The 115,343-nt window shown below is 31.7% G+C and carries 97 protein-coding genes, 1 tRNA gene, 1 other RNA gene, 3 pseudogenes, 2 riboswitches and 1 other annotated feature (1 of these 105 running past the window's edge); of the genes and pseudogenes, 87 read left to right on the forward strand and 15 right to left on the reverse strand.

Annotated features, from left to right (window positions below; translation table 11 throughout):
* Positions 1–711 (forward strand): annotated as a pseudogene (locus I6U51_RS12405) (calcium/proton exchanger); the annotation flags it as partial.
* A gap of 56 nt (positions 712–767) precedes the next feature.
* Positions 768–1,109 (forward strand): hypothetical protein, encoded by a 342-nt coding sequence (locus tag I6U51_RS12410; RefSeq protein WP_211142937.1) that lies wholly within the window; start codon positions 768–770, stop codon positions 1,107–1,109.
* Between the two features lie 23 nt (positions 1,110–1,132).
* On the opposite strand, the gene pssA is transcribed toward I6U51_RS12410, so the two are convergent.
* Positions 1,133–1,654, reverse strand: a complete 522-nt coding sequence (gene pssA, locus I6U51_RS12415; RefSeq protein ID WP_211142938.1) for a CDP-diacylglycerol--serine O-phosphatidyltransferase — start codon at positions 1,652–1,654, stop codon at positions 1,133–1,135.
* A gap of 198 nt (positions 1,655–1,852) precedes the next feature.
* On the opposite strand from pssA, the gene I6U51_RS12420 reads away from it, so the two are divergent.
* From I6U51_RS12420 to I6U51_RS12435, 4 genes are all read left to right on the forward strand, one after another.
* Positions 1,853–2,521, forward strand: coding sequence for a TVP38/TMEM64 family protein (locus I6U51_RS12420; RefSeq protein ID WP_211142939.1), 669 nt, complete (start codon positions 1,853–1,855; stop codon positions 2,519–2,521).
* Positions 2,522–2,582: 61 nt separating this feature from the next.
* Positions 2,583–3,011: a CBS domain-containing protein gene (locus I6U51_RS12425; protein WP_211142940.1), complete on the forward strand. Its 429-nt coding sequence runs from the start codon at positions 2,583–2,585 to the stop codon at positions 3,009–3,011.
* Between the two features lie 130 nt (positions 3,012–3,141).
* Positions 3,142–4,032, forward strand: a complete 891-nt coding sequence (locus tag I6U51_RS12430) for a YegS/Rv2252/BmrU family lipid kinase (RefSeq protein ID WP_211142941.1) — start codon at positions 3,142–3,144, stop codon at positions 4,030–4,032.
* 101 nt (positions 4,033–4,133) lie between these two features.
* Complete coding sequence (locus I6U51_RS12435) at positions 4,134–4,796, forward strand: hypothetical protein (protein ID WP_211142942.1); 663 nt, start codon at positions 4,134–4,136, stop codon at positions 4,794–4,796.
* A gap of 247 nt (positions 4,797–5,043) precedes the next feature.
* Here the strand turns inward: I6U51_RS12435 and I6U51_RS12440 are convergent, their stop codons facing one another.
* Positions 5,044–6,924 (reverse strand): YgiQ family radical SAM protein, encoded by a 1,881-nt coding sequence (locus I6U51_RS12440; RefSeq protein ID WP_211143111.1) that lies wholly within the window; start codon positions 6,922–6,924, stop codon positions 5,044–5,046.
* A gap of 591 nt (positions 6,925–7,515) precedes the next feature.
* A riboswitch (M-box (ykoK) riboswitch) is annotated at positions 7,516–7,683 on the forward strand.
* A 237-nt stretch (positions 7,684–7,920) separates the two neighbouring features.
* On the opposite strand from I6U51_RS12440, the gene I6U51_RS12445 reads away from it, so the two are divergent.
* The 8 genes from I6U51_RS12445 (at position 7,921) to nth (ending at position 15,904) form a co-directional block, all read left to right on the forward strand.
* Complete coding sequence (locus tag I6U51_RS12445; RefSeq protein ID WP_211142943.1) at positions 7,921–9,183, forward strand: magnesium transporter; 1,263 nt, start codon at positions 7,921–7,923, stop codon at positions 9,181–9,183.
* Positions 9,184–9,199: 16 nt separating this feature from the next.
* Positions 9,200–10,423, forward strand: a complete 1,224-nt coding sequence (locus I6U51_RS12450) for an NRAMP family divalent metal transporter (RefSeq protein WP_211142944.1) — start codon at positions 9,200–9,202, stop codon at positions 10,421–10,423.
* 199 nt (positions 10,424–10,622) lie between these two features.
* Positions 10,623–11,342, forward strand: coding sequence for a spore cortex-lytic enzyme (gene sleB, locus I6U51_RS12455; RefSeq protein ID WP_211142945.1), 720 nt, complete (start codon positions 10,623–10,625; stop codon positions 11,340–11,342).
* Between the two features lie 130 nt (positions 11,343–11,472).
* Positions 11,473–11,714 (forward strand) — a binding site (T-box leader).
* A gap of 108 nt (positions 11,715–11,822) precedes the next feature.
* Positions 11,823–12,734, forward strand: a complete 912-nt coding sequence (cysK, locus tag I6U51_RS12460; RefSeq protein WP_211142946.1) for a cysteine synthase A — start codon at positions 11,823–11,825, stop codon at positions 12,732–12,734.
* 24 nt (positions 12,735–12,758) lie between these two features.
* A complete protein-coding gene (epsC, locus tag I6U51_RS12465) occupies positions 12,759–13,364 on the forward strand; it encodes a serine O-acetyltransferase EpsC (RefSeq protein ID WP_211142947.1) in 606 nt (201 codons plus the stop codon).
* A gap of 53 nt (positions 13,365–13,417) precedes the next feature.
* A complete protein-coding gene (queG, locus tag I6U51_RS12470) occupies positions 13,418–14,389 on the forward strand; it encodes a tRNA epoxyqueuosine(34) reductase QueG (protein WP_211142948.1) in 972 nt (323 codons plus the stop codon).
* Positions 14,390–14,485: 96 nt separating this feature from the next.
* Positions 14,486–15,184 carry a lysophospholipid acyltransferase family protein gene (locus I6U51_RS12475; protein ID WP_211142949.1) on the forward strand — a complete coding sequence of 233 codons (699 nt, stop codon included), beginning with the start codon at positions 14,486–14,488 and terminating at the stop codon, positions 15,182–15,184.
* A gap of 81 nt (positions 15,185–15,265) precedes the next feature.
* Complete coding sequence (gene nth / locus I6U51_RS12480) at positions 15,266–15,904, forward strand: endonuclease III (RefSeq protein ID WP_211142950.1); 639 nt, start codon at positions 15,266–15,268, stop codon at positions 15,902–15,904.
* 352 nt (positions 15,905–16,256) lie between these two features.
* Here the strand turns inward: nth and I6U51_RS12485 are convergent, their stop codons facing one another.
* Together I6U51_RS12485 and I6U51_RS12490 are read right to left on the reverse strand one after the other, a co-directional pair.
* The gene (locus I6U51_RS12485) at positions 16,257–17,501 is read right to left on the reverse strand and encodes a competence/damage-inducible protein A (RefSeq protein WP_211142951.1); all 1,245 of its coding nucleotides are present in this window, start codon (positions 17,499–17,501) and stop codon (positions 16,257–16,259) included.
* Positions 17,502–17,529: 28 nt separating this feature from the next.
* Positions 17,530–18,564, reverse strand: a complete 1,035-nt coding sequence (locus tag I6U51_RS12490; protein WP_211142952.1) for a M42 family metallopeptidase — start codon at positions 18,562–18,564, stop codon at positions 17,530–17,532.
* Positions 18,565–18,729: 165 nt separating this feature from the next.
* Between I6U51_RS12490 and I6U51_RS12495 the strand changes: the two genes are divergently transcribed.
* The 21 genes from I6U51_RS12495 to gpmI all read left to right on the forward strand — a co-directional run bounded on the left by I6U51_RS12495 (position 18,730) and on the right by gpmI (position 42,456).
* Positions 18,730–20,217, forward strand: a complete 1,488-nt coding sequence (locus tag I6U51_RS12495) for a VanW family protein (RefSeq protein ID WP_343069647.1) — start codon at positions 18,730–18,732, stop codon at positions 20,215–20,217.
* Positions 20,218–20,369: 152 nt separating this feature from the next.
* Positions 20,370–20,456: transfer RNA gene (locus I6U51_RS12500), tRNA-Leu, on the forward strand.
* 529 nt (positions 20,457–20,985) lie between these two features.
* Positions 20,986–21,657: an N-acetylmuramoyl-L-alanine amidase family protein gene (locus I6U51_RS12505; protein ID WP_246517319.1), complete on the forward strand. Its 672-nt coding sequence runs from the start codon at positions 20,986–20,988 to the stop codon at positions 21,655–21,657.
* A gap of 261 nt (positions 21,658–21,918) precedes the next feature.
* Entirely contained in the window at positions 21,919–22,218 is a 300-nt protein-coding gene (locus I6U51_RS12510) for a four helix bundle protein (protein ID WP_246517320.1), read from the forward strand.
* Positions 22,219–22,434: 216 nt separating this feature from the next.
* Positions 22,435–22,902, forward strand: coding sequence for a tRNA (cytidine(34)-2'-O)-methyltransferase (locus tag I6U51_RS12515; protein WP_211142954.1), 468 nt, complete (start codon positions 22,435–22,437; stop codon positions 22,900–22,902).
* Positions 22,903–22,917: 15 nt separating this feature from the next.
* Entirely contained in the window at positions 22,918–23,757 is an 840-nt protein-coding gene (locus I6U51_RS12520) for a DegV family protein (RefSeq protein WP_211142955.1), read from the forward strand.
* Between the two features lie 520 nt (positions 23,758–24,277).
* A riboswitch (glycine riboswitch) is annotated at positions 24,278–24,347 on the forward strand.
* Between the two features lie 143 nt (positions 24,348–24,490).
* Entirely contained in the window at positions 24,491–24,868 is a 378-nt protein-coding gene (locus I6U51_RS12525) for a GrdX family protein (RefSeq protein WP_211142956.1), read from the forward strand.
* 143 nt (positions 24,869–25,011) lie between these two features.
* Complete coding sequence (trxB, locus tag I6U51_RS12530; RefSeq protein WP_178909519.1) at positions 25,012–25,932, forward strand: thioredoxin-disulfide reductase; 921 nt, start codon at positions 25,012–25,014, stop codon at positions 25,930–25,932.
* 15 nt (positions 25,933–25,947) lie between these two features.
* Positions 25,948–26,280 (forward strand): thioredoxin TrxA, encoded by a 333-nt coding sequence (gene trxA, locus I6U51_RS12535; RefSeq protein ID WP_178909520.1) that lies wholly within the window; start codon positions 25,948–25,950, stop codon positions 26,278–26,280.
* A gap of 142 nt (positions 26,281–26,422) precedes the next feature.
* Positions 26,423–27,709: a glycine/sarcosine/betaine reductase component B subunit gene (locus I6U51_RS12540; RefSeq protein ID WP_211142957.1), complete on the forward strand. Its 1,287-nt coding sequence runs from the start codon at positions 26,423–26,425 to the stop codon at positions 27,707–27,709.
* A 118-nt stretch (positions 27,710–27,827) separates the two neighbouring features.
* Entirely contained in the window at positions 27,828–28,292 is a 465-nt protein-coding gene (gene grdA, locus I6U51_RS12545) for a glycine/sarcosine/betaine reductase complex selenoprotein A (protein ID WP_211142958.1), read from the forward strand.
* Positions 28,293–28,336: 44 nt separating this feature from the next.
* Positions 28,337–29,644: a glycine reductase complex selenoprotein B gene (gene grdB, locus I6U51_RS12550; protein ID WP_211142959.1), complete on the forward strand. Its 1,308-nt coding sequence runs from the start codon at positions 28,337–28,339 to the stop codon at positions 29,642–29,644.
* A gap of 174 nt (positions 29,645–29,818) precedes the next feature.
* Positions 29,819–31,351, forward strand: coding sequence for a glycine/sarcosine/betaine reductase complex component C subunit beta (grdC, locus tag I6U51_RS12555; protein ID WP_211142960.1), 1,533 nt, complete (start codon positions 29,819–29,821; stop codon positions 31,349–31,351).
* A gap of 17 nt (positions 31,352–31,368) precedes the next feature.
* A complete protein-coding gene (gene grdD / locus I6U51_RS12560; protein WP_211142961.1) occupies positions 31,369–32,520 on the forward strand; it encodes a glycine/sarcosine/betaine reductase complex component C subunit alpha in 1,152 nt (383 codons plus the stop codon).
* A gap of 553 nt (positions 32,521–33,073) precedes the next feature.
* Positions 33,074–34,180 (forward strand): BMP family lipoprotein, encoded by a 1,107-nt coding sequence (locus I6U51_RS12565; protein ID WP_211142962.1) that lies wholly within the window; start codon positions 33,074–33,076, stop codon positions 34,178–34,180.
* 383 nt (positions 34,181–34,563) lie between these two features.
* A complete protein-coding gene (gene rpoN / locus I6U51_RS12570; protein WP_211143114.1) occupies positions 34,564–35,925 on the forward strand; it encodes an RNA polymerase factor sigma-54 in 1,362 nt (453 codons plus the stop codon).
* A gap of 137 nt (positions 35,926–36,062) precedes the next feature.
* The gene (locus I6U51_RS12575) at positions 36,063–37,088 is read left to right on the forward strand and encodes a sugar-binding transcriptional regulator (RefSeq protein ID WP_211142963.1); all 1,026 of its coding nucleotides are present in this window, start codon (positions 36,063–36,065) and stop codon (positions 37,086–37,088) included.
* 52 nt (positions 37,089–37,140) lie between these two features.
* Positions 37,141–38,139 carry a type I glyceraldehyde-3-phosphate dehydrogenase gene (gap, locus tag I6U51_RS12580; RefSeq protein WP_211142964.1) on the forward strand — a complete coding sequence of 333 codons (999 nt, stop codon included), beginning with the start codon at positions 37,141–37,143 and terminating at the stop codon, positions 38,137–38,139.
* Positions 38,140–38,373: 234 nt separating this feature from the next.
* Complete coding sequence (locus tag I6U51_RS12585; protein WP_211142965.1) at positions 38,374–39,567, forward strand: phosphoglycerate kinase; 1,194 nt, start codon at positions 38,374–38,376, stop codon at positions 39,565–39,567.
* Positions 39,568–39,874: 307 nt separating this feature from the next.
* The gene (tpiA, locus tag I6U51_RS12590) at positions 39,875–40,621 is read left to right on the forward strand and encodes a triose-phosphate isomerase (protein ID WP_211142966.1); all 747 of its coding nucleotides are present in this window, start codon (positions 39,875–39,877) and stop codon (positions 40,619–40,621) included.
* 305 nt (positions 40,622–40,926) lie between these two features.
* Positions 40,927–42,456 (forward strand): 2,3-bisphosphoglycerate-independent phosphoglycerate mutase, encoded by a 1,530-nt coding sequence (gpmI, locus tag I6U51_RS12595; RefSeq protein ID WP_211142967.1) that lies wholly within the window; start codon positions 40,927–40,929, stop codon positions 42,454–42,456.
* 476 nt (positions 42,457–42,932) lie between these two features.
* Here gpmI and I6U51_RS12600 read toward each other — a convergent pair whose 3' ends face one another.
* The 4 genes from I6U51_RS12600 to I6U51_RS12615 form a co-directional block, all read right to left on the reverse strand.
* Positions 42,933–46,541, reverse strand: coding sequence for an FAD-dependent oxidoreductase (locus I6U51_RS12600; protein WP_211142968.1), 3,609 nt, complete (start codon positions 46,539–46,541; stop codon positions 42,933–42,935).
* Positions 46,542–46,558: 17 nt separating this feature from the next.
* Positions 46,559–48,313, reverse strand: a complete 1,755-nt coding sequence (locus I6U51_RS12605) for an NADH-quinone oxidoreductase subunit NuoF (protein ID WP_211142969.1) — start codon at positions 48,311–48,313, stop codon at positions 46,559–46,561.
* Complete coding sequence (gene nuoE, locus I6U51_RS12610; protein ID WP_211142970.1) at positions 48,314–48,841, reverse strand: NADH-quinone oxidoreductase subunit NuoE; 528 nt, start codon at positions 48,839–48,841, stop codon at positions 48,314–48,316.
* Between the two features lie 260 nt (positions 48,842–49,101).
* Positions 49,102–49,950, reverse strand: a complete 849-nt coding sequence (locus I6U51_RS12615; protein ID WP_211142971.1) for a sulfide/dihydroorotate dehydrogenase-like FAD/NAD-binding protein — start codon at positions 49,948–49,950, stop codon at positions 49,102–49,104.
* Positions 49,951–50,377: 427 nt separating this feature from the next.
* Here I6U51_RS12615 and eno point away from each other — a divergent pair, with 427 nt between their 5' ends.
* The 9 genes and pseudogenes from eno (at position 50,378) to I6U51_RS12660 (ending at position 64,348) form a co-directional block, all read left to right on the forward strand.
* Complete coding sequence (eno, locus tag I6U51_RS12620) at positions 50,378–51,673, forward strand: phosphopyruvate hydratase (RefSeq protein ID WP_211142972.1); 1,296 nt, start codon at positions 50,378–50,380, stop codon at positions 51,671–51,673.
* Between the two features lie 221 nt (positions 51,674–51,894).
* Positions 51,895–52,128 (forward strand): preprotein translocase subunit SecG, encoded by a 234-nt coding sequence (secG, locus tag I6U51_RS12625; RefSeq protein ID WP_211142973.1) that lies wholly within the window; start codon positions 51,895–51,897, stop codon positions 52,126–52,128.
* Positions 52,129–52,373: 245 nt separating this feature from the next.
* Positions 52,374–54,515: pseudogene (gene rnr / locus I6U51_RS12630) on the forward strand (ribonuclease R); the annotation flags it as partial.
* An 857-nt stretch (positions 54,516–55,372) separates the two neighbouring features.
* Complete coding sequence (gene smpB, locus I6U51_RS12635) at positions 55,373–55,846, forward strand: SsrA-binding protein SmpB (protein ID WP_211142974.1); 474 nt, start codon at positions 55,373–55,375, stop codon at positions 55,844–55,846.
* A 283-nt stretch (positions 55,847–56,129) separates the two neighbouring features.
* Positions 56,130–56,483: a transfer-messenger RNA gene (gene ssrA / locus I6U51_RS12640) on the forward strand.
* A gap of 314 nt (positions 56,484–56,797) precedes the next feature.
* The gene (gene pepT, locus I6U51_RS12645) at positions 56,798–58,024 is read left to right on the forward strand and encodes a peptidase T (protein WP_211142975.1); all 1,227 of its coding nucleotides are present in this window, start codon (positions 56,798–56,800) and stop codon (positions 58,022–58,024) included.
* A gap of 23 nt (positions 58,025–58,047) precedes the next feature.
* Positions 58,048–60,705, forward strand: coding sequence for a winged helix-turn-helix domain-containing protein (locus I6U51_RS12650; protein WP_211142976.1), 2,658 nt, complete (start codon positions 58,048–58,050; stop codon positions 60,703–60,705).
* Positions 60,706–61,347: 642 nt separating this feature from the next.
* A complete protein-coding gene (gene yjeM / locus I6U51_RS12655; RefSeq protein WP_211142977.1) occupies positions 61,348–62,874 on the forward strand; it encodes a glutamate/gamma-aminobutyrate family transporter YjeM in 1,527 nt (508 codons plus the stop codon).
* 73 nt (positions 62,875–62,947) lie between these two features.
* On the forward strand, positions 62,948–64,348 hold the full coding sequence (locus I6U51_RS12660) for an aminopeptidase (RefSeq protein ID WP_211142978.1): 1,401 nt from the start codon (positions 62,948–62,950) through the stop codon (positions 64,346–64,348).
* Between the two features lie 143 nt (positions 64,349–64,491).
* On the opposite strand, the gene wsfD is transcribed toward I6U51_RS12660, so the two are convergent.
* The gene (gene wsfD / locus I6U51_RS12665; protein ID WP_211142979.1) at positions 64,492–66,000 is read right to left on the reverse strand and encodes a glycan biosynthesis hexose transferase WsfD; all 1,509 of its coding nucleotides are present in this window, start codon (positions 65,998–66,000) and stop codon (positions 64,492–64,494) included.
* A 195-nt stretch (positions 66,001–66,195) separates the two neighbouring features.
* Between wsfD and I6U51_RS12670 the strand changes: the two genes are divergently transcribed.
* From I6U51_RS12670 to I6U51_RS12695, 6 genes are all read left to right on the forward strand, one after another.
* On the forward strand, positions 66,196–67,038 hold the full coding sequence (locus tag I6U51_RS12670; protein WP_211142980.1) for a protein phosphatase 2C domain-containing protein: 843 nt from the start codon (positions 66,196–66,198) through the stop codon (positions 67,036–67,038).
* A gap of 122 nt (positions 67,039–67,160) precedes the next feature.
* Entirely contained in the window at positions 67,161–67,619 is a 459-nt protein-coding gene (locus tag I6U51_RS12675) for a hypothetical protein (RefSeq protein WP_211142981.1), read from the forward strand.
* Between the two features lie 4 nt (positions 67,620–67,623).
* Positions 67,624–68,280 (forward strand): accessory gene regulator ArgB-like protein, encoded by a 657-nt coding sequence (locus I6U51_RS12680; RefSeq protein WP_211142982.1) that lies wholly within the window; start codon positions 67,624–67,626, stop codon positions 68,278–68,280.
* Between the two features lies 1 nt (position 68,281).
* Positions 68,282–68,419 carry a cyclic lactone autoinducer peptide gene (locus I6U51_RS12685; RefSeq protein ID WP_211142983.1) on the forward strand — a complete coding sequence of 46 codons (138 nt, stop codon included), beginning with the start codon at positions 68,282–68,284 and terminating at the stop codon, positions 68,417–68,419.
* Positions 68,420–68,492: 73 nt separating this feature from the next.
* Entirely contained in the window at positions 68,493–70,337 is a 1,845-nt protein-coding gene (locus tag I6U51_RS12690) for a PAS domain-containing sensor histidine kinase (RefSeq protein ID WP_211142984.1), read from the forward strand.
* Between the two features lie 119 nt (positions 70,338–70,456).
* A complete protein-coding gene (locus I6U51_RS12695) occupies positions 70,457–71,074 on the forward strand; it encodes an acetate uptake transporter (RefSeq protein ID WP_211142985.1) in 618 nt (205 codons plus the stop codon).
* A 48-nt stretch (positions 71,075–71,122) separates the two neighbouring features.
* Here the strand turns inward: I6U51_RS12695 and I6U51_RS12700 are convergent, their stop codons facing one another.
* Positions 71,123–71,962: a CvfB family protein gene (locus tag I6U51_RS12700; RefSeq protein ID WP_211142986.1), complete on the reverse strand. Its 840-nt coding sequence runs from the start codon at positions 71,960–71,962 to the stop codon at positions 71,123–71,125.
* Positions 71,963–72,148: 186 nt separating this feature from the next.
* On the opposite strand from I6U51_RS12700, the gene I6U51_RS12705 reads away from it, so the two are divergent.
* From I6U51_RS12705 to I6U51_RS12750, 10 genes are all read left to right on the forward strand, one after another.
* Positions 72,149–73,015: a tRNA 2-thiocytidine biosynthesis TtcA family protein gene (locus tag I6U51_RS12705; RefSeq protein ID WP_211142987.1), complete on the forward strand. Its 867-nt coding sequence runs from the start codon at positions 72,149–72,151 to the stop codon at positions 73,013–73,015.
* A gap of 15 nt (positions 73,016–73,030) precedes the next feature.
* Complete coding sequence (locus I6U51_RS12710; RefSeq protein WP_211142988.1) at positions 73,031–73,300, forward strand: hypothetical protein; 270 nt, start codon at positions 73,031–73,033, stop codon at positions 73,298–73,300.
* A 780-nt stretch (positions 73,301–74,080) separates the two neighbouring features.
* The gene (locus I6U51_RS12715; protein WP_211142989.1) at positions 74,081–75,211 is read left to right on the forward strand and encodes an RNA-guided endonuclease InsQ/TnpB family protein; all 1,131 of its coding nucleotides are present in this window, start codon (positions 74,081–74,083) and stop codon (positions 75,209–75,211) included.
* Between the two features lie 238 nt (positions 75,212–75,449).
* Complete coding sequence (locus tag I6U51_RS12720) at positions 75,450–75,713, forward strand: carboxymuconolactone decarboxylase family protein (RefSeq protein ID WP_211142990.1); 264 nt, start codon at positions 75,450–75,452, stop codon at positions 75,711–75,713.
* Positions 75,714–75,819: 106 nt separating this feature from the next.
* Positions 75,820–77,559 (forward strand): dihydrolipoyl dehydrogenase, encoded by a 1,740-nt coding sequence (gene lpdA / locus I6U51_RS12725; protein ID WP_246517322.1) that lies wholly within the window; start codon positions 75,820–75,822, stop codon positions 77,557–77,559.
* A complete protein-coding gene (gene lplA, locus I6U51_RS12730; RefSeq protein ID WP_211142992.1) occupies positions 77,549–78,556 on the forward strand; it encodes a lipoate--protein ligase in 1,008 nt (335 codons plus the stop codon). Before lpdA ends, lplA begins: the two co-directional genes overlap by 11 nt.
* 261 nt (positions 78,557–78,817) lie before the next feature.
* Entirely contained in the window at positions 78,818–79,651 is an 834-nt protein-coding gene (locus I6U51_RS12735; RefSeq protein ID WP_211142993.1) for a transporter substrate-binding domain-containing protein, read from the forward strand.
* Between the two features lie 138 nt (positions 79,652–79,789).
* Positions 79,790–80,440 (forward strand): amino acid ABC transporter permease, encoded by a 651-nt coding sequence (locus tag I6U51_RS12740; protein WP_211142994.1) that lies wholly within the window; start codon positions 79,790–79,792, stop codon positions 80,438–80,440.
* A complete protein-coding gene (locus tag I6U51_RS12745) occupies positions 80,433–81,155 on the forward strand; it encodes an ATP-binding cassette domain-containing protein (protein ID WP_211142995.1) in 723 nt (240 codons plus the stop codon). The genes I6U51_RS12740 and I6U51_RS12745 overlap by 8 nt, the downstream gene beginning before the upstream one ends.
* 127 nt (positions 81,156–81,282) lie before the next feature.
* Entirely contained in the window at positions 81,283–81,513 is a 231-nt protein-coding gene (locus I6U51_RS12750) for a DUF3892 domain-containing protein (RefSeq protein ID WP_211142996.1), read from the forward strand.
* An 85-nt stretch (positions 81,514–81,598) separates the two neighbouring features.
* Here I6U51_RS12750 and I6U51_RS24780 read toward each other — a convergent pair whose 3' ends face one another.
* From I6U51_RS24780 to I6U51_RS12775, 5 genes are all read right to left on the reverse strand, one after another.
* Positions 81,599–82,138, reverse strand: coding sequence for a hypothetical protein (locus I6U51_RS24780; RefSeq protein ID WP_246517323.1), 540 nt, complete (start codon positions 82,136–82,138; stop codon positions 81,599–81,601).
* 31 nt (positions 82,139–82,169) lie between these two features.
* Positions 82,170–82,604 (reverse strand): cell wall hydrolase, encoded by a 435-nt coding sequence (locus I6U51_RS12760; RefSeq protein WP_211142997.1) that lies wholly within the window; start codon positions 82,602–82,604, stop codon positions 82,170–82,172.
* Between the two features lie 233 nt (positions 82,605–82,837).
* Positions 82,838–83,647 (reverse strand): DUF2935 domain-containing protein, encoded by an 810-nt coding sequence (locus I6U51_RS12765; RefSeq protein WP_211142998.1) that lies wholly within the window; start codon positions 83,645–83,647, stop codon positions 82,838–82,840.
* Between the two features lie 119 nt (positions 83,648–83,766).
* Positions 83,767–84,027 carry a spore coat protein gene (locus I6U51_RS12770; RefSeq protein WP_211142999.1) on the reverse strand — a complete coding sequence of 87 codons (261 nt, stop codon included), beginning with the start codon at positions 84,025–84,027 and terminating at the stop codon, positions 83,767–83,769.
* A gap of 25 nt (positions 84,028–84,052) precedes the next feature.
* Positions 84,053–84,259: a hypothetical protein gene (locus I6U51_RS12775; protein ID WP_211143000.1), complete on the reverse strand. Its 207-nt coding sequence runs from the start codon at positions 84,257–84,259 to the stop codon at positions 84,053–84,055.
* Between the two features lie 622 nt (positions 84,260–84,881).
* Between I6U51_RS12775 and I6U51_RS12780 the strand changes: the two genes are divergently transcribed.
* The 27 genes and pseudogenes from I6U51_RS12780 to I6U51_RS12910 form a co-directional block, all read left to right on the forward strand.
* Complete coding sequence (locus I6U51_RS12780) at positions 84,882–86,279, forward strand: putative bifunctional diguanylate cyclase/phosphodiesterase (RefSeq protein WP_211143001.1); 1,398 nt, start codon at positions 84,882–84,884, stop codon at positions 86,277–86,279.
* 268 nt (positions 86,280–86,547) lie between these two features.
* Positions 86,548–87,417 (forward strand): DegV family protein, encoded by an 870-nt coding sequence (locus I6U51_RS12785; protein ID WP_211143002.1) that lies wholly within the window; start codon positions 86,548–86,550, stop codon positions 87,415–87,417.
* Between the two features lie 445 nt (positions 87,418–87,862).
* Positions 87,863–88,915, forward strand: coding sequence for a cell wall-binding repeat-containing protein (locus I6U51_RS12790; protein WP_211143003.1), 1,053 nt, complete (start codon positions 87,863–87,865; stop codon positions 88,913–88,915).
* A gap of 578 nt (positions 88,916–89,493) precedes the next feature.
* Positions 89,494–93,222 carry a cell wall-binding repeat-containing protein gene (locus tag I6U51_RS12795; RefSeq protein WP_211143004.1) on the forward strand — a complete coding sequence of 1,243 codons (3,729 nt, stop codon included), beginning with the start codon at positions 89,494–89,496 and terminating at the stop codon, positions 93,220–93,222.
* A 499-nt stretch (positions 93,223–93,721) separates the two neighbouring features.
* A complete protein-coding gene (locus I6U51_RS12800; RefSeq protein WP_211143005.1) occupies positions 93,722–95,557 on the forward strand; it encodes an O-antigen ligase family protein in 1,836 nt (611 codons plus the stop codon).
* Positions 95,558–95,752: 195 nt separating this feature from the next.
* Complete coding sequence (locus tag I6U51_RS12805; protein ID WP_211143006.1) at positions 95,753–96,526, forward strand: sugar phosphate nucleotidyltransferase; 774 nt, start codon at positions 95,753–95,755, stop codon at positions 96,524–96,526.
* Between the two features lie 12 nt (positions 96,527–96,538).
* Complete coding sequence (rfbD, locus tag I6U51_RS12810) at positions 96,539–97,420, forward strand: dTDP-4-dehydrorhamnose reductase (RefSeq protein ID WP_211143007.1); 882 nt, start codon at positions 96,539–96,541, stop codon at positions 97,418–97,420.
* 130 nt (positions 97,421–97,550) lie between these two features.
* Positions 97,551–98,336: an ABC transporter permease gene (locus I6U51_RS12815; protein WP_211143008.1), complete on the forward strand. Its 786-nt coding sequence runs from the start codon at positions 97,551–97,553 to the stop codon at positions 98,334–98,336.
* 25 nt (positions 98,337–98,361) lie between these two features.
* Positions 98,362–99,096, forward strand: coding sequence for an ABC transporter ATP-binding protein (locus I6U51_RS12820; RefSeq protein WP_211143009.1), 735 nt, complete (start codon positions 98,362–98,364; stop codon positions 99,094–99,096).
* Positions 99,097–99,173: 77 nt separating this feature from the next.
* On the forward strand, positions 99,174–100,121 hold the full coding sequence (locus I6U51_RS12825) for a glycosyltransferase (protein ID WP_211143010.1): 948 nt from the start codon (positions 99,174–99,176) through the stop codon (positions 100,119–100,121).
* On the forward strand, positions 100,099–101,295 hold the full coding sequence (locus tag I6U51_RS12830) for a glycosyltransferase (protein ID WP_211143011.1): 1,197 nt from the start codon (positions 100,099–100,101) through the stop codon (positions 101,293–101,295). Before I6U51_RS12825 ends, I6U51_RS12830 begins: the two co-directional genes overlap by 23 nt.
* A 162-nt stretch (positions 101,296–101,457) precedes the next feature.
* The gene (locus I6U51_RS12835; protein WP_211143012.1) at positions 101,458–102,279 is read left to right on the forward strand and encodes an N-acetyltransferase; all 822 of its coding nucleotides are present in this window, start codon (positions 101,458–101,460) and stop codon (positions 102,277–102,279) included.
* 8 nt (positions 102,280–102,287) lie between these two features.
* Positions 102,288–102,695: a sugar 3,4-ketoisomerase gene (locus tag I6U51_RS12840; RefSeq protein ID WP_211143013.1), complete on the forward strand. Its 408-nt coding sequence runs from the start codon at positions 102,288–102,290 to the stop codon at positions 102,693–102,695.
* Between the two features lie 15 nt (positions 102,696–102,710).
* On the forward strand, positions 102,711–103,808 hold the full coding sequence (locus I6U51_RS12845) for a DegT/DnrJ/EryC1/StrS family aminotransferase (RefSeq protein WP_211143014.1): 1,098 nt from the start codon (positions 102,711–102,713) through the stop codon (positions 103,806–103,808).
* A gap of 210 nt (positions 103,809–104,018) precedes the next feature.
* A complete protein-coding gene (rfbB, locus tag I6U51_RS12850; RefSeq protein WP_211143015.1) occupies positions 104,019–105,077 on the forward strand; it encodes a dTDP-glucose 4,6-dehydratase in 1,059 nt (352 codons plus the stop codon).
* 76 nt (positions 105,078–105,153) lie between these two features.
* The gene (gene rfbC / locus I6U51_RS12855) at positions 105,154–105,696 is read left to right on the forward strand and encodes a dTDP-4-dehydrorhamnose 3,5-epimerase (protein WP_211143016.1); all 543 of its coding nucleotides are present in this window, start codon (positions 105,154–105,156) and stop codon (positions 105,694–105,696) included.
* Positions 105,697–105,755: 59 nt separating this feature from the next.
* Complete coding sequence (locus I6U51_RS12860) at positions 105,756–107,072, forward strand: CDP-glycerol glycerophosphotransferase family protein (RefSeq protein ID WP_211143017.1); 1,317 nt, start codon at positions 105,756–105,758, stop codon at positions 107,070–107,072.
* A gap of 2 nt (positions 107,073–107,074) precedes the next feature.
* Positions 107,075–107,314: pseudogene (rfbC, locus tag I6U51_RS12865) on the forward strand (dTDP-4-dehydrorhamnose 3,5-epimerase); the annotation flags it as partial.
* Between the two features lie 47 nt (positions 107,315–107,361).
* Positions 107,362–108,801 carry a hypothetical protein gene (locus I6U51_RS12870; RefSeq protein WP_211143018.1) on the forward strand — a complete coding sequence of 480 codons (1,440 nt, stop codon included), beginning with the start codon at positions 107,362–107,364 and terminating at the stop codon, positions 108,799–108,801.
* A gap of 76 nt (positions 108,802–108,877) precedes the next feature.
* Positions 108,878–110,008, forward strand: a complete 1,131-nt coding sequence (rffA, locus tag I6U51_RS12875; RefSeq protein WP_211143019.1) for a dTDP-4-amino-4,6-dideoxygalactose transaminase — start codon at positions 108,878–108,880, stop codon at positions 110,006–110,008.
* Positions 109,996–110,535 carry a UDP-4-amino-4,6-dideoxy-N-acetyl-beta-L-altrosamine N-acetyltransferase gene (pseH, locus tag I6U51_RS12880; protein WP_211143020.1) on the forward strand — a complete coding sequence of 180 codons (540 nt, stop codon included), beginning with the start codon at positions 109,996–109,998 and terminating at the stop codon, positions 110,533–110,535. Before rffA ends, pseH begins: the two co-directional genes overlap by 13 nt.
* Positions 110,528–111,490: a glycosyltransferase family 2 protein gene (locus tag I6U51_RS12885; protein WP_211143021.1), complete on the forward strand. Its 963-nt coding sequence runs from the start codon at positions 110,528–110,530 to the stop codon at positions 111,488–111,490. The genes pseH and I6U51_RS12885 overlap by 8 nt, the downstream gene beginning before the upstream one ends.
* Positions 111,483–111,824: a transporter gene (locus I6U51_RS12890; RefSeq protein ID WP_211143022.1), complete on the forward strand. Its 342-nt coding sequence runs from the start codon at positions 111,483–111,485 to the stop codon at positions 111,822–111,824. The genes I6U51_RS12885 and I6U51_RS12890 overlap by 8 nt, the downstream gene beginning before the upstream one ends.
* On the forward strand, positions 111,814–112,158 hold the full coding sequence (locus I6U51_RS12895) for an EamA family transporter (protein ID WP_211143023.1): 345 nt from the start codon (positions 111,814–111,816) through the stop codon (positions 112,156–112,158). Before I6U51_RS12890 ends, I6U51_RS12895 begins: the two co-directional genes overlap by 11 nt.
* A 238-nt stretch (positions 112,159–112,396) precedes the next feature.
* Positions 112,397–113,962, forward strand: a complete 1,566-nt coding sequence (locus I6U51_RS12900; RefSeq protein WP_211143024.1) for a hypothetical protein — start codon at positions 112,397–112,399, stop codon at positions 113,960–113,962.
* A gap of 346 nt (positions 113,963–114,308) precedes the next feature.
* Entirely contained in the window at positions 114,309–114,623 is a 315-nt protein-coding gene (locus I6U51_RS12905; protein WP_211143025.1) for a hypothetical protein, read from the forward strand.
* Positions 114,624–115,098: 475 nt separating this feature from the next.
* Positions 115,099–115,343 carry the beginning of a glycosyltransferase family 2 protein gene (locus tag I6U51_RS12910; protein ID WP_211143026.1) on the forward strand. It continues 712 nt past the right edge of the window, so only the first 245 of its 957 coding nucleotides appear in the window; its start codon is at positions 115,099–115,101; the stop codon falls past the right edge of the window.

Below are 115,343 nucleotides of genomic sequence, written 5' to 3' on the forward strand. Positions count from 1 at the left end.
CAAAAATTTAATAGGATAGTTGCGAGAACAAACTTTAGCATGCTTCTTTTGGCTATGTCTACCATTATAATAGTTGCATCTCTAAAAGAATATAATGAATCGCTATCAAATGTTGTACTTACAACGATAAGCATAAAGGTTGCTGTTGTATTAGTAATTGTATATGTGCTGGGACTTATATTTTCTCTTTATACTCATAGCAATTTGTTTATTGTAAGTGAGCAAAGCTTTGAAAATAGGTCTATTAAAAATAAAAAATATATGAGAATAATTCTTGAATTAATTATAATATCCATTATATTGTACTTCATAAGCGAAAAGTTAATATATAATATAAAAGAAACGGTAGAAAACTATAAGCTTTCACAAGAATTTCTAGGTATAATATTAATACCTATACTAGGAAACGCTGGTGAAAACTTTTCAGCTATTGTATGTGCAACAAAGAATAAGGTGAACTTAAGCTTGGAAATTGCTATAGGTTCAAGTATTCAAATTGCTCTTTTTGTTACACCTATTTTAATGGTACTTGCTTACTTTATAGGAGTGGAAATGACTTTGCTCTTCACTGGTTTTCAAATAATAATGGCCTTAATTGCAATAGTTATGGCTTTTATAGTTTTTCAAGATGGTAAAACCTATTGGTTTGAAGGTGCGATTTTAATAGCTATTTATATAATAGTTACCTTGGCTTATTACTATGTGGTATGAATTTATAAGAATAATAATATAAATAAATATGATATCAAGATTATAAGGTGATAAACATGCCGCATAGAAAGTTAGTTGAAGAATATTATACTGATATAAATAATGTAGCAGATTTACTAAATAAACTTGTTAACGCGTATAGACTTTTAATTGGTGGGGCTGGAGAATTGAACGGTATTGCTTTAGCACATAAAAAAGATGTTAAACATGCTCTAAAAAGAGTGAATGAATTAGGAGAGGTAATAGATGACCTAATAGATGTTCTAGACAAATCTAGCTATATATACATGGATTACTGCAAAATAAAGTCTCAAATCATGGAATATCAGATTCAAGCCCAATATATTCAAACTGAAATAGATAATGAGCTAGAATTAAAAAATGATAAAAAAGAATAGGTGTGAATAATCACACCTATTTTTTAAAACTTCTTAAATCTATGTTTGCAAACCATAAGATAAGATAAAGCAATTAGTATAATTACAGTTACTCCTTGAGGAGCAAGGTAATTCATAGTAATAAAACAATATAGAGCCATAAACATACCTGCAAAAGTTATAGGAATACCGAAGAATTCTCCATCAAATTGAGTAACGTTAAATCTAGCTAATCTATAAGCCCCAGCTATAGGGAATAACATAACTAGCAGATATCCTAAAAGTCCTAAGTTTGAGAATCCGTAAACGTTAAATGCAAGAATAGATGGAGCTACTCCAAAGGAGACTAAATCTGCAAGAGAATCCAGTTCCTTTCCTAAGTCACTAGATACATTTAAAAATCTAGCTACTCTTCCATCATACCTGTCAGCTAGGCATGCAAGTAAAATAAAGATAGCTGCCCACTTATAATTTTCTTGAAAAGTCATCATTAAAGACATAACACCGCATCCTAAATTAGCAAATGTAAAAACATTAGGTACAGCGCTTCTAGCTATTTTAGCCATTAAAATCACTCCTAGTAATAATTATTATTATATAAGTACATAAATGTGTAAAAAATATAGAATATCATAAGCATATTATAACTCATTTTAGAAAATTATTTAAGTAGGTATTATGCTTTTTTTATGGAAAAATTATAAATTTTTTGTTAAAATAGACTTGCTGTGTTATAAGAAAAAGTATAGAAAGTTGAGTGACATATGAAAAAAGATAAAATAAAGTGGTTAAAGTGGTTAGTTGCTATAATTTTTGGTGCAGTATTTTTATATATTATGATTAGATATGGTAAAAGACTCTCACATTTAAGATTAGGCAAAATTAAAAGATATATTTTAAGTTACGGTAGTTTTTCATCAGTTATTTTTTTAATATTATATACATTAAAACCTATAGTTCTATTTATACCAGTTTGGCCGTTATCAGTTATTGCCGGTAACATTTTTGGACCTTATAAAGCACTTATGTTAAGTATGACAGGTTGCTTTCTTTCTGGGACATTAGCTTTCTTCTTGGCTAAATTTTTAGGTAGGTCTTTTGTTGACAAGCTATTGAAGGGTAAAGCTATGACTTTGGATTCTAATATTGAAAAACATGGATTAAAAATTATGGCTATAATGAGACTGACCTTCGTTTTTCCATATGATCCACTGAGTTATGCAGCAGGCCTTACTAAGATGAAATACAGGGATTTTATATTAGGAACTATGATTGGAGTATTTCCAGAGATGGTCTCCTATTCATTTATGGGAAAAAATTTGGAGCATCCACTTTCTATTAAGTTTGCGGCTCCTATTATATTAATAATAGTTGTAGCGGGAGTTGCTATTTATGCACATAAAGCGTTAAAAGGTAAAAAAATTAACGAATAATAACTGTTCTATTAAGGGAATAATACTCCTAGTAATCAAGTTTAAAGGAGGAGTATTGGCAATGAAGGTAAAGGATATAATGACAGGGGCAGTAGTTAGTTTGAACTCAACAGACTCGGTAGAAAGAGCAGCTGAACTTATGAAAGAACATAATATAGGTGCAGTACCTGTGTGTGAAGGAGATAAAGTTATAGGAATAATTACTGATAGAGACATAGCTTTAAGATCTGTAGCAGCAGGAGAGGATTCAAAGAGTCAAAGTGTAAGAGAAATAATGTCATCAAATCCTGTAACAGGAACACCAGATATGGATATTCAAGATGCTTCTAGGGTAATGAGTGAAAGACAAATAAGAAGACTTCCTATAGTAGATAGTGAAAACTTAGTAGGAATGGTATCCTTAGGTGATATAGCTGTGAGCCCTAAATTGAATGAAGAGGCAGAGCAGGCATTAAGTAGTATATCAGAACCAAGTACACCTGAGTTTTAGAACTTAATAGTTATAAATAAATCCACAAGAGTTTTTATGAATCTTGTGGATTTGTTATATAAAGTGTTATAATATAGTAGTGAAATTTACATATGGAGGTAAATTTTATTCTAGATTAGGAGAGTTATATATGGATAAGGTAAGATTTATTTACAATCCATATTCTGGTGAAAACACTATAATAACTGATATTGATAGGGTTATTATGATACATCAGAAGTATGGTTACGAAGTGGTACCTTATAGGATTAGCTTTGAATTTGATATGAGTAAGGCCTTTGAAGGGTTAGATGAAACCTATAAATATATACTAGTTGCAGGTGGAGATGGCACTATAGATACCGCCGTAAACCACATGAAAACGCTAGGTATAGATCTTCCTATAGCGATACTTCCTGTAGGTACAGCCAATGACTTTGCTAAATTCATAGGTATTCCTGAGGATGTAGAAGCTGCTTGTGAGCAAATATTAAATAGTGTTCCGAAAAAGCTTGATATAGGCAAAATAAATGATAAGTATTTTATAAATGTTGCTAGTACAGGTCTTTTTACAGATGTATCCCAAAAAACGGATGTAAACCTAAAAAACACCATGGGTAAACTAGCTTATTATGTAAAAGGAATAGAACAACTTCCAAGCTTTAGAAAATTAAAAATAAAAGTAAAATCTGAGAATGCCTATTTTGATGGACATATGTATCTAATGTTAGTATTTAATGGACAGACTGCAGGTAATTTAAAGTTTGCATATAAAGCTGAAGTTGACGATGGAATGCTTGATGTAATCATAATTAAGGCCGGAATGATAAAAGATATGATAGCTCTATTTATAAAAATGCTAAGAGGTGACCACTTAGAAGATGCAGCAGGGCTTGTGTATTTTAAAGCCAATAAAATAGAAGTAGAGTGTTATGAAGATATTGTAACTGATATTGATGGTGAAAGAGGCCCAGACTTTCCACTTGTTATAGAGTGTATAAAGGAAGGTCTCGAGGTTCTTGGAGTAATCGCTAAGAATTAAGATGCTAGCAAGCATCTTTTTTTTATTATCCATGTAAAATAGTAATATTAAATAAATTTCAGTAATAAATATAAGTAGTATCAATATAAGGTGAGGGGACTATGTTAAGTTTTTACGGTTATATTCTTATAGTATTTATTATATTTATCCTTATGATAGAAGCAGTATACATAAGTAAATTTTCGCCTAATAAAATTAAAGCTGCTGCTATTATTGTAATTGCGACAATACTTTTAAGGGATATTTCATTGCTTATTTTATCCTTGTCTCATAATATAAAGCATCTTTATTTACTTAAGCCAATTTTCTTTTTGAACTTTATAAGTATGCCATTATTAGCGCTAATTGCACTTTATATTTTTATAAGAAAAGACAATATAAATTTTTCCTATATATTTATAATAGCGGCCATATTGGCTGGGTTATATGGAACAATGATATATAAGTGCCCAGCATTAGTACAAACAAATGAAATTTATGGATATACTATAACTTTAACAAAAGATTTATATCTATACTGGATTTACGTAATCTTAAATACTATAATACTGTTTCTAACTATAGCTTTATCCAGTAATAAAAATATAAATAAATTAGGAATTAGTATGATAATCTTTGCAGCTCTTATAACGATAATTGAATTTATATTATGGATTATAGGTATAAGAATCTTATCTGAAAATGTGATAGGGGACATGCTGTGGTCTATAACTATAGTATATGCATTAAGTAAAGTGAGGAAAAAAACGAGAAGCGTTTTATAGAGGACAATTGACAGAGGACAGAGGACAGAGGACAGTGAAGGTGAGTTTTCTTCCTTACGTCAGAAAACTATTATATTTTTAAGCTCGTTTCGCTAAAGCGAAACATCGACTTATAGTATAAATTTAAGATTTTTCGTAGTGTAACGTAGAAAAATCCTCCTTCATTGTCCTCTGTCAATTGTCCTCTGTCCTCTAAAAAATGCGACCCATTTTTTTATATTACAAACTGTAGTTTATTTACCTATAACTATCTTTTAAACTTTTTTGATGTATTTCTTTGGTTTTTAGACTCAGTTTTTTGTGTTTTATTTTTGGAATACCTTGGTTTGTGTGGTGCTGAAGAAATTAAGCACTTCTTGTCTGTTCCAATTAAGTCTTCACGACCAGCCTTAATTAAAGCTTCCTTTACAAGCCTATGATTCTCAAGTACAGTGAATTGCATTAGAGCTCTTTGCATATTTTTTTCTTTTTGTTCTCGTGGCACATATACCTTTTCACCAGTTAGAGGATGTATGCCCGTGTAATATATAGTAGTGGACAAACTTCCAGGTGTAGGATAAAAATCTTGCACTTGTTCTGGAGTATATCCCATGCTCTTAATATACTGAGCAAGCTCTACAGCTGCATTTAAATCACTGCCAGGATGACTTGACATGAGATAAGGAACAAGAAATTGATTCTTTTTTACTTTTTTGTTTATTTCAAAGTATTTCTTAGAAAATTTATCATAAACTTCTTTTTTAGGCTTACCCATCTGTTTAAGAACCTTATCACTTATATGTTCTGGAGCAACTTTAAGTTGGCCGCTTATATGATGTTTACAAAGCTCTTCGAAAAAATCCGTATTTTTATCGTAGACAAGGTAATCATATCGTATTCCGGAGCGAATAAATACCTTTTTAATTCCAGGTATTTTTCTTATTTGTCTTAGTAAGCTTAAATATTCCTTGTGATCTACTATAAGGTTTTTACAAGGTGTCGGTGATAGACACTGTCTGTTTTTGCATACCCCAGCAGTTTCCTGGATTTTGCAAGCTTTATGTCTAAAGTTTGCAGTAGGGCCCCCTACGTCATGTATATATCCTTTAAAATCATCCAAGGATGTTAAAAGGGTAGCTTCATCTATAATAGACTTTTGGCTTCTGTTTTGAATTGTCCTTCCCTGATGAAAAGTAAGAGCACAGAATGAACAACCGCCAAAGCAGCCTCTATGACTTGTTATAGAGAATTTAACTTCTTTTATAGCAGGAATTCCACCTTTAGCCTCATACATAGGATGATAATTTCTGGTGTAAGGTAAATTATAAACTACGTCCATTTCTTCTTCTGTTAGTGAAAACTGAGGAGGATTTTGAATGATATATTTATCGGAATGCTTTTGAACTACAGTTTTACCTCTAATAGCATCTTGTTCAAAATATTCTAGTTTATAGCTTTCTGCATAAGCATTTTTATTTGTAGAAACTTCTTCAAAGGAAGGAACCTCTACAAAGTCTCTTAATTGAGATAAGCTATTAGAAAGATATACAGTTCCTCTTACATCAGTAACTTTTTGAATAGACATTCCATATTTCAAAAGGTTAGCTATCTGTACTACAGTTTTTTCGCCCATACCATATATTAAAAGATCTGCTTTAGAATCCAAAAGGATACTTCGTCTTACTTTATTATCCCAATAATCATAGTGAGCAAATCTTCTTAAACTAGCTTCTATTCCACCGAGTATAACTGGGACATCCTTATAAGCTTCTCTAACTCTGTTAGAGTATACAATAACAGCTCTATCTGGTCTATGGCCTGATTCACCACCAGGCGAATATAAATCATCATGTCGCTTTTTTCTAGCTACAGTATAGTGATTCACCATGGAGTCAATATTGCCTGAATTAACTAAAAAGCCTAATTTAGGTTTGCCGAGTTTTTTAAAGTCATCTGCGTTATTCCAGTTAGGTTGGGCAATTATGCCTACAGTAAAACCTTCATTTTCAAGTACTCTAGATATTATGGCAGTACCAAAGGAAGGGTGATCCACGTAGGCATCGCCTGTAACTATAATAAAATCCAATTGATCTATGCCTCTTGCTTTTAAATCATTTTTACTTACAGGTAAAAATTTATTATTTAGTATCATTGATATTCTCCGTTCTTTTAAAATTTTGTATCCAAAATTTTTAGAGGACAGAGGACAGAGGACAATGAAGGTAAGTTTTCTTCCTTACGTCGGAAAACAAATTTATTTTTAATACTTGTTTTTCTAAGGCGAAACATTGACTTATAGTAATAGTATAAGTTAAAGATTTTTCGTAGTGTAACGTAGAAAAATCCTCCTTCATTGTCCTCTGTCAATTGTCCTCTGTCCTCTAAAAATAATGCTTTGTATATTTTTATATCATGAGTTTCAGTAAATGAAAAACAGTAATTTACAGTACATAAAAATCATTAATATATTAACACAACGATAAAAAAATATGAATAAATAATTTAGAATAATAGTTAAATTAAATAAAATGCTTTGAATAAATTTACAAAAATTACAATAAAAGATTTTGATGAAAATTAAGAAAATAGCCAAAATCTTGCATGAATACTAGTAATATTGAAAAAAATAAAAATAATATAATATAACGGGCGAATTTAAATAAATTTTATATTTATGGTTGCATTTTAAGGAATTTGTACTATAATAAATAATGAAAGAAAGTTAATAATAAAAGATATATTTTACTTATGTTAGGTGAGGCTCCTATATAGATACACGCTACTGCCCGGAAACATCGAGAGATGCCAATGGGTCAACAGGTATTACCGAATCAAGGTTTTACTTAATGTAGCTGAACGATTTAAGTTCAAAGCTATATAGTGCTAAAACTCGTACTATAAAGTTTTAGTTTGCATGGAGCCTATAATTTTTATAGGCTCCTTTATTTTATTTTTTAGGTGGTGTTTTTAAATGGAGGTTGGCCCTTATAGTGGTCGATTTAGGTCAAAACAAAATTTAATATTGAATATACAGAGGAACATTTACATTAACCGATAAAGAAATTTACTTCTAACATTTAGGCATTTCTATAAATTCCTTATCAGTTTTGTAAATATTCCTCTGTGTATGGAGGGAGGAATATTTATGAAAAAGCTATCTAATTTCTTCTTAAGTAAGGTTCTTTACAAAAAAATCTATGATGAGTTTAATGAACCCGTAGGCAAATTATGCGATATTTATGTAACTACTGAGGATGGACTCCCAAGAGCTATAGGCTATATGGTAAAGAAAGACGGCGAAATTTTTAATTGTGAATTTAAACGTATTTCCTTTTATGAGGACGATGACAGAATACGTATTAAAGGTGAAGGAATAAGAGAAATCATTCTTCAAAAGTACTCTTATCTTTTATCGAAACATTTATTAGACAGACAAATTGTTGATATAAATGGGAAAAAGCTTGTAAGAGTTAATGATCTAAGAATTGCAGAAATAGCGGGAGAGTATAGAGTAGTAGCTGTTGACTCAGGTGTACTTGCTCTTGGAAGAAGACTTGGATTAGAGGGTTTAGTTAAAAGCTGTTACAAGATGTTTGATAAAAAACCATCTGATAGTTTAATAGTATGGGATAACGTTGAATCACTTGAGATGGTGAATAATAATTTGAAACTATCTGTAACCTACAAAAAGCTTTCGAAATTGCATCCTGCAGATTTAGCGGATATTTTAGAGGATATGGATATAAACTATAGGAAAAGAGTATTTGAGAGTCTTGAACGAGATCTTGCTGCGGATACTTTAGAGGAAATTGAGCCAGACATCCAAGCTGATATATTGGAAAACTTAAGTCAATCTAAAAGAGATGAAGTTCTAGATAATATGCCTAACGATGAAATTGCAGATATTTTAGAGGAGATAGATGAAGAAACAGCAGAGGATATTCTTCTCAGCATGGAAAAAGAGGATGCTGACGAAGTAAGGTCTTTAATGAGATATAGTGAAGAAGCGGTTGGAAGTATAATGAATAAGGATTTTATATCCTTCAATATAAACATAACTGTTGAAGAAACCATTGAGCTTCTAAGAGAGATTAATCCAGATGATGAAGTTTCTCATTATATATATATTACCGATGAACAGGAAAGGCTTCAAGGTGTAGTTCCATTAAAAAGCCTAATATTATCTAAACCACAGGAAAAGTTAAAGGAAATAATGCTTGGTGATATAACTAAAATAGAAGACCATGAAAATATAGATGAAGCTATAGAGCTTTGTGTTAAATACGACCTTCTTTCTCTTCCAGTAATAAATAGTCATCAGAAACTATGTGGTGTAGTAATCATGAGTGACATAGTGGAAGACATACTAATTCCAACATGGAGAAGAAGATTTAAAAAGGTAGGATAGAAAGAGGTAGATAAACATGAAGAGTAAAAATAGATTTCTAATGATATTAAGTATAATTGGCCCAGGAATTATAACAGCTAATGCGGGAAATGATGCCGGTGGAGTTACTACCTACTCCGTTGTTGGTGCTCATTATGGATATTCAATGTTATGGGGAATGTTTGCTATAGCTATAGGACTTGCAGTAGTTCAAGAGATGAATGCAAGAATGGCAGTTGTCACAGGTAAAGGTCTTTCGGACCTTATAAGAGAAAGATTTGGTGTTAAATGGGCTTTTTTTGCTATGCTTGTACTTCTTGTAGCAAATCTCGGTGTATGCATAGGTGATTTTGCCGGTATAGCTGCCAGCTTAGAGTTATTTCATATAAGCAAATATATTTCTATACCAATACTCACAGCACTTATTTGGTTTATATTAACAAGAGGAAATTATTCAAAGGCAGAAAAAATATTTTTGTTTTTAACAATCACATTCTTTGGTTATTTTATAACAGCTTTTCTTGTAAAACCAAATTGGAGTCATGTTTTTGTAAGTATAGTGAAACCACAAGCAAAGTTTGATAAAAATTATTTTTTAGTTCTCATAGGAATGGTAGGTACAACAATAACTCCTTATATGCAATTTTATTTACAATCTTCAGTTGTAGATAAAGGTATATCTATTAAAGAGTACAAATATGAAAAAGCTGATGTATATCTTGGAACGATCTGGGCTATATTAACTGCTTTAGTCATAACAGTTTGTACTGCTGAAACACTATATAAAGCTGGCATAAGTATAGATACAGCACAAGATGCGGCATCAGCACTAGGACCACTCGCAGGAAATTATTCATTTTTATTATTTGCAGTAGGGCTCTTCGGAGCATCGTTTTTAGCATGCTGCGTTATACCTTTATGTACTGCTTATGCTGTATGTGAAGCCTTTGGCTTTGAAAGTGGATTAGACAACAAAATAAAGGAAGCACCTGTATTCTTTGGATTATTTTTATTTATGATTTTAGTAAGTGCAATAATTATACTTATACCAAATGTATCATTAATTAATATAATTCTGGTCACTCAGCAGCTGGCAGGTGTATTATGTCCTGTAGTGCTAATATTCATGATAATACTTGTAAATGATGTTGAAGTTATGGGCAGCTATGTTAATACAACAGTTCAAAATCTCATAGCTAAAGGAACCGTTTTGTTAATAATTATGCTTACGATTTTAGCTTTCGGTGCAAATTTTATATAATTTCAGATAAAAAAGCCATAGTTTTTGACTAGGGCTTTTTTATTTGTTGTTTTGGGTAATCTTTACAACCTTTCTTTTAGCTTAAAAATGTATTTTTTATAACTTTGTGTATAAACTAAATTATATCGTAAGACCTAAAATATACCGATATTACTAGCTTTATTAAATATTTAGTTTATAGCAAGGAGTGAGCCTATGTATGTCTAAAAAAATTATGAAATTCAAAAAGGAAATAGCTTGTGTCCTTATCGTTATATTTACATACATTACTACTTCAATTTGTATGATTCCTTACACAAGTGCAGTTAAAGCAATAGCCTACTATTATGGGTCAAGAGGAGATGTAGTTTCACAAATACAAAGTAGGCTTAGAGATTGGGGATATTATACTGGAGGTGTAGATGGAATATACGGCTATCTAACTTTTACTGCAGTAAAAAATTTTCAAGCTAAAAATGGCTTAGCTGTAGATGGAATTGCAGGTAATAATACACTTAATGCTATTGGAATTAATGTTGCAGGACTCGAAGCTGCTGCTTCTGGTAACAATAATAGTACAGCTACAAGCAATCAGGACTTAATGCTCTTAGCAAGGCTTATTAATGGAGAGGCAAGAGGAGAACCATATGAAGGGCAGGTAGCTGTTGGCGCAGTGGTGTTAAATAGAACAAGGGATCCAAAATTTCCTTCATCCATAGCTGGGGTTATATATCAACCAGGAGCATTTACTGCTATAGTCGATGGTCAGATAAATGCAAACATGGTTCAAAGTTCTATAAATGCTGCACAAGACGCTTTAAATGGATGGGATCCATCAGGCGGCGCTATTTACTACTTTAATCCGGCAACAGCTACAAGCGCATGGATATGGTCAAGACCATTAATCAAAATAATAGGTAAGCATAGATTCTGTAGTTAATGTGCATTTTATATATTAATAGAAGCTTAAAGATTGATAAAAATTAATTATTCAGATAAGTTTAAAAAAATATTGACAAAGGAAAAAATAGTTGTATAATAAGAGATATACAATTCGTATCAAAATACTCGGAAATACTTTGAAAAAGGAAAGTAGCTTAAATTAAGTTTTACAGAGAAGGAACTATATGCTGAGAAGTTTCTGAATAAGGTTTAAGTGAAGTGCCCTTTGGAGTTATACACCGAATTAAGTAGGCTGTATCGGATCCACCCGTTATAGTGGTAGAGCATAGCGCTGTGCTTGAACTAAAGCTGAGGTCTTTAATTGAAGACTTAAGTAGAGTGGAACCGCGGATTTAACTCCGTCTCTATTATATATAGAGACGGAGTTTTTTGATATTTAAAATAGTAATACACTCAAATTAGGAAAACTTTTCAATAAATTGATGTAATTTTTAAACAAAAAAGGGAGGAATTTAAAATGATATTTAATAATGTTATTGACATGATAGGTAATACACCTTTATTTAAGCTAAGTAATATAGTAGGAGAAGACATGGCTGATATTTATGTAAAGCTAGAAAAGTTTAATCCTGGTGGAAGCATTAAAGATAGGGCTGCGTTAGGCATGATAGAAAAGGCCGAGAGAGAAGGAATTATAAAACCAGGATATACCATAGTTGAACCTACAAGTGGAAACACAGGAATAGCACTTGCTATGATAGGAAAGTTAAAGGGATATAAAGTAATAATTATAATGCCGGATACAATGAGTATAGAAAGAAGAAACATGATGAAGGCTTATGGAGCAAAACTTGTATTAACAGAAGGTATAAAGGGAATGAAAGGTGCTATAGAAAAGGCAGTAGAAATAGCAGAAGGTAAAGAAGGATACTATATACCACAGCAATTTATAAATGAAGCAAACCCAGAGAAACATTATGAAACTACAGCAGATGAAATTATTAAGGATTTAAATGAATTTGATGCATTTGTAGCAGGTGTTGGGACAGGGGGAACTATAGCAGGTGTTGGTAAAAAACTTAAACAGCATAATGGCAATATAAAGGTTGTAGCAGTAGAACCTGCAAAATCTCCGGTTATATCAGGCGGACAGGCTGGAGCTCACAAAATACAGGGAATAGGAGCTGGTTTTATACCAGATATATATAATAAAGAAATAGTAGATGAGGTTATGACTATAACTGATGAAGATGCTTTTGAATATGCAAGACTTATGGGAAAAGAAGAAGGCGTACTAGTAGGAATATCTTCAGGTGCTAATTTAGCTGCAGCAGTGAAGGTAGCAAAACAACTAGGAAAAGGGAAAAAAGTTGTAACTGTAGCACCAGACGGTGGAGAAAAATATTTATCTATGGGATTATATGACTAATATTAATTAGAGAGGTATAGAGAGATGAGAAATCCATTTAAATCACTAGTTTATGATATAAAAAGTGCTATGAAGAATGATCCAGCGGCAAGAAATCCATTAGAAGTATTTCTTTTTTATCCTTGTATCCATGCACAAATTCATCATAGAATATCTCACTTTTTCTATAAAAAGAAATTTTTCTTTACAGCAAGATTAATATCGCAACTATCCAGATTCTTTACAGGAATAGAAATACACCCAGGAGCTACAATAGGTAAAGGACTCTTTATTGATCACGGTATGGGAGTGGTCATAGGAGAAACAGCAGAAATCGGGGATAACGTAACACTTTATCATGGAGTAACTTTAGGTGGTACGGGAAAAGATAAAGGGAAAAGACATCCTACTGTAGGAAACAATGTTATAATAGGATGTGGAACAAAGGTTTTAGGGCCTATAATAATTGGAGATAATGTAAAAATAGGAGCTAACTCTGTTGTTTTAGAAGATATGCCATCAGATTGTACAGCTGTGGGAATACCAGCAAAAATTGTTCGAAGAAAGCAAGCGGCAACACAAGCGCCAATAATAGAAATAGAGGATTTTAAGGGAAGAAGAAGAAATATATACAACGAAATGGTTATTTAGGCATCTGAAAGAAAATAACAAGTCAAAGCTAGAGCACTAAAGAAGGTGATTAATTGGATTACAAAAGCAGCATATTAGAGTATTGTAACAAGCTTGGTTTAGATACCGTTGGCTTTTCAGAATGTAGGGTTTTTGATGAATTGAGGCAATACTTTGAAAGCAGAAAAAATAAAGGATTAGAAAATGAATTTGAAGAGAAATGTATAGAGAAGAGGATAAATCCTTTTCTCTATATGGAAGACGGGAAAACAATAATATCTATTGCTTTCCCTTATTTATTTAACTTAAATTGTAAAAATACTACAGGATTTTCAAGTTATACTCATGGGAGAGACTATCATGTTGTGGTAGCTCATTATTTAAAAAGTATATGTGACTATATACAGAGTTTGGGAGGTAAGGCTATATATTTTGTAGATAGCAATTCCCTTCCTGAAAGATATATTGCCCTGCAAAGTGGAATAGGATTTATAGGAAAAAACAATACTCTGATTACAGAAAGATATGGTTCTTATGTATTTTTAGGAGAAATAATAACTAATCTGCCTATAGAAAAAGATAAGCCTTTAGGAGATAAATGTGGAAACTGTAATATATGTCAAAACGCATGCCCAACAGGTGCAATAAAAAACGAGAATAACCCTAACATATGTCTTTCGTATATAACTCAAAAAAAGGAAATAGATGATGAATGGTTTGGCAAATTAAATGGTAGAATATTTGGATGTGACACATGTCAAAAGGTTTGTCCATATAACAAAGGTGCTGAAATATCAAAAATAGAAGAATTTAGGCCTTATGACTTTATGGAAATGGCAAGTTTAGACGAATTAATAAGTTTAGATAAATCAACATTTAAAGAGAAGTATAGCCAAACATCTTGTGGCTGGAGAGGTAAAAACGTACTTCAAAGAAATGCTTTAATTAATGTGATGTGTCTAGAGAAAAGTAGAAAACCTGTAAAGTTTAGTTCACCTTATGTACAAAATTATTATAATAGACTTCTAAAATACTTGAAACTATAATTTAATTATATGATATAATATTTAGGAAGTAATTTTTATTTGTATAGCTTATATAATTTTTATTTTAAACCATGTAAATGAAAGGTGGACTATATTATGATTTCTCCTGGAGCAGCTAGGATAATAGGCTATCTTCCTAAAGATGTAGTTCGATTTTTTTCTGGGAAACTGATTAAGAAGTATCTAAAAACCTATGCAGATATAGAAGTTAAGGGAATGGAGAACTTAAAAGACGTAAAAAAGCCTATACTATTTGTATGTAACCATTTAAGTAATTCTGATGGATTGGTAATAAATAATATACTAAGAGATCAGGATATAACCTTTGTAGCAGGAGCAAAACTATCCGACAATCCGTTGACTAGTTTGGGTGTATACATTACTAAAACTATAACTATTAAGCCAAATACTCCTGATAAAGAAGCTATATCAGGAATAGTAAAGACATTAAAAGAAGGAAAAAATATTCTCATATTCCCAGAAGGTACAAGAAGCAGAACTGGAAGTATGATTAAGGCTAAAAAAGGAATTATATTAATTCAAAGATTGTCAAAAGCCTCAGTTATACCACTTGGTATCTATGGTAGTGAGAAACTTCTTCCTATTAATGAAAATGATATGGGACAAGAAAAGTTCCATCATGCAAAGGTTACACTCTCTATAGGTGAAGAGGTACAAATACCTGCTAAAGATCGTGAGGAAGACAAACGTGAATATGAAGAAAGAGCAATGAAGTTCCTAATGAAAAAAATTGCAGAACTTTTACCTGAACAGTATAGAGGAGAATATAAGTAATACCCATTATTTTGAATGGGTATTTTTTTCTATTGAAGATACAATATTAATATGTAAGAAAAGTAAAAGTAGGTGAACATTTTGGAAAAAGAAAATATAGAGAAAACATTAAAAGTATTAAGTGAGACCTACCCTAATGCTAAATGTGCATTGGAGTTTAAATCACCTTATGAATTATTGGTTTCAACAATACTATCTGCACAATGTACTGATGTAAGAGTTAATCAGGTTACGGAGGAATTATACAAAGAATATAATACACCGGAAAAGATGATAAGCTTGACAGAGGAAGAGCTAGGAGAAAAGATCAGAAGCTGTGGATTTTATAAAAACAAAAGTAAAAATATATTAGGAGCTACAAGAGATATAATACAAAAACATGGTGGTGAGGTACCAAAAACAATGGAAGAACTAATAGAACTTCCGGGAGTAGGAAGAAAAACTGCTAATGTAGTTTTATCTAATGCTTTTGGAGTGCCGGCTATTGCGGTAGATACTCATGTATTTAGAGTATCAAACAGATTGGGAATAGCTAAAGGTGATACTCCTGACCAAGTAGAAAAAGGCCTTATGGAAAACGTTCCAAGAGAAATGTGGAGCGATACTCACCACTATTTGATATGGCATGGAAGGCAGATTTGTAAAGCTAGAAAGCCACAATGTGAAATATGCCCACTAGCGCCTTACTGTGAATATTTTAGTGACGTGAATAAAGATTAGCATACTAAGAAAGACAATTATAATGTATGTTAACAATTATAGGTTAGAGTTATTTAGGACTTTTATTTGAACATTATTTACTATATGTTAGGGAAATTAACCAGAAAGTTAACTTATACAAAGGGATATGTTTCCAAAGACTGAAGGTAGATTTAAAAACTTTGTGCCAGTCTTAGTGAAGGGTTTTAAGAGAACCTTAGAACTTTAGAGTTGTTTGAGCGTAGCGAGTTCTCGAAAGTTCTTAGGTTATCTTGAAACACAAGCTATAGACTGGCTAAAAGTTTTTAACGGACTGAAGTTTTGGAAACATAGCCCGGGGTATAAGTTAACTTTCGGCCTAGTACATCTATATTTATTTATACTGTTCTAATAATTCTCTTCGCACCCAGTCTAGTGCAGTTATAGTAGTTCTTCTTCTTATCATTTCTCTACTGCCTGTAAATTCACATTTTTTAACCTTAGTTATTCCGTTAATATAGAGACCTATATAGACTAAGCCTACAGGTTTTTCCGAAGTACCGCCACCTGGTCCTGCAATACCAGTAGTTGATAGTCCTATGTTTGTTTCGGATGTTTTAGCAATACCTTCTGCCATTTCCTTTGCAGTTTCTTCACTTACAGCACCAAATATCTCTAAAGTTTCTTCCTTTACACCTAGACGCTTGATTTTCGCATCATTACTGTAGGTAACAGCGCCTTCCATAAATACTGAGGAGACGCCTGGATAATCTACAAGCTTTGAAGCGATAAGCCCTCCTGTGCAGGATTCAGCAGTAGATATAGTTAAGTTGTTTTTTATTAGCAATTCAGCTAAGACTGCTTCAAGGGAAGTTTCGCCTTCCCCATATATATGTGTACCAAGTCTACTACGAATTTCATTTTCTACAGGAATAATAAGCTTCTTTGCATTCTCTTCTGTATCTGATTTTGCAGTAATTCTTAAAGTTACTTCCCAGTCCTTGGCATAAGGTGCTACAGTAGGGTTTGTGCTATTATTTATGATATCAGATATTTGTTCTGCCATAATACCTTCACCTATGCCGCAAATTCTTAGAACTTTTGATTGTAGTATCTCGCTACTATATTTCTTTAATAGAGGAACTACAGAATTTTCAAACATAGGTTTCATTTCCCTAGGTGGCCCAGGCAAAACAATAAGTAATTTACCATTTTCCTCTATAGCACAACCTGGTGCGGTACCATAGTCATTAGGTAGAACTAATGAGTCCTTTGGAAAATATGCTTGTTTTATATTATTTCCCTTTAACTCTCCTTTTGATGTGTTAATAAAGTGTAATTTTAATTTGCTTAATGTATCCTCGTGCAGAACCATTTCTTTATTAAAATATTCTGCACCAGTTTCTTTTGTTAAATCATCTGGTGTAGGACCAAGTCCACCGGTAGTTATTACTATATCAGCTCTATTAAAAGATTCTTCAAATTCTTTTTTCAATCTTTCACTGTTATCCCCAACTACAGATTGATGATATACAGAGATACCTAGATCTGCTAGTCTTTTTGATAAATATTGAGCATTGGTATTCACTATATCGCCAAGTAAAAGTTCTGTTCCTACGCAGAGTATTTCAGCTTTCATTTTGACAACCTCCCCGACCTATATTGTTTTAATTCTGGCAGTATTTTAAAAGTAAATCTAGAGTAGCCATTACCCCATTCATGTGGGTTCTCTCATATGCATGAGAAGCAAAGACACCAGTTCCAATTAGAGCTGTTTTTATATCCCAACCTGCTTTTTGTGCGGCAGAAGCATCAGACCCATAATTAGGATATATATCAATTTTATAAGAAATATTATTCTCTTTACACATATTAATAAGATTTTTTCGAAGCTCTAAATCATAAGGACCAGAGGAATCTTTGGCACATATACATACACTGTATTCAGATGAATTTTGTCCAGGTCCAGGAGCGCCCATATCTATAGATAAAAATTCTTTTGTTTTCTCAGGTATAAAAGAAGCACCATGACCTACTTCTTCATAATTACTTATTAAGAAATTTATAGTGTAAGGAAGAGAAATTTTATTTTCTACTATATATTTGATTGCATATAAAATTATGCCGGCACTTGCTTTGTCATCTAGATGTCTGCTTTTTATAAAGCCGTTATCTGTAAAAATAGTTCTGCTATCAAAGCATATAAAGTCACCTATATTTATTCCTAAATTCTCAACATCCTCTTTTGAAAATACTTTTTCATCTATAATAACTTCCATATTTTCTGGAACTCTTTTTAGTTCACGGGCCTCATTTCCATGTATATGTACGGAAGGTTTTATAGTTTGAATAGTTCCTGTGTAAACTTTGTCATCTAAAGTGTGTATCGTACAGTTTTCGCCATCTATAGAATTCATCATGAAGCCACCTACAGGGGCTAGAACCAAAGCTCCATTAGCTTTAATTTCTTTTACCATAGCACCTAATGTGTCTATGTGAGCTGAAATAGTCTTTTGATATTCAGAATTTTCACCATCTAAAGTTACTATAAGACATCCTTTATTAGTAGTTGTATAGGGTACTTTTAGCAGGTCTAGCTCATATTTCATATAATTCATAACTTTATTTGTGAATCCACTAGGACTTGGAGTTGTCAATAGGTTCCTGATATAATGTTTTACTTTTTCTGTATCATAGTTCATTTAGATACACCTCACTTTAAGTTATTTTGTAAGAAGATACATAATTGTATAATTAATTCTATACCTTATGATTTTTTAGTTCAATAAATATTTGTATGAAGAAAACAATTTAAATAAAATTGCTTTTATAGTATAATTATTAGGTGAAATAAAGAGGTGATGCCTGTGGCAAGAAAAAAAAGGAGTACTAAAAAAAAGGTTTCAAATGCAGTACTTATTGCTGTAGCTTTTCTTATAATAGGTACTGTAGGGTTTGGGGTATACCAGTATAATGTGGTTAAAGCTTGGTCAAATGTAATATATCCAGGGGTAAGTATATCAGGGGAAGACTTATCAGGGAAAACAAAAGATCAAGCAAAGAAAACTTTAGAACAAAAATATACTAATTCAGTAGAAAAGAAAAAAGTAAATATAATAACTCCTGATAGAACTTATACATTAGATTATTCAAAGCTAAATCCTAAATATAATATAGACGAAGCCGTAAGCCAAGCATTTTTATATGGTAAGGATTTTAACGCCTTTAAAAAGTATAAAATAGTAAAAGGTTTCGAGAAAAAACAATTTTCTCTAGGGATTACTTATGACAAAAATCCAGTAAATGAACTTATAGATAGTATTGAAAAAGATATAAATAAAGATCCTGTAAATGCGACATTAAAAATAAGCGGAGGAAATATTACAGTAGTACCAGAAGAGAGTGGAAGAAAGCTTCAAAAAGATAAATTACAAAAAGAAGTTTCATCAAAAATTGATGAATCAGCAGGAACTGATGCAAACATTAAGGCTCCTATTGAAGCAACTGCTGCTAAGATTACTGCGGATAAGATATCTTCTATTAATGCAAAAATATCAACTTATACTACAGAGTATGGTTCTATATCTTCGAGAGAAAGGGCTAATAATATAAGATTAGCAACAAATATTATAAATGGTAAAGTACTCATGCCTGGAGATAGTTTCAGTTTTAACGATGTGGTAGGAGAAAGAACTGCTGAAAAGGGATATCAAGCGGCTCCAGTTATTATTGGAAACCAAATAGACTCAGGGCTTGGTGGCGGAATATGCCAGGTATCTACAACATTATACAATGCAGTACTTAGAGCTAATATAAAATCTGTTGAAAGAGCTCATCATACACTACCATCGCACTATGTACCACTTGGAATGGATGCTACTGTTGACTATGGCAATTTAGACTATAAATTTAAAAATACTTTTGATTATCCAATATATATTGAAGGAGATGCTTCTGGAGGAAATGTTACATTCAATGTATATACGAATTCTTCTTTAAGTGATGTAGTAACTGAGGTGAAATCTCAAGTTTATGAGACTATACAACCGGGAGTGCAGTATGTAGATGATCCAACATTACCAGATGGACAAACTCAACAAGTTCAAGCTCCTTATACAGGTTACAAGGTAAAAGTTACAAAAAGAACTACAAAGAATGGCAGTTTGATAGGTGAAGATGTTATAGCATATGATTTTTATAAGCCAGTGGATGGGGTTATAAAAAGAGGTACTAAAAAGCCGGTTGAACCACCTAAAACGAGTGAACCGCCAAAAATAAGTGAACCACCTAAAACAAGTGAACCGCCAAAAACAAATGAACAGCCCCAAACAAATGGAAAAACTCCAAAAAGTTAGGCAAAGTTTAATTAAGCAATCTTCGAGGACTAAATCCTGTACTATACAGGGCTTAGTCCTTTTAATTTCCTCTTCCATTTATCATTTTTACATAAAAGCATTGTCGTTATGGAATATTATGGTATAATGTAATTGTAAATTTATTCAAATTTGCGGATATGGCGGAATTGGCAGACGCGCTAGATTCAGGTTCTAGTGAAGGAAACTTTGTGCAGGTTCAAATCCTGTTATCCGCACCAGGTTATTGTAGAGTAAAATAAACAAGGGCTTCATATATTGTAATGAAGTCCTTGTTTGTTTTTTATATAATCCAAGTTTAACTTATACACTAAAATTTATTGGTAATATTTAAATTTAAGATAAATACTTTTTAGTTGAGAGTTAAGAATTTAGAGTGAAGAGTGAAGGAGGATTTTTTTACAAAAAATCTTTAAAAATTATAGATTTTCTGGAGCATAGAGTAAGAAAATCATCCATAACTCTTAATTCTTCACTCTCAACTATTTATTCTTTATCTTTTCTATAAAAATTACCAAATTAGTTTATAGTATAAATTAACTTTATAGTTATTTTCTCTATAACATATTTACAAATACGTAACTTATAAATATATTGAGTTATATTGAAAATATTCCATAATTTGTATATAATATAATTATGTTTTAATATTAATTGAGTTTAGTTATTCTAAAATTTATTAAAAAGGATAGTGAGAATATGAGAATTGGCAACAGGAAAAGGTTTTTATTTTCTTGTATTTTTTTTACTATGATAATGTTATTATTTGGGAAAGCCGTAAACCCGGTTTATGAAAAGGTGTTAGGTGAGCCATATTCACCTATGGTTAAAGCTATAGATAAAAATAATAAATTTAAGAAACCCATTAGGGAATATACTATAGTGCTAGATGCTGGACATGGGGGAATTGACAATGGCACGAGTTATAAAGATATGTATGAGAAGTATTTAACCTTTAAGATAGTAAAGTATGCAGAAGCATATCTAAAAGATAAAGGATGTAAAGTAATTTTAACAAGAAATGAGGACAAGCTTATACCTCTAAAAAAAATAGGAGAGAAAGTTAATGAGGCCAATGCAGATGCATTCGTTTCGATTCATATAAATTCTATAAATGATGTTACTTTTAAAGGCATAACTACGTATTACTACGATGCAAAGGGTTATCAAAAAGATGAAAGAATGAATCTTGCACAAATTATAGAAAAAGAAGCTATAAAAGATGATGGATGGGAAAATAAAGGTATAAGAAGAGAAAACTTTGCAGTACTTAGGTATAGTAAAATACCTTGTGTCTTGGTAGAGTGTGGATTTATAACTAATAAGGAGGATAGAGAAAAGTTGTCAAAAGAGGAAGTGTTAAAGAGATTAGCTGAAAATATATCAAATGGTACCATAGAATATCTTGAATCGGTAAAATAAAAATTTTGCGAAACAAAATTTAGAGGGCAAAGGACAATTGACAGAGGACAATGAAGGAAGATTTTTCTCCGTTACACTACGAAAAATCTTTAATTTATTTATAAATCTATGTTTCATATTTTTTAAAACTGAATAAATTTATGTGGATAAGTCTAATATTTTATATGAATTGATGAATTTAGGAGGTTAAAGATTGAAAGAAAACTTAACTTATAAAAAGCCTTTGTTTTTGCAAAAGAAATTGTTAGCTTATATAAATATTTGACTGAAGAAAAGAAGGAATACATTATTTCAAAACAAATTCTTAGATCAGGAACAAGTATAGGAGCAAACGTAAAAGAAGGACTAGATGCTCAAAGTAGAAGAGATTTTTTAAATAAGATGAATATAGCTCTTAAAGAAGCATCTGAAACAGAGTATTGGTTAGAACTTTTAATTGCTACTAAATACATTGATGCTAACGCATCAGGGAAATTGATTGCTGAATGTAAAGAACTAAACAAAATCTTAAATTCTATTGTTAAAACCACAAAGAAAAATTTAAAAATCATAGAAGATTGATAACTTGACACGGCCTAACGGCTTGCTACAAAGTAGACTATTGTGGAAAAATAATTAAAGGTTTTCCGTAGTGCAATGGAGGAAAAGCAACAATCACTGTCCTCTGTCAATTGTCCTCTGTCCTCTTGAAATTCTCTTTACTGTTATAATATTATGGAGTAATATATATGGAGTAATAGAATGTTTATAACAACATACTGATTGGAGGAGAATAAATTGAATTTAAATATAGTATTATTTGAACCAGAAATACCACAAAATACAGGAAATATAGCAAGAACTTGTGTGCTTACAGGTTGTAAATTGCATTTAATAAGGCCATTAGGATTTAGCTTAGATGAAAAACATCTTAAAAGAGCTGGGTTGGATTATTGGAAAGATTTAGATTTAACCATATATGATTCCTATGATGAGCTTAGAGAGAAGTATAAGGATTCGACTTTTTATTTCTCAACCACCCATGCTAAAAACTCATACCATGAAGTAAACTTTAAGCCTGGAGATTTCATTGTGTTTGGAAAAGAATCAGCAGGGTTACCTGATAGAATAAGAGAAAGTGATCCTGAAAGTGGCATAAGAGTTCCAATGATAAACACTACTACCCGTTCTTTAAATTTGTCAAATACTGTTGCTATAATTGCATATGAGGCGTTAAGGCAGATGGATTTCCCAAATATGAAATAGGACGGTATAAGCTTGATGGAAAAAATAAAGATAATAACGGATAGTACATCTGATTTACCTGAAGAAATAGTAAAAGAATATGATATAGAGGTGCTTCCGCTATTAATTAATTTTGGAGAAACAACCTATAAGGATAGAATAGATATAAACTTACAGGAACTCCTATTAAAAATGGAGCAAAGCGATGAATTCCCTGGAACGGCACAGGTTAATCCTCAAAGATTCCTAGAATGTTATAGGAGTTATAGGGAAAAAGGATACAAGATAGTTTCTATACATATTTCTTCTAAAATGAGTGGAACGTATCAGTCTGCGTGTATTGCTAAGGAAATGCTAGGAACAGATGATATTGTGGTAATAGATAGTTTAAATGTTACGTCAGGTCTGGGACTTTTGGTGCTTAAGGAGGCTAGGTTAAAAGAAGCAGGATTAGGAATTAAAGAGATAGAAAGCGAAATCAAAACTTTAATTCCACATGTAAAGAGTGTGCTTGCTTTTGAAGCCTTAGACAATCTAGTTAAGGGTGGAAGATTATCTAAAACCGCAGGGGTTATAGGCAATATATTAGGTATCAGACCAATTTTAGCAGTAGAAAATGGCGAGATGGTAGTTATTGATAAGGTACGAGGTAACAAGAAATCTATAAAATATATTTTAGATTATATAGATAAAAAAGGAATAAAAGAGGGGGAAGCCTCTATACTTGTACATGTCGAAAATAAGGAGATATTAGATGCTTTAAAGGAAACTTTAAAGTCAACAAATAAGGAATTTATAGAATGTGAAGTAGGATGTGTTGTAGGTATACATTCAGGCCCTAGGGCTGGTGGTGTATTTTTTATAGAGAATCATTAATGAATACGATATATTGTTAAAAAAATATCTATAGTTTATTAACAATATGGAATTAAAAAGACTTTGTTTGACAAATGTAATCTTGCAAACAAAGTTTTTTTGTCGTATATTTAATTTTATTGAATGAAAATTAAGAAATATACCAAGGGTTATTGAGCATTTTAGCGAATATATTGTAAATATATTGAAATATAGCCAAGATATACGCGAAAAATGGTATTGAAAAAGCAGATAGATCTTATAATAAAATTGAATACTTAATATGTTCTAAATGTATAGAATTTTTTGTTTGTCTATTATATAATTAAGTTGTCAGTGAAAATGTTAAAAAATTAATAAAGTTGGATGAAATTTTCGAGAGATTAAGTAGAAAACTTAACAAATTTTGCGTTGATAATCTACTTACTATATATTAGAGCGTATAAGGTTCTAATATATGGTATCCTTAAATGGATAGCCGAAGGAAGAAGTATTATTTTGCTTAAATAATATGAAGCTCTCAGGCAAAAGGATCGAAAATGGACAAGTCTCTGGAAAGCGGCAAGCACCGAAGGAGTAAAACTCTCAGGTTAATAGACAGAGGTAGAAAAGCGAATGCTTTCTGCCTCTGTTTTTTGTTAACTTAAAATGTCGAAATATATTTTGATTAGAAAATGTTTAAAATATTAATTGATTACAATCTGATATACGATATAGTTGGTGTTAAAGTTTCGTTTTGAAAAGGAGAATAAAAATGATAGAGCCAGTAATTATTGTAACTAATAATCCAATGAGCAGAGAAAATTTAAGCAATAGTCATGAAATCGATTACGTAGTTGGGAATACAATGGATGTATTTAAAAAGGTAAGAGATTACATACATAAAGGACATAAATTGCTCACACATCCTTTAATGAGTAGTATAAAACCTAATGAAACTCCTTACAGAACAGTTGTTATATCAAAAGGCAAAAGTGAATCCGTAGATATACAATCTTTAAATTATATAGAGGAAGGTATATATGCTACTGAGAAATTCACTCAAAAGTTTGGTATTCCACAATGGAGCAAGCAAGTGCTAGAAGACTTTCAACTTATAGACTATGATTTAATCTATCATGCATTTAATTAAGCAGGCATCCAAAATCTAATGAATAATAGCATAAATGTATGCTTAAAATAGTACCATTGCAATTAAATTTAGTAATGCGTACTTAATATATAGATATTGAATCTAAAAGTAATTAATATATTAAAAAGCGGGAGGGAACAAAAATGTCACAGATTTATGACACTATAATAATCGGTGGCGGTCCAGCAGGACTGTCAGCAGGCCTTTATGCTGCAAGATCAAGAATGAAAACTTTACTTATCGAGAGAGCGAAATATGGTGGTCAGGCAACAACTACAGATGAGCTTGAAAACTATCCTGGATCTATTGAAGATTGCACAGGTACAACACTAAGTGAAAGAATGAGAAAACAAGCAGAAGAATTCGGAACTGAGTTTGCTAAAGATGAAATAGTAGAAGTTGAATTGTCAGGAGACCTAAAGGTAGTTAAAGGAAGAAAAGAAACATATCAAGCAAAAACAATAATAGTAGCTACTGGTGCTACTCCAAGACTTTCAGGATTCAAGAACGAATTAGAATTAAGAGGAAAAGGAGTTTCCTACTGTGCAACTTGTGATGCAGACTTCTTTACAGATTTAGATATAGCTGTTATAGGGGGAGGAGACTCAGCTATAACTGAGGCTATATACCTTACAAAGTTTGCTGAGCATGTAACTGTAATACATAGAAGAGATGCATTAAGAGCAGCAAAATCACTACAAGAAAAAGCATTTGCAAATCCAAAAATAGACTTCATATGGAACTCAACTGTTGAAGAAGCATTGGGAGATGAAATATTAGAAGGTCTTGTTTTAAAAAATAGAGAAACTGGAGAAACTAGCGAATTAAAGGTTGATGGATGCTTCGTATTCGTTGGATATGATCCAATATCAAAGCTATTTGAAGGACAAATAGAAATGGAAAATCAATATATTGTAACTGATGATGACATGAAGACAAATATTCCAGGAGTATTTGCTGCTGGAGATATAAGAAAGAAACTATTAAGACAGGTTATAACAGCTGCGGCAGACGGAGCTATAGCTGCAACAGCTGCTGAACACTATATAGAAAATCACAAATAAAAGGAGGTTTTATCAATGATAGAATTAACTAAGGAAAATTTTGATGCTGAAATAGTAAATTATACTGAAAAACCAGTATTCGTAGATTTCTGGGGAGATAAGTGTGAAATATGTAAACAACTTATGCCAGGAGTTCATGAACTTGAACATAAGTATGGTGATAAAATTAAATTCACTAGCTTAAATACAAGTTCAGCAAGAAGACTTGCTATATCACAAAAAGTTTTAGGATTACCAACAATGATAATCTATAAGAATGGTGAAAAAGTAAGCTCAATTACTGCTGATAAAATAGCAACATTAGATGATATAGAAAACTTTATAAAAGCTTATTACGAAACACTATAATTATTTGAAATAAAAAGTTCAAAACTTTTTATAAATAAATAAATAATTAACCACTCAAATCCCATTTTAGTATTAATTAATAATCGAATGAGAGTTGAATGTAAGTTCAACTCTCATCGAAATAAATTTGGAGGTGACTACTTTGCGTTTAGAAATTGGAAAAATTTATATTAAGGACGTTCAATTTGGAGCTGCAACAAAAGTGGAAAATGGAGTTCTTTATGTAAACAAAGAAGAGTTATTACAAGCAGTTGGTGGCGATGAAAGAGTTAAAAGTATAGAATTCGATATCGCTAAGCCAGGTGAAGAGACAAGAATAATTCCAGTAAAAGACGTTATTGAACCAAGAGTAAAAGTTGAGGGAAAAGGTGGAATATTCCCAGGATTTATAAGCAAGGTTGACACAGTTGGTTCAGGAAGAACTCACGTGTTAAAGGGAGCTGCAGTAGTTACTACTGGTAAAATAGTTGGATTCCAAGAAGGAATTATAGACATGAGCGGAGAGGGAGCTAAATATACTCCATTCTCAAAGACAAATAACCTTGTAGTTATTTGTGAGCCAAAAGAAGGCGTTAAACAACATGAGCATGAAGAAGCTGTAAGAACAATTGGATTCAAAGCAGCAACATACCTTGGAGAAGCAGCTAGAAATGTTGAGCCGGATGAAGTAAAAACTTTTGAAACATTACCATTACTTGATCAAGTTAAACAATATCCAGAACTACCAAAGGTTGTATATGTATACATGCTTCAAACTCAAGGATTACTACATGATACATACGTATATGGCGTAGATGCTAAGAAAATTATACCAACATTTATATATCCAACTGAAGTATTTGATGGAGCTATCGTTAGTGGAAACTGCGTATCAGCTTGCGATAAGAACCCAAGCTATGTTCATATGAATCATCCAGTTATTGAAGATTTATATGAAAGACATGGTAAGGACATCAACTTCTTAGGTTGTGTAATCACAAATGAAAACGTATATCTTGCAGATAAAGAAAGATCATCAAACTACACTGCTAAGTTAGTTCACTTCTTAGGAGCAGATGCAGTTATAATTTCAGAAGAAGGCTTTGGTAACCCAGATGCTGACTTAGTTATGAACTGCAACAAGATAACTGACCTAGGAATAAAAACTGTATTAATTACAGACGAGTATGCAGGTCAAGATGGAAGCTCACAATCACTTGCTGACTCTACACCAAAAGGTGATGCAGTAGTAACTGGTGGAAATGCTAACGAAGTTGTAATATTACCAGCAATGAAGAAGATAATAGGACATCCTGAAGCTGCTGATGTAATAGCAGGTGGACACGTAGGAAGCTTAAGAGCGGATGGATCAATAGAGGCTGAGATTCAGGTTATAACTGGAGCTACAAGCGAAGTTGGATTCAACACTTTAACAGCAAAAGGATATTAATAGCCCAAGTAAAATAGACTGAATCCTTAAATAATATTAGCAGGTTTTATGAAATAGCTGATATTAAAAAATAAAAATTACAAATGCAATATTAAATTTGAAAGAGAGGATGATATAGATGTTACAAGGAAAAAAAGTAATAGCTGTAGGAGATAGAGACGGAATACCAGGACCAGCGATAGAAGCTTGCGTTAAGTCAGCTGGAGCAGAAATAATTTTTGCATCAACAGAATGCTTTGTTTGAACAGCCGCAGGAGCTATGGATCTGGAGATCCAACAAAGAGTAAAAGATTTAACTGAAAAACATGGTGCAGAAAATGTAGTTGTAGTAATCGGAGGAGCAGAAGCAGAAGCTTCAGGACTTTCAGCAGAAACAGTAGCTGCTGGAGACCCAACTTTTGCAGGTCCACTTGCTGGAATAGCATTAGGTCTTGCAGTTTATCACGTTGTTGAGCCAGAAATAAAGGACGAATGCGATGCAGCTGTTTACGATGAACAGTGCGGAATGATGGAAATGGTTCTAGACGTAGATGCTATTATTGAAGAAGTTAAGAATGTTAGAACTCAATACTCAAAATACTAATTCTAAAATGTGTTTAAATTCCTAAGAAAAGGGGGAATTCTGAAATGATTAAAGTTGTTCATTATATAAACCAATTCTACGCTGGTATAGGTGGAGAAGAAAAAGCTGATATAAAACCAGAAGTTAGAGAAGGATTTGTTGGTCCTGGTATGGGATTAAACGGATTATTAAAAAATGGTGATGCTGAAATAGTTGCTACAGTTATCTGTGGGGACTCATACTTCAATGAAAATGTAGAAGAAGCAAAAACTGAAATTATTGAAATGGTGAAAAAATATAGCCCAGACTTATTTATAGCAGGACCTGCTTTCAATGCTGGAAGATATGGTGTAGCTTGCGGAACAATAGCAAAGGAAGTTGAAGAAAAGTTAGGAATACCTGTACTTTCAGCTATGTATGTTGAAAACCCAGGAGTAGACTTATTCAAGAAACACCTTTACATTGTAGAAACTAAAAACAGTGCAGTAGGTATGAAAGATGCTCTTCCAAAGATTGCATCCTTAGCATTAAAGCTTGCTAAAAAAGAAGAAATAGGATCACCTGCAGAAGAGTCATACATCGAAAGAGGTATAAGAAAGAACTACTTTGCAGCTGAAAGAGGTTCAAAAAGAGCTGTTGATATGCTTGTTAAAAAGATTAAGGGTGAAGAATTCGTTACAGAGTTTAAAATGCCTGTATTCGATAGAGTAGATCCAAATCCAGCAGTAAAAAATATATCAAAAGCTAAGATAGCATTAGTTACATCAGGTGGTATAGTTCCAAAAGGAAACCCAGACCACATTGAATCATCAAATGCTTCTAAGTTCGGAAAATATGATATAGAAGGCGTAATGGATTTAACAGCAGAAACTTATGAAACAGCACACGGTGGATATGATCCAACATATGCTAATACAGATTCAGATAGAGTACTTCCAGTTGACGTATTAAGACAAATGGAGAAGGAAGGAAAAATTGGATCACTTCATAGATATTTCTATACAACAGTTGGTAACGGAACAGCAGTTGCTTCCTCAAAGAAATTTGGTGAGCAAATTGTTAAAGAGTTAATTGCAGATGGAGTAGATGCAGTTATACTAACTTCCACCTGAGGAACTTGTACACGTTGCGGTGCAACACTTGTAAAAGAAATTGAACGTGGAGGTCTTCCAGTAGTTCATATGTGTACAGTAGTTCCAATATCATTAACAGTTGGTGCTAACAGAATAGTACCTACAATAGCAATACCTCATCCACTTGGAAACCCATCATTAGAAGCTAAGGATGAGTACGAATTAAGATATCACTTAGTAGAAAAAGCATTAGCTGCTCTTTCAACTGAAGTAGAGGGACAAAAAGTATTTGAAGAATAATTAATAGTAAGGGAATTGAAAATTGAAAATTATTTAATTTTCAATTCCCTGTTTTTATAAATTTTTCGTTAAATATAGTAAGAGATACATATAAATTGAGAACTGAGAATTGAGATATTGAAGGTTCTCAATTCCTAATTCTCAATTCTCAATTAGATTAAGGGAGGTTTTACAATGAGTTTTCCAGTAATAAAAAAGGCTTCTTATATTTTAGTTAATGCACCTGATATGGTAATACATAATGGTACTACTCAAACTTTAGAAAGAGAAACGAATCCAGATTCAGCTTACTTAAAGGAATTAAAAAATCACTTAAGACCTTTTGATGAAGTTGTAGCTTATGCACCAAATCAAACTTATATAGGTAATATGACTCCAGATGAATTAGGAGAATTACCAAGACCATGGTTTAATTCAAAGGTTGAAGGTGCTAATAGATTTGGTAATTTCGGAGAAATAATGCCACAAGATGAGTTTTATGGATTATTAAAGATTTCAGATGTATTTGATTTAGTTATCCTTGAAAAGGATTTTACTGCATTAGTAAAAGAAAAGCTTAGCAGCCACCCTCTTTTAAAAGAAAAAGTAGAGGCGTTAAAAGAAGGAGAAGAGTTATCTGTAATCCAAAATTTAGTAGAAAATGGAGTAGCAGAAGGACTATATGAAGATGGAAAATTAGTTGGATGCATTAAAAGAGCACATGAATTTGACTTAAACTTATCGTCACACATAATGGTAGAAAATCTTGTTGTTAAGGCATCAGGAGTTTTAGCACTAATGCACTTAATAAAGAACTCAGGAATAGATGTAAATGAAGTTGACTATTTAATAGAATGTTCAGAAGAAGCTATAGGCGATATGAATCAAAGAGGCGGCGGAAATACTGCTAAAGCTTGCGGAGAGATAGCAGGTATTAAAGGTGCCACTGGAATGGATGTAAGAGGATTCTGCGCAGGCCCAACTCACGCACTAGTTACAGCATCTGCTCTTGTTAAATCAGGAATACATAGAAATGTAATAGTATTTGCAGGTGGAAGTACTGCGAAGCTAGGCATGAATGGAAGAGACCATGTTAAGAAGGGATTGCCAGCTTTAGAAGACTGCGTAGGAGGTTTTGCTATACTAGTATCAGAAAATGATGGAGTAAGTCCAGTACTAAGAACTGATATAATAGGAAGACACACAATAGGACATGGAGCAGCACCACAAGCAGTTATAGAAGCTTTAGTACTAGAGCCTTTAGCTAAAAATGGAATGAAAATTACTGATGTAGATAAATACGCTCCAGAAATGCAAACTCCAGATATTACTGAACCAGCAGGTGCTGGAGATGTTCCAACTCAAAACTACAAAATGATAGGTGCATTAGCAGTTAAGAGCGGACAATTAGATAGAAAAGAATTACCTAATTTTGTAAAAGCTCATGGATATCCAGGATTTGCACCAACACAAGGACATATACCATCAGGAGTTCCAATAGTAGGTCATGGAATAGAGAATATAATGAATGGAAAATTAAATAACTTCATGGTAGTTGGTAAAGGAAGTCTTTTCCTAGGAAGAATGACAAATTTATTTGATGGTATATCTATACTAGTTGAGAAAAACACTGGTGCAGCTGAAGAATCACTAGGTGTTTCAAAGGACGAAATAAAGGATATGATAGCTGAAGGAATGAAGAAATTCGCTGAAGAGCTTTTAAAATAGTTAGGAGGTGATTTTACGTGGATGCAACTAAAAAAATAGTAGCGGAAGTTTTCAATGAAATAGCAGAAGGCATAAAAAGTGGAAGCTTCGGAAAAAAAGTTAGAATAGGCCTCACTACCTTTGGCTCAGAGCATGGCGTTGAAGAGATGGTAAAAGCAGCTGAAATGGCTAAAGGTAAATATGGTGATTTTGATATAGTTTTAATAGGACCAAAAGTTGAAGGTGACTTTGAAGTTGTGGAAGTGAAAGATGCAGAAGAAGGACATAAGAAAATGGTAGAGCTTTTGGAGAAAAAAGAGCTTGATGGATGTGTAACTCAGCATTTTGATTTCCCAATCGGTGTATCAACTGTTGGAAGAATAGTAACACCAGGTAAGGGGAAAGAATTAATTATTGCTACTACAACAGGAACTACATCTACTAACAGAGTAGAAGGTATGATTAAAAATGCAATATCTGGTATCTCTGTAGCAAAAGCAGTAGGAATAAAAAATCCAACAGTAGGTATCCTAAATCTTGATGGAGCTAGAGGAGTAGAGCGTGCACTAAAAGATTTACAAGCTAATGGATATGACTTTAGATTTGCTGATTCATTAAGAGCTGATGGCGGCGCTGTAATGAGAGGAAATGATATTCTAGCAGGTACTCCAGATGTAATGGTTTGTGATTCATTAACTGGAAATCTATTAATTAAAATATTTGCATCATTCACAACTGGTGGAGACTATGAAACAGTTGGTTATGGATATGGACCAGGTGTTGGTGAAGACTATGATAAGTTAGTTAACATAGTATCCCGTGCTTCAGGAGCTCCATTAATATGCGAGGCTCTAAGATATTGTTCACTATGTGCTAAAAATGATGTATTATCAAAAGCTAAGATTGAATTCGGAAAAGCAAGAGAAGCTGGCTTAAATGATATAATAGGAAAATTGTTAGCTAAAGAAAAGCCAGTAGTAGAGGAAGAAGTAAAAATGCCTCCAAAGAAAGTAGTTACCTTCTCAATACCAGGAGTTGATATATTAGAACTTGAAAATGCTTGTAGAGCATTATGGAAAGAAGGTATATACTCAGAAAGTGGTATGGGTTGTACAGGACCTATTATACTTGTACCTGATGATGAAGGCGAAAAGTCAATAGAAGTGCTTGTAAAAGCAGGATATAAATAAAAATAAAAGGGAGCTTTTGCTCCCTTTTATTTTTTAGAGGACAATTGACAATTGACAGTTGACAATGAAGGAGGATTTTTCTCCACTACGCTACAAAAAATCTTTAAATTTATATAAGTAGCGATGTTTTGCTTTAGCAAAACAAGCCTGAAAAAAATAAATTAGTTTTCTGACGTAAGGAAGAAAACTCACCTTCACTGTCAATTGTCCTCTGTCCTCTGTCAATTGTCTAATGGAATAAATATCCTGTTTAATATATGAAATTAATCATAAAATAATAAAAGCATCATAATATAAACCATATGACTAAATATTTTTTACTAGAGTAATTGAGGATTAGATGTAAGAAAAAAAATCTTGTTTACATCAATTCTCAATTATCGGACTTTTATATTTTTTAATAAAACTTTTAACAGGATTTAAAGCCCAAATCAATAAGCATTTGTAAAATTTTATTGAACTTTTGGGAGGAAAATTGACCCTGTTGTAGAATATTCTTAATACACTGATAAATATTAGTAACAAAATTAACTTTTTTAGGAGGGAATTATTAATGAATAAGAAGAGAGTGGTAGCTATCCTTGCTACTGCAATAATGTCAGTATCATTATTTGCTGGCTGCGGACAGAAGCAACAAAACCAACCAGCAGGGGAAGGCACTAAGCAAGGAGCTAAGGTTAAAATAGGCCTTTCAACAGATGAAGGTGGATTAAATGATAAGTCATTTAATCAATCAGCAGACACTGGAATAAAGAAAGCTATAAAAGAGTTTGGAGTTGACTATAAGCCGGTAGAATCAGCTAAAAAAGAAGACTATGAATCAAATCTGGATGCATTAGTTAATGCTGGATCAAACCTAACCTTTGGAATTGGATTCCAAATGGAGCAGGCTATGAAAAATGTAGCAGGAAAATACAAAGATAAAAATTTTGCTATAATAGACACAGTTGTTGATGCACCAAACGTTGAATCAATAACGTTCAAAGAGCAAGAAGGTTCTTTCTTGATGGGAGTTATAGCTGGTAAAATGACTAAAACTAACAAAGTTGGTTTCATAGGCGGTAAAGACTTTGCAACAATAAATAAATTTGAAGTAGGTTTTGCTGCAGGTGTTAAGGCTGTAAACCCAGAAGCAGCTAAAGGATTAATAAGCTCAGATGGTAAGAGCCCAGGAACAATGGTTAAATATGCTGATAGCTTTGGTGATACAAACAAGGGTTATGAATTAGCTAAATCATTATATGGTGCTGGCTGTGATGTTATCTATCACGCAGCAGGTGGTGTTGGTATAGGAATGTTTAAAGCTACTAAGGAACTTAAAGATTCAGGAAAGCAAGTTTGGGCTATAGGTGTTGATATGGACCAGGCAGTTACAGTTCCTGAATATGCAAGTATAATTCTTTCAAGTATGGTTAAAAAAGTTGACGTTGCTACATATAGTGCAGTAAAAGATGTAGTTAACGGAAAGTTCCAAGGTGGAAAACATATAGAGTATGGATTAAAAGAGGATGGTGTAGGTATAGCTCCAACTTCAGATAAGAATACTCCAAAAGATGTTTTAGATTTAGTTAACAAATATACAGAAGCTATAAAAGCTGGTAAGTTTGTTGTACCTGCTACAAGAGAAGAAGCAGTTAAGTTTGCTGCTCCATCTATATAACATAGTAAAAAAGCTAGGGAAACCTAGCTTTTTTAGTTGACAATTGACAGTTGACAGAGGACAGTGAAGGAGGAATTTTCTCCACTCCGTTACGAAAAATCTTTAAATTTATATAAAGAAACTCCTGCCATTTTGCTTCGTAGGAGTACACTCTGTGTAAGCGATGTTTTGCTTTAGCAAAATGAGACTCAAAAAATAAATTAGTTTTCTGACGTAAGGAAGAAAACTCACCTTCACTGTCAATTGTCCACTGTCAACTGTCCTCTAAAAAATGCTCTGCATTTTTTCTATTTTGTGAATTTTAAATTTATATAAAATACCTTTTCATGGTATAATAAAATGAGTAAATTTAAATGGTGCAGAGCGGGGTGAAAAAAATGAGTATGGATTTTGGCCTAAGTTTAACTCAGGAACAGAAATTAGTAATGACTCAAGAGATGCAGTTATCGGTTAAAATTCTTCAGATGTCAAGCTTTGAATTGCAAGAACATGTAGAAAAGGAATTACAAGAAAATCCCGTACTTGATGCTAAAAGTATTGATGCAAATAATGAAGAAAAAAATAAAGTAGACTATAAAGAATTAATTAAGTACTTTGAATTTGATAACTATAGCCATCATAGCTATGAAAAAAATGAAGATGATGATGTGTCTCCTTTTAATTTTATTTCTGAAAAAAAATCATTAAAAGAGTATTTAAAAGAGCAAATAAGGGACCTAGATGAAAAAGGATATATAAAAGCTATATGCTTATATATCATTGAAAACTTGGATGAAAGAGGATATCTAGCAGTAAAAGATAAAGATATAAGTGATGAGCTAAAAATATCACTAGAGCTTACTGAATATTGTATACAAATAATACAATCTCTTGAGCCAGACGGAATAGGAGCAAGAGATTTAAAGGAATGCCTAAAAATACAAATATATAAGAAAGCGTTGGAAGACGATATTATATATACTATAATAGACAAATATTTAGAAGCATTAGCTGAAAATAAATACACTTTCATTGCAAAGGAATTAAATATAGATGTTAAACAAGCACAGGAGTATGGAGATATAATAAAATCTCTTTATCCTAAACCATCAAGAGGTTTCTATACTGGAGAAGAGGTCAAGTATATAACTCCAGATGCATATATAAAGAAAATAGATGATGAGTATTATATAATAATGAATGATGATATCCTTCCTAAACTAAGTATTAATGAAATTTATAAGGAAATAATAAGAAATGAAGATGATAAAAATGCTGTAGATTATGTAAAAGAAAAGCTAAATAGTGCTTTATTTTTAATCAAAAGTATACAGCATAGAAAAAGTACTATATATAGAGTTCTGGAGAATATTTTAGAACTACAAAGAGATTACTTTGATTATGGTGAAGAATATTTAAAACCTATGACACTTAGAGAAGTAGCAGAAAGCTTGGAAATGCATGAGTCAACTATAAGTAGAGCTATTAGAGATAAATACATATATACAAGTAGAGGGACAGTAAAAATAAAAGATTTATTTACTACTGCTATATCATCCTCCGGAACTGGCGAAGATGTTTCTGTAAGAATAATTAAAAAGGCTATAAAAGATCTGATAGATAAAGAAGATAAAAAGAAGCCTCTTTCAGATCAGGTTATATGCGATTTACTTAATAAAGAAGGAATGAATATTTCAAGAAGAACTGTAGCAAAATATAGAGAGGAACTGGGGATAAAGTCATCTAAGGGAAGAAAACGATTTTAGTCCCCTTCCCTTATTGTTCACAATTTATTCACATTTTTTTTGAAAATACTATTTAAAAAAAATAATATTTGTCTTATAATATAAGTGGGACACAAAAGTTAGTAGTGGGACGATAAATGTCCAAAGAGGTGTTTTGTTTGGAAGAAGTTTTAAAATTACAACAGAAAATAGTTCCTGAAATAGTGGAATTATTTGAGAAAAGATATAATATATTAAGAACTATATACTATAATCAACCAATAGGACGAAGAGTACTTGCTAATAATTTAGGAATTGGTGAAAGAATAGTAAGAACAGAAATAAACTTTTTAAAGAGTCAAAACTTTATAGAGATAAGTACTCCAGGTATGACAATAACAGATGAGGGAGAAGAGATAATCGATAAGCTTAAAGATTTTATCCATCATCTAAGGGGTTTATCAGAAATAGAAAAATTCTTAAAAGAGAGTTTAAAACTGAGAAATGTAATAATTGTTCCTGGAGATTTAAATGAAGACAGCACGGTTATTAACGAGTTAGGTAGAGCTGCATCAAATTATTTGAAAAGTGTAGTGAAAGACAACAGTATTATTGCTATAACAGGAGGTTCCACCGTAAAAGAAGTTATTGACAATATGCCAAAAGTAGCAGGCCTGAAAGATATACTAGTAGTACCTGCCAGAGGTGGAATGGGGAAAAATGTAGAAACTCAAGCAAATACCCTAGCTGCTAAACTTGCAAATAAGGTAGAAGGAAACTACAAATTACTACATGTTCCAGATAACTTAAGTGACAAGGCTATGAGCACCATAATAAAAGAAACAGATATCCAGGATATATTAAGCAACATATATAATGCAAATATATTAATTTATGGTGTAGGAAGAGCAGAGCTTATGGCTGAGCGAAGAGGACTTTCAGAAGAAGAAATAGATGAGCTAAAGGATAAAGGTGCTGTTGGAGAAGCCTTCGGGTATTATTTCAACAAAGAAGGAAAAATAGTTCATTCTACACCAAGTATAGGAATAAGAAATGAAGAGATTGGAAAAATAGAAACATTGATAGCTGTAGCAGGAGGAAAAAGTAAAGCAAAGGCAATTATTGCTACACAATTAAACAATCCAAATGGAGTGTTAATTACAGACGAAGGCGCAGCTAGAGAATTAATAAATCTTTTCAAGTAGACAGTAAATTTAAAATCTATATATAAAAATATATTTTTTAGGAGGAATTACAATGGTTAAAGTAGCTATTAATGGTTTTGGAAGAATAGGAAGATTGGCATTAAGACTGATGATCAACAACCCAGAATTTGAAGTTGTTGCAATAAATGACTTAACAGACGCTAAAACATTAGCACATTTATTCAAATATGATTCAGCTCAAGGAAGATTTGATGGAGAAATCAAAGTTGAAGAAGGAGCTTTCGTGGTTAACGGAAAAGAAATAAAAGTAACTGCTGAAAGAAATCCAGCAAACTTACCATGGGGACAATTAGGAGTAGACGTAGTATTAGAATGTACTGGTTTCTTCACTTCAAAAGAAAAAGCAGAAGCTCACATACAAGCTGGTGCAAAGAAGGTTGTTATATCAGCACCTGCAACAGGAGACTTAAAGACAGTTGTATTTAACGTAAATCAAAATGTATTAGATGGAACAGAAACAGTTATATCTGGTGCATCATGTACAACAAACTGCTTAGCTCCAATGGCTAAAGTATTACAAGATAAATTTGGTTTAACAAAAGGATTTATGACTACAATCCATGCTTATACAAATGATCAAAACACTTTAGACGCTCCACACGGAAAAGGTGACTTAAGAAGAGCAAGAGCAGCAGCTGCAAACATCGTTCCAAACTCAACTGGTGCAGCTAAAGCTATCGGTTTAGTTATACCTGAATTAAAAGGTAAATTAGATGGAGGAGCTCAAAGAGTTCCAGTTATAACTGGTTCATTAACTGAATTAGTTTGTACTTTAGAAAAGAAAGTAACAGCTGATGAAATAAATGCAGCAATGAAAGCTGCTGCTAACGAGTCATTCGGATACACTGAAGAACCATTAGTATCTTCAGATATAATCGGAATCAGCTTCGGTTCATTATTTGATGGAACTCAAACTAAGGTTATGGAAGTAAATGGTGAGCAATTAGTTAAAGTTGCTTCATGGTATGACAATGAAATGTCATATACTTCACAATTAATCAGAACTTTAAAATATTTTGTTACTAAATAGTTAAAGTCTTAAAACGTAAATGTATCATATAGGTCTGGTTTTGTAGTTTTGGCTATAAGGCCAGACCTTTTTCAAATAACTTGATTCCTGTTAATAATATTGTGATAAAAATATGGAAAATACTAAGTAATGGTATATAATATAGAATTGAGAGATGTGGGTTGTTTTTGTTCCAGTGTTAAAAAAGCAAGCTGCACTCCAAGTTTTCTAATTTAAAAAAGAGGGGTGTTTTTAATGGCTTTTAATAAAAAGACAATAGAAGATGTAGAAGTAAGAGGAAAAAGAGTTTTAGTAAGATGTGATTTTAACGTTCCACTAGCAGAAGGAAGAATAACTGATGAAAATAGATTAGTTGGAGCTATGCCAACTATAAAATACTTAATAGAAAATGGAGCAAAAGTTATACTTTGCTCACACCTTGGAAAAGCTAAAGGACCAGATGCAACAAAGACTTTAGCTCCAGTTGCTAAGAGATTATCAGAAATGTTAGGAAAAGAAGTAGTTTTTGCTGCTGATGATGTTGTTGTTGGAGAAAATGCTAAAACTGCTGTAGCTAACATGAAAGACGGAGATGTAGTTCTTCTTGAAAACACAAGATTTAGACCAGAAGAAGGAAAGAACGAAGAGTCATTCTCAAAAGATTTAGCTTCACTAGCTGATATATTTGTAAATGATGCATTCGGAACAGCTCACAGAGCTCACTGTTCAACTGTTGGAGTTACTCAGTTTGTACCAGTATCAGTATGCGGATACTTAATTCAAAAAGAATTAAAGTTCTTAGGAGAAGCTGTTGAAAATCCAGTAAGACCATTTGTTGCAATACTTGGCGGAGCTAAAGTATCAGACAAAATCAATGTTATAAACAACTTACTAGAAAAAGTTGATACTCTAATAATCGGTGGAGGAATGGCTTATACATTCTTAAAAGCACAAGGATTTTCAATAGGAACATCACTTCTTGAAGCTGATAAAGTTGATTACGCAAAAGAAATGATGGATAAAGCAGAAGCTAAGGGAGTTAAATTATTACTTCCAGTAGATAACGTAGTTGGAGATAAGTTTGCTGCAGATGCAACTCCAATTGTAACTGAAGATCAAAACATTCCAGAAGGACATATGGGTCTTGATATTGGACCAAAGACTGCTGAACTTTATGCTAATGCTGTTAAGGAAGCTAAAACAGTTATTTGGAACGGACCAATGGGAGTATTCGAATTCGAAAACTTTGCAAAAGGTACTATTGCAGTAGCAAAAGCTATGGCTGATTCAGATGCTACAACTGTTATCGGTGGAGGAGATAGTGCAGCTGCTGTTAATATATTAGGATTCGGAGATAAGATGACTCACATATCAACTGGTGGTGGAGCATCACTTGAATTCTTAGAAGGAAAAGTATTACCAGGAATAGAAGCGCTAAACGACAAGTAATAAAAATAATACGACGTATTATTTTTATCAGAGGACAGAGGACAATTGACAGAGGACAGTGAAGGAGGATTTTTCTCCGCTACACTACAAAAAATCTTTAATTATATTATAAGCCGATGTTTCACATTAGTGAAACGAGCTCAAAAATAAATTAGTTTTCTGAAGTAAGGAAGAAAACTCACCTTCTCTGTCCTCTGTACTCTGTCAATTGTCCTCTTTAAAAATTTTGTATCGCAAAATTTTTAAGTTACGAATTACAGTAAGATTATTAAGTGTTTAAAATAAAATAGAATCGAGGTAATTAATAATGAGAAGATCAATAATAGCTGGAAACTGGAAAATGAACAACACTATAGAAGAAGGACTAAAACTAGTTGAAGAGTTAAAAGGTTTAGTGAAAGAAGCAAAAGGTGATGTAGTTGTTTGCCCACCATTTGTGGCTTTAGATGCAGTATTAAAAGCAGTTAAAGGAACAAATATAAAAGTTGGTGCACAGAATATGCACTTTGAAGAAAAGGGAGCATATACTGGAGAAGTTGCACCAGCAATGCTTGCAGCTATGGGTGTTGAATATGTAATAATTGGACATAGTGAAAGAAGACAATATTTTAACGAAACTGACGAAACTGTAAATAAGAAGACTAAAAAGGCTTTTGAGCACAACTTAACTCCAATAGTTTGCTGTGGAGAAAGCTTAGAAGAAAGAGAAGCAAATATAACTGAAGAAGTTTTAGGAAGACAAATAAAATTAGATTTAGCAGGATTAACAAATGAGCAAGTTGAAAAGTTAGTTGTAGCTTATGAGCCAATTTGGGCTATAGGAACTGGCAAAACAGCTACTGATGAGCAAGCCAATGAAACAATAGCTTATATTAGAAATGTAATAGCTGGAATGTATGGAAAAGAAACTGCTGAAAAAACAAGAATTCAATATGGTGGTTCTGTAAAACCAAGCACAATAAAGGCTCAAATGGCACAATCAGATATAGATGGTGCGTTAGTTGGAGGAGCTAGTCTAAAAGCAGAAGATTTTGCTGCAATAGTAAACTATTAAAATTATGCGACGCAAAATTTTTATAGAGGACAGAGGACAATTGACAGAGGACAATGAAGGAGGATTTTTCTCCGCTGTGCTGCGAAAAATCTTTAATTTATACAATGAATCGATGTTTCGACTTAGCGAAACGAGCTTAAAAATATAATAGTTTTCTGACGTAAGGAAGAAAACTTACCTTCACTGTCCACTGTCCTCTGTCCTCTGTCAATTGTCCTCTAAAAAAATTACGTCGCATAATTTTTATACTATGAATCAATCGTTGATTTAAAAATTTATAACTTAAAAACTTTTGGAGGGTAAAAATGAGTAAAAAACCAGTAATGCTAATGGTACTTGATGGATTCGGACTTTCAGATAGAGAAGATGGAAATGCAATTAGAGCAGCGTACAAACCTAACTATGATAGATATTGGAATAACTATCCTCATACTCAAATAAAAGCAAGTGGATTAAGTGTTGGACTTCCAGAAGGACAAATGGGAAACTCAGAAGTTGGACATCTAAATATTGGTGCTGGAAGAATAGTATATCAAGCGCTTACAAGAATAACAAAATCTATTAATGACGGTGACTTTTTTGAAAATGAGGCATTAAATAATGCTGTAAACAATGCACTACAGAATAACTCAGCTCTTCATTTAATGGGGCTTTTATCAGATGGAGGAGTTCATTCACATATAGATCATTTAAAAGGACTTCTAAGATTAGCTAAACAAAAAGGAGTAAACAAGGTATATCTTCATGCCTTTACAGATGGAAGAGACGTTCCGCCTTCATCAGCAATACAGTTTATTGAAGATATTGAAAACTTCATGAGAGAGCTAGGGGTTGGAGAGATAGCCACTGTATCGGGAAGATACTATGCTATGGATAGAGATAAGAGATGGGAAAGAGTAAACTTGGCTTATAACGCTATGGTACTTGGAAAAGGTGAAGAATCAGTAAGTGCAGTAGAAGCCATAAAAAAATCATACAATGATAACAAAACAGATGAATTTGTAATTCCAACAGTAATAGTTAAGGACGGAAGACCAACAGCTACAATAAATAGTAAAGACTCAGTAGTATTCTTTAATTTCAGACCAGATAGAGCAAGAGAAATAACAAGGGCAATAAATGATAGAGTATTTGACGGATTTTCAAGAGAGCCACTAAACCTTGTATTTGTAACTATGACAGAGTATGATGCTACACTTGAAAATGTGCAAATAGCATTTGGAGCTGAAAGTTACACAAATACTCTTGGTGAATATGTAAGCAAACTAGGCAAAAATCAACTAAGAATAGCTGAAACTGAAAAATATGCTCATGTAACCTTTTTCTTTAATGGAGGGGTAGAAGAGCCTAATGCAAATGAAGATAGAGCTTTAATACCTTCACCAAAGGTTGCAACCTACGACCTTCAACCAGAAATGAGTGCATATAAGGTTACAGAAGAGCTTATAAATAGAATAGATGAAGACAAATATGATTTAATCATATTAAACTATGCAAATCCAGATATGGTTGGACATACAGGCGTATTTGAAGCTGCCAAAAAAGCAATAGAAGTTGTGGATGAATGTTTAGGCAAAATTGTTGATAAAGTATTGGAGAAGAATGGAGCAGTATTTATAACTGCAGACCACGGAAATGCAGAACAGATGATAGACTACTCAACAGGGGCGCCAATGACAGCGCATACAACAGACGATGTTCCATTTATATATGTATCAGAAAATGCTAGTGAGTTAAGAGAAGGTGGAGTACTAGCAGATATAGCACCAACTATGCTTCAAACTATGGGGCTTGAAAAGCCTAAAGAAATGACTGGAAGTAGCCTTATAAAGTAAAGTATAGGGGTAATAGACCGAAAGTTAACTTATACGCCGGAATATGTTTCCAAGCTTCAGCACGTTAAAAACTTTTAGCCACTCTAAAGCTTAAGCAGATATCCCAAATCTTTGATTTGGTGATAGTCGCTTACACAGAGTGCGTGCTTCAAAACAACCTAAGAACTTTCGAGAACTCGCTACGCTCAGTTCGGACCAACATATCAATTACCATTGATACGTTGCTCGTGAAAAGCCATTTAGGCTTTTCACCAACTTAAAGTTCTAAGGTTCTCTTAAAGCCCTTAGCTAAGATTGGCACAAAGTTTTTAAATCTACTTCAGCTTTGGAAACATATCCCTCTGTATAAGCTAACTTTCTAGTTAGTTTCCCTATAGATTGTTAATTCTTTAATTCAATATTTATACTCATAAAGCCCCATATATGGTTTTCTTTAAAAGGATATATAGAAAACATATATAGGGCTTTATAATTTACTATCTAGTTAATCCCGTTTCCTTTAAGTAGGAATCAAATCTCATTTGAATAGAGTCGTAAACTTTTTTATCTTTAAACATTTTGTCACCGTTAGGTAAAGCTAAAACAGCCTTTTTAGATTCCTTGTTAAAGCCATCTGTACAAAGAACCTGTGAACCATAGGTATTTGTTCTACTGTTTGGTACATAGATTTCCTCATTTTGTATATCTGCTTCACATAATCCGCTGTATGCTTCTATTTCAGAGGATAACATTTCTGATGCCTGTTTCAAAGTTACAATGTTTATATCTAAGTGTTGTGCAATCTTTGACAGGTTATTAAACAATGTATTAACATTTGCAGTACTTATTGCTGGAGTAATTTTTTGTACTTTTCTATCTGATCTAGTCAATGTACCCTCGGATTCAGCAAAGCTTCCAATTGGAACAACAACATTTGAAATTAATGCTGTGTCAGTCATAAAGGTGTCAAGGGTCGCTAAGAACTCAAGATTCTTTAAAATTTCAGCTGTGTCTTTATCATCACCTACAGGGTCTTCTCCTATGATAACAGCTGCCTTAATTTTTCCTTCTTTCATTTGTTCAAGCATCTCCATACCCTTGGCTTTTATACCAATGTCTATAAAGCCTTGAGCATTGCTGATGGAGCGTACAATTATAATTCCACTATGTGGTTTTCCTATCTTGCCTGTTATTACTGCAGCGTCTGCAAGTAATTTATAAGTATCTTCAGTTACTATATCATCATCAATGACGATTATTGCTTTTTTAGCTTCTCCATACATCTTAGCAAGCTTAGCGGCATCAGTGCAATCCTTAGCATCTTTTACATAATTCTTTAGACTATCCAGATTTTCAGCTTTGTTTGAAACTTCATTTTCATTTATATATCCACCATCAAATAATGCTTTAATGAAGGATTTTAGGAATTCTATATTGTTATAAGGATTAAACGAAATATTTGCGTAATCCTCCATTCTTGTTTTGTTACTGCTTATAGATACTAGTTTAGCTTTTTCTCTAGCAGCGTACTTCATCTTTACTGCCATAACGGGATGATTCTCATCTACATTTCCTATTGAAACTATTAAATCGGTGCTGTATAACTCATCATAACTATTTGTAGAAGCATTATATCCAATGACACTTTCCATTCCTGAAGCCTCACTGCTAGTCATTGAGCCTATAAAACTCGTATTTAGTTTATCTGCAATCTTTTTAGCAATAAATACCTCTTCGTTAGCAAACCTTGGTGAAGCAAGAATTGCCACACTGTTATCTCCATATTGACCTTTTACTAGTTGAAGATTTTTAGAGATAAGAGTTAGAGCTTCTTCTAAATCAACCTCAATACTTTCTCCCTTTCTTCTTACAACAGATGTTTTAACTCTATTTTTATCATTGATAAAGTTTATGCCAAATCTACCTTTAACACATAGTAGGCCTTCATCTTTACTTCTATTTGGGATAGATTTGTACACAAGGTTTCCTTTAGATTGAAGTACCAAATTACATCCTACACCGCAGTAGTTGCATACAGAATTTATATTGTCAAAATCTACAGGAACCTGTTTTTTAACAGCTTCTTTTTCTATGCATGCTCCAGTTGGGCAGACATCTACACACTGACCGCAGGATATACATGAGCTTTCTTGAAGAGGTAAGTTAAACTCAGGAATTACCTTAGAGTCAAAGCCTCTCTTTTCAAGTCCTATAGCTGTAACTCCTATAAATTCCTCGCAGGCTCTAACGCACTGACCGCACAGTATACACTTATCAGCATTTCTTGTTATGAAAGGATGATTTTGTTCTTCTTGTCTCTTATGTTTTTCTCCACATATTCTCTCAGTATCTATATCATGTTTTTCAATATATTTTATAAGCTTACATTCGAAATAATCATGACATCCACACTCAAGACATCTTGAAGCCTCTCTTAAAGCTACTTCTTCAGTAAAGGTTTCAGAGATTGGGCTAAAGCTAAGTTTTCTTTTTTCTGCAGGGACTACTACTTGAGGCTCTCTATTTTGTTTTTCTACATGTTCAAAGTCCTTTTTACATAAATCATTTTGAACTATATAGTTTGGATTAGCAACTGGAATTATAACGCCATTTAAATAGCTATGGATAACTCTTGCAGCATTTTTCCCTTGAGCTATTGCCTCTATAGCTATCTTAGGTCCAGTTGAAGCTTCGCCTCCTGCAAATACACCTTCAATATTTGTTTCAAAGGTATTTTCATTAACTGAAATAGTGCCTTTTCTTGTTGTTGTAAGTTCTTTGACACAATCTGCATTTACTCTCTGTCCAATTGCTGAAACAATAAGATCTGCTTCAAAAGTAATTTCTTCTCCCTCTATAGGTTCAGGTTTTCTTCTTCCAGATGCATCGGCTTCTCCAAGCCTCATTTTTTGGCATCTTATAGTGGTAGCTCTTGTACCATTACCCGTGATTTCTACAGGTGCTACAAGAAAATTAAATTCTACCCCTTCTTCTTCTGCTTCATCTATTTCAATTTTTTCTGCAGGCATTTCATCTCTGGTCCTTCTATATAGAAGTTTAACGTTTTCTGCTCCAAGTCTTACAGCAGTTCTGGCAACGTCCATAGCAGTGTTTCCACCGCCAATAACTATAACTTTGTTACCCATATATATTGGCTCTGACTGTGTAGCCATTCTTAAAAAGTCTATACCGCCAAGAACACCTTCCATATCTTGACCTTTACATCCAATATCTGAACTTGCCCAAGCGCCTATTGCTACGAAGACAGCATCATATGTTTTTTGAAGATATGGTAGACTTATATCTGCACCAAGTTTAACGTTACATTTAATCTCTACGCCCATTTTTCTTAAGGTATCTATTTCAGCATCTAATATTTCCTTAGGAAGACGATATTGTGGTATACCATATCTGAGCATTCCACCAGGTTTAGGCATACTTTCATAGATTACAACTTCATGACCTTCCATTGCGAGGAAGTATGCACAGGATATACCTGCTGGACCAGCGCCAATTATTGCAACCTTTTTATTAGTTTTCTCCTTAACATCTGGCACAAATGTACCATTGTTTACATCTATATCTCCAAGGAATCTTTTAAGCTCAGCAATTGCTATTGGATCATCAGAATTCTGACGTCTACAAGCTGTTTCACATGGGTGAGGACAAACTCGCCCTATACTTGCAGGTAGTGCTACAACATCTTTAACAAGCTTTATTGCTTCTTCATATTGTCCGTTAGCAATTAAACCAACATATCCTTGACAATCTGTATGTGCAGGGCATGCATTTACACATGGAGGTCTACAATCTCCCCTATGATCTGAGGCTAAAAGCTCAAAAGCAGCTTTTCTTGCGGATATAGTTCTGGCTGTATCTGTTTTTACTACCATACCATCTGATGCTATTGTTGAACATGCTCTTTGAAGCTTTGGATTTCCTTCTATTTCAACAACACATACACCGCATGCACCATAGGGTTTCATTCTGCTATCATAACAAAGGTTTGGAATGTCTATTTCATTATCAAGTGCTATTTTTAATATTGTAGCTCCTTCTTGTGCAGCCAACTCTCTATTATTTATATTCACTCTAATTGTTCCCATATATACCACCTCTCCTTCTACTCTACATTGATAGAATTAAATCTACATACTGTTATACAATTGCCGCATCTTATACACTTTTCTTGGTCTATTTCATGGGCCTCTTTTACCTGACCCTTAATAGCCTCAGCTGGACATTTTTTTGCACATAGGGTGCAGCCCTTACAAGCGTCAGCAGAAATTGTATAGGTTAAAAGACTCTTACACTGTTTAGCTGGACACTTTTTAGTTTCTATATGGGATAAATATTCATCTCTAAAATATCTTATCGTTGTAAGTACAGGGTTAGGTGCAGTTTGGCCAAGTCCGCACAAAGATCCATCCTTAATACTTACACATAATTCTTCTAATGTTTTAATGTCCTCATCTTTGCCATTCCCTGAGCATATCCGCTCCAGCATCTCAAGCATTCTTTTTGTTCCTATTCTGCAATATATACATTTTCCACAGGATTCCTTACAGGTAAAATCAAGAAAGAATCTTGCCATATCTACCATACATGTATTTTCATCCATTACAATCATACCGCCAGATCCCATGATGGCACCGGTTTTACTAATTGATTCATAGTCAACAGGAGTATCCAGTAATTCTTTTGGTATGCATCCACCAGAAGGGCCGCCCATTTGAACTGCTTTAAATTCTTTGTCTTGTTTTATTCCTCCGCCTATTCCATAGATAACATCTCTGAGTTTCATTCCCATAGGAACTTCTACTAGCCCGCCTTTTTTAACCTTACCTGCAAGAGCGAATACTTTTGTACCTTTGCTCTTTTCAGTACCATAAGCAGCGAATGTCTGCCCTCCATTTACTAATATCCATGGAACGTTGGCATAGGTTTCTACATTATTTATATTTGTTGGTTTTGCAAAATATCCAGATTGAGCAGGGAATGGAGGCTTCAATCTTGGCATACCTCTTTCGCCCTCAAGAGATGCGATTAATGCAGTTTCTTCCCCGCATACAAATGCTCCAGCACCTGTCTTGATTAATATATCAAATTCGAAGTTAGAACCCAGTATATTTTTACCTAAATAATTTCTCTCTCTTGCTTGGTTAATTGCTATTTTAAGTCTTTCTATTGCAAGGGGGTATTCAGCACGACAGTATATGAAACCCTTCTTTGCGCCCATTGCATAGCCTGCTATTGCCATACCCTCAAGAACTGCATGAGGATCACCTTCAAGTACACTTCTATCCATAAATGCACCTGGATCTCCTTCATCAGCATTACATACTACATATTTATCCTGACCCTTAGATTTTTTAGCAGCATCCCATTTAAACCAAGTAGGAAAACCTGCGCCACCTCTACCTCTTAATCCAGATACCTTTATTTCTTCAATAACCTCTTCAGGAGTCATTTCATTAACAACTCTACTGAGTGCCTTATATCCATTGTTCTCAATATATTCATCAATTTTCTCAGGATTGATTATCCCGCAATTTTTAAGTACAATTCTGACCTGATTCTTTAACTGAGGGTATGGTTCCTTATCAGTAGATACTATATACTGACTAAGTGGTTCTCCATTAATAATGTGACTATCAACTATTTCTTCAATTAAGCTTGCTGTAACATTGGCATATGTAAACACAGCATCGCCATCAATAATATCAACTATTGGTTCATAAAAACACATGCCTATGCAGCCAGTAATTGAAAGGTCAATATTTAAGTTCTTTTCATTAATTAATTCGCTTAATCTATCTTTAACTTTTTTAGCCCCTGCAGCTATACCGCAGCTGCCAAATCCTATTCTAATCTTCATTTAAACAGCTTCCTCCTTTTCTTTAGCATATATATCCTTAATAATTCTTCTTGCACCATCAGGCGTCAAATTTCCATATGCCTCTCCATTAATCATAATTACAGGTGCAAGACTGCAGCAACCAAGACACGCTACATCTTCAAGTGAGAACATTCCATCACTGCTTGTTTCTCCTGGGCTAATCCCAAGTTCATCACAAATAGCATTTCCTACTGCTTCTGAACCGTTTACGTGACAAGCTGTTCCCTGACATTGAAGTATAATATACTTACCTACAGGATTTAATCTAAATTGAGAATAGAATGTAGCAACTCCATATACCTTTGCTCTTTTATTACCTGTCTTATCCGCGATTAATTTCAGCACATCAAGGGGGAGGTAGCCATATACACCCTGTGCATCTTGCAATATGCTAATCAAGTTTCCATTTTCCTTGTGATATCTATCAAATACATTGTCCATTAAGGATAGATCAACCTGATTAGTGCTAAATTTTGACTCTAAATTTTTTTCACAGTCACAAGCCATCCTTTATCACTCCTTTTTAAAATTTTGTTACAAAAAATTTTTAAGAGGACATTTGACAGAGAGTAGAGGACAATGAAGGTGAGTTTTCTTCCTTGTGTCAGAAAACTAATTTATACTTTGACTGGTTTCACTAATGTAAAACATCGCCTTATAATATAATTAAAGATTTTTCGTAGTTTAGCGGAGAAAAATCCTCCTTCATTGTCCTCTGTCAATTGTCCTTTGTCCTCTAAAAAATGCGACCTATTTTTTAAAATTACCTATAAGTTTAGTCCTACACGACACTTATGAGCTTCTTCTTTTTTGTACATAGCTTGTCTTCTTATTGCTTCTTCAAAGTCAACTAAATGACCATCGAATTCTGGTCCATCTATACAAGTAAATTTAGTCTCTCCGCCTACAGTAACTCTGCAACCTCCGCATAAGCCTATTCCATCTATCATTATTTGTTTTAAGCTTACTATAGTTTTAATACCAAAACCTTTCGTAAATTCACATATGGATTTCATCATAGTCATTGGAGCTACAGCAACAATATGGTCATAATTTTTTCTTTCATTTTCAATAAGCTCTTTCAATAGCTCTTCGGCAGAACCTTTATAACCATAGCTTCCATCATTAGTTGCTATATATGAATTAGCAGATATGGTTCTCATTTCTTTCTCAAGCAATAAGTGCTCTTTTGATTCACATCCAACTATTACATCTGCATCAATTCCGTGATCATAAAGCCATTTAACCTGAGGATATACATGCGCTGCACCGATGCCATCAGCTACAAATACTATGCTTTTATTTCTTAAAACCTCTAAATCTTCATTTAATAAATCAGAAGGGTGTCCTAGTGGACCTACAAAATCTAAAAATGATTCATCAATTTCGTAGGTGGATATCTTACGAGTAGAGATACCGAGTGCTTGGAACACAACAGTCACAGTTCCTCTATTAGTGTCATAGTCACAGATAGTCAAAGGGATTCTTTCGCTTTTTTCGTCACTTCTCACTATAACGAATTGTCCTGGCAAGCAAGATTTAGCAATTCTTGGAGCCTCAATATCCATTAAAAAAGTATTAGAATCTAGCATTTTCTTGTTTGTAATTTTATACATCTCATCCCCTCCATAATATATGATTTATGCTGTTACCATCTTTTTAAGCGCTGATGTAGTTTCTGGTAATATTAGGATTAATATTACTTTATAAAATTTATATTAATGAAAACAGAAAAATATATCACTTTAAATAAAAAAGTATCTAAAAAACTTAAAAATTTTTTTCGCAATATTAATAAATTCTTCTTAGGATTACAACAATTTAAGACAAAAAATAACTATAAATAACCTTATACATATGGAGATAAATAGCAATTAAGTATGATAGTTTATTTTACATCATATTAACTTGTTATTTATTCGAATTTGCCTTATTCTAAAATTAGAAATATAAATTCATAATTTTCATTTTTTTAGGTATAATTAAAATGTTGAAAGAAAATTCATTTTTGAACTATGGTATTAAAATATGGAGGTGTTTTTTATGAAAAATTACATTGAAATTGTAGATGTAGTTGCACGACAAATACTTGACTCAAGAGCTTTTCCAACAGTAGAAGTAGAGGTTGTGCTGGAGGATGGAACTGTTGGAAGAGCCGCTGTACCATCAGGAGCTTCCACAGGTATGTTTGAGGCAGTAGAGCTAAGAGATGATGATAAATCAAAATATAATGGAAAAGGCGTTTTAAAAGCTGTAGATAACGTAAATAATTACATAGCTGAAGAGCTTATCGGAATGAATGTATTTGATCAGGTTTTAATAGATAAAACTATGATAAAACTTGATGGTACAGAAAACAAAGGAAAGTTTGGTGCTAATGCAATACTTGGAGTATCACTTGCTTGCGCTAAAGCAGCTGCTGAATATTTAGGGTTAAGTCTTTATCAGTATATAGGAGGAGTAAATGCGAAAGTTCTTCCTGTACCAATGATGAATATAATAAATGGAGGAAAGCACGCTGACAACAATGTAGATTTACAAGAGTTTATGATTATGCCAGCAGGAGCACCAAGCTTTAGTGAAGCTTTGAGAATGAGTGCAGAAGTTTATCATACATTAAAATCATTACTAAAATCAAAAGGATATGATACTGGAGTTGGTGACGAGGGTGGATTTGCTCCAAACCTAAAATCAAATGAAGAGGCAATACAGGTTATAGTTGAGGCTATAGAAAAAGCAGGATATACGCCTGGAAAAGAAATATTTATAGCACTAGACCCTGCTTCATCTGAAATATATGAAAATGGTAAATACAATTTAAAAGGTGAAGGAAAAGTATTAAGCTCAGAAGAAATGACTGACTACTATGTGAACCTCGCTAATAAGTATCCAATAATATCAATAGAGGATGGTATGGCAGAAGAGGATTGGGAAGGTTGGAGAATGCTTACTGAAAAGTTGGGTGACAAAGTTCAACTTGTAGGTGACGACTTATTTGTAACAAATACAAGTAGATTGAAGACTGGTATAGAAAAAAAGGTTGCAAACTCTATACTTATAAAATTAAACCAAATAGGAACTCTTACAGAAACTTTAAATGCTATAGAAATGGCAGAAAGAGCAGGATATACAGCAGTTGTTTCCCATAGATCAGGAGAAACAGAAGACACAACTATTGCAGATTTAGTTGTAGCAGTAAACTCAGGTCAAATAAAAACTGGTGCACCAGCAAGATCAGAAAGAGTAGCAAAATATAACCAGCTTATTAGAATAGAAGAGGAATTAGGCGAAATGGCAGAGTATAGAGGCTTAAATGCTTTCTATAATATAAAAAAATAAGTTCTTATCAATATAATGAAAAAGCCCTAGAAGCTTATTTAACAATAACTCTAGGGCTTTTTTAATAGATTTTATAATAAATTAGTTGGCTTTTAGAAAAGGAGAAGAAAGATGTAGTCAATTCATAAATATTTTGCAGAGCATTTTTATCATATTATTGTAATAACTAAATCTATATGTTAAAATGTAAGATGTGTTATAATACCAGGAGGTGGAGAAACATGCGTATTGCTTTAACAGTTATACAGGCTATAGTAGCAGTAATACTAATAACAGTTGTATTAATGCAGCCAAGTAAGACTAATGGATTAAGCGGATTAGTAAGTGGCGGAACTGGAGAGTCATTTTATTCTAGGAACAAGTCAAGAACATCTGAAGCAAGACTATCAAGAATTACAGTTATATGTTCAATAATATTTGCAGTATTATGTTTATTACAGAATATAATAAAGTAATATTTTAGATTTACATATGTAGAGCGGAGTTTTAAGACCGCTCTATTTATTTTTCCCTAAATCAATTGACTGTTGGATAAATTTGCTATAATATAAGAATAAAAATTCAGCATTACTTCTAAAATTTAATATTAATGTAAATATTGTTGAATATTTTTCTTTGATTATTATAAAGATAATAATGATTAGTTTTAGGTAATATAAACCTACCTTTATTAAAATCTAAAATGTACGGGGTGAGAAAGATGAATATAAGAGAAGTGCTTTTGAGCTTTATGAGAGAACAAGCGTATAAGCCTATGGATATAATTGAGTTAGAAAGGGTCTTTGATATAAAGAAATCAGAAAGAAAAGATTTTGAAAAAATATTAAGTGGTATGGAAAAGGACGGGCAAATAGTAAAAACTCGTACTGAGCACTATGGGGTACCAGATAGAATGGGATTAGTAGTTGGACGCCTTCAAGGTCATCAAAAAGGCTTTGGCTTTGTAATAGCGGAAGAGGAAAGGCCAGATGTGTTTGTACCATCATCATATATGAATGGTGCTATGCACGGAGATAAAGTTGTTGTAAAGATAACCAGAGAAGAGAATAAAGGAAAAAAATGTGAAGGGGAAATAATAAGAATTCTTGAACGAGCACATAAGACTGCAATAGGAGTTTTTGAAGATAGTAAAAACTTTGGATTTGTTGTCCCTGAGGAAAAAAGAATATACCAAGATATATTTATACCTAAAGAATGTAAAAATGGAGCAAAAACTGGAGATGTAGTAATTGTAGAAATAACTACATGGCCAGATAAGAGGAGAAATCCGGAAGGAAAAGTTAAGGAGATACTAGGTAAAAAAGGTGATAAAGGAATTGACATATTAACCATAATTAAAAAATATGGCTTACCAGAGGAATTCCCTCCAAAGGTAGAGGCATATGCAGATGGAATACCAGATGAAATACCAGAAGAAGAATACAAAAAAAGAAAAGATTTAAGAGACTTAACGATTGTAACTATAGATGGTGAGGATGCAAAAGATTTAGATGATGCGATATCCATTGAAAAACTGCCTAATGGTAATTACTATCTTGGAGTTCATATAGCGGATGTATCTAATTATGTAAAGGAAAAGAATCCTTTAGATAAAGAGGCTTTAAATAGAGGAACTTCAGTTTACTTAATAGACAGAGTAATACCTATGCTGCCTAGAAAGCTGTCAAATGGCATATGCAGTCTTAACCCTAGAGTTGATAGACTTACTTTAAGTTGTTTTATGGAAATAGATAAAACTGGTAAGGTTGTTGACCATGAGATCGTAGAAAGTGTAATAAAAACCTGTGAAAGAATGACATATACAAATGTAACAAACATACTTACAGAGCAAGATCCTGAGCTTATGCAAAGATATGATTATTTAGTAGATACTTTTAAGCTTATGGAAGAACTATGTGGTGTTTTAAATAAAAAGAGACTAGGCCGTGGAGCTATAGACTTTGATTTTGAAGAGTGCAAAATAATTTTAGATGAAATGGGTAAACCAGTAGATATTAAGCCATATGAAAGAGCTATAGCAAATAGAATAATTGAGGAATTTATGCTTGTATGTAATGAAACTATAGCAGAGCATATGTTTTGGGTTAACATGCCTTTTGTATACAGAATTCACGAGGATCCAGATGAAGAAAAGCTTGCTCATTTTAGTGAGTTTATACACAATTTAGGATATGCTGTTAGATTTGGTGAAGAAGTACGTCCTAAAATGCTACAGAGTATAATAGAAAAAGTAAAAGGTAAAAAGGAAGAAACAGTAGTAAGTACTTTATTGCTTCGTTCAATGAAGCAAGCAAGATATTCACCAGATTGTGTAGGTCACTTTGGTCTTGCGGCTAAATATTATTGTCATTTTACATCACCTATAAGAAGATATCCTGATCTTATAATTCATAGAATAATAAAGGAATTCATAAATGGTCAAATAGATGAAAAGAGATCTAAGAGATTGCTTGCAGAAGTAGAGTATGCGTCAAAGCAATCTTCAGAAACAGAAAGAACAGCTCAAGACGCAGAAAGAGAAGTAGATGATCTGAAAAAGGCCGAGTATATGAGTGAAAGAATAGGTGAGGAATATGAAGGTATAGTATCTTCAGTAACAAACTTTGGAATGTTTGTTGAACTTCCAAATACTATAGAAGGTCTTGTACATCTTAGCACTCTAGATGACGATTACTATATATATGATGAGAGACATTTAAGCTTAATTGGAGAAAGAACTAAGAAAATATATAAACTTGGCGATGAAGTGAAAATAAAAGTAGCAAGAGTAGATATGTTTGCCCATGAAATATACTTTGAGATCCTTAAAGGAGAGGAAGAAGATATGGAAAAAGGTGAGTATACAACAGATGGAATAGGAAATAGCGACTTAAACAGTGAAAATGTCAAAATGAACAACTATCCCGTTGATCAAACAGAAACTGATAAAGACAAAGAAGAAAATACATTAAAGCAGGCATCAATGTCACCGATAGGTGAAGATGAATACACAACAGATGGAATAGGAAATAAGGATTTAAACAATGAAGGAGAATCAGCGGTAGTATTGACAGAAGAATTTCAGAGAAAATTAAGGTAAGAACTATAGAACGTACGGAAATATAAAGGTTTAATACTGAAGAAGTTAAATTCAGTATTAAACCTTTTTTATGTAGTTGTTTATATCTTCAATTCGTAACATAAAAATAATGTGGAGCATTATTTTTTAGAGGACAGAGGACAATTGACAGAGGACAGAGAATGAGGATTTTCCTCCGTTACACTACGGAAAACCTTTAATTATTTTTTCGCAATAGGCGACTTTGTCGCAAGCCGTTAGGCTGTATCAATTTGTTAATACTCTGGTTCAGATGCTTCTTTAATAGCTATATTCAAAGGTTACAAATTACAGGCTTCGGGCGAAGCCCTTTAGGAATAAAAATTTTAACTGAATCATAATGGAGAATTTTAAAAAATAAATTACCCACTGGAACTTGACACAAACTATTTTTGAGACTCGTTTCACTAATCTCAAACATCGGCTTATAATATAATTAAAGATTTTTCGCAATATAGTGGAGAAAAATCCTCCTTCACTGTCCACTGTCCTCTGTCAATTGTCCTCTGATAAAAATTGCAAGGTTTATATCAGGACTTGACATAAACTTACTTATATTATATAATTTAGTACTACGAATAAAATCTAAAGTAGGTGTTTTTATGGCTAAAAGTACATCAAACAATAAAACTCTAGCTGAAAACAGAAAAGCAAGGCACGATTATTTTATTGAAGAAAGTATGGAAACAGGTATCGAGCTTGTTGGAACAGAAGTAAAATCTATAAGATTAGGCAAAGCGAATTTAAAAGATAGCTATGCTGAAATAAAAAATGGAGAAGTGTATGTTTGCAATATGCACATAAGTCCATATGAGAAGGGAAACATATATAATAGGGACCCCCTTAGAGATAGAAAACTGCTTCTTCATAAAAGCGAGATTTCTAGACTTTTAGGATTTACTACTCAAAAAGGATATACATTAATTCCGCTATCTCTATATCTTAAGAACGGAAGAGTAAAAGTTAATCTAGCAGTGGCTAGAGGTAAGAAGAATTATGATAAAAGAGATGCTATGCTTGAAAAAGCAGCTAAGAGAGATATAGATAGACAGATGAAGGAAAAATCAAAGTATTAATACTGATTAGATTTATTAATTTCATTAATAATAGTAACTTAATTAATTTCTAGGGCTTACAATTAGGTTTTAATTATGTAACATTTACTATTGATTAATAATTAAATTTGATGTAATATAGTAATCATCAGGTGATGATGCCAATATGAATCATTGAAAATTTAATATAAGTTTGCGTAGCAACACACTGTTGCCATATATAACAGTTGAAAGTGTTATTTATAAGATGATACTTAGTTAATTTAACTAATAATCTATAGTATCAGCTATCAACTTTTAATATGGGGGCGTACTTGGTTTCGACGGGGGTGCGTTGTATTTAGGAAGCGAGTCGAGGGAGCCTGTGGGCCCGCGTTAAAAAACTACGGGAATAAAGATAAACGCAAACGATAATTTTGCATTAGCAGCTTAGTCTGCTACGTCCTCCCTTTGAGTCCCGCGGCTTAGGATAGGGCGTCGACAGCGGGGTACCGAGCTCTACAAAGCTTTGAGTAGAGAACGGAAATTATGAAGCTACTGAAGCCAGCAGCCTGTCCTTAGGCGTCTGGTGAAGGGAAGTTTAAACTAAGGACTGCACTCGGAGATGCCTAGGTATTACTGCTTTCGGACGTGGGTTCGACACCCACCGCCTCCACCATACATATCAAAGACCGTACTATTAGTTTAGTACGGTTTTTGTTATATGCTAGAATAGTAAATTTACTTTGCTCTAACTAATCACAATAAATTAATCCACCTATAAAATCATACTTTAGGCTGATTGCAAATCTTATAATTATCTATCCAAGACATTGGTTGCAGAATAAAACTTAAAATTTATTTAGAATGAGGCTTTTATTTTTTTAAATTATAATATAAATTAGTATTATAGAAGATACTTTATCCGGTGTCTATCGCCACTGGTTAATATATAGCCTATAAAAAAGATTAAATTTTGGAGGAGAGACACCAATGTCTAAAGTCGTAGAAAGATTTATCAAGTATGTAAAATATGACACTAGATCTGATGAAAATTCCGCAACAATTCCTACTACTCCAGGGCAATTAGAATTAGCCAAAGACTTAGTAAAAGAGTTAGAAGAGATTGGAATGAAAGATATTTGTTTAGACAAGAATGGCTATATAATGGCAACATTACCAGCCAATATTGACAAAGACATTCCCATCGTAGGATTTATTGCACATATGGATACTAGCCCAGAAGTTTCAGGAGCAAATGTAAATCCTAAGTTTGTAGAAAATTATAGTGGTGAAGATATAATACTAAATGAGGAGCAAAATGTAATCCTCTCTCCTAAAGAGTTTCCAGAATTAAAAAATTATATTGGTAAGACATTAATTACAACAGATGGTACAACACTTCTTGGTGCAGACAACAAAGCAGGAATTGCTGAAATTATGACTGCTATGGAATTTTTGATACAGAATCCACAGTTTAAACATGGAACTATTAAGGTTGCCTTTACCGTTGATGAAGAGGTTGGAAAAATAGCAGAGTACTTTGATGTTGAAAAATTTAATGCTGATTTGGCTTATACCCTTGATGGAGAGTCTATTGGCGGATTAGAATATGAGAATTTTAATGCAGCTAGTATAAAAATAACTATAAACGGAATAAGTTATCACACAGGAAAAGCCAAAGGAAGAATGATAAATTCTATAAGTATTGCATCAGAGTTAATGAGTATGTTTCCAAAAGAAGAGACTCCAGAAAATACAGAAGGATATGATGGATTTTATCATATAGGGTCAATCAGTGGGAGAGTAGAAGAGACTAAAATTCAGTATTTTATAAGAGACTTTGATTCAAAAAATTTCGAGAGAAGAAAGCAGTTCATTATTGATTTGGTGCAAAATGTAAATAAAAAGTATGGTGAAGGAACAGCTGTAATTGAGATTACCGAACAGTATAAAAACATGAAAGAAAAAATAGAAGCTGTAAAGTATATTGTTGATATAGCTATTGAAGCCATGAAAGAAGTAAATGTGTTTCCGGATGTTCGACCAATAAGAGGAGGAACGGATGGCGGTAAACTCTCTCACATGGGACTTCCTACACCAAATATATTTTCAGGTGGGCATAATATACATAGCAAATATGAGTATATCCCGACATATGCCATGGAAAAGGCCGTAGAGGTAATACTTAAAATAGTTGAACTATTTGCGGAAATATAAAAAATGTTTGGGAGATGTGAAAAATGATATTAAACTATAAGCATATTAAGGCTAAATTTATGATCCCAAAAAAGAAATGTAAAATCATTTACAGAGAAAAATTGTTAAATAAGTTAGATAAAGCTTTAAACACAAAGCTTACTATTATATCAGCTCCAGCAGGAAGTGGAAAAACTACTTCCGTTATTTCATGGATAAGTTTGAGAAACTTATCTGACAATACAGTATGGGTTTCCTTAGATGAAAGAGATGACAATCCAGAGGTATTTTGGAGCTGTTTTGTTTCAATAATTGAGGAATTGAAGAATAATGGTTTTAAATGCGATGCAATAAACTTTGATGATCAAGATGTTTCAATTGAATCAATAATAGAAGCGCTGTTAAATGGTATTTCATTGATAAACAAGGATTTAGTATTTGTAATGGATGATTTTCATTGTATAAAAAACAAAGATATTCTTTTAGGGATTAAGCATTTCATAGATAGTATTCCTGATAATATTCATCTTATAATAACCAGCAGAACAAAGCCGAATATAAATATCTCAAAATTAAGATTAGATGGAGAAGTAACTGAAATAGACAGAAACGAATTAAGCTTTTCTTTAGACGAAACTTCGGAATTTCTAAGTAATATGGGAGTACAAATACCAGAGGAAGGTATAAAAATATTAAATGAGCGCACAGAAGGTTGGATAGCGGGGTTACAGATTGCTGTACTATCTATGCATGAAAAAAAGGACATGATGGAACTGGTTGAAAGCTTTTGTGGAAGTAATAAATATGTACAGGATTATTTTTGTGAAGAAGTTTTTAATAATCAATCAGAGGAAACCACAGAATTTTTATTAAATACATGTATTTTAGATGAGTTAACAGCAGATTTATGTAATGCAGTTAACTGTCAAAAAAACAGTCAACAAATTCTTGAGAAAATATATGAGGAAAATTTATTTATTGAAAAATTAGATTGTGACGGGAAATCCTTTAGGTATTATAGACTTTTTAAAGAGTTTTTGATTAATAAAGCAAGCGGATTAAATAAAGATAAAATTTATGAGGCTAGCAACAGAGCTGCTGAGTGGTATGAGGGAAATGAACTCATAAATAATGCTATCAATCAATATGTAAAAGTAGAAAATTTTCAACAGGTAGAAAAGCTAGTAGAAGAAGAATGTATAAAAAAGATTTTAAGCAATGATTATTTCTATGTAATGTATTGGCTAGAAAATATGCCGCAGGATATTATCATAAAAAATCCAAGACTTTGTATAACTTATATGTATATACATATATACGATGATACTAATTATAATAAATACTTAGAGCTTACTGAGAAGATGATCGAAAGCTATGGGGATGAAGAGTATAGAAATGAGTGTTTAGGAACATTATCTATTGTTAAGGGAGACAAAAGTCTCATAGGATTAGAATATATAAAAAGTATAAAATATTATGAAGACGCATTAGGTTATCTGAAAAATGACGTATTTTGGAGTGCAATAATAAACTTAAAGCTAGGAATAGCATACTTTTATTCAAAGGATTTTAGTTCTGAGGAAAAAAGCTTTAATCAAGCAGCGCTTTTGAGTCAATCTTATCAAGATAATAGCCTGAGTCTAGTAATAAATAGAGCAATAATTTTTACAAAATTCTTAAGAGGTCAATTAATTGAATGTGAAAATATTTGTAGTGAATGTTTAAGTAATAATGTGAGTGACGAGTTGAAAAAACCATCGTTGATGGCAATTTTTTATATAATATTAGCATTAGTGTATTATGAAAAAAATGAAATTATTAAGGCAGAAGAATATGTACTAAAAGGTATAAAATTTGCGGAGAAACAAGGAGACTTCTATACCCACTATTACACATTATGCTTAGGATACTATGTTTATCAAGGAATACTTATGGAAAAAGGCAGTAAAGGTGAAGTGGATAAAATTAATGAAAAAATAGAGGAATTGTCACAAAAATATGGCGATAATAAACTGCTAGATAGGTACCACTTTCATAAGTTAAAGGATTATTTTGAGATATTCAAAATGGAAAGATTCATGGAATACGACAAGATTAACCTTGTAGAAAAGCGTATTACAATAATGGACTTTAGACTTACAGAGGAAATGGTTGTCTTTGCAAAGATGCTTATCTTCAAGGGTAAATTTGATGATGCATTAATGTTATTAAATAAGGTTTTAAATTCCGATAAAGAACAAGATAACAAATACTTAAGTATAAGAGCCCATATTTATAGAGCAGAAATCTTTTGTCAGAAAGATCAATATGAAAATGCCACAAAGGATTTAAGAGAAGCTCTAAACATTGGATACGAGAATGGATTTGTTAGGGGATTTCTATTCAAGCATTTAAAAATGAGTAAAATTTTATTAAAAACTATAAAAGCTATGAAATTTAATAAAGACTATCATAGGATGGGAGAATACCTAAATAAAATATTGGCACTGTATTCAACTAAAGAAAATAACGAACTAATAAGCAAGAGAGAAAAAGAAGTTCTAATGCTTATAGAAAACGGCGCAAAAAACTCAGAAATAGCACAAAAACTATTTATCTCAGAAAGTACAGCTAAAAGCCATATACTGAATATATTCAGTAAATTAGGTGTTCGCAACAGAATACAAGCTGTAGCAAAAGCTAAAGAAATAGGAATTATTTAAAAAAATTGCGACGCGATTTTTTAGAGGACAGAGGACAATTGACAGAGGACAATGAAGGAGGATTTTTCTACGTTACACTACGAAAAATCTTTGATTATATTTATAAGCTGATGTTTCGCATTAGTGAAACGAGCTCAAAAATAAATTAGTTTTCTGACGCAAGAAAGAAAACTCACCTTCACTGTCCTTTGTCCTTTGTCAAATGTCCTCTTAAAAATTTTGCGTTGCAATTTTTTTATTAGTTCAGAGTATTAGATTATAGTATAAGCTACCTATATAGTTAAAAATCCTATAATGTGTTTTATAAATTCATCATTTTTCGACATAGATATTTATAGTCAGCTAAAAGTATGAGTTCATATTATATATATTTCAACCTATCGATTCATACTTTGAGATGATTTAGACAATTTAAAAAAATGTTATAGTATATAATACATTGACAATAGATTAACATAAGCAGACATACAAAACCTTGGATTTTGATATGGTCGCTTACTCCTCAGAGTTTACGAAGAGGAGTTTCATAATTAAAATGAAGTTCTGCAGAGCTTTGCAAACCAATATTTAGCAATAAACAACAGGCATAATAATTTTAAATTTAACAATGAAAACGATATTAATATTTTAGGAGGAAACAAAATGAGTTCAAATACAAACTCGACTAAAAAACTAACGTTGATATCATTAGTATTAATGATCTTCACATCAGTTTATGGATTTAACAATATCCCAAGATCATTCTATAAAATGGGATATGCAGCGATTCCATGGTACATCCTATCAGGAATAGCATTCTTTATTCCTTTTGCATTAATGATGGCTGAGTTTGGTGCAGCATTCAAAGATGAAAAAGGTGGAATCTACTCATGGATGGAAAAGTCTATAGGACCTAAATTCGCATTTATGGGAACATTCATGTGGTATGCTTCCTATGTAATTTGGATGGTAAACGTTGCATCAGGTTTATGGGTTCCAGTTTCAAATGCTATATTTGGACAAGACACAACAAAGAACTGGCATTTACTTGGACTATCTGGACCAAAGACTTTAGGAATATTAGGAATACTATGGATAATATTTGTAACATATGTATCAAGTAAAGGTTTAGATAAGATTAAAAAAGTAACATCATTAGGTGGTACAGCAGTTGCAGCATTAAATATAATTGTTTGGATTGGTGCTATAGCAGTACTTATAGGAAATCATGGACAATTAGCACAACCAATCGAAGGATTAAAATCATTCACACAATCACCAAATCCTAAATTTGTTGGAAATACAATAGTTTCATTAGCATTCGTAGTTTATGCAATATTTGCATATGGTGGTATAGAAGTTGTTGGAGGTCTTGTTGACCAAACTGAAAATGCAGAAAAAACATTCCCTAAAGGTGTTATTATATCAGCAGCGGTAATAACAATAGGATATTCAGCAGGTATATTCTTAGTTGGTATATTCACTAACTGGTCAAGCGTTATGAACACAGAAGGCGTTCACTTAGGAAACGCAAGTTATGTTGTTATGGCTAACCTAGGATACGCACTTGGTACTGCTTTTGGAGCAAGCCAAGCTACTGCTACTATGATGGCTCATGGTGTTGCTAGATTCGTTGGACTTTCAATGTTCTTAGCGTTATCTGGTGCATTCTTTACATTAATGTTCTCGCCATTAAAACAATTAATTGAAGGAACTCCAGCTAAATTATGGCCTGGAAAAATGGGAGAACTTAAAAATGGAATGCCAATAAATGCTATGTGGATTCAAGCAATCATAGTTTGTGCAATGATATTCCTAGTAGCTTTCGGTGGAGACTCAATGTCTAAATTCTTTGACATACTTGTTGCTATGACTAACGTAGCTATGACTCTACCATACATGTTCTTAGCTGGTGCTTTCCCAGCATTTAAGAGAAAGTCAGAAATCAAAAAGCCATTTGAAGTATTTAAAACTCAAGGAAGTGCTAATTTATGGACTTTGGTAGTTATATTAACAGTAGGCTTTGCTAACATATTCTCAATAATAGAACCAGCTATAAATGGCAATATAGAAATCACGATTTGGAGTATAGCTGGACCAGTATTCTTCTCATTAGTTGCATGGCTAATGTATAGCAGTTATCAAAAGAAAAATATTGGACAAAATAAAGATATAGATAGTGCAATATAGTCATAATTTAAAGTATAAAGGGAGTTTTTACTCCCTTTATTTTTAAAAAATATTATTTTAGGGGGTAATTTGTATGAGCAAAGAGTTAACAAAAAAATATGAATATGCTTGGGATAAGTATTCTGATGATGAGTTAAAAAGTTTATTTGATCTATCAGAGGGATACAAAGAATTTATGTCAAAATGCAAAACTGAAAGAGAGTGTGTGCATGAATTTATAGCTAGAGCAGAAAAGGCTGGATTTAAGAATTTAGAGGATATCATAAAGCAAAAGGGCTCATTGAAAGCTGGCGATAAAGTTTATGCTAACAACATGGATAAAGCTTTAGCTATGTTTACTATTGGAACAAATGCTTTTAGCCAAGGAATGAGAATATTAGGAGCACATGTGGACTCACCAAGGATGGATTTAAAACAAAATCCATTATATGAAGATACTGATTTAGCTTTATTTGAAACCCATTATTATGGAGGCATAAAAAAATACCAATGGGTAACTCTTCCTCTTGCTATACATGGAGTTGTTGTTAGAAAAGATGGTACAAAAGTAAATATTGTTATTGGAGAAGATGAAAAGGATCCTGTTGTAGGAGTATCTGATTTATTAATACACTTGGCAGCCGATCAGATGGATAAAAAGGCCAACAAGGTAATTGAAGGTGAAGACTTAAATGTATTAGTTGGAAGTATGCCAATTAACGATAAGAATGCAAAGGATAGAGTTAAGCAAAACATATTAAGATTGCTAAATGAAAAATATAACATAACAGAAGAAGATTTTGTATCTGCTGAACTTGAAGTAGTTCCAGCAGGAAAAGCAAGGGACTTTGGACTAGATAAGAGCATGGTTATGGCATATGGACATGATGATAGAATATGTTCTTATACTTCTTTTGAAGCTATGTTAAAAACAGAAAATCCAGAAAAAACTTGTGTAACTTTATTAGTTGACAAAGAAGAAATAGGAAGTGTTGGAGCTACAGGTATGCATTCAAGATTCTTTGAAAATACAGTAGCTGAAATTATGGAGTTATGTGGAGAATATAGCGACATAAAGCTAAGAAGAACATTAAGAGATTCTAAAATGCTTTCATCAGATGTAACTGCTGCTTATGATCCGAATTTCCCATCTGTTATGGAGAAAAAGAATACTGCATATTTGGGAAAAGGTATAGTATTTAATAAGTACACAGGCTCAAGAGGTAAGGTAGGTTCAAATGATGCTAGTCCAGAGTATATAGCAGAAATAAGAGCTATCTTAGATAAGCATAATGTAACATGGCAGACTTCAGAGCTTGGAAAGGTTGACCAAGGAGGCGGTGGTACTATAGCATATATATTAGCTGAGTACGGAATGAATGTTATAGACTGTGGTGTTGCTCTTCATAATATGCATGCTCCTTGGGAAATTGCAAGTAAAGCAGATATATATGAAGCTGCAAAGGGATATGAGGCTTTCTTAAAAGAAGCATAATATGCAGCTAAATGAAGTATTTATATAAGTATATTTAAGCTAAAAACGTGGTGTATCAATTTTAAAAAATTGTATACCACGTCTTTATTTTTATTAGCTATTGGTCTTTGTAGGCGCAGTTTTAGCAGCAGCACTTTAGAAATTTATTTATTCAGAGATTTTAGAAATAGGAAGTAACATTTATCAAAAATCCAAGTACAAGAAACTAGAAACAATATATCGAAAGTATAATTAAATAAAAAAAGTTGTTTTGCAGTATCCGCTTCTCCGTTACCAATGTAAGGCATTGGAAACTGTAAAATTCCAATTATCATAATTGCCCATAATAGTTCTATACGAAACATTTCTACTCTATCATTTCTTCTCTTGATGTATTCAATAACTGAAACTAAAGCAATTAACACATAAAAGGATATTAAAAATGATAGATTCTTTGGTAATCTTGAATTTCTAAAATCTGACCACATAGTGAACCTGTTAAAATTAGGTGTATATTTCTTTATATCAGACTTTTCATATTTCCCAAGAGAAGTTTTAGTATCAAAGCAATGGGCAGCGGTATATTCCATACCTTCAATTAATCGCGTTGGATGCAGTAAATAGAATTTTAAGAGTTTTAAATTATCTATATTTTTATTAAAGGTATTCTTAGTTAAGGGAGAACCTGGAGCATATTTTATATATTGATCTTTGGGCAAGTAAGCGTGCTTGCCAGCTTCTACGGACATATCCTCCGGCAAACCGAGAATTTTCAAGTCTTTTTTAGGGTTTTCAGAATTTTTTAATATACCATAAAAAACTGAGTTATATTGAGTATCTATTCCACAAGTACTATTTATTTGCAAATATATACCTTTAACATAAAAAACTAGCAGCAGTGTGAAGCAAGCAATAGGAAGTGACATCTTAAATCTATTGATAAATGTATTCTCAAAAAGAGGTAGTCTTAAGATTAATAAAATTATGATGGGTAGAGCAGAAAAACACTGCATTTTAGCACCTAAGAAGAAAAAAGCTGCTGTGAAAACAAGCAATATTTTATTTAAACTAATTTTTTGTATGTTTTGCAGAAAATACAGAACCGATGCTGTAAAGAAAAGTAATCCTAATATCATCATGGGCTCTCCGTATAGGCTATTAAACCATATAAGATATCCTCCATCCATCAATATAAATAATGACAATACAGCTAAAAATATATGTGTGCCTACTCTTTTTAAAGGAATGTACTTAACACACATATACAAACTTAATATATACATTAAAGAATAAATAAAAGCCAATACTTTAGTTGTAAAATACTGAAAACCTAGCATTTTACATATTATTCGCGCTAGTGTTATAGGATAAATCATACTAGTTGTAGGAATGATTCCAATGAGTCTTTCTAGTTCTAAAGGGACCATTACATAATTGTTTGTAATATATTTAAACCAATGGGAATCAAAGTCTGCTGAGTTATATGAAATTTCTTTTAAGCCCACTACAGTCATGACTCTTTGAAAATCTCCTTGATCGGCAACACCTGGCATTGGAGGATAGAATAGTACAAACAAGGCTATTGCGATACAGCTTAGTATAAATGTCTTCATAAGTATAGGTAGAACTAAATAATCTTTGGCAGTCAATTTATTTTTTTCTATATTTAACATACTTGCATTCCTTCTCTAAAATTTATTTAAAAGCATTTATTTGTATTTTAAGGTTTTGGACTCTACATGAATATTGTTGACATATCTAAGTGATGTTAAACTGGAATGTCGGTAATGTTAAGAAATATTACAGAAAATTTGTTATAATAGATTAAATTACAGATATATATTTAGCTATAGATTGGAGATGTTTTTATGTACTTTACAAACTATAACTCTATATCCTTTCCCAGCAATAAAAATAACGAAGATATAGTTTTTGCTTCTAACACCTATGGTTGGGTAATTGATGGAGCAACTGGGCTTGCTAAAAAGAATATTACAGGTTGCTCTAGCGATGCAGCTTGGTTTGTTAAGGCATGGGATGAGTACCTTAAGAAGAATATAGATAATATGTCTTTGACTTTAAAACAAATAATAGAAGATGGCATGAGAGTTATTGAAAGAGAGTTTTATAAATTAGACAAAACAAATTCTATAGACAAGCTTAGCATACCTTCTGCATCTATTGCTCTTATACGCATTAATAATAATAAAATTGAATATTTTTTACTTGGAGATTGTACACTAATAGCTGAAAATGTTGACGGTAAGCACATTAAAATAAAAGATAAAAGTGTAGAAAAGCTTGATGGTATTGCAGTAGAAGAGTTAAAAAGACACATGAAAGAGGAAGGTCTAGGATTTAATGAAGCCAGAAATAGAGTGAATGATTTATTAATTAAACATAGACTATTAAAAAATACTCCTGAAGGCTACTGGGTTTTAGAGTTTAATAGGGAAGCTATTGATAATGCTATTATAGGAGAGTTAGAATTTGAACAATATAAAAAGTTTCTATTAATGTCTGATGGCTTTGCAGCCATAGCGGATGTCTATAAATATATTGAGCACTCAAATATTATATCAGCAGTAGAAGAATTAGGTTTAAACATAGTATATGAAATTATAAGAAAGATTGAAAATGAAGATATTGATATGAAAAAATATCCTAGATTAAAAGCAGGGGATGATGCATCGGCAATTATTTTTTACTAATAATAAGGATGATTTCTATTTTTGTAGAAATCATCCTTATTTTGTATTATAGTTGTTTTCCTTGTGAGGAAATAGTGGTATAATTATAATAAAATTGGAATTTAGGAAGGTATTTTATATTTATGCTAAAGATAACCATAGTTGAGCTATTATTTAGAGCTATTCCTGAGTCACTTTTATTTATATGGACAAGTTATATGATCGCTCATGTAAATGTTGAAAAAAAACGTTATTTCATAGCAAGTGTACTTTCAGCTATAAGCACGTATTTTATAAGAATGCTACCTATTAATTTTGGGGTGAATATTGTTATTAGTACTAGTGTTTTAATTATTATAACAGCATCAATAAATAAAATACCTATTATGAAAGCAATATCATCTATAATGATTTCTTCAATACTATTATCAATATGTGAATCCTTAAATGTATTTGTTTTAAATTGGCTAAAAGTTGATATGCAAATAATAGTAGATAAGCCATTAATGAAGGTGCTATATTTTACTCCTTCACTAATATTATTTGGAAGTATTATTTTATTATTATATATATTAAAGTACAGAAAGAAGGAAGATGATTAGAGAAATGTTTTTAATTGAAAGAATTTCAAATAAAATAGGATATAAAGTTGCTTCTTCATTAAAATTGAATAAGGATCAAGAAGAGATTATTGCCTATGGAGCATTTTGCTTGATGCAGGTTTTATGGGCTATTTTTTGGGTTGTATTATTTGGAACAATTTTCAATGTACTAACAGATGCTCTAATTATTACCTTTGCTATTGCATTGCTAAGAAAATATTCAGGAGGAGCTCATTTTAGTTCTCCAAATAGTTGCGCAATAATTGGAGGAGTTGTCTGTACAACTTTAGCATTAATCACTGATAAAATATTACCGTTATTCAATATTAAAATATTAATTGTTCTAGGAGCAGTATGTTTAATGGTTTCATACTTCGTTGTTAATAAGCTTGCTCCTGTAGATAGTTCCGCTAAACCAATAAGAAAAGTTGAAACAAGGCAACGTTTAAAAAGACAATCTATTTTAATCCTTAATGTACTGCTTATAATTATGGTTATATTATTATTTATTTATTTTAGATATAACAATAGTTTTTCATTAGAAAGTGCAGAATCAATATGCATAGGCATTATATGGCAGGTCTTAACACTTACATCTATAGGACACAATATTTTTAACAAAATAGATAACTTTTTAGAATTTAAAAAAGGGAGGAACTAAAATGAAAAAGAAATTTATGAGAATTATCATGGGGTTAGGAGCTAGTGTGCTTACACTTTTTGCTCTTTCAACATCAGCATCAGCATGCTTTATAGCAACATATCAGCCTAAAGAGCCCAAATGTCTTAGGGAAGAATAATACTGTAATAATATAAGGATCGTATTTTCGGTCCTTATATTATTAATAATAAAAATATGTGGGTGTGAGAATTATGGATAACTTTGAGCATAGTAGAGAGAAAAATATAAATGATATTATATCTGTTGTAAAGTTAGCAGCATTACTTTTTTGTGCAATAATTGTTTATAATAGAATTTTAGTAAAAGATCAGATAATTACTAATACTATGGCTGACAATTTTAGCATAGTTGTATTTGGCGTAATAACAGGAGTAATAATTGTTATTTACTGGATATGGACGCTTCTTGCAACAAATAGAGCTTTGTCAAAATATAACAAAGAAATCCAGATTGTCGAAAATTTTATATTTATCCTAATATTCTCGATTCTCATTATTAAATCAGATGCTCATTTAAGTCAATATAAATTTTTATTCTTATTTATAATTATTACATCGACCTTGCAACTAGGTATGAAACATGGAATGGCTACTGCTATAGTTTCATCTATAATAATATTAATGATAGATTTAATATATGGACCCCAAGGTCCTATTAACATGTATTTTGAAAATGATTTGATTTTAGCAGGTGTTTTTATTTTGACGGCTTGGCCCTTAGGATACTATGTAAAAATTGAAAATAAAAACATAAAGATGAAAAATGAGCAGCTTAAAGAACTGAATGAGGAACTAAATGAAAAGGACAGACAACGTAAGTATATGGAAGGAGTACTTCTGAAAAACGAAGCTTGTTACAATTTGCTTATTCAGAATTCCAGAGATGCTATTTTTGTTCATCGTGATTATAAATTAATATTTTCAAATGAAGGTGCGGCAAAGCTTATTGGTTTCATGAATGCAGAAGAGTTAATTGGAAAATCAATTTTAGATTTTATCCCTAGTGATGAAAAAGATAGTATGAAAGAAAAGTTTCTAAAGGTATATGATGAAAAAGCTATCATGTTGACTTTTGAAGATAAAATAGAAAAAAATAATAGGGAGATAGCTGTTGTACAAAATACATCTACCTATTTTATATATGAAGGTAAACCAACAATACTAAGCATATTTCGTGACATTACACCGGAAAAGCAAGTAGAAAAATTACAAAAAGATGTAGAAAAAAATATAGAGCTATTAAAAGAAACCCGTGAATTTAATAAATTTATCACAGAATTTTTCTCCAATATTTCTCACGAATTGAAGACTCCTTTAAATGTTATATTTGCTGCTGTACAGGTATTAAGTTTATACAATAATACTGGTGAAGGATTCAAAGATAAACAAGATAAGTATTTAGAAGTTATGCGGCAAAACTGCTATAGGCTTATGAGATTAATTAATAATCTATTGGATGTGACTAGAGCAGATTCAGGATTTCTTAAACTTAATGCTCAAAATTATAATATTATAAGTGTTGTAGAAGACATAACATTGTCTGTCGCTTCCTATGTAGAAGATAAAGGAATAAGTCTTATATTCGACACTAATGTAGAAGAAAAGGTAATGGCCTTCGATCCATATAAAATCGAACGAATTATTCTTAATCTGCTTTCAAATGCAATTAAGTTTACTAATCCTGAAGGTGTAATATATGTAAATATAATTGATATGGAGAGCAGTGTTACTATTTCTGTAAGGGATACTGGTGTAGGAATACCAGAAGACAAGCTTCAAGTGATATTTGAAAGATTCGGGCAAGTGGATAAAACATTAAGTAGAAATCGTGAGGGAAGTGGTATTGGGTTGTCACTTGTTAAGTCCTTTGTAGAAATGCACGGTGGGAAAATTCATGCTAAAAGTAAATTAGGCGTTGGAAGTGAGTTTATTATTGAGCTCCCTGCAGTGGTTTTAGAAGAAAATGAGGACGAAAGTTTTACGCACGAAACAAACACTGAAAGAATTAATATCGAGTTTTCTGATATATATAAATAACGATTACTGGAGAATTTTGGGTATATGCGAGTTAATTATTATAAATCTAAATAATATGTTTGACATCCTCGACAAATTCTGATATTTTTTATAGGAATATATTATTAGAGGAGGTACTCATGAGTACTAGTCAGACGCAAAATGTTAAAATTTTAAACTGTGATCCTTCAGCATTAGGCCTATTTGGACTAGCTATGGTAACACTTGTAGCATCATCACAAAAGTTAGGATTAACACAGGGAACTTCTTTTGTATTACCTTGGGCAATTTTCCTAGGTGGTTTTGCACAACTATTTGCTTGCTTAAATGATTCAAAAAGACAAAACGTTTTTGGAACAACTGCTTTTGGAGCATATGCATTCTTTTGGTTGGCAGTAGGAACTTCTTGGATGATTAAAGGCGGAGTGTTTGGACAAACTTTAGCATCCACAGTAGATGCTAAACAACTAGGATTTGCCTATATAGGATATTTGATATTTACTATATTTATGACTATAGGAGCAGCCGAAACAAATAAGGTATTATTTATAATATTTTTCCTTATAAACTTTTTGTTTTTAGGTTTATCACTTAGCTCATTTGGAATTATGCCCGAGTTCTCACATGAACTAGCTGCATACTCAGAGTTATTTATATCAATTTTTTCTTTTTATGGTTCTGCAGCATCAGTTTTAAATCCACACTTTGGCAGAACATTCTTACCGATAGGAAAACCTTTTGGAATATTTAAAAAGTAAGATAAAGCACCACATTGAGTATTTTTCTTAATGTGGTGCTCATTTTAATTATTTCAGTTTTGTTCCTTTTTCATCTTGAACTATTAAGTTTCTTTTCATAAGTCCACCTAAGGAATTTTTAAAGTTATTTTTACTTACATGAAAAGTATCATATATTTCATCTGGTGAACTCTTATCATTAAAAGGCATAAAACCACCGTGATCTTTTAGATATTCTAAAATAGTGTCTTGAAGTTCAGTTCTTTGAATCTTTCCAGCTTTTCTTGGAGTAAGGCCTAGTTTCCCATCTTCATAAATTTTGATTACAGTTAGATCAAGTACATCTCCATGTTGTATATCGCTATAATATTCATTTTTTAGAATAACACCTTTATACATATTATCAACAGCTACCATAACGCTTTTGTTAGTTTGGAAACCATAAACTGTTCCAGTAACAGAATCTCCTATGTTGTATTTATCAGTGTCCTCTAAATATCTATCTATATCAGTAGTAGCAGCAATTCTTCCAGTCTTATCTAAATAGATATAAAATAAATAAGATTTATTGTTCAGTAATCCATAAAGCTTTTCTTTAAATGGTACTAGTATATCCCTTTCCAGGCCAAAGTCTACAAAGCTTCCTATTTTAGTAGTAGAAATTACTTTAAGATAAGCTAACTCTCCAACTGTAGCTAAAGGCTTCTTTAAAGTAGCAATTAATCTATCCTTTGAATCTCTATATATGAAAGCTTCTACTTCGTCGTCTATATTAAGTTCATTGCCTAGTGCACTCTTGTTTGGAAGCAAGATATCATCACTAGTACGTCCTGTACCTGCATCTAAGTAGTATCCAAAGTCTGCTTTTCTCACAACTTTTAATTTATTAAAATCACCTATGTTTATCAATAGTTATTACCTCACTTTATACATGTTTTTACTTTCTTAGTATTTCTTATTTTAACACAATTTATGAGGAAAATGTGAAGCAAAATTTTTAAGAGGACAATTGTCCTCTGTCCTCTAGAAAAATGCTTCGCATTTTTCTCAAAAGGTGCTATAATATTTCCGTAAAAAGAGAGGTGGAATTTTAAAATGAGTGATATAGCAGGAAAAGGTTGCGAAGTGCTAGTTCCATACGAAGAGCGAAAACCACTTCAGGAAATAGAACGAAGTATTACTAAAAGATACAGAAAACATATATGGTCAAAATTTGTAAAAGCAGTTAAGGATTTTAAGCTAGTAGAAGATGGTGATAAAGTTGCAGTAGCTGTCTCCGGTGGTAAGGACAGTATACTGATGGCTAAACTATTTCAAGAGTTAAAGCGCCATGGGCAGATGAACTTTGAATTGGAGTTTATTGCCATGGACCCAGGCTACCATCCAGACATAAAAAAGCTGTTAATTGATAATTGTGAGTATTTAAATATACCAATTCATATTTTTGAATCGGGAATTTTTGACGTAGTAGACAAAATTGCGCAGGACTATCCATGTTACATGTGTGCAAGAATGCGTAGAGGATCTCTATACAATAAAGCCAAAGAATTAGGCTGCAATAAACTTGCGCTAGGACACCATTTTAATGATGTTATTGAAACTACATTATTAAATGTACTATATTCAGGAAACTATAAAACTATGATGCCTAAGTTGAAATCTACAAATTTCGAAGGACTTGAGCTTATTAGGCCGCTTTACTATGTTCACGAGGATTATATTAAACGCTTTATTCAAAATAGTGGCATTTGGCCATTAAATTGTGCATGTATGGTTGCTGCTGAGAAGATAGGAAACAAGAGATATGAAATCAAGGATTTAATTGAATCTCTAAAGAAAAATTTTAAGGACGTAGAAAAATCCATATTCAGATCTGCACAAAATGTAAACATGGACTCTATCTTAGGATGGGAAAAGGGTGGAGAAGACTATTCATTTCTTGATTTTTATGATAAAGAGTAGCATTGGAGGAACAGTATGCTAAGAATATGGGGAAGATTGATTAAAGACGGTAAGACCTTAAAAGATGATGTTGTCACAGCTGATATAGAGGGAAGCTATCAGGATAACTTAAAGTTCTGTATAACTGAGCTTTGTAATAAATTTGACATATCGAAGCCCTACTGGCTGCCTAGCAACTTAGATGAATACAATAGAAGAAGTAAGACTAGTTTTAACCACCATAATTTTGTTGAAGAGCTGGATTTTGATAAGTTAGTAATAGAAGAATTAGATAATGAAGAGTAATAAGCCGCACCTATAGACAAGGTGCGGTCTATTTGTATATTTAATAGAAAATTTCAAATTATATATTGAATTATTATAAAATAGTTGCTATACTAATGATTAGTAAGATAATTAAAATAAACTATTAGGGGGAATTTAATATGTCAAAAAATCCAAGAGAAATATTAAATAATTTTGTTGGAGGTAACTAACAGTTACAAATAAGTTATAAAAAGTTATAAAACATTAACAAAAATTATAACTTAGAAAATTGTTGACAGCCTCCCATGTTCGTAAAGAGCATGGAGTGATGTATGGAATACATCCAAAATCCTTTGAATTGCTGGAAACCCCTAAAGCTAACTAAACTACAACGTAAGGATGAAATAAGCCTGAGCGTGATAGTTGCGAAAGCAGAAAAAATTAGTTAGATAGCATAAGGTTAAATCCTAAGTGCCAAATAACAATGGGCAATCAGCAGGTAAGCCTCAAAGAGAGGAAACTTCAACGACTATCCTGTGATGGGAGTACACTACAAGCTGTTGGTAGTGGAAGTGGAGGACACCGATTAGGTGGTGATATAGTCTACGCTCATATGAAAGTATGAGAAGTTCATAAGTTTTACAAGACTTTGAGAACTGCTTAGTAGTAGCGATACTAGGTGAATAGGCATAAAACTTGTAAGAAGTTATAAATATATAAAAATAATTTATAGGTGATGCTGTAATCTTTTAAAACTTACCTCATTATTATATTACCTAATTATTAGGAGATAATATTAATAGAAAGTGAGGTGAGAACATGATAAAAGCAGTAAAAATAAGGTTAAAGCCAACTAAGGAACAGGAAATGTTAATGTTTAAATCCGTAGGTTGTGCAAGATTTGCATACAACTGGGGGTTAGCAAAATGGGAAGAAATGAATAAGCAAGACCTTAAGCCTTCAAAAGTAAAAATAAGAACTGAATTTAATAATACAATTAAAAAGAATAATAATTACGTATGGTTAAAGGAAGTATCTGCACAGGTTACACAGCATGCTTTTGAGGATTTAAATGATGCTTATAATAAGTTCTTTAAGGGTTTATCTATGCATCCTAAGTTTAAAAGCAAGAAAAAATCTAAAAATTCCTTTTATGTTAGATATGATGCTATTAAATTCAAAGATGGAACAGTTAATATAGAGAAAATAGGCAAGGTTAAATATAAAACAAATTATGAAATACCTATTCTATCTAAATATAATAACCCAAGGTGTGAATTTGACGGTAAGTATTGGTATCTAACGTTTGGCTTTGAACACAACGAAAACCAAGTTGAGTTAAATAAGAATTTATCTATTGGAATTGACTTAGGAATCAAGAATTTTGCAGTTATAAATTGTTTAGATAAACCAATAAAAACCATTAATAAATCTGTAAAGGTTAGAAAGCTAAAAAAGAAATTAAAAAGATTACAAAGGCAAGTATCAAGAAAATATGAAGCAAATAAAAAAGATAAGAAATTTGTTAAGACTAAAAACATAATAAAGCTTGAAAAACAAATTAAACTTATCTATAGAAAACTAAACAATATAAGACTTAACTATATTCATCAAGCTACTAATAAAATAGTTAAACTAAAGCCATATAGAATTATTATGGAGGATTTAAATATTAGCGGAATGATGAAAAACAAACATTTAGCAGAAAGTATACAGGAACAAAAATTCTATGAATTTATTAGGCAGATAAAATATAAATGTGAGTTTAATGGAATAGAGTTTGTTCAAGCAGATAGATTTTATTCTTCAAGTAAAATTTGCAGTTGTTGTGGTAACAAAAAAGATGATTTAAAGCTAAAGGATAGAATTTATGTATGCAATAAATGTGGATTAGAAATAGATAGAGATAAAAATGCTTCAATTAATCTTGGTAATTATAAATTAGCATAGCATCACTACTAAAAGATAATGCTAATATGTACCCTGCGTTGTGGGGGAATTTAAGCCCTGGGAGAACTATACCAAACTAGAGTAGATTATTTAAAATTGAAATAGGGTTCTGCGAATAGGGAAGATTATTTGGTAACTATAATCAAAATAAAATTTATATATTTATAACTTTTTATAAGTTTTATGCAACGGATTAGAATCCTTTGGAGCAACTAATAAAGAAGGCGTAGATGCTTTCATGAATTTACTTGGAACAGCGTATAAACCAGGAAAATTAGAGACAAAAGCAAAGGAATTAATAAGTGTTGCTATTGCGGTATACAATCGTTGTGAATATTGCATAGTGTTCCATGCATACAAAGCATTAGAAGCAGGTGCAACTCGTGAAGAAATAATGGAAGCAGCTATGGTTTCAGTTGCATTTGGAGGCGGCCCTACTATGGCGTATAGTGTTACATTATTAAAAGACAGCGTAGATGAATTCGAAGGAGACTTCAAATAACATAGGACTAAAAGGCCGAAAATTGACTTACACAAAGGACTATAAATATATTCCAGAGTGTAAGTCAATTTTCTAGTTTGAAACTCTATAATTTAGGAGGTAAGTGATGTTAGATATAGTATTAGATAAGTTAAATGGACACGCTAAGGATGGTAAAGTATGCAGAATATATATAAGTGTTGGAGACACAATTAACGCTGATGATAACATTTGTGATATAGAAAGTAAAAAGGGAAGTTCAACTTTTAAATCTAACTTTTCAGGTGTTATAAAAAGTATAGAGATTTCAGAGGGAGACACTATAAGCTTAGGAGCCGTAATAGCTAAGATAGAAGGAGAAGCTGTCGGGGTTAAAGAGGATAACAAAAAAGAAGACAATACTTCTAGTAACAAAGGTGCCTCATCCTTTAATTATTTCGCTGGATTAATGAAGCCTAAAAAAGAAGAAATAAGCTGTGATATAGCTATAGTTGGGGGAGGACCTGGTGGATATGTAGCTGCTATTGAAGGTGCTATGTTAGGTGCAAATGTAGTATTGATTGAAAAAGAAAACCTAGGTGGAACTTGCCTTAATCGTGGATGTATTCCCACTAAAACCTTAGTAAGGTCAGCAGAGATATATGACAGCTTATGCAGAGCAGATGAATTTGGTTTAATAGCAGAAAATGTCTCAGTAAATATGAAAAAGATAATTCAGCGTAAAAACAATATAGTTGAAGAATTAAGAAATGGAATTCAATTTATACTTGAAAAACGTAATGTAAGAATCATAAAAGGTGAAGGTAAGCTAGTAAAAGAAGACAGCCTATTTGTAAAAGAAAATAATACAGAAATAACTATCAACGCTAAAAATATAATATTAGCAACAGGTTCAAAGGCTATGAAACTTCCAATACTAGGTGCAGATTTAGAAAACGTTATAACCAGTAATGAAGCACTGGATTTAGATAAGCTTCCTAAAAAGTTAATAATAATAGGTGGCGGCATAATAGGTATGGAATTTGCATTCATGTACTCCAAGCTAGGCGTAGATGTATATGTAGTAGAGTATTTTGATTCAATACTAGCAACCTTAGATAAAGATATATGTGACGAAATAACTGCAATAGCAAAGGATAATAACATAAAGTTATATACTGGTTGCAAAGTCGAGGAAATATTAAAAGGAGAAGACAACCAATCAATAGTAGTATTTTCAAAAGAAGATACTAAAAAATATCTATCAGCAGATAAAGTTTTAATGGCAGTTGGTAGAGCCCCTTCAATAGATACTGCAGAATTAGAGAAGTTTAATATTGAGTTAACTGCTAACAAAAGAGCTATATCAGTAAATGACAAAATGCAAACTAGTCTAAATAATATATATGCTATAGGTGATGCAACTAATATAATTCAATTAGCCCATGTAGCATCCCATCAAGGGGTAGTGGCAGCAAGAAATATAATGGGAAAAGAATGTAGTATGAATTATGATGTAGTTCCAAGTGCTATATTTACACATCCTGAAATTGCTGTGGTTGGAGTATCAGAAAAAGATGCAGAGAAAAAAGGTATTGAAATAGAGATAGGTAAATTTCCTTTCGCAGCTAACGGAAAAGCCATGACCTATGGTGAAAAAGAAGGCTTTGTAAAAATCATAAAAGACAAGGCTACTGGAGTTGTTATCGGCGGTGCTATAATAGGACCTCATGCAACAGATTTAATAGCTGAATTAGCTCTAGCTGTAAAGAACAAGTTAACAGCAGAACAGATTACAGAAACTATACATGCACATCCTACTACAGCAGAGGCTATACACGAAGGAGCTCTTGCTTTAGAAGGAGGATCTTTACACTTTGTTAACTAAAGATATAAAAACAAAAATTGTTATATCTACATCAGTTGATCCTTATTACAACTTATCCTTAGAAGAATACATGCTAAATAATGTAGAAGAAGATGAAGTGATTCTTTATTTATGGCAAAATGCAAACACTGTAGTTATAGGTAGAAATCAAAATCCATGGAAAGAGTGCAAATGTAAAGAACTAGAACTGAATGATGGGAAGATAGCTAGAAGACTTTCTGGCGGTGGTGCAGTGTACCATGACTTGGGAAACTTAAACTTTACATTTGTGGCAAGCGAAGCTTTGTATAATCTAGAAAAACAGTTGAAGGTTATATTAAAGGCAGCTCAAAAAGAAGGGATAGATGCACAGTTTTCTGGAAGAAATGATATTGAGGTAAATGGAAAGAAGTTTTCTGGCAATGCTTTCTACTTTACGAAAACTTCAGCATATCATCATGGTGCTATACTTATTGATACTGATATAAGTAAATTAGGCAGCTATCTCCAGGTTTCAAAAGAGAAAATACAGTCTAAAGGTATAGATTCAGTACAAGCTAGAGTTGTAAACTTAAAGAACTTAAATAAAGCTATAACTATAGAGTCATTTAAAATGAGACTTAAAGAAAGCTTTAAAGAAATATATGGAGAAAATTCCGAAGAATATATATTAAATGAGGAGATATTTAAATTAAATGAATTATATAATAAGTATTCCTCATGGGAATGGATTTATGGGGAATCACCCTCATTTGATATAAGCTTTAAAAATAGATTTACTTGGGGAGATATAGAAATTGGATTAACCCTAAAGAAAGCATATATACAAAAGGCGGTTATATATTCTGATGCTTTAAATAGTAGCCTTATTTTAAGATTAGGTGATGTACTTGAGGGAATAAATTTTGATGTTTCAAAAATATGTGAAAAAATAAGATACCTAAGTACTGAATTTGGCGAAGATGAAATAATAAATGATATATATAATTGGATGAAGAGTAAAGTATTACAGTTTTAATAATATGGATATTCATTGAATTTAAAGTGCTAAATTTTTAATTTAATCTGGTATTTATATAAATAGAAGGTATATAAATATTCAAGTTGAGTTAAAATACAGTTAATAATTCTATGGATATCCAATTTTTTTATAGATAAAGTTATGAATTTTTATTAAAAAAATTTATAAAAAGTATTGTATAAACATGAAAACGGATGTATAATAATACAAGAATTAATTTTGAAGCATCAAGTGATAGAAATTTTGGGGGGAATCAAAATGTTAAAAGGAAGTTTAAAGAAACTTATAGCAGTATCTTTAGTTGTAGGCTCAATGTTTACTTTTGCTGCTTGTGGAAGCAAGCAAGAGGCATCTAATAGTGGAACACAATCACAAACTATGGAAAGAATAAAGAAGAACGGAAAACTTGTTCTTGGTACAAGTGCGGACTATCCACCATATGAATTCCATAAATCAGTAGATGGAAAAGATGAAATCGTAGGTTTTGATGTTGAAGTTGCAAAACAAATAGCAAAAGATATGGGAGTAAAGCTTGAAATAAAAGACATGAAGTTTGATGGACTGCTTGCAGCTTTAGATCAAGGAAATGTTGATATTGTTGTTGCTGGAATGACTCCAACTGAAGAAAGAAAGAAAAACGTAGATTTCTCAAAAGTTTATTATAATGCAGTTCAAACTGTAATAGTAAAAGCTTCTGATAAAGATAAGATAAAATCAATAGATGATTTAAAAGGTAAAAGAGTAGGAGTTCAAAAAGGAGCAATACAAGAAGAAATAGCTAAGAAGCAAATGCCAAATTCTGAAGCTGTAGCTCTTGGAAAAATATCAGATTTAGTTTTAGCTCTTAAGAACAATAGAGTTGATGCAGTTATAGTAGAATTGCCAGTTGCAACTTCAAATGTGAATGCTAATAAGGACTTGGTTATATCAGGTATAAAACTTCAAACTGAAGAAGCAGGTTCAGCAGTTGCAATTAAAAAGGGAAGTGCAGATGTAGTTAGCGCTATAGATAAGACACTAGACAAACTAATTCAAGATAAGAGCATTGACAAGTATGTTACTGATGCAACTAACTCAGTAGAAGTAAAATAAATTAAGACCTTTAAGTTCAGCAATAATTGTTAGGTAGCTGTAGTTACCTAACAATTTATTTCTGTGTACATTATTTTTTACCACTTTAATTTGACGCAGAAAAATATTTAATTTAATATAAAATGGGAGGACGTAGTATTGGATTTCAGTTTTTTATCTAATTATTATATGTTTTTTGTTAATGGAGCTAAGTTTACAATTTTCCTAGCATTCTTTACAGTTTTAATTGGTGTAATGCTTGGAGTTGTTTTAGCTCTGATGAAGTTATCGAATAAAAAGATTTTAAATTTAATAGCAACTGCTTATGTAGAATTTATAAGAGGAACTCCGGTGCTTGTACAATTATATATTGTATTCTATGGTCTTCCGCACATAGGAATTAGTCTTCCAGACTTTGTTGCTGGTATAATAGCACTATCAGTTAATAGTTCTGCATATGTAGCAGAAATAATACGTGCGGGTATACAGGCAGTAGATAAAGGACAAATGGAAGCTGCAAGGTCATTAGGTATGCCTCCAGCAATGTCTATGAGATATATAATAATACCTCAAGCTATTAAAAATATATTGCCTGCATTAGGTAATGAATTTATAGTTGTTATAAAAGAATCTTCTATAGCATCTATAATAGGTATACATGAGCTTATGTATAATGCTGATACTGTAAGAGGTAACATATTCCAACCTTTCGAACCTTTAATTGTAGCAGCGATAATGTACTTCTTAATGACATTTACACTTTCAAAAATTGTAGGTACCTTTGAAAGGAGAATGAAGACAAGTGATTAAAGTAAATGGTTTGCATAAAAAGTTTGATAAGTTACATGTTCTTAAAGGAATAGACATAGAAATAAAACAAGGTGAAGTTGTTGTTGTTATAGGACCAAGTGGCTCCGGTAAAAGTACCTTTTTAAGATGTCTTAATTTACTGGAAGAACCTACTGAAGGTGAAATTGTTTTTGAAGGTATATCTATAACAGACAAAGGTACAGATATAAATAAACTAAGACAAAAGATGGGAATGGTGTTTCAGCAATTTAACTTATTCCCACATTTAAGCGTTTTAGATAATATAACTATATCACCTAAAAAGTTGAAAGGCATGTCTGATGAAGAAGCTAAGAGAATTGCCTTTGATTTGTTAAAGAGAATAGGTCTTGACGATAAAGCAAATAGCTACCCAGGACAGTTATCTGGTGGACAAAAGCAGAGAATAGCTATAGCAAGAGCACTTGCTATGTCACCAGATGTTATGTTATTTGACGAGCCAACTTCAGCTCTTGACCCAGAAATGGTAGGAGAAGTTCTAGATGTTATGAAAGAGCTTGCAGCAGAAGGTATGACAATGGTCGTGGTTACTCATGAGATGGGCTTTGCAAAAGAAGTTGGAGATAGAGTTATATTTATGGATCAAGGAAATATAATTGAAGAAAATGTACCAGAAGAATTATTCGGAAATCCACAGCATCCAAGAACTAAGGATTTCTTAGGAAAAGTATTATAGAACAGAGTACAGAGGACAGTGAAGGTGAGTTTTATTCCTTCACTGTCCTTTGTCAATTATCCTCTAAGGTGAATAAATCTGTATATATTACGGATTTATTCAAATACTATCACTAGGAGGGATGATCATGGAAGAAAAATCAAAAGTAATAAAAGTTAAAAAAAATAATGATGGAGACATAACAGATGTAATGCTGGAAAACGGAAATGTATATTCTATAGATGAAGCAATAATGATGGCAAAAGATAATCTGATTCAAGGAGTAAACGTTGGTACAGCTAGAAATGGAAGACATTATTTAAGAAGCAATCCTAATGATAAAGATAATGATAATTTAGACAATATGCCAAGTTTTTAGAAAATAATATGAACATCTCAAAGTAAACAAAGTAAGATTAGCAAAAGCTAATCTTACTTTGTTTATTAATCTGATGAGTATAATCTTAAGGTGTCCTTGGAGTGCCAGCAGGAGCTTGTGGGAATATATCTACAAATTTAATTGAATATATATCTCCCAGTACGTCAGTACCAGTATATTCGTCTCTTAGAATTATATAACTTATACCCACATTTTCTAAAAGTCCCACACGGTCTTGTAAGGTACCTGTTCCAAGTAAGAAGGTCACTCTTACCCTTCTGCCTATCTGAGTTCTTAAGTAACCTTGAGTATAGTTAGTGTCTAATACCACAGGTGCACCGGGTGCTGTTACAAAAGGAGAAGGTGTTACTCCGACAGTGCCAGGTGCACCTATTCCTGTAGGTGTAGGACCTGGTGTGCCTCCTGGTGTAGGTGCGCCAGCGCTAGTGCCCCCAGGGATTGCTTCTACGTTCTCCATCTCAGTATCTTGCATAGGACCTTGCATAGGACCTCCTTGGAACATTCCACCTGGACTCATTCCGCCTGGGAACATAGATGGACTAGGCATTGGCGGCATGGCTCTATATCCTGAGTTCATGTGATTTAAGTAACAGTTTGGAAACATAAGTATACCTCCAAAAAATATTTATGAATTATTAGGTTTCAAAATAAAGTGCCGTAGGATTATAGAAGCAGTGCTTTACTATAGCTACCTGGAAACTGCCACTACCATTATATGGGAAGGTGTAAGGACATGGTCCGAAGGGATTAAAGTACCATAACGAAGCACCAACAGTAAATAGCTTGTGGCCAGAAAGGGCCCAATCGGCTATATCGTAATGTATCTGCTCTGGTGGGTTAGCCCAAATAGTTTGGGGATTAGCTACTCCTCCAAGTACTGGGCGAACACAGTCAAACTGTCCTTCTTGATAGATTATCTTTCTTAAGTCACCTTGGCCTATCCTTTGATATTCACCAGATGAGACGTTCACTCTATTCATAACAACACTGGCAACTGCTTTCATGCCGTTCTCGCCTTCACCACCAGCCTCACACTTAATAATTCTAGCCAGAAGTTCTCTGTCATCCATATAATTCACCTCAATAATTAGTTACAATATCATTTTATTTATCAAAAGTCTAAAAGGTTCTAGTTATTTACGCTTTTGTATAAAAATAAAGCTTTTTAACAGAGTACATAATAGCCTTCAATGGACACTTAAATGGTATAATAACCATATCAGCCACCTGCTAAAGTAACAGTACTTTGTCCTTAAGATTAATCAATCCCATTAACTATAATATGATAGAGGTACATAAAAGGTTACACATTAATTCGAGGTTTTGTAGGATCACATTCAGATGATTTTACATCAGATACTTTAGATAACTTTGTAAGATAATAGCATTCTTCCCTGTACATATGATCTGTCGTAAGAGGCATTAAGGTACCAAGTACTTTTTTATCTAAAATTAGTTTTTCTAATTCCTTTAAAAATTTTTTGAAAGAATTCATTTCTAAATCAGCATCTTGATTTAACTTATGAAGTGCAGGAAAATCACTCAATCCTGTTCTCATATACCCTTTGAATTCGTTAGACTTTAGATACAGATTATCAAATTCTTTAGCATATTTTTTGCTTACTTTTATTAGAGCTTTTTCAGACGTATCTAAGCTGCTTCCTATAGAGGAGGCGTGGCCAGATCCGTCAAGTAACCATAGCAGATGATAATGTAAAGGGTGAGATAAGTTGCTATGATCATTCATCATACAATTTAAGATAAGTAAGTACTCATCCAATTCATTAACCATGTGATTAATAAAGGTTGGAGGCAAATTAATCTTTATTTTACCTGCCAATTGTTGAGAAAGAATCTGAAGTTTAAAGTTGCGAAGATTATTTGCAGAATTATAAGCTGATGTGTTTAATGAATTAATTTCTTCTATTGTGAGATCTCTTCGAGCTTTTTCAAGAAGGTTATCAAATAAGTGTATAAAATGATTAGCTGTCTGTATTTTATCTTTTTCTTCTGGAGATAGGGAGTTTAGAATAAAACGTGAATGGTCTCCTAATATTTGGAGCCAGAAGCGGTGTTCAAATAATATTTCATCTCTGTAATCAATAAATTTCAAAAGATACCTCCAAAAAAAATCTCTACATTGTATAATATTCAGTTAATATGAAATTGTTACAAAAAAATGAAGCATTTTCATATAAAAGTATAAACATGAAAAGCTTCATTTTTAGATGGTTATTTTAATTCATTCATCATCTGAGTTGCTTGATTCTTTAGCAGCATAACATCGTTATCCTGCGCATCCTTTGTTGTATACCATCCCTTTTGTTTCATAGCATCAAATACCTTAAATTGAACATCTTGAACACCCTTAAAGTTGTTAACTAGCACATTTCTAAGATTTTCACAGGAAGTTTCAGTAATTCCTGTACTGTAGGCTGATATTACTTGTTTTTCGCTAGAGAGTAAATCCGTCATTAATTCTTTTTCATTCATAACAAATACCTCCGTAAATATTCAATTATTGATGAGAATCAAGATATGTTTTTAGTGAGTTAAAATTTTGCTTGTGAACCTGGCTAGCCTGATTGCATAAGTTTTTTAACTGAGTATCGCTGCACATAGATGAATACTCGTTAAATTTCTTATTCATAAGTGATTCGTAATTTAATTGATCTTCAAGCACTTTTAAATTATTAGCTTCTATTTGTTTGTTTTGAGCTGGCATAAAAATAGCCTCCTTCTTGTTTGAATTTGTTACAAGGTTATTATTCTCATTGAAGTTCATAAATATTAGTTTTATTTTTATATAGAGCTTAAAGGCCGAAAATTGACTTACACCCCGGGCTATGTTTCCAAGCTTCAGTCCGTTAAAAACTTTTAGTCAGTCTAAAGCTTGTGTTTTAGACGACCTAAGAACTTAGATAAACTCGCTCTGCTCAGACAGTATCTAAGATTCTAAGGTTGTCTTAAAACACTTCACTAAGACTGACACAAAGTTTTTAAATCTACCTTCAGCTTTGGAAACATAGCCCTTTGTGTAAGTCAATTTTCTAGTTTAAAACTCTGTACAGGGATAGAAATGCGAATTCTGTAACATACTTTAGCATACTAGGTTGCAAATAATATGAGCATACATATTATAAAGTGAAACTCCTTCTCCTATCGTCGAATGAGTAAGCGATCATATCAAAATCAGCACTCTGTGTAAGTGACTATTACCGAATCATAGATTTGGAATATCTACTTAAGATTTTGTATGCCTGCTTAAGTGAAATTTGGAGCAAATGGGGGGGGAAGTCAATCTGATTCTTAGCAGAAATTCTAATGAAAAGGTGGTTAGGGAAGAGATGACATTAATGATTTTGATTATATTTACCATAATAGTTATATGTATTCTAAGAAATGAAGTCTTTCTTCCAAGGGTTGAGCAAAAAAAGGTGGAAGAAATAGTTTGCCAAATGGCTTATTATGACCAGCTCACAAATTTGCCTAATAGGGCACTATTTTTTAAGAGAATGGAAGAGTTCATAATAGATACAAAGATTGATGATTGTATCATAGTCCTACTATATCTAGATTTTGATAGATTCAAACTTATAAATGATATAGTAGGCCATGATGCTGGAGATCAGTTTTTAAAAGAAATATCTGAGAAGATAAAATCAAATTTTCATGAAAACACAATTATTGCAAGATTAGGTGAGGGTGAGTTTGGAATAATTCTGCCAGGTGTAAAAGACGATAATGAGATAAAAGATAATTGTAGAAAGATATTAAGAATTATAAGTAACAGATGGGTATATGAGAATAATGTATTTAAAATTACCGTAAGTATAGGTATTGCTGTATATCCAAGGGATGGAAGAGATACAGCTACACTACTAAAGAATGCTGATATTGCTATGTATCGAGCAAAGGAACTTGGAGAAAATAGGTATGAATTTTATAGCCCTAATCTGAGTGAAAAGGCCCGTGAGCAAATATCTATGGAAAATTTGATAATGAAGGCTATAGATAATGATGAATTTATACTATACTATCAGCCTCAATTTAATATAATCACAAGAGAATGTACAGGTATAGAAGCACTTATAAGATGGAATAGTCCACAGCTAGGAATGACACCACCAGGAAAATTTATTCCTTTTGCAGAGCAGAATAGCTTAATTATGGAGATCGATAAATGGGTATTAAAAACTGTATGTAAGCAGTGCAGAGTATGGGAAGATTTAAATATAAGATCTAAAAGAGTTGCTATCAATATATCCTCAAAGCAGTTTGAAAATACAAAGTTTTTAAGCTTTGTAAAGAAAATATTAGAAGAAACAAGTGCAGAGGCAAGGTGGCTGGAATTTGAAATTACCGAAGGATCGCTTATGCAAAATCCAGATCGGGCAATTGAAACTCTAACTCAGCTTAGAGAGCTTGGAATAAAGATAGCACTAGATGACTTTGGGACAGGCTATTCTTCACTAGGGTATTTAAGTAAGTTTCCAATCGATAAAATAAAAATAGATAAAACCTTTATAAAGGACATTCCGGAAAATAAAGAAGATACTGCTATAGTAAAAACCATCATTGACCTGTGTAAAAATATAGGATCACTGGCTATAGCAGAAGGGGTAGAGACAGAAAAGCAGCTGCAGGTGTTGAGTAATTACGGCTGCGATGAAGTTCAGGGATATTTGTTTGGCAGACCTGTGCCCCTTGAAGAGGTAGAAAAAGTGCTTAGAAATACTATGTAGGGAAACTAACTGGAAAGTTAACGTATACGCTAGAATGACTATTTTTAGTTGAGAGCGAAGGACTTTTCTACTGTCCGCTCTCAACTATTTATTTTTTATCTTCTTCTATAAAAATTATCAATTTAGATTATAGTGTAAATAAAAAAATGGAAATGTATGTAAAAGTATAATAAAATGTACATATGGACAAATATATATAATATGGATATAATGCTAAATTATATTAAGGTTTATTTTACTAAAAGTAATTTTGCTGGGAGGGATTTAAATGGATACAGTAATATTAATCGATTCCTGTAGTGATTTACCACTTAAATATATAGAGGGAAATAGTATTCCTTATCTGCCTTTTACATATGAACTTAAAGGCGTTGAGCGTAAGGATGATTTTTGGGAAACTGCAAGTTATAAAGAATTTTATGATGCATTAAGAGCTGGAGAAATGTCTACTACATCACAGGTAAACTTTAAAATGTATTATGATGAATTTAAAAAGTATGTGGAACAAGGAAAATCAGTTATATATATAGGATTTTCTTCAGCGTTAAGCGGATCCACAAGTAGTGCGCAGCTAGCAAGAGAACAAATAATGGAAGAATATAAAAATGCTGATATAACAGTAATAGATAGTAAAAGCGCATCTTTAGGATTAGGGCTTTTGATTTACTACGCTTATGACATGCTTAAAAAAGGAGCTTCAAAAGATGAAATTATAAATTGGGTGGAACAAAATAAACTAAAAGTAAATCACTGGTTTACGCCAGAAGATTTAAATCATCTAAAAAGAGGGGGCAGAATATCCGGTACTGCAGCCATGGTTGGAACCTTGCTTCATATAAAGCCAATATTATTTGTAGATAACCAGGGAAGACTCATTCCTGTTGAAAAAGTAAAGGGGAGAAAGAAGGCCTTAAAGACTCTTGTAGAAAAATTAAGCAAGAAAATAGTTAATCCGGAAGAAGAGGTAATAGCTATAAGCCATGGAGATTGTATTGAGGATGCTGAGTATGTAAGAGATTTAATTCTTGAACAATACAAGGTTAAAGACGTAATTATAAACAACATTGGTCCTGTAATAGGTTCTCATACTGGAGCAGGTATAGTTGCGTTATTTTTTATGGGAGATTGTAGGGAATAGAGTTTAGTTTGAGTTGGGTATCTACACTTAAGGATTATAGAGATTCGATGAATTTTCTCATTCTAGAAATAGAAAAAATAACTGAATAGAACTTAGTATAAAAAAATTTTTTGAAGCGAAAAAGAATCTTTAATCGTCTATATTTATGAAGACTTAAAAGTTAAATTTAGGACACTTAAGCACAAATATGAAAAATGTATTAATGTTGGAGTTAATGACTCTTGTTTATATCATGGAATAATTTGTATCTTGAGGATACATTATCATTATAAGAATATATAAACTTTTTTGTTAAAACTACGAAACTAAATAGAGACATATAAATAAATTTTGGATTAGTTTTATAGCAAAACACCGATATATGGTGTATAATATGAAGAAAATACTACAAAGTGAAAAATTTTCATTAAATTGTAAGTATATTTAAGAATGGGAGGTAAACTTAATGGTTAAAGGAAGAAGATTTTTAAGCACTATGCTTACGGCATTGGTTCTTTCTATATCATTATGTGCAGCGAATGTACAAGCTGCTACAGTTACAAGAACTGATGGGGGATCAGGTGGAAGAATAGGTACAGCAAATAAAGTTGCTACAGACTTATTTGGAAAGGCATCAAATGTAATATTAGTAAATGGATATGGATATGCAGATGCTGTAAGTGCTACACCTCTTGCAAAACAACTTAATGCACCTATACTTTTAACAGCAGGTGGAAGTACTTTAGAGCCAGAGGTAGCAGCTACAATTCAAAATCTTGGAGCATCAAAAGTTTACATAGTAGGAGGAACTGGTGTAGTATCTCCATCAATAGAAACCAAGCTAAAAGCAAGCTATCAAGTTGAGCGTATAGCTGGAATAACAGATACTTCAAGAATGGGAACAAATGCAGAAGTTGCTAAAAGAGTATTAAGCCTTAGTGGTAAAAAAGGTGCTGTACTGGTAAATGGACAAGATGGATATGCAGATGCATTATCTGTAGCATCAATTGCAGCACAAAAAGGATATCCAGTATTATTTGGAACTTCAAAGGCAGTAGCATCTGGAGTAAAAGATGTTGTAACTTCAAATAGTTTATCAGTACTAGCTGTTGGAGGAGAGGGAGTTTTACCACAATCCGTAGTGGATTCTGTTGGTGGAAAAAAGATAACTCAAAATACTCCTGATAGATTTGCTACAAACTTAGCTGTATTAAGTTACTTTAAAAGTACTGATGGATTAGATTTCAGTAATGTTTATGTAGCAGCTGGTGGTGCTACAAACGATCAGTTTGCTGATGCTCTTGTTGCTTCTGCAGCAGCAGCAAAAACAGGTTCACCACTTATACTAAGTGGAGTTGGAGCAAATGCAAGTCAAATAGCTTCAGCTCACGACTATATTTTATCTAATGTAACAGATACTTCTAAAGTTGTAATAGTAGGTGGTACTGCATCTGTTTCAGACAGTATTATGAACAGTTTACAAGTAGGAGACAGTCTTGAAGTTATATCTATAGAGTAGATTGAAAATAAAAAAATGCACAATAAATTATTGGTAAGGATAGTATTATAATAAGATTTTCGCTGTCCTTCCAAATTTTTTTCCTCATAAGGAGGAATTTTCAATTATATGTAGAATATATTTAGACAACAAAATTATACATAAGCAGACATTGGATTTTTTAGTATCCTAGTATATTGGCAAATGGATATTGTGGTTAAATTTACTAGTAGCCAAGGTATAGAAAAACTAGAAATGATGTTGTATAATAGAATCATAGTAAAGATATTCTAATATATGAATAAATTAATAAATTATGATTATAGTAGAAATGACGCTTAAGTTATGATATAATTAAGTGTGAATTTTGGAAATCTTATCTATGATAGGTTTTTTTGATAAAAATTAAATAAATTACACATAATTACTAGAATATGTAGTATAAATATGTTATAATTAATCCTGTTTTAAAAATATGACCGAGCTACAACGTTTTAAATAGGGCTTGGAAGTATTTTAATAAAGTATATATTTAAAAATATATATATATATTTTAGAATTTTAATTAAAATTCACTTAATCGAGGAGGGTATTACAATATGAGTAAAAAAGGTACAAAAGCACTTGCAAGTGCTACACTTATGTCCTTAGTTTTAACAACAGCTCTATCAGCTGGCCCAGTTAAAGCAGCAGCAGGACAAGCAGAAAGAATTGGAGCAGCTGACAGATATGCAACAGCAGCACAAGTTGCTACAAAGAACTGGACAACTAGCGACAATGTAGTATTAGTATCCGGTGAAGGTTATGCAGACGCAGTAAGTGCTTCAGCATTAGCTAAAAAATTAAATGCACCAATACTTTTAACTACAGCAAAAACATTAAGCACAGATACAGCTAGCGCATTATCAAAATTAGGTGCTAAAAATGTATATGTTGTTGGTGGAGAAGCTTCAGTTTCAACAGCAGTAAGAAATGAATTAAAGAAAACTTACAGCTTAGTAGAATTAGGCGGAGCTAACAGATACGAAACTAACGTAGCTGTAGCACAAAAATTAGTTGACTTAGGAGTAGATCCAAGCAGCGTAATCATGGTTGGCGGAGAAGGATTCTCAGACGCTTTATCAGTAGCTCCAGTAGCAGCTGCTAAAGGACAAATCCTTTTACTAGGAATGAACAATGCTGACTACATGAAGCCAGTACTTGACTTTGTAGCTAAGAACAAGTCAAAAGTTACTGTAGTTGGAACTAAAAATGTTATAAGCGATTCTATATTAAGTACTGTTAATGGTACAAGAGTAGATGGTGGAAAAGATAGATGGGATACAAACCAAAAAGTTTTAGCTAACTTCAAAGATACAGTTAAAATGGATAAATTATATGTTGCTTCAGCAGCATACAATGCACAAGATAATGGATATGCAGATGCTCTAGTAGCTTCAGCTTTAGCTGGAAAATATGCTGCACCATTAGTATTAGTTGACAAAGACGGAAACGAAGGAACAACTAACGCTTTAAATTACATCAAAAACAATGCAAATAAATCAACTGACTTACAAGTTGTTGGTGGAACAGGTGTTGTTTCAGACGGTCTTTTAGGAAAAATAACAGAAGCTGTTACTGGAGTTAAACCAGGCCCAGGAAACACAACTGTTAAATCAGTAGAAGCAGTTGATTTAAACCAATTAAGAGTAAATTTCAACACTGATGTTGATTCAGATTCAGCTGAAGATGTAGGAAACTACAAAATAGATGGTTCTACTTTAAGTGACAAAGATGCAGTAGCAGTACTTGGAGATGACAACAGAACTCTTTTAATTACATTAAAACAACCAAAAGAACAACAAAAACAATATACAGTTTCAGTTAAGCAAGGAGTTTTAACTGCAGATAAATCAGGTTCTATAGATGCATTTGATCAAAAGATATCATTCTCAGACACAACTGCACCAGCAATAGCATCTGTATCTGTAAAAGGAAACAACAAGATAACAGTTAACTTTACAGAACCTGTTAAGATACCAGTAACTGCAGTTGGTAGTGTGAACCCTACTAACGACTTTATTTCAAAGTTTAAGATAAATGGACAAAACATATCAAGTTTTGGATTAGATACTACAGTAACTGAAGTTGACCACCAAATAGCTACTACAACAGCAGCTAGAATTGAATCTGACAAAGATAGTGTTTGGGCAGATAAAGTAGACTTCTACTTCTCTACAAAACTTCCAGCTGGAAGCAACACTTTAAAGGTTTCTGATGGAACTGCTAATGGAGTATTAAGTGATGCAGCAGGATTTATAGTTAAAGAAAAAGAAGAAAACTTCAATGTTGATACTGTAAGCACTAAACCAGTAATTAAAGAAGTAAAAGCTAGCACAGATAATACTATAAAAATAATATTTGACAGACCAATGGATACTAAAACAGCTAAAGTTATTAGTAACTATAAATTAAACAATGACTCTCTATCTGGAAAAGTAGATCCAAAAGATATTTCTTTAAAAGAAGGAGATTGTACTGTTAAGATTAAGCATGTTCCAGGCATCAACTTTGGTTCAAATACAATATATGTAAGTAACAGCGTAAAGGATGCTTATGGCAATAAGGTTGCTGATGATACAAGAGTAAACTTTACAATGGAAAAAGATGAAACAAAACCAACAGTAACTAGTGTTAGAATGGTAGATAGTGAAACTATTCGTATGTCATTTAGCAAAGATATAGATGCATCTTATGCAATTAAAGCAGCTAACTATACATTAAAAGATGCAAGTAATGTAGATATTAGCAGTCATATAAGATTAGTTAAACCATCTTATAAGAGTGTTTCTGATTCTGTAACATCAGGTGCTATTAAAGATGATACATTTGGTGCTGATAACTCATGGGATATAAAACTTTATAAAAATGCTTATGATTATCAAACAATTGGAAAAGGAAAAACTTATGATCCTGTTACACAAGCAACTACAATTGCCCAATTAAAGAACGATGATTGGAGATTAACAGCTGCTAAATATACTTTAATTATTAAAAACTTAGCAGATACTACGGCTAATAAAAATGTTATGGATGATTCTACAAATACAATAAATGGATCAGACGATGTAGCACCTAAGATGAATGCTAATGCTTATGCAAAAGATAAGCATAAAGTTGTTGTAACTTTCTCAGAAGCAATGGATGGATCTCAATTAGATAAATTAGACAATTATAAGTACAAGAATGCTGCAGGAGATAGTAAGCAATTACCATCCGATACAAAGATTACAGTTGGAAACGATGATAAGAGTGTAACATTAGAGTTCCCAGACAACTACTATACAGATCTTGGCGATGGTACAACAGTTGATGGAACAAATATTACAAGTTATGATAATGACAACAGAATAAGAGGTATTCTTGCATCAAACTTAAAGGATTTACAAGGAAACTTAATAGATTCATTTAATAATTCTTCAACAATAAGTGCTTCTGCAACAGGTTCTTTTGCATATAAAGATAGCACTTACAGAATACAAAAAGACGGAGATGATCTATTAGTTAAAGTACAATTCCAAAATGCTATAGATCCAGATTCAGCACTTAAAGAATACTTTATGGTTGCAGGCCAAACTCCTGATAGCGTAAGTGTTAGCGGATCAGATGTTATCTTAAGATTCAATAATGATGATCACACAGATAGCAGCGCTAACATAGTAGATGAATATACTGCAAATCATGCTAAAAATGGTTTAACAAACTTATCTGGCAGCACAGATAAAGCTGACAAAGCTGATATAATCAAGCTTTGGGGATCATTTGCAAAAGTTCAAGTAAAAGCTACAGATGCACAAGGAAAGAACGGTCTTAAAGATATAACTGGAGCTTCAATTGCTACTGATGCTCAATTCCATGATCTTGTATCAAGAGCATATGACTACTTAGCAGCACCAGAAACTACTTCAGATTACTGGTATGCAACAACACAAGCAGGAACTACAGATGCAGCAGTTGTATTAACATTCGATACAGTTCTTGATCCAATATACTCAGGTGTTAAGGCTGATGACTTCAGATTCAACGTAGGCGGAACAGAAGTTAAAGCTGAAAGAGTTGTAGTTAAAGGAAACTCTCTAGTATTCTTATTTGAAAATGACAAACAAGTATTTGCAAATGGAAAAGCAAACAAGAAGAAAGTTTCTGTATCATTAAAGAATGCTAATATTGACGTAGAAGCATTAAGAGATGACAACAGCAATAATGCTAAGTTTGTTCCATCTTCTGATGATAAGACTAAGACAAGAGATATAATTCTTGTTGATACTGACATAACTTCTCAAAGATAATAAATAAAATCAATATATGAGGGGAAGGGCTTACCTTCCTCTTATATATCTCTTATTCATATAAATATTTCATATTAATTTATTTTTATATATGAACGGAAAAAATAAATTAATTGCTTTCTAAATAATTCAACTCAATTATCATAAACATGGTTAGGTCACATACTAACTGAAAAACTAATTACAACATGTTAAAAAGGCCATTGTATAAGGTACTAATATGTACTCTATCCAATGGTCTTTTATTTTTTAGATTAAGTAGTTAACGGAAGTATTAAAATAATTAAATTTTGCATAAAAGAATAATCTTTGAATATAAAAGAAATATTAAATATTAATTTAAATTCAATATTTGACAAAGGGAATATGTAAGAATTGGGAATGCCAATATAAAAGATGCAACAAATAAGTTGAAATAACATGTAAAATGCACTAATATTAATAATATATGTTATATTTAGTAACGTTATTTTTATTAGAATAGTATGGAGGTAAGAAAATGTATGATGATATGTATAAGGATTTATATGGTGAAGAATATGAAGGAAATTGGTATTCGGTAATACCTTTAATTTTTCTAGTATCTTTAGTTCCTTTAATAGTTTATGGTAAAGCTATGAAGCTTACAGGTGATTATTTTAAATATTGGAATGGAAGCAGTCAAAGTTTAGACTTTTTCTCTTATTATAAAGGTATATGGATAATGGTATTCACAATAATAGCTTTAATTATTTTAGGAGTAAAACTAGTTTCTAAAGAGATAAAAATACATAAAAATACCATATATATACCTATGATTATATATTCAATACTAATAGTTTTATCTACAGTTTTCTCAGATTTTAAAGGAATATCAATCTGGGGCTTTGTTGAAAGATATGAAGGTATGATAGTACTTTTGTGTTATATGCTTATATTATTTACAACTATAAATATAGTCAAGGATAAAGCTGCCATTAAAGTTATACTTATTGCACTTATATGTTCTGCTTTAATAATAGGTACTATTGGAATTTTACAGTATTTTGGACATGATATATTTAAAACTATGACAGGAAAAAAATTAATTCTTCCATCACAGCTTCAGAATAGAGCAGCAAATTTGAAGTTTCAGTTTGGAGACAAGATGATATATGCTACTTTATATCACTATAATTATGTGGGTAGCTATATGGCTATGCTTTTCCCTTTAACTTTTACACTTTTTATTTTAATAAAAAACAAATTTTATAAAAGTATTATGGCACTAGTTAGTCTACTTATGTTTTTAAACCTAATCTTATGTCATTCACGTGCAGGGATTATTGGTGGAATAATAGCAATTCTAATACTTATTACAACCCTCAGAAAATATTTTATTGAAAACTGGAAACTTACAGCTGCAATATTAGTTGTGGCACTTATAGGTGGTGTAGGTTTTAATATATATTCTAAAGGAATGTTAAAAGCTAGAATTGGTTCTTTATTTGAGGATGCAGAAAGCTTAGCTAAAGCTTCTAACACATCTTTGCTTAGAGACGTGGTAGAAAAAGACAAATCATTACAAATAGTATTTTCAGATAAAACCCTAAAGATACAAAGTGATAATGATAATATAATATTTAAAGATGATAAAGACAATATTATAAATACTGAGAGAAATGTGCAAAGTGGACAAGTAGTTTTAAAAGAAGATAAATTCAAAGACCTTATTATAGATATGGAAGAATACTCTACGAGCACCGGTAAAAAATATACTATGAATATAACGAGAGGAAGTTTAAAAATACCTTTGATAATTAATAGTGGCCATTTTAGCTTTGTAAATGAGTATGGTGATTCTTTGGAAATAAAAGCTGCTGAGAAATGGGGACTTGAGGGAAAAGAGAAATTAGGTTCTGCTAGAGGATATATATGGTCAAGGAGCATACCGCTTTTAAAACATACAGTAATTCTAGGATATGGTCCAGACACCTTTGCAGCTAAGTTTCCACAAGATGATTATGTAGGAAAGCTTGTTGCTTATGATACAGTTTCTATGCTAGTGGATAAGGCTCATAACTTATATCTAGAGAATGCAATTAATATAGGAGTACTTGGATTAATATCATTTCTAGCAATGTTTGTTATATACTTTATGTCCTGTGCAAAGTTATATTTTAAAAATGAGTTTAATGATTTTTATTCCATAGTTGGGCTAGCTATATTTATTGCCATCTGCGGATATCTAGGGGCTGGGTTCTTTAATGATAGCGTTGTATCTGTAGCACCAGTATTTTGGGTGCTATTTGGAATGGGTGTTAGTGTTAACTATAAGTTAAAAAATAATAGAATTGATAAAGAGAATGTTAACTAAATAATATATAAGTTTGTAAAAAAGGTGTAACAATAGCTATTTCTGTGCTTGTTACACTTTTTTAAGTTTAAATAAACTTACATACGTGATATAATAAATATGTCAAAATATAGATTTATTAGTAAGCAAATATTTAATTGTGAATAATCACACACAATAAAAGCAATTGTATATGGAATTTTGGAGGGTTTAAAAATGAAAGGAATAATATTAGCAGGCGGAACAGGTTCAAGACTTTTTCCTTTAACAAAAGTAACAAATAAACACCTACTTCCAGTTGGAAAGTATCCAATGATAGACCATGTAATAGCAAAAATGAAACAAGCTGATGTAAATGACATAATGGTTATTACAGGTAAGGAACATATGGGAGCTGTTGTTAACTTACTAGGCAGTGGTTATAACTATGGTGTAAAATTTACATATAGAATTCAAGATCAACCAGGAGGAATAGCACAAGCACTTGGATTATGTGAGGATTTTGTGGGAACTGATAAATGCGTAGTAATTCTCGGCGATAATATATTTTCAGACAACATAGCGTCATTTGTAGAAAAGTTTAAAAATCAAGAGAAAGGTGCAAAAATTCTTATACAGCAGGTCAAAGATCCTGAAAGATATGGAGTTGCTGAACTTAAAGGAGACAATATAGTTTCTATAGAAGAAAAACCTAAAAAACCTAAAAGTAACTACTGCGTTACAGGAATATATATGTATGATAGCAGAGTATTTGATGTAATAAAAACATTAAAACCATCAGGAAGAGGAGAACTTGAAATTACAGATGTTAACAATTGGTATATAGAAGATGGTTCTTTAACCTACGATGTTTTAGAAAACTGGTGGACAGATGCTGGAACATTTGAGTCACTAGCTTATGCTAATAGTTTAGCTAAGGAAATAAATTTACATGAAATACTGAACAACACATATATAGCTAATTTAGAAGCAGCAGCATCAAAAGAGTAGGAGCGCAATAAAGTGAAAGTTTTAATTATTGGGGGAACTGGACAATTAGGCAGTCAAATTTATAATATATTAAAAACAGGTGCTTCTGAATTAGGTAGTATTAGTCGTATATATAGTTTAGCTGAGATTATATCAGTAGGTGCAGATGACTTAAATATAATAGATTTAAATTCTGTAAGGGAATATATCAGTAAAATAAAGCCAAACGTAATAATAAACTCCGCAGCTTATACAAATGTAGATGGTTGTGAAGAAAATTATGATCTAGCGTTTAAAGTAAATTCTCTAGGAGCAAGAAATGTTGCCATAGGATGTGAAGATATAGGAGCTAAACTTATTCATATATCTACAGATTATGTGTTTGAAGGTAAGGGAGTAGAACCTTACAAAGAAAGCGATATTCCATGTCCTATCAGTGCATATGGAAAAACGAAATTTTTAGGTGAGGAATATGTAAAGAGCTTTAGCAGCAGATATTTTATAGTAAGAACTGCATGGCTTTATGGATATAATGGCAAAAATTTTGTGAAAACTATTTTAAGTGTTGCAAAATATAAGGGGTATTTAGAAGTTGTAGATGATCAAAGAGGAAATCCTACTAATGCAGAAGATTTAGCTTATCACATTTTAAAGTTAGCTTTAACAGAAGAATACGGAATTTATCATTGTACAGGTACAGGAGAATGCAGTTGGTATGATTTTGCATGCAAAATTGTAGAATGCGCAGGTATAGATTGTATAGTTAAAGCTATAAAGTCAGATAAATTAACAAGAACTGCTAAAAGACCAGCGTACTCTTCCTTAGACAATATGATGCTTAGATGCTCAGTAGGAGATAAGATGAGGCAATGGGAAGATGCTCTTAAAGTATTTGTAGATAAGATAAAGATGTAGTTGTATGCTGTAAAGTTTTTAGTGCTTATGAATATAGTAGAGTAACTATCGTTATAAAGTTAATGTTTAAAATAGAATTTAGGAAAATACTAGTTATTTAAAATAATGATATTTAAAAGGGAACAGTAAAATGAATAAATTTAGAAATTATATATTAAATTTTTTGAAATATAAAAATTTGATATGGAAATTAACAGTAAAAGATCTAAAAGTAAAATATAAGAGATCATTTTTAGGTATAGCATGGAGTTTATTAAATCCATTGTTAACAATGATTGTATTAACAATTGTTTTCCAAAGCATATTTAGATTTAATATTGCTAACTTTCCAGTATATTTGATATCTGGACAAGTGCTTTTTAATTTTTTCTCAGAATCGACAAATTTGGCTATGTCATCCATATTTAGAGATGGACAATTGATTAAAAAGGTATATATACCCAAATATATATTCCCCATATCAAAGGTCTTATTTTCGTTCATTAATATGAGTATTTCTTTGATAGCAATATTTCTAGTGTGCATTTTAACAGGAGTTAAGTTGACCTATGCAGCAATTTTAGCACCATTGGGGCTTATATATATTGCTATTTTTAGTATGGGGTTTGGATTAATGTTATGCTCAATTGGAGTGTTTTTTAGAGATTTAGAACATATATATTCTGTAATTTTGACAATTTGGAGTTATTTAACTCCTGTATTTTATCCTATAAATATTATTCCTCAAAAATATATAATCTTTATATTATATAATCCTATGTACTATTTCATAGATTATTTTAGGCAAACAATACTATATGGAAATGTCCCTACGTTACAATTAAATTTAGTTTGTTTGGCATGTAGTGTTATTATGTTTATTATAGGATTATACATTTTTTACAAGTCGCAGGATAAATTTGTAGTTAATATATAACTATTTTAAGGAGTGATATCTAAATATGGAACCAATAATTACAGTTGAAAATGTTTCAATGAGTTTTAAAACATCAAATGAGAAAATAACTAATTTAAAGGAATTTGTAATTAAAAAGGTGAAAAATCAAATAACTTATAATGAATTTTTGGCTTTAAAGGATATTAGTTTTGAAATTAATAGGGGAGACATTTTCGGAATTTTAGGGTTAAATGGTGCTGGAAAGAGTACAATTCTTAAAGTCATTTCAGGAATTTTAAAACCTACTAAAGGTAAAGTATCCATTAAAGGGAAAATAGCTCCTTTAATAGAGCTAGGGGCAGGATTTGATCCCGAATTGACAGCAAGAGATAACATCTTTTTAAACGGTGCTATATTGGGATATGATGATAAATTTATTAAGAAAACTTTTGATGAAATAGTAGAGTTCTCAGAATTAAAAAATTTTTTGGATATACCAGTGAAGAATTTTTCTTCAGGAATGTACGCTAGATTAGGTTTTGCTATAGCTACTGCATTAACTCCAGATATTCTAATTGTAGATGAAATACTTTCTGTTGGGGATTTTAAATTTCAAGAAAAATGCCATGAAAAAATTCAGAATATGATCCAAAAGGGTACAACAATTGTTATAGTTTCACATTCAATTAAAGAAATTAGAGAGTTATGTAATAGAGGGATTGTATTAGAAAAAGGTGAAAAAGTTAAATATGGTAGTATTAATGAGGTATGTGATTACTACTTTCAAAAATATAATTAATGAAAAATAATAAAAGATTTACACAAACCATACTTTGACAAAGTTTAAAATTTTAAACTATAAATAGAAGGTAAAAGATGATGAACAATAAACCACTTATGACAGTTATAATTCTTTCATATAATAATATACAATATATCATACATGCGATACACTCGGTTATTATGCAGGATTATAATAACATACAGCTTGTAATAAGTGATGACTGTTCTGAACATTTTGATGAACAGAAGATATTAAGTTATATAAATAAACATAAGAGAGTTAATATTAAAGACGTAGTCATTTGTAAAAATGATAAGAATTTAGGCACAGTAAAGAATATTAATTCTGCCCTTAAACATGCAAATGGAAAATATATAAAATTACTTGCTGCTGATGATCAATTATATGACAATAGCGTATTAACGCAATTTGTAAAGTATCTAGAAACAACTGGGGTAATGATAGCAACTTCAACTTGTGCTGTATATGATGAAAAACTTGAGCAAATAAAGTACTTATATCCAGAAACTAACAATAGAAAACTTATTAAAAAGCTTCCTCCTAATAGGTTATATCGAAAGTTAGCAGTATGTAACATAATTGGAGGGGTAGGAGTATGCATGAGAAAAGATCTTTTGAATAAATACGGTCTTTTTGATGATAGATATCTTCTTACAGAGGATCTACCGACTTGGTTGATACTTTCGAGAAATGGTGTCAAGATAGGATATATTGACAATGTTACAGTAAAATATAGGCTTAATGGTGTGAGTAATGGGGAGAGCTCGCCATCTACTCAAATATTAAAAGATGATCTGGTCAAAATAATAGACAATGAGATACTACCTAACCGTTATATGCTTACTACATATGGAAGAAGAGAAGTTAAGTTCATACGTATGAATATGTGTCTTGAGAGAGATATATTGAAAAAAGCATTAAAAATGCTTTTATTTATGGATGTTATTGTATATAGAAAATTTAAGACTTTAAATTCATATTTAAGGAGATTAATATATGGAAAATTATCCAATTTTTAGTTTTATAATAGTATCTTATAGAAATTATCATTATATTTTCGAATGTATTGATTCAGTATTAACACAAGATTATCCTAATATCGAAATTATTATTAGCAATGATGGCTCTGATGATTTTGATGAAATGGAAATAAGAGATTACATAAATAGATATAAGAGTAAAAATATAAAAAGTGTTGTTATTAACAATAATTCAACAAATTTAGGTACGGTTAAAAATATCAATAAAGCACTTTCTTTTGCTACTGGGGAATATATTATGATAATTGCTGCTGATGATGCCTTATTTAATAATAGTGTATTTAGTAATTTTGCAAATTATTTTGAAGAAAATAAAGATATTTTGGTTGTTACTTCACAATGTAAAATGTATGATATTGATTTAAAAACATTCCAGACAAATGCAGTTCAACCTAATCAAGTACAGATGATTAAGAATTATACATCATTAGAACTTTATAATGAGATTTCTGTAGCATGTCTAATACCAGCTGGAGCATGTTGTTTTAGGCGTGAAATATATAGGAAGTATGGCTATTATGATGAAGAGATTTTTTTAATAGAAGACTGGTCATTTTTTCTTCGCATAGTGAGGATGGGGGCAAAGATAGGATGGCTTGATATTACAGCTATAAAACATAGAGATGGTGGTATTAGTCATGGTAATGTAAATAATGATACTAAAGCTATGTTTCATTACTATGATGATGTAATTAAAATTACAGAAAAAGAAATTCTGCCGTATATGAATATGTTAACGAGAGATAAAAGAAAGCATGTTAAAAAAGAATATAATAATGTAAAGATAGGATATGTAAAAAAGTACAAATGGCATCAATATTCGTTTTTAGATAAATTTATTTATTGCGTTACGCATTTCAGTACAATTTCTAATAAATTATTAGAAAAAACAGGAGTTAACCATAGAAATATGCTAGATAAACTTTCTTCAAAAAAACGTGTACTATTTATATTTGCAACTCTCATGTTACTTATATATTCAGTATGTGACTTTAAAAACCTAATGCCTACTACATATGCATTAATCATGAAACTTTTAGTAGGATATATAGGACTTACTTGTTTTATAAGTTCATTTGTAATTACTGGTCTTTTAATCTTAAGAAAGATGTTTAGGAAGGTTATGGTGCTAGGAAAGTTGTTTATAAAATAAAAAACAATAAAAATCTTCTGACAGAATAAGCAGAAAAGCAAGCTAAAACAATATGGATAACTAAGAATTATGGACAAAGTAATATAATAAGTAATACATGCATATCTGAATGTAAAAAAGATTTAAAGTTTTATAGTTAAGAAATTAATGGAGGAAGTTTGTATGTTTGATAGTACGGTTAAGATAGGTAATAATGTAACAATAAAAGAAGGAGTAAGGGTTGGCAAAAATGTTGTAATAGAGGATGATGTGTATCTAGATTATGATTGTATAATAAGAGATAATGTTCATATAAAAAAAGGTAGTTTCATAGGTGCGAGAAGTATACTTGGAGAATATTTAATGGATTTTTACAAAGATAAAGAAAATAAAGTACATCCACTTGTTATTGGTGAGAACTCATTAATAAGAACTGAAAATGTTATATATGGAGATACAGTTATAGGAGATAATTTTCAAAGTGGACATAAGGTTACAATAAGAGAAAATAATAAAATAGGTAATAATGTTAGAATAGGAACATTATCAGATATTCAACATCATTGTTATATAGGAAATTATATTAGTATACATAGCAATGTATTTATAGGAGAGGAAAGTAAAATAAATGATTATGTATGGATTTTTCCACATGTTGTTTTAACAAACGATCCAGCCCCCCCATCAAATGAGTTATTAGGTGTAACCATTGATTCCTTTGCGGTGATTGCAGCAAAAAGTGTTCTTCTACCAGGGGTACATATTCATGAAGATGCTTTAGTTGGTGCAGGAGCAATTGTTACTAAAGATGTTCCTAGTGAAACTGTTGTAGTAGGAAACCCTGCCAAAGAAATTTCCTCAGTTAGAAAGATAAAAAATAAGATTACAGGTGAGTATACTTATCCTTGGAGAAATACATTTAAAAGAGGCATGCCTTGGCAGGATTCAGACTACGAAACATGGATAAGAAATATGGATATTAATACGCTAAATATATATAAGTAGGTGGGTAAATGTTTAATACAGGTTTACTAAAATTTAGAGATATAAATGATAAATATGGTCATTTAACTCCTATAGAAGGTAAAATAGATGTACCATTTGAGATAAAGAGGATTTACTATATTACCCGAGTTCAAGAGGGGGTTACAAGAGGATTTCACTCTCATAGAAAATTACATCAAGTACTTATTTGCCTAAATGGTTCTGTTAATATAAGACTTAGAAATTCTAATGATGAAGAAGTTGTACAGCTTAATGATCCATCAATAGGATTATATATAGGTCCTTTAATATGGAGAGAGATGTTTGATTTTACAGAAGGAAGTGTACTCTTGGTTCTTGCATCTGAATACTATGATGAAAGTGATTATATAAGAAACCATGATTTTTATTTAGAAGAGGCTAGAAAAAGATTTTAAAAGGAAGTGTTAAATATGAATGTGCCGTTTGTAAGTTTCGAGCCTATGCATAAAGAAATAGAAAGCGAAATAGTTGATAAATTTAAAGAAGTGTATAATAAAAATTGGTTTATTCAAGGCGACGAAGTTAAAAAGTTTGAAGAAGAATTTGCAGCTTTTTGTGATGCTAAATATTGTATAGGATGTGGAAATGGACTTGATGCATTATATCTTATACTTAGAGGATATGATATAGGTGTTGGTGATGAAGTTATAGTTCCGTCTAATACATATATTGCTACAGCCTTAGCAGTTTCATATACAGGAGCAAAACCAGTATTTGTTGAACCAGATTTAAATACGTGTAATATAAACTCTGATTTAATAGAAAAGGTAATAACAGATAAAACAAAAGCAATAATGGCAGTTCATCTTTATGGTCAACCTGCAGATATAGATAGAATTAATGATATAGCACAAAAATATAATTTAAAAGTAATAGAAGATTCAGCACAAGCTCATGGGGCATTATACAAGGGCAGAAAAACAGGTAGCCTTGGAGATGCGGCAGGCTTTAGTTTTTATCCTGGTAAAAACTTAGGGGCGTTAGGAGATGCTGGGGCAGTTGTTACAAATGATAAAGAACTTGCAGATAAAATAAGAGCAATAGCAAACTATGGCTCAGATAAGAAATATCATCATATATATAAAGGTACAAATTCAAGACTTGATGAAATTCAAGCAGCGTTTTTAAGAATAAAATTAAAAAATTTGGGAAAATGGAATGAAGATAGAATTAGAATAGCACAAAAGTATTTGGAGGGAATAAATAATCCTAAAATAATAAAACCCAATATAGCAGGTTATGCAAAATGTGTATGGCATCTTTTTGTTATTAGAACTGAAAAAAGGGATGATTTTGTAAGATATTTAAATGATACTGGGGTAGGAACTACGATACACTATCCAATACCTATGCATATGCAAGATGCTTATGCTGATTTAGGCTACAAAAAAGAAGATTTTCCAATGGCAGAGCAAATATCAGATGAAGTTTTAAGTTTACCTATGTGGTATGGGATGAAAGATGAAGAAGTACAATATGTTATAAATACAATAAATAATTGGGAATAAAATACGGAAATATAAGTATAACAAGACTTTAGGTATACAGACTTTAGATTATATCCTACACTAAAATTAATAGATTTTTAGTATTATAAATTATATAAACTAAAGTAATTTGTTGAGAAAAGTATTTATAAAATCCTAATAGAATAAAGCAAGGGAAATTTAATTTTTTAGTTAATATAAAAATTTTAGATATTTTAATGAGGTGCTAGCATGAAAACATACTTAGTAACTGGTGGAGCTGGTTTTATCGGTTCCAATTTTATTCATTACATGTTAAAGAAATACAACAACATAAAAATAATAAATTTAGACAAGTTAACATATGCCGGAAATCTAGAAAATCTAAGAGAAATCCAAAATAATCCTAACTATATCTTTGTACAAGCGGATATTTGCGATAAAGAAGAAGTGGAAAATATATTTAAAAAATTTAATATAGATTATGTAATTAATTTTGCTGCAGAATCTCATGTAGATAGAAGTATAAGAGAACCGGAAGTATTTGTGAAAACAAATGTATTAGGAACGGTGAATCTCTTAAATATTGCTAAAACTTATTGGGAAACAGAAAAAGGTTTTAAAGAAGGAAAGAAATATATTCAGATATCTACAGATGAGGTTTATGGTTCACTTGGAGAAACAGGATTCTTTAAGGAAACAACACCGATTGATTCACATAGTCCATATTCATCTAGTAAAGCTTCAGCAGATTTAATGGTAAAAGCTTACTATGATACTTATAAAATGCCTATAAATATAACTAGGTGCTCTAATAACTATGGGCCTTATCAATTTCCAGAAAAACTTATACCTCTTATTATAAATAATTGTTTAAATAAAAATTCTCTTCCTGTATATGGAGATGGGCTAAATATTAGAGACTGGCTTTTTGTAGAAGATCACTGTAAAGCGATAGATATGGTAATTAATAGCGGAAGATTGGGTGAAGTTTATAATATAGGTGGACATAATGAGAGAACCAATATAAACATTGTAAAGACTGTAATATCCTATATTCATGATAATGTAGATTCCTCTGTAACAGAAGCTTTAATAAAATACGTAGAGGATAGAAAAGGTCATGATAGAAGATATGGCATAGACCCAACTAAGATAAAAAAAGAATTAGGTTGGCAGCCAGAAACTAAATTTGAAGGTGGAATAGTAAAAACTATACAATGGTATTTAGAAAATAAGCAATGGATGCAGAACGTTACCTCTGGAGAGTATCAAAAGTATTATGAAAAAATGTACTTAAAGCATAAATAAGTATAATTTGTATACTTAAGTTTAAAAATGCACAAATTTAAATTATAAACTCTTAATTCCTAAAAGGAGTGTTATTTTGAATAAGTTTAATTTTATAGAAACAAAAATAGAAGGTGCATATATAATAGAAACTGTTACATTTGGAGATAACAGGGGATATTTCATGGAAACTTATAATTATGAAGATTTTAAACTTGCTGGTTTAGACATGGTGTTTGTTCAAGATAATCAATCAAAGTCTAAAAAAGGAGTTTTACGTGGACTTCATTTTCAAAAGACTTACCCTCAGGGTAAGCTAGTAAGAGTAATAAAAGGTAAAGTTTTTGATGTGGCAGTAGATTTAAGAAAAACTTCAAGAACTTATGGTGAGTGGATAGGAATAATTTTATCAGAAGAAAACAAAAAGCAATTTTACATACCAGAAGGTTTTGCTCATGGATTTTTAGTTTTATCTGAAGAAGCAGAGTTTTGTTATAAGTGTACAGATTTTTATCATCCAGAAGATGAATCTGGAATAATTTGGAATGACCCGTATATAAATATTGATTGGCCAATAGAAGATATAGACGAATTAATATTGTCTGATAAGGATAAAAGTTTGTTGCCATTGAAGATTTAAGTTGATTAGAAAATAAAAATTAATTTTCTACACAGAAGAAATAACAAGGGGAAATGAAAATGTTTGGAAAAAGAAGAATTCGTATTGTATGGTTAGTTAACGATAGGTATGTGAATAATTTTATAACCGTCTACAGGGAATCCAAGAAGTCATTTGACTTCGATATAAAGGTTGTTGCTGTACCAAGATTGGGATATGAGTTTTCACCTTTTATTTCATCAGAGGAAATATTTGAGTATTTGTCAAGAGAAGGAATAGATTGCGTAAATTGTTATGATAAAGATAAAGGGGATTTTATTGACATTGAATCTTTTAATGCAGACTATATTTTTACGACAACACCATATGATATTTACCTACCAGAGGAATACCGTTCAGACAAAATAATATATTGTGCAAAATTGTGTAATATATTATATGGTGCTATTATGACCCCATTGATAGAGGAAAGTGATTACATGAAAAATGCATATATGATTTTTACTTCGGGGAAAAAGTCTGTACATGAGAATAATAAATGCATAGATATAGGATGCATGAAAATAGATGAGTATTTGCATTATGGAAGGAAAAAATTGCGGAAGAATAATAAATTTCAGGTTGCCTGGAAACCACGTTGGACATTGAATGAGAACGAGTCAAATTTAGTTGCATATATTGATAATTTTTATAAATGGAGTATACAACATTCAGACGTTGAGTTATTATTTATTTCTCATCCGATGCTTAAAGAAAATGCTAAGCATATTGGATGGAAAGAATATTATAAATATATGGATTTGTATGAGAAAACAGATAATATTTCAATTGTTGAGGATGGAAATTTTATGGATGATGTGATGGCTGCAGATGTATTTATTGGGGATATGTGTACAACAATGATTGAGTTTGCAACTACAGGAAAACCTATTATATATACAGAAGGTCATGGGTTTGAAAATGAATTGACGAAAGAAGTTATTAATAATTCATATGTAGCAAGAAATTTTCAGGAGATTATTAGCATATTATCGGATTTGAAATTTGGTAAAGATCCTATTAAGAAAAAAAGAGAAGACGCAGCTAAATCATATTTTACAGTTCCACCAAAAAAAATGTCCTCAGCAAAGTATTTGCTGAGTATATTAAAAAAAGATTTTAAAGAGCATCCTTTTATAAAAATGAAACGTATACGTATCGGGGATGAAGTTATAGTAAATGGCTATGGGAGTTGTAGTGCTTGGGGTGAAAAGGATAATACCCTTAAAATGGAAAGTGTTCATATGAAGGTTTTGGACATAAGAGAAGATGGAATTAATAAATACGGCTGTGCAATAATAGGTAATTCAGATATTACATGTTGGGTTGGAAAAGAAGATGTTATTTACCATAAATAGAAATAATTTTATCAGAAGAAAACAAAAATCAATTTTACATACCGGAAGGTTTTGCTCATGGATTTTTAGTTTTATCTGAAGAAGCAGAGTTTTGCTATAAGTGTACAGGTTTTTATCATCCTAAAGATGAAATTGGTATAATTTGGAACGATCCGTATATAAACATTAATTGGCCAATAGAAGATATTAATGAACTAATATTGTCAGACAAAGACAAAAATTGGTTACCATTAAAGGTCTAAGTAAATGAGTAAATGCACATAAATTTTTTTAATGCAGGGAGATAATAATGAAAAAAGTGTGTCTTAAATTAATTGATACTAGAGAGGGAGTATTTATCTTTGCTTTTATTTTAATGGCATTGTACTTATTTCCTCAAAAGGACTTAATTGCCCGTTCAGGGGATGCTGTGGAAACATGGAAAGTTGTAACAACATTTTTAAACTCTAATCCAGAACACTCTTACGTTATGTACAAAGGTTTTTTATCAATAATACCTAATGTTGTTCTTTATCAACTAGCCTTATTTTGGGGAGTAGATCAGTTCTTTTTTGTAAAGATGTTCAATTGTATTAGTTTTGCGTACATATCGACTATAGGGTTACCTTACTTTTTTTCATATGTCTTTAATAAAAAAATAGAGAATTACAAAATTTATATATTAACTATTATACTTTATTTGGAAATGGGTGTTAATTTTTCTTTTATAAGTGTTGATGCATCTAGCATTGTAGTAATGCTGCTTACTGTTAACAGTGTTATAAGAATTATGACATGTGAAAAAAAGCTACCTTCTATTTACTATTTATACATGGGAATTATTTTTTCAATGTGTACATTGTTTAGTGGACAATACTTACCTACTGTTGTTTGCACTTTACTATTTATTGTTTTTGCAAAAGTTATTCCAATTTTTAGGAAGAAACAAGTTAATATTAAACTAATTAGTATTATAGTTTTTTTTGTTGTTGGGTTTTCAATTGTAAACAGTGCTAATAATTATTTTGTAAAGACCCGCGTACAACCGGTAAGAGATGCAGGGCAATGGTTACCAACTGGAGGCCAGTGGCTACAATTCGCTTTAACAAATAATATGCTTATGTCTAAATATTCTGATGTAACTATACCAGATAATAGAGGTAAAGCAATACTTATAAAAGAAAATAGAGATATTGAATCAATTGAAAAAGGGGGCGGTTCATACAACTATAAAGATTATACAAAGTTGGTGTTAAAATATCCAGTAGAGTTTTTAACGAGATGGTTAAATAGGTTATTCTTGGGAGTTAGTGTTGATAACAACGAAACTAATTATTTTTATTTATTAGGTTCATATACATTGCTATTTTTAAGTTTACTTACATTTAAAAAGAATTGTAAGTGGATAAAAGATGTCTTTGATTCACGTACATTTTTAATTTTAGCTTTGATATTACCATCTTTAGTTCCATGTCTTATGCATGTGGAAATGCGTTATTTTATGTCGATTCAAATATTAATTGCAGGTATAGCACTTTTGTCAGATACACTTTGGAATTCACTTTTGAATTTTAAGGAGTTTATAAAGCAAGTTACAATTGATAGAAAAAATACAGACTCAAGTACTTCAATACAAATAAATTATACATTTGTCAGTTATTTAATTTTTATAACTTTATGTTTTTTATTGTTTGCAACACAGTATGAGCTTTTGGGTCCAACAAATGCAAATATTTTGTTTAAGTTCTAAAAATCAGTATTTAGTAAAAGTACTAACTCTTTTTATATTTTTATTTATTATAGTATACAATTAGGGAGTGAAAAACATGATACCATTTAATAAGCCACCATTTGTTGGTAAAGAAATAGAATATATTAAAAAGGCTATCAAAAATAATAAAATTTGTGGTGATGGAGAATTCACCAAGGCATGTAATAATTGGATTGAACAAAAAACAAAAAAAGCATTACTTACTACATCATGTACTCATGCTCTTGAAATGGCTGCAATACTAGCAGATATTAAAGAAGGTGATGAAGTAATTATGCCGGCATTTACCTTTGTATCAACTGCTGATGCTTTTGTAATGCGTGGTGCTAAAATTGTATTTGTTGATATTCGTCCTGATACCATGAATATTGATGAAAACTTGATTGAGGCAGCAATTACTTCAAAAACAAAAGTAATTGTTCCAGTGCATTATGCAGGAGTAGCTTGTGAAATGGACAAAATTTTACAGATCGCAAAAAAATATAATTTATTAGTAGTTGAAGATGCTGCTCAAGGGGTTATGTCAACCTATAAAGGACAAGCCTTAGGTAGCATTGGTGATTTTGGCTGTTATTCATTTCACGAAACTAAAAATTATTCATCAGGTGAAGGTGGAGCAATATTAATTAGAGATGATAGATATATAGAACGTGCTGAAATTATTCGCGAAAAGGGTACTAATAGAAGTAAGTTTTGGCGTGGGCAAATTGATAAGTACACATGGGTTGATTTAGGGTCATCTTATTTGCCAAGTGAACTCAATGCAGCTTACCTTTATGCACAATTAGAAAGAGCTCAAGAGATAAACAATCATAGGCTAGCTCTTTGGAAATTATACAATAATTCACTAAAATCATTAGAAGAATCAGGTAGAATAGAGTTGCCTACTATTCCAGATGAATGTAAACATAATGCTCATATGTTTTATATTAAAACAAAAGGTATTGAAGAAAGAACTGAACTAATAAAATTTTTGAAAGAAAATGGTATCACGGCTGTTTTTCATTATATACCATTACATACATCTCCAGCAGGATTAAAGTTTGGATATTTTAATGGCGAAGACATATATACAACAGCTGAAAGTGAAAGATTACTTAGATTACCAATGTACTATTCTCTTACAGAAGATGAGGTGCGTTATGTAGTTAAAAAAGTTGAGGAGTTTTATAGATGGGTGTGTTAATTTTAGATAATGAAAAAATATATCTTAGAGAAATATCATTTTCAGATACTGATAATATAATTAAATGGAGAAATAGTCTTTATGTTAAGCAAAACTTTATATATCAAAAAGATTTAACAAGAGAAGAACATGAATCATGGATAAAAACTAAGGTGAAATGTGGTAAAGTTAAACAATTTATAATTATTGAAAAGGGAAATAATAATCCTATTGGCTCAGTATATTTAAGAGATATTGATTATAACAACAGTAAAGCGGAATTTGGTATATTTATTGGCGAAAAAACAGCACTAAATAAAGGATATGGAACAATAGCTACAAATATGATTACAAAGTATGGTTTTAATCAGTTAGGGTTAAATAAAATCTTTTTAAGAGTTTTTGAAAATAACGTTCATGCAATCAGAAGTTATGAAAAATCTAATTTTATTCAGGAAGGCTTATTTAAGCAGGATGTATGTATTGATAAAAAATTTTATAATATTATATTTATGAGTATCTTTAAAAATGGTGATTCAAATGATTAATAAAAAATTATCTTTTGTTATTCCGTGTTATGGAAGTGAAAAGACTATTGAATCTGTAATAGAAGAAATAGTAAATACTGTAAGTTACAAAAATCCTTATGAAATTATATGTGTAAATGATTGTTCACCAGATGGAGTATATGAGGCTTTGAAAAGCTTAGCAAGAAACAATGAAAATATAAAGGTATTAAATTTGGCTAAAAATTTTGGGCAACATAATGCATTAATGGCTGGATATAGGCATGTAACTGGAGATATAATCATTTCCCTTGATGATGATGGACAAACTCCTGCTAAAGAATGTTATAAACTGATCAATGCTTTAAATGATGACAAGGATGTAATATATGCAAGATATGCACAAAAAAAACATTCATTGTTTAAAAATTTTGGTAGTAAGATGGCTGCTTGGATGGGGAAGGTATTACTTAATATTTCCAAAGATTTATATATATCAAGCTATTTTGTTTGTAAGAGATATGTAATAAACGAAATAATAAGATATGAAAATCCATATTCATATCTTGGTGGTTTGATAGTTAGAGCAACTAAAAAAATTGGCAATGTTGATATAAACCATAGAGCAAGGGAAGTAGGTAGAACCGGATATACATTTAAAAAACTAATATCTTTATGGCTTAATGGATTTACAGCTTTTTCAGTAAAGCCTCTTAGAATAGCTACAATATTAGGATTTGTTTGTTCTTTATTTGGCTTTACATACGGCATATGGACAATAATCAAAAAGATGTTCATAAATTCCAGTTCACCAATGGGATATAGTTCTATGATGGCTGCAATTATGTTTATTGGTGGAATGATAATGTTAATGCTAGGGCTGATTGGTGAATATATTGGACGAATTTACATAAGTATAAATAATGCACCACAATATGTTATCAGAGAAAAAATTAACTATGATATACAAGATCAAAAGGAAAAAGTATATGAATAAGATTAAATCATATATATTACTACATATGATGTTGTTGATGTTATCTATTGGAGGAATATTTTCCAAATTAGCATCAAGGCAAGAATTTTTATCAGTACAATTCATTTCACTTTATGTAGGAAGTTTGATAGTACTATTTATATATGCTATTGCATGGCAACAAATTTTAAAACACATACCTTTGACAGTAGCATATGCTAATAAAGGAATATCCCTTATTTGGGGTATGATATTTGGTAATGTTTTTTTTAGTGAAGTAATTACTTTAAATATGATAATTGGTGCAGTTATTGTATTTTTAGGTATATTAATGGTGGTGAGTGATGAAGTATAACTTATTATATGCAATTTTTTATTTAGTTTCTGTTTTTTTAGCTAGTGTATCACAAATAGTATTAAAAAAAAGTGCAGGTATTAAATATAAACGAAAGATTGACGAGTATATAAATAAAAATGTAATTATAGCATATTTAATATTTTTTACATGTACTTTATGTACTTTATTTGCATTAAAGAAAATACCATTATCTCTAGCACCAATATTAGAAAGCACCGGATATATATATGTTGCTATACTCTCTTTAATAATATTAAAAGAAAGAATTACTAAGAAAAAATTTATTGGTCTTTTACTTATTATTGTTGGAGTTGGAATAAGTGTTTTGTAAATTACATTGGAATGATAACTATTTTAGCAACCGTTCTAATGACAAGATTGCTACTAGCAACAAAGGCTTGATTAATTGATATAATAGAAGTCTTTAATGGTAGAGTTTATTGATAGCAACAATAATGGTAAATCAGAATTTGTTAATCGCAAATTAAATAGAAAGGTATGTTATGAATATAACTTATAGCAACTATACCACTTATTTATATACTGCTAAGGAAGGTTGGAGAAATAAATTGACTAAAATAAAAGAAGCTATTTTAAAAAATAAAAAATTTGCTATAATTCTCGTTATTTCTTTAAGCCCTGGATTTATAACGGCTCTTCTTGTCCATTTTATACTGAATTCTAAACTTTCAAATTACACGTTATCTGGCTCTTTAATGGGAGGAGTTTGGAATGATCAAATATGCTATTGGCTAGAAGCAACTTCTTTTAAAGCAAAAGGGTTCGATCAAGGGTTTTTCGGGATTAATGAAATGGTGAAATATAGCGGTTTTTCCATTGGAGTACATGGGCCTTTTTATAAAATACTTATTGGGGGGCTAGCCCATTTATTTAACACGCCATTTCTCTTAGGGCCAGTTCTAAATTCTGTTTTGATTGCATTGAGCTTTATCTTTTTTGTTTATTATACCAAAATTAGAACGAGACGCGCGATGCTTGTGATGGTTGGTATTGTCTCATGTTGGACCGTTTTACTCTGTATTCCTACTCAGATGGAAGAATCTTTAAATCACGCTTTTGCTATCGCGCTTGCCGCTGCTTTTTATCGCCTATTTTTTAATTTAAAAAACGGCCATCGACAATCAAAATCATCATTAATTCTTTCGATTGTTTTTATAACAATACTTAGTTTTTTACGGCCGACCTGGTGCTTTTTAATTTTTGTCACAATGCTATTCTTTTGCCAAATGTTCGATTTTCATAAAAGAATAAAGCGTATAGGTAGTATTATTGCATCGCTTTTTTATTGCGCTTTTTTTGGAATTTATATGATTAAAGGTTTTGAATATTATCCAAGTTCATTTACATTATTTATAAATGAATTTCATCAAAATAAATCAGCTGCAATTAAAATGATTATTGATTTGGCTTTTGCTAATTTTAAAATATTTTTCAGTTATAAAATTTCGAATTCTCTGGAAATATTTGAACGTTGCGTTGTATTGTTTTTTTTATTATGGATTTTAATTTTATTAATTAGGAACTTGATACAATTTAAAAATTTAAAAAATATAAAAACTTTTGCTGATATTTTCAGATGTCTATTCCATCTTTATAATTTGATTGCAATAATATGCATTGATTCTATTTTTTATAGCGTTGGAAATTATTATGATTTGCGTATAGTAGCGCCTCATTTATTGTTGTCTATTACGATAGAAATTGCTTTTTTACAATATGACTTTATTAAGCAAGTTTTAGCAATAAATTTGATTGGGTGTTTTCTGTTTTTACAGGTATATGCATCTTCGATCATTTCAAATTTTCCAGTAAACAAGATTTCTCCTACTATTAATATTTCTAATTACATTAATTATAAAGGTAATTCAAACTCGTGGAGAAATACTATGTTAGTATCGTTGAATCTTTATTCAAGTGATCTTGTTACATTGCCCGAAGGATTTGGCGCTTCTATTTTTATTGCTCAATATAAGCCAGTAGCAAAAATAAAGTCTCAATATCTTTACCTTGATGCATCGGATTACCAATATATTGTTAATCTTAAATTAGCTAACTTGACTCCAATCTATTCAAATAATGGTAATACATTATATATAAATAACTCTTATAAATGATTTCATTGTTAATGCTATTGACGAGCATATGGAACGCATACAGACTGATTATGACAATTTGCCAAAGGCAAAGAAGTGGCACAAATCAGAATAGGGCAAGGCAAAGATTAAAAGGAAGAGAATCCGTATTGTATGGTTAGTTAACGATAGATATGTGAATAATTTTATAACAGTTTACAGGGAATGCAAGAAGTCATTTGACTTTGATATAAAGGTTGTTGCTGTACAAAGATTGGGATATGAATTTTCACCTTTTATTTCATAAGAGGATATATTTAAATATTTGTCAGGTTAAGGAATATATTGAATAAAATGTTATAATAAGGAGAAACAAGAGTTTATTATATTGAATCCTTTAATAGCGGAAATTGATTACATGAAAAATGCACATATGATTTTTACTTCGGGAAAAAAGTCTGCATATAATAATAAATGCATAGATATAGGGTGTATGAAAATAGATGAGTATTTGTATATAGTAAATGGCTATGGAAGTTGTAATGCTTGGGGTGAAAAGGACAAGGCTCTTAAAATGGAAAGTGTTGACATGAAAGTTCTGGACATAAGAGAAGATGGAATCAATAAATACGGCTGTGCAACAATAGGCAATTCGAATATTACATGTTGGGTTGGGAAAGAAGATGTTATTTACTATAAATAGGAACAATATAAGATACCATCAACATTAATATTTTGCTTTTTTATATACCTTATGAAGTAGTGATGATCACCAAGATTAAGCAAGTTCGTGCCATCGATATGGTACCAAGTACCACACAAGAATGCAGAAATATACCTCATAACTTAAGACAGGTGAAAAATTGTCTTTTTTATAAAGATTATTTATATCTTCAAGTTATACTAAACACATAATAATATCTGTGGAAAGATCATATCATGTTAAGTGATTGTTAAATTTTGCTTTATAAATAAAAATTATAATTACTAAAATATAAATTTCACAGGGTATAATTAGAACAAGTATTACAACAAGAAAAGGTATATTATGAACATGACTTATAGAAAGTTCAAGGGCTTATATATTTTGTAAGATTCGCATAGAACGTGAACAATACAGATACGCTCTAGTATAAATTTAAAATACAGAAGCAAAATGTCTAGAATTGAGGTAGTATATGTTGATTTCAATAGTTATTCCAAATTATAATGGAGAAAGATATTTAGATAATTGCATAAAATCGTTGTTAAATCAAGTTTATAGGGATTATGAAATAATAATTGTGGACAATGCTTCAATTGACAACAGTTGTAACTTAATTTTAGAAAGGTATCCAATGATAAGCTTGATAAAACTAGATGAAAATTATGGGTTTAGTAGAGCAGTTAATGAAGGAATTAAAGTATCTCAAGGTGAGTATGT

It is taken from the genome of Clostridium aciditolerans (assembly GCF_016316925.1).
Taxonomy (GTDB): Bacteria; Bacillota; Clostridia; order Clostridiales; family Clostridiaceae; genus Clostridium_AM; species Clostridium_AM aciditolerans.

What these genes read in the sequence shown, in the direction of transcription:
- I6U51_RS12410 (WP_211142937.1), top strand. Translation starts at nt 768, where the DNA reads ATGCCGCATAGAAAGTTAGTTGAAGAATATTATACTGATATAAATAAT.
- pssA (WP_211142938.1), bottom strand. Translation starts at nt 1,654, where the DNA reads ATGGCTAAAATAGCTAGAAGCGCTGTACCTAATGTTTTTACATTTGCT.
- I6U51_RS12420 (WP_211142939.1), top strand. Translation starts at nt 1,853, where the DNA reads ATGAAAAAAGATAAAATAAAGTGGTTAAAGTGGTTAGTTGCTATAATT.
- I6U51_RS12425 (WP_211142940.1), top strand. Translation starts at nt 2,583, where the DNA reads ATGAAGGTAAAGGATATAATGACAGGGGCAGTAGTTAGTTTGAACTCA.
- I6U51_RS12430 (WP_211142941.1), top strand. Translation starts at nt 3,142, where the DNA reads ATGGATAAGGTAAGATTTATTTACAATCCATATTCTGGTGAAAACACT.
- I6U51_RS12435 (WP_211142942.1), top strand. Translation starts at nt 4,134, where the DNA reads ATGTTAAGTTTTTACGGTTATATTCTTATAGTATTTATTATATTTATC.
- I6U51_RS12445 (WP_211142943.1), top strand. Translation starts at nt 7,921, where the DNA reads ATGAAAAAGCTATCTAATTTCTTCTTAAGTAAGGTTCTTTACAAAAAA.
- I6U51_RS12450 (WP_211142944.1), top strand. Translation starts at nt 9,200, where the DNA reads ATGAAGAGTAAAAATAGATTTCTAATGATATTAAGTATAATTGGCCCA.
- sleB (WP_211142945.1), top strand. Translation starts at nt 10,623, where the DNA reads ATGTCTAAAAAAATTATGAAATTCAAAAAGGAAATAGCTTGTGTCCTT.
- cysK (WP_211142946.1), top strand. Translation starts at nt 11,823, where the DNA reads ATGATATTTAATAATGTTATTGACATGATAGGTAATACACCTTTATTT.
- epsC (WP_211142947.1), top strand. Translation starts at nt 12,759, where the DNA reads ATGAGAAATCCATTTAAATCACTAGTTTATGATATAAAAAGTGCTATG.
- I6U51_RS12475 (WP_211142949.1), top strand. Translation starts at nt 14,486, where the DNA reads ATGATTTCTCCTGGAGCAGCTAGGATAATAGGCTATCTTCCTAAAGAT.
- I6U51_RS12485 (WP_211142951.1), bottom strand. Translation starts at nt 17,501, where the DNA reads ATGAAAGCTGAAATACTCTGCGTAGGAACAGAACTTTTACTTGGCGAT.
- I6U51_RS12490 (WP_211142952.1), bottom strand. Translation starts at nt 18,564, where the DNA reads ATGAACTATGATACAGAAAAAGTAAAACATTATATCAGGAACCTATTG.
- I6U51_RS12505 (WP_246517319.1), top strand. Translation starts at nt 20,986, where the DNA reads ATGATAATGTTATTATTTGGGAAAGCCGTAAACCCGGTTTATGAAAAG.
- I6U51_RS12520 (WP_211142955.1), top strand. Translation starts at nt 22,918, where the DNA reads ATGGAAAAAATAAAGATAATAACGGATAGTACATCTGATTTACCTGAA.
- I6U51_RS12525 (WP_211142956.1), top strand. Translation starts at nt 24,491, where the DNA reads ATGATAGAGCCAGTAATTATTGTAACTAATAATCCAATGAGCAGAGAA.
- trxB (WP_178909519.1), top strand. Translation starts at nt 25,012, where the DNA reads ATGTCACAGATTTATGACACTATAATAATCGGTGGCGGTCCAGCAGGA.
- trxA (WP_178909520.1), top strand. Translation starts at nt 25,948, where the DNA reads ATGATAGAATTAACTAAGGAAAATTTTGATGCTGAAATAGTAAATTAT.
- grdC (WP_211142960.1), top strand. Translation starts at nt 29,819, where the DNA reads ATGAGTTTTCCAGTAATAAAAAAGGCTTCTTATATTTTAGTTAATGCA.
- I6U51_RS12565 (WP_211142962.1), top strand. Translation starts at nt 33,074, where the DNA reads ATGAATAAGAAGAGAGTGGTAGCTATCCTTGCTACTGCAATAATGTCA.
- rpoN (WP_211143114.1), top strand. Translation starts at nt 34,564, where the DNA reads ATGGATTTTGGCCTAAGTTTAACTCAGGAACAGAAATTAGTAATGACT.
- gap (WP_211142964.1), top strand. Translation starts at nt 37,141, where the DNA reads ATGGTTAAAGTAGCTATTAATGGTTTTGGAAGAATAGGAAGATTGGCA.
- I6U51_RS12585 (WP_211142965.1), top strand. Translation starts at nt 38,374, where the DNA reads ATGGCTTTTAATAAAAAGACAATAGAAGATGTAGAAGTAAGAGGAAAA.
- tpiA (WP_211142966.1), top strand. Translation starts at nt 39,875, where the DNA reads ATGAGAAGATCAATAATAGCTGGAAACTGGAAAATGAACAACACTATA.
- gpmI (WP_211142967.1), top strand. Translation starts at nt 40,927, where the DNA reads ATGAGTAAAAAACCAGTAATGCTAATGGTACTTGATGGATTCGGACTT.
- I6U51_RS12600 (WP_211142968.1), bottom strand. Translation starts at nt 46,541, where the DNA reads ATGGGAACAATTAGAGTGAATATAAATAATAGAGAGTTGGCTGCACAA.
- I6U51_RS12605 (WP_211142969.1), bottom strand. Translation starts at nt 48,313, where the DNA reads ATGAAGATTAGAATAGGATTTGGCAGCTGCGGTATAGCTGCAGGGGCT.
- nuoE (WP_211142970.1), bottom strand. Translation starts at nt 48,841, where the DNA reads ATGGCTTGTGACTGTGAAAAAAATTTAGAGTCAAAATTTAGCACTAAT.
- I6U51_RS12615 (WP_211142971.1), bottom strand. Translation starts at nt 49,950, where the DNA reads ATGTATAAAATTACAAACAAGAAAATGCTAGATTCTAATACTTTTTTA.
- eno (WP_211142972.1), top strand. Translation starts at nt 50,378, where the DNA reads ATGAAAAATTACATTGAAATTGTAGATGTAGTTGCACGACAAATACTT.
- secG (WP_211142973.1), top strand. Translation starts at nt 51,895, where the DNA reads ATGCGTATTGCTTTAACAGTTATACAGGCTATAGTAGCAGTAATACTA.
- smpB (WP_211142974.1), top strand. Translation starts at nt 55,373, where the DNA reads ATGGCTAAAAGTACATCAAACAATAAAACTCTAGCTGAAAACAGAAAA.
- pepT (WP_211142975.1), top strand. Translation starts at nt 56,798, where the DNA reads ATGTCTAAAGTCGTAGAAAGATTTATCAAGTATGTAAAATATGACACT.
- I6U51_RS12650 (WP_211142976.1), top strand. Translation starts at nt 58,048, where the DNA reads ATGATATTAAACTATAAGCATATTAAGGCTAAATTTATGATCCCAAAA.
- yjeM (WP_211142977.1), top strand. Translation starts at nt 61,348, where the DNA reads ATGAGTTCAAATACAAACTCGACTAAAAAACTAACGTTGATATCATTA.
- I6U51_RS12660 (WP_211142978.1), top strand. Translation starts at nt 62,948, where the DNA reads ATGAGCAAAGAGTTAACAAAAAAATATGAATATGCTTGGGATAAGTAT.
- wsfD (WP_211142979.1), bottom strand. Translation starts at nt 66,000, where the DNA reads ATGTTAAATATAGAAAAAAATAAATTGACTGCCAAAGATTATTTAGTT.
- I6U51_RS12670 (WP_211142980.1), top strand. Translation starts at nt 66,196, where the DNA reads ATGTACTTTACAAACTATAACTCTATATCCTTTCCCAGCAATAAAAAT.
- I6U51_RS12675 (WP_211142981.1), top strand. Translation starts at nt 67,161, where the DNA reads ATGCTAAAGATAACCATAGTTGAGCTATTATTTAGAGCTATTCCTGAG.
- I6U51_RS12680 (WP_211142982.1), top strand. Translation starts at nt 67,624, where the DNA reads ATGTTTTTAATTGAAAGAATTTCAAATAAAATAGGATATAAAGTTGCT.
- I6U51_RS12685 (WP_211142983.1), top strand. Translation starts at nt 68,282, where the DNA reads ATGAAAAAGAAATTTATGAGAATTATCATGGGGTTAGGAGCTAGTGTG.
- I6U51_RS12690 (WP_211142984.1), top strand. Translation starts at nt 68,493, where the DNA reads ATGGATAACTTTGAGCATAGTAGAGAGAAAAATATAAATGATATTATA.
- I6U51_RS12695 (WP_211142985.1), top strand. Translation starts at nt 70,457, where the DNA reads ATGAGTACTAGTCAGACGCAAAATGTTAAAATTTTAAACTGTGATCCT.
- I6U51_RS12705 (WP_211142987.1), top strand. Translation starts at nt 72,149, where the DNA reads ATGAGTGATATAGCAGGAAAAGGTTGCGAAGTGCTAGTTCCATACGAA.
- I6U51_RS12710 (WP_211142988.1), top strand. Translation starts at nt 73,031, where the DNA reads ATGCTAAGAATATGGGGAAGATTGATTAAAGACGGTAAGACCTTAAAA.
- I6U51_RS12715 (WP_211142989.1), top strand. Translation starts at nt 74,081, where the DNA reads ATGATAAAAGCAGTAAAAATAAGGTTAAAGCCAACTAAGGAACAGGAA.
- I6U51_RS12720 (WP_211142990.1), top strand. Translation starts at nt 75,450, where the DNA reads ATGAATTTACTTGGAACAGCGTATAAACCAGGAAAATTAGAGACAAAA.
- lpdA (WP_246517322.1), top strand. Translation starts at nt 75,820, where the DNA reads ATGTTAGATATAGTATTAGATAAGTTAAATGGACACGCTAAGGATGGT.
- I6U51_RS12735 (WP_211142993.1), top strand. Translation starts at nt 78,818, where the DNA reads ATGTTAAAAGGAAGTTTAAAGAAACTTATAGCAGTATCTTTAGTTGTA.
- I6U51_RS12750 (WP_211142996.1), top strand. Translation starts at nt 81,283, where the DNA reads ATGGAAGAAAAATCAAAAGTAATAAAAGTTAAAAAAAATAATGATGGA.
- I6U51_RS24780 (WP_246517323.1), bottom strand. Translation starts at nt 82,138, where the DNA reads ATGTTTCCAAACTGTTACTTAAATCACATGAACTCAGGATATAGAGCC.
- I6U51_RS12760 (WP_211142997.1), bottom strand. Translation starts at nt 82,604, where the DNA reads ATGGATGACAGAGAACTTCTGGCTAGAATTATTAAGTGTGAGGCTGGT.
- I6U51_RS12770 (WP_211142999.1), bottom strand. Translation starts at nt 84,027, where the DNA reads ATGAATGAAAAAGAATTAATGACGGATTTACTCTCTAGCGAAAAACAA.
- I6U51_RS12775 (WP_211143000.1), bottom strand. Translation starts at nt 84,259, where the DNA reads ATGCCAGCTCAAAACAAACAAATAGAAGCTAATAATTTAAAAGTGCTT.
- I6U51_RS12780 (WP_211143001.1), top strand. Translation starts at nt 84,882, where the DNA reads ATGACATTAATGATTTTGATTATATTTACCATAATAGTTATATGTATT.
- I6U51_RS12785 (WP_211143002.1), top strand. Translation starts at nt 86,548, where the DNA reads ATGGATACAGTAATATTAATCGATTCCTGTAGTGATTTACCACTTAAA.
- I6U51_RS12790 (WP_211143003.1), top strand. Translation starts at nt 87,863, where the DNA reads ATGGTTAAAGGAAGAAGATTTTTAAGCACTATGCTTACGGCATTGGTT.
- I6U51_RS12795 (WP_211143004.1), top strand. Translation starts at nt 89,494, where the DNA reads ATGAGTAAAAAAGGTACAAAAGCACTTGCAAGTGCTACACTTATGTCC.
- I6U51_RS12800 (WP_211143005.1), top strand. Translation starts at nt 93,722, where the DNA reads ATGTATGATGATATGTATAAGGATTTATATGGTGAAGAATATGAAGGA.
- I6U51_RS12805 (WP_211143006.1), top strand. Translation starts at nt 95,753, where the DNA reads ATGAAAGGAATAATATTAGCAGGCGGAACAGGTTCAAGACTTTTTCCT.
- I6U51_RS12815 (WP_211143008.1), top strand. Translation starts at nt 97,551, where the DNA reads ATGAATAAATTTAGAAATTATATATTAAATTTTTTGAAATATAAAAAT.
- I6U51_RS12820 (WP_211143009.1), top strand. Translation starts at nt 98,362, where the DNA reads ATGGAACCAATAATTACAGTTGAAAATGTTTCAATGAGTTTTAAAACA.
- I6U51_RS12825 (WP_211143010.1), top strand. Translation starts at nt 99,174, where the DNA reads ATGATGAACAATAAACCACTTATGACAGTTATAATTCTTTCATATAAT.
- I6U51_RS12830 (WP_211143011.1), top strand. Translation starts at nt 100,099, where the DNA reads ATGGAAAATTATCCAATTTTTAGTTTTATAATAGTATCTTATAGAAAT.
- I6U51_RS12835 (WP_211143012.1), top strand. Translation starts at nt 101,458, where the DNA reads ATGTTTGATAGTACGGTTAAGATAGGTAATAATGTAACAATAAAAGAA.
- I6U51_RS12840 (WP_211143013.1), top strand. Translation starts at nt 102,288, where the DNA reads ATGTTTAATACAGGTTTACTAAAATTTAGAGATATAAATGATAAATAT.
- I6U51_RS12845 (WP_211143014.1), top strand. Translation starts at nt 102,711, where the DNA reads ATGAATGTGCCGTTTGTAAGTTTCGAGCCTATGCATAAAGAAATAGAA.
- rfbB (WP_211143015.1), top strand. Translation starts at nt 104,019, where the DNA reads ATGAAAACATACTTAGTAACTGGTGGAGCTGGTTTTATCGGTTCCAAT.
- I6U51_RS12860 (WP_211143017.1), top strand. Translation starts at nt 105,756, where the DNA reads ATGTTTGGAAAAAGAAGAATTCGTATTGTATGGTTAGTTAACGATAGG.
- I6U51_RS12870 (WP_211143018.1), top strand. Translation starts at nt 107,362, where the DNA reads ATGAAAAAAGTGTGTCTTAAATTAATTGATACTAGAGAGGGAGTATTT.
- rffA (WP_211143019.1), top strand. Translation starts at nt 108,878, where the DNA reads ATGATACCATTTAATAAGCCACCATTTGTTGGTAAAGAAATAGAATAT.
- pseH (WP_211143020.1), top strand. Translation starts at nt 109,996, where the DNA reads ATGGGTGTGTTAATTTTAGATAATGAAAAAATATATCTTAGAGAAATA.
- I6U51_RS12885 (WP_211143021.1), top strand. Translation starts at nt 110,528, where the DNA reads ATGATTAATAAAAAATTATCTTTTGTTATTCCGTGTTATGGAAGTGAA.
- I6U51_RS12890 (WP_211143022.1), top strand. Translation starts at nt 111,483, where the DNA reads ATGAATAAGATTAAATCATATATATTACTACATATGATGTTGTTGATG.
- I6U51_RS12895 (WP_211143023.1), top strand. Translation starts at nt 111,814, where the DNA reads ATGAAGTATAACTTATTATATGCAATTTTTTATTTAGTTTCTGTTTTT.